Annotated in this window: 125 protein-coding genes and 4 pseudogenes (2 of these 129 running past the window's edge); 22 read left to right on the top strand and 107 right to left on the bottom strand. The window is 36.2% G+C overall.

Features of this window, described 5'->3' with window-relative positions:
* The 3 genes from E0Y80_RS01145 to E0Y80_RS01135 form a co-directional block, all read right to left on the bottom strand.
* A protein-coding gene (locus E0Y80_RS01145; protein WP_156305536.1) for a substrate-binding domain-containing protein crosses the window boundary here: on the bottom strand, window positions 1-386 show its beginning. 679 nt of this gene lie to the left of the window's left edge; only the first 386 of its 1,065 coding nucleotides appear in the window; the start codon lies at window positions 384-386; its stop codon lies beyond the left edge, outside the window.
* Entirely contained in the window at window positions 383-1,570 is a 1,188-nt protein-coding gene (gene nagA, locus E0Y80_RS01140) for an N-acetylglucosamine-6-phosphate deacetylase (protein ID WP_156305534.1), read from the bottom strand. Before nagA ends, E0Y80_RS01145 begins: the two co-directional genes overlap by 4 nt.
* A 345-nt stretch (window positions 1,571-1,915) precedes the next feature.
* Window positions 1,916-2,353 carry an EthD family reductase gene (locus E0Y80_RS01135; protein WP_156305532.1) on the bottom strand — a complete coding sequence of 146 codons (438 nt, stop codon included), beginning with the start codon at window positions 2,351-2,353 and terminating at the stop codon, window positions 1,916-1,918.
* Between the two features lie 542 nt (window positions 2,354-2,895).
* Between E0Y80_RS01135 and E0Y80_RS01130 the strand changes: the two genes are divergently transcribed.
* The 4 genes from E0Y80_RS01130 (at window position 2,896) to E0Y80_RS01115 (ending at window position 4,493) form a co-directional block, all read left to right on the top strand.
* Window positions 2,896-3,585, top strand: a complete 690-nt coding sequence (locus E0Y80_RS01130) for an SOS response-associated peptidase (protein WP_156305530.1) — start codon at window positions 2,896-2,898, stop codon at window positions 3,583-3,585.
* Window positions 3,586-3,831: a hypothetical protein gene (locus tag E0Y80_RS01125; protein ID WP_156305529.1), complete on the top strand. Its 246-nt coding sequence runs from the start codon at window positions 3,586-3,588 to the stop codon at window positions 3,829-3,831.
* Between the two features lie 91 nt (window positions 3,832-3,922).
* The gene (locus E0Y80_RS01120; protein ID WP_156305527.1) at window positions 3,923-4,219 is read left to right on the top strand and encodes a hypothetical protein; all 297 of its coding nucleotides are present in this window, start codon (window positions 3,923-3,925) and stop codon (window positions 4,217-4,219) included.
* 55 nt (window positions 4,220-4,274) lie between these two features.
* Window positions 4,275-4,493, top strand: a complete 219-nt coding sequence (locus E0Y80_RS01115) for a hypothetical protein (protein WP_156305525.1) — start codon at window positions 4,275-4,277, stop codon at window positions 4,491-4,493.
* Between the two features lie 389 nt (window positions 4,494-4,882).
* Here E0Y80_RS01115 and E0Y80_RS01110 read toward each other — a convergent pair whose 3' ends face one another.
* Complete coding sequence (locus E0Y80_RS01110; protein ID WP_156305523.1) at window positions 4,883-5,059, bottom strand: hypothetical protein; 177 nt, start codon at window positions 5,057-5,059, stop codon at window positions 4,883-4,885.
* Window positions 5,060-5,156: 97 nt separating this feature from the next.
* Between E0Y80_RS01110 and E0Y80_RS01105 the strand changes: the two genes are divergently transcribed.
* Window positions 5,157-5,414 (top strand): hypothetical protein, encoded by a 258-nt coding sequence (locus tag E0Y80_RS01105; protein ID WP_156305521.1) that lies wholly within the window; start codon window positions 5,157-5,159, stop codon window positions 5,412-5,414.
* A 340-nt stretch (window positions 5,415-5,754) separates the two neighbouring features.
* On the opposite strand, the gene E0Y80_RS01100 is transcribed toward E0Y80_RS01105, so the two are convergent.
* The 3 genes from E0Y80_RS01100 to E0Y80_RS01090 all read right to left on the bottom strand — a co-directional run bounded on the left by E0Y80_RS01100 (window position 5,755) and on the right by E0Y80_RS01090 (window position 7,932).
* Window positions 5,755-5,946 carry a cold-shock protein gene (locus tag E0Y80_RS01100; protein ID WP_156305519.1) on the bottom strand — a complete coding sequence of 64 codons (192 nt, stop codon included), beginning with the start codon at window positions 5,944-5,946 and terminating at the stop codon, window positions 5,755-5,757.
* A gap of 272 nt (window positions 5,947-6,218) precedes the next feature.
* Window positions 6,219-7,280, bottom strand: coding sequence for a fatty acid desaturase family protein (locus tag E0Y80_RS01095; protein ID WP_156305517.1), 1,062 nt, complete (start codon window positions 7,278-7,280; stop codon window positions 6,219-6,221).
* 415 nt (window positions 7,281-7,695) lie between these two features.
* The gene (locus E0Y80_RS01090) at window positions 7,696-7,932 is read right to left on the bottom strand and encodes a hypothetical protein (RefSeq protein WP_156305515.1); all 237 of its coding nucleotides are present in this window, start codon (window positions 7,930-7,932) and stop codon (window positions 7,696-7,698) included.
* A gap of 1,321 nt (window positions 7,933-9,253) precedes the next feature.
* On the opposite strand from E0Y80_RS01090, the gene E0Y80_RS01085 reads away from it, so the two are divergent.
* Window positions 9,254-10,066 (top strand): helix-turn-helix domain-containing protein, encoded by an 813-nt coding sequence (locus tag E0Y80_RS01085; RefSeq protein WP_197091439.1) that lies wholly within the window; start codon window positions 9,254-9,256, stop codon window positions 10,064-10,066.
* A 332-nt stretch (window positions 10,067-10,398) separates the two neighbouring features.
* On the opposite strand, the gene E0Y80_RS01080 is transcribed toward E0Y80_RS01085, so the two are convergent.
* Window positions 10,399-10,611 (bottom strand): polysaccharide biosynthesis protein, encoded by a 213-nt coding sequence (locus E0Y80_RS01080; protein ID WP_231595897.1) that lies wholly within the window; start codon window positions 10,609-10,611, stop codon window positions 10,399-10,401.
* On the opposite strand from E0Y80_RS01080, the gene E0Y80_RS20720 reads away from it, so the two are divergent.
* Together E0Y80_RS20720 and E0Y80_RS01075 are read left to right on the top strand one after the other, a co-directional pair.
* A complete protein-coding gene (locus tag E0Y80_RS20720; RefSeq protein WP_231595878.1) occupies window positions 10,564-10,746 on the top strand; it encodes a hypothetical protein in 183 nt (60 codons plus the stop codon). The two genes, E0Y80_RS01080 and E0Y80_RS20720, sit on opposite strands and share 48 nt — an antisense overlap.
* A gap of 190 nt (window positions 10,747-10,936) precedes the next feature.
* The gene (locus E0Y80_RS01075; RefSeq protein ID WP_156305511.1) at window positions 10,937-11,245 is read left to right on the top strand and encodes a hypothetical protein; all 309 of its coding nucleotides are present in this window, start codon (window positions 10,937-10,939) and stop codon (window positions 11,243-11,245) included.
* 350 nt (window positions 11,246-11,595) lie between these two features.
* On the opposite strand, the gene E0Y80_RS01070 is transcribed toward E0Y80_RS01075, so the two are convergent.
* Complete coding sequence (locus E0Y80_RS01070; RefSeq protein WP_156305510.1) at window positions 11,596-13,521, bottom strand: polysaccharide biosynthesis protein; 1,926 nt, start codon at window positions 13,519-13,521, stop codon at window positions 11,596-11,598.
* A gap of 1,136 nt (window positions 13,522-14,657) precedes the next feature.
* Between E0Y80_RS01070 and E0Y80_RS01065 the strand changes: the two genes are divergently transcribed.
* From E0Y80_RS01065 to E0Y80_RS01045, 5 genes are read left to right on the top strand one after another with little or no spacing between them, the layout of a single operon-like run.
* Window positions 14,658-17,027: a TonB-dependent siderophore receptor gene (locus E0Y80_RS01065; protein ID WP_156305918.1), complete on the top strand. Its 2,370-nt coding sequence runs from the start codon at window positions 14,658-14,660 to the stop codon at window positions 17,025-17,027.
* A gap of 2 nt (window positions 17,028-17,029) precedes the next feature.
* Window positions 17,030-17,731, top strand: a complete 702-nt coding sequence (locus tag E0Y80_RS01060) for a hypothetical protein (protein WP_156305508.1) — start codon at window positions 17,030-17,032, stop codon at window positions 17,729-17,731.
* Window positions 17,732-17,790: 59 nt separating this feature from the next.
* Window positions 17,791-18,135 carry a DUF3325 family protein gene (locus E0Y80_RS01055; RefSeq protein ID WP_156305506.1) on the top strand — a complete coding sequence of 115 codons (345 nt, stop codon included), beginning with the start codon at window positions 17,791-17,793 and terminating at the stop codon, window positions 18,133-18,135.
* Window positions 18,136-18,139: 4 nt separating this feature from the next.
* Window positions 18,140-18,412 carry a hypothetical protein gene (locus E0Y80_RS01050; RefSeq protein ID WP_156305504.1) on the top strand — a complete coding sequence of 91 codons (273 nt, stop codon included), beginning with the start codon at window positions 18,140-18,142 and terminating at the stop codon, window positions 18,410-18,412.
* A 9-nt stretch (window positions 18,413-18,421) separates the two neighbouring features.
* On the top strand, window positions 18,422-20,065 hold the full coding sequence (locus tag E0Y80_RS01045; RefSeq protein WP_156305503.1) for a PepSY-associated TM helix domain-containing protein: 1,644 nt from the start codon (window positions 18,422-18,424) through the stop codon (window positions 20,063-20,065).
* A 514-nt stretch (window positions 20,066-20,579) separates the two neighbouring features.
* On the opposite strand, the gene E0Y80_RS01040 is transcribed toward E0Y80_RS01045, so the two are convergent.
* The 8 genes from E0Y80_RS01040 to E0Y80_RS01005 all read right to left on the bottom strand — a co-directional run bounded on the left by E0Y80_RS01040 (window position 20,580) and on the right by E0Y80_RS01005 (window position 31,099).
* A complete protein-coding gene (locus E0Y80_RS01040) occupies window positions 20,580-21,242 on the bottom strand; it encodes a 3-keto-disaccharide hydrolase (RefSeq protein WP_156305501.1) in 663 nt (220 codons plus the stop codon).
* A gap of 15 nt (window positions 21,243-21,257) precedes the next feature.
* On the bottom strand, window positions 21,258-22,529 hold the full coding sequence (locus tag E0Y80_RS01035; protein ID WP_156305499.1) for a Gfo/Idh/MocA family protein: 1,272 nt from the start codon (window positions 22,527-22,529) through the stop codon (window positions 21,258-21,260).
* Complete coding sequence (locus E0Y80_RS01030) at window positions 22,522-23,454, bottom strand: DUF1735 domain-containing protein (protein WP_197091438.1); 933 nt, start codon at window positions 23,452-23,454, stop codon at window positions 22,522-22,524. The genes E0Y80_RS01035 and E0Y80_RS01030 overlap by 8 nt, the downstream gene beginning before the upstream one ends.
* Before the next feature lie 19 nt (window positions 23,455-23,473).
* Window positions 23,474-25,312 carry a RagB/SusD family nutrient uptake outer membrane protein gene (locus E0Y80_RS01025; RefSeq protein WP_156305495.1) on the bottom strand — a complete coding sequence of 613 codons (1,839 nt, stop codon included), beginning with the start codon at window positions 25,310-25,312 and terminating at the stop codon, window positions 23,474-23,476.
* Window positions 25,313-25,322: 10 nt separating this feature from the next.
* Window positions 25,323-28,631 carry a TonB-dependent receptor gene (locus E0Y80_RS01020; RefSeq protein WP_197091437.1) on the bottom strand — a complete coding sequence of 1,103 codons (3,309 nt, stop codon included), beginning with the start codon at window positions 28,629-28,631 and terminating at the stop codon, window positions 25,323-25,325.
* Window positions 28,632-28,806: 175 nt separating this feature from the next.
* Window positions 28,807-29,973, bottom strand: a complete 1,167-nt coding sequence (locus E0Y80_RS01015; RefSeq protein ID WP_156305493.1) for a FecR family protein — start codon at window positions 29,971-29,973, stop codon at window positions 28,807-28,809.
* Between the two features lie 109 nt (window positions 29,974-30,082).
* Window positions 30,083-30,673 (bottom strand): RNA polymerase sigma factor, encoded by a 591-nt coding sequence (locus tag E0Y80_RS01010; RefSeq protein ID WP_156305491.1) that lies wholly within the window; start codon window positions 30,671-30,673, stop codon window positions 30,083-30,085.
* 213 nt (window positions 30,674-30,886) lie between these two features.
* Window positions 30,887-31,099: a hypothetical protein gene (locus tag E0Y80_RS01005; protein ID WP_156305489.1), complete on the bottom strand. Its 213-nt coding sequence runs from the start codon at window positions 31,097-31,099 to the stop codon at window positions 30,887-30,889.
* Between the two features lie 537 nt (window positions 31,100-31,636).
* On the opposite strand from E0Y80_RS01005, the gene E0Y80_RS01000 reads away from it, so the two are divergent.
* A complete protein-coding gene (locus E0Y80_RS01000; RefSeq protein WP_231595877.1) occupies window positions 31,637-31,912 on the top strand; it encodes a TFIIB-type zinc ribbon-containing protein in 276 nt (91 codons plus the stop codon).
* A 165-nt stretch (window positions 31,913-32,077) separates the two neighbouring features.
* A complete protein-coding gene (locus E0Y80_RS00995; RefSeq protein ID WP_156305486.1) occupies window positions 32,078-32,752 on the top strand; it encodes a DedA family protein in 675 nt (224 codons plus the stop codon).
* A 352-nt stretch (window positions 32,753-33,104) separates the two neighbouring features.
* On the opposite strand, the pseudogene E0Y80_RS00990 reads toward E0Y80_RS00995, so the two are convergent.
* Window positions 33,105-34,232, bottom strand: a pseudogene (locus E0Y80_RS00990) (ATP-binding protein).
* Window positions 34,233-34,658: 426 nt separating this feature from the next.
* Between E0Y80_RS00990 and E0Y80_RS20925 the strand changes: the two are divergent.
* Window positions 34,659-34,919 (top strand): annotated as a pseudogene (locus tag E0Y80_RS20925) (hypothetical protein); the annotation flags it as partial.
* A gap of 98 nt (window positions 34,920-35,017) precedes the next feature.
* Here E0Y80_RS20925 and arsB read toward each other — a convergent pair.
* The 5 genes from arsB to E0Y80_RS00960 form a co-directional block, all read right to left on the bottom strand.
* The gene (arsB, locus tag E0Y80_RS00980; protein ID WP_156305485.1) at window positions 35,018-36,049 is read right to left on the bottom strand and encodes an ACR3 family arsenite efflux transporter; all 1,032 of its coding nucleotides are present in this window, start codon (window positions 36,047-36,049) and stop codon (window positions 35,018-35,020) included.
* A 3-nt stretch (window positions 36,050-36,052) separates the two neighbouring features.
* Complete coding sequence (locus E0Y80_RS00975) at window positions 36,053-36,667, bottom strand: arsenate-mycothiol transferase ArsC (RefSeq protein ID WP_156305484.1); 615 nt, start codon at window positions 36,665-36,667, stop codon at window positions 36,053-36,055.
* Between the two features lie 19 nt (window positions 36,668-36,686).
* The gene (locus E0Y80_RS00970; RefSeq protein ID WP_156305483.1) at window positions 36,687-37,151 is read right to left on the bottom strand and encodes a DUF6428 family protein; all 465 of its coding nucleotides are present in this window, start codon (window positions 37,149-37,151) and stop codon (window positions 36,687-36,689) included.
* An 87-nt stretch (window positions 37,152-37,238) separates the two neighbouring features.
* Entirely contained in the window at window positions 37,239-37,568 is a 330-nt protein-coding gene (locus tag E0Y80_RS00965) for an ArsR/SmtB family transcription factor (protein ID WP_156305482.1), read from the bottom strand.
* A gap of 338 nt (window positions 37,569-37,906) precedes the next feature.
* A complete protein-coding gene (locus E0Y80_RS00960) occupies window positions 37,907-39,358 on the bottom strand; it encodes a sulfatase family protein (protein WP_156305481.1) in 1,452 nt (483 codons plus the stop codon).
* Between the two features lie 611 nt (window positions 39,359-39,969).
* Here E0Y80_RS00960 and E0Y80_RS00955 point away from each other — a divergent pair.
* Together E0Y80_RS00955 and E0Y80_RS00950 are read left to right on the top strand one after the other, a co-directional pair.
* A complete protein-coding gene (locus tag E0Y80_RS00955; RefSeq protein ID WP_156305480.1) occupies window positions 39,970-40,536 on the top strand; it encodes an RNA polymerase sigma factor in 567 nt (188 codons plus the stop codon).
* A 2-nt stretch (window positions 40,537-40,538) separates the two neighbouring features.
* Entirely contained in the window at window positions 40,539-41,360 is an 822-nt protein-coding gene (locus E0Y80_RS00950) for an anti-sigma factor (RefSeq protein WP_156305479.1), read from the top strand.
* 580 nt (window positions 41,361-41,940) lie between these two features.
* On the opposite strand, the gene E0Y80_RS00945 is transcribed toward E0Y80_RS00950, so the two are convergent.
* The 32 genes and pseudogenes from E0Y80_RS00945 to E0Y80_RS00795 form a co-directional block, all read right to left on the bottom strand.
* A complete protein-coding gene (locus tag E0Y80_RS00945) occupies window positions 41,941-42,768 on the bottom strand; it encodes a ferritin-like domain-containing protein (protein ID WP_156305478.1) in 828 nt (275 codons plus the stop codon).
* A 21-nt stretch (window positions 42,769-42,789) separates the two neighbouring features.
* On the bottom strand, window positions 42,790-43,509 hold the full coding sequence (locus E0Y80_RS00940) for a ferritin-like domain-containing protein (protein ID WP_156305477.1): 720 nt from the start codon (window positions 43,507-43,509) through the stop codon (window positions 42,790-42,792).
* Window positions 43,510-44,162: 653 nt separating this feature from the next.
* On the bottom strand, window positions 44,163-44,567 hold the full coding sequence (locus tag E0Y80_RS00935) for a Bfi1 family immunity protein (RefSeq protein WP_156305475.1): 405 nt from the start codon (window positions 44,565-44,567) through the stop codon (window positions 44,163-44,165).
* Window positions 44,568-44,784: 217 nt separating this feature from the next.
* Window positions 44,785-45,123 carry a hypothetical protein gene (locus E0Y80_RS00930; protein WP_156305473.1) on the bottom strand — a complete coding sequence of 113 codons (339 nt, stop codon included), beginning with the start codon at window positions 45,121-45,123 and terminating at the stop codon, window positions 44,785-44,787.
* A gap of 115 nt (window positions 45,124-45,238) precedes the next feature.
* Window positions 45,239-45,814: a hypothetical protein gene (locus tag E0Y80_RS00925; protein ID WP_156305472.1), complete on the bottom strand. Its 576-nt coding sequence runs from the start codon at window positions 45,812-45,814 to the stop codon at window positions 45,239-45,241.
* A 115-nt stretch (window positions 45,815-45,929) separates the two neighbouring features.
* Complete coding sequence (locus tag E0Y80_RS00920; protein WP_156305470.1) at window positions 45,930-46,268, bottom strand: hypothetical protein; 339 nt, start codon at window positions 46,266-46,268, stop codon at window positions 45,930-45,932.
* 160 nt (window positions 46,269-46,428) lie between these two features.
* On the bottom strand, window positions 46,429-46,962 hold the full coding sequence (locus tag E0Y80_RS00915; RefSeq protein ID WP_156305469.1) for a hypothetical protein: 534 nt from the start codon (window positions 46,960-46,962) through the stop codon (window positions 46,429-46,431).
* 730 nt (window positions 46,963-47,692) lie between these two features.
* Window positions 47,693-48,220 carry a hypothetical protein gene (locus E0Y80_RS00910; protein ID WP_156305467.1) on the bottom strand — a complete coding sequence of 176 codons (528 nt, stop codon included), beginning with the start codon at window positions 48,218-48,220 and terminating at the stop codon, window positions 47,693-47,695.
* A gap of 428 nt (window positions 48,221-48,648) precedes the next feature.
* Window positions 48,649-49,257, bottom strand: a complete 609-nt coding sequence (locus E0Y80_RS00905) for a hypothetical protein (RefSeq protein WP_156305466.1) — start codon at window positions 49,255-49,257, stop codon at window positions 48,649-48,651.
* A 99-nt stretch (window positions 49,258-49,356) separates the two neighbouring features.
* A complete protein-coding gene (locus E0Y80_RS00900) occupies window positions 49,357-49,875 on the bottom strand; it encodes a hypothetical protein (RefSeq protein ID WP_156305464.1) in 519 nt (172 codons plus the stop codon).
* A 166-nt stretch (window positions 49,876-50,041) separates the two neighbouring features.
* Window positions 50,042-50,395: a hypothetical protein gene (locus tag E0Y80_RS00895; protein WP_156305463.1), complete on the bottom strand. Its 354-nt coding sequence runs from the start codon at window positions 50,393-50,395 to the stop codon at window positions 50,042-50,044.
* Window positions 50,396-51,324: 929 nt separating this feature from the next.
* Window positions 51,325-51,549 (bottom strand): hypothetical protein, encoded by a 225-nt coding sequence (locus E0Y80_RS00890; RefSeq protein ID WP_156305461.1) that lies wholly within the window; start codon window positions 51,547-51,549, stop codon window positions 51,325-51,327.
* Between the two features lie 12 nt (window positions 51,550-51,561).
* Window positions 51,562-51,888 (bottom strand): hypothetical protein, encoded by a 327-nt coding sequence (locus E0Y80_RS00885; RefSeq protein WP_156305460.1) that lies wholly within the window; start codon window positions 51,886-51,888, stop codon window positions 51,562-51,564.
* A 211-nt stretch (window positions 51,889-52,099) separates the two neighbouring features.
* Complete coding sequence (locus E0Y80_RS20920; RefSeq protein WP_197091434.1) at window positions 52,100-52,402, bottom strand: hypothetical protein; 303 nt, start codon at window positions 52,400-52,402, stop codon at window positions 52,100-52,102.
* A gap of 168 nt (window positions 52,403-52,570) precedes the next feature.
* On the bottom strand, window positions 52,571-52,951 hold the full coding sequence (locus E0Y80_RS00875; protein ID WP_156305459.1) for a hypothetical protein: 381 nt from the start codon (window positions 52,949-52,951) through the stop codon (window positions 52,571-52,573).
* A 666-nt stretch (window positions 52,952-53,617) separates the two neighbouring features.
* Window positions 53,618-53,830 carry a hypothetical protein gene (locus tag E0Y80_RS00870; RefSeq protein ID WP_156305457.1) on the bottom strand — a complete coding sequence of 71 codons (213 nt, stop codon included), beginning with the start codon at window positions 53,828-53,830 and terminating at the stop codon, window positions 53,618-53,620.
* A 136-nt stretch (window positions 53,831-53,966) separates the two neighbouring features.
* Window positions 53,967-54,479: a hypothetical protein gene (locus E0Y80_RS00865; protein WP_156305455.1), complete on the bottom strand. Its 513-nt coding sequence runs from the start codon at window positions 54,477-54,479 to the stop codon at window positions 53,967-53,969.
* Window positions 54,480-54,490: 11 nt separating this feature from the next.
* Complete coding sequence (locus E0Y80_RS00860; RefSeq protein ID WP_156305453.1) at window positions 54,491-54,721, bottom strand: hypothetical protein; 231 nt, start codon at window positions 54,719-54,721, stop codon at window positions 54,491-54,493.
* Between the two features lie 2 nt (window positions 54,722-54,723).
* Window positions 54,724-54,909, bottom strand: a complete 186-nt coding sequence (locus E0Y80_RS00855; RefSeq protein ID WP_156305451.1) for a hypothetical protein — start codon at window positions 54,907-54,909, stop codon at window positions 54,724-54,726.
* Between the two features lie 443 nt (window positions 54,910-55,352).
* Window positions 55,353-55,544 (bottom strand): hypothetical protein, encoded by a 192-nt coding sequence (locus E0Y80_RS00850; RefSeq protein ID WP_156305449.1) that lies wholly within the window; start codon window positions 55,542-55,544, stop codon window positions 55,353-55,355.
* Window positions 55,545-55,558: 14 nt separating this feature from the next.
* Window positions 55,559-56,026, bottom strand: a complete 468-nt coding sequence (locus E0Y80_RS00845) for a hypothetical protein (RefSeq protein WP_156305448.1) — start codon at window positions 56,024-56,026, stop codon at window positions 55,559-55,561.
* 326 nt (window positions 56,027-56,352) lie between these two features.
* Window positions 56,353-56,937 carry a hypothetical protein gene (locus E0Y80_RS00840; protein WP_156305447.1) on the bottom strand — a complete coding sequence of 195 codons (585 nt, stop codon included), beginning with the start codon at window positions 56,935-56,937 and terminating at the stop codon, window positions 56,353-56,355.
* A 223-nt stretch (window positions 56,938-57,160) separates the two neighbouring features.
* Window positions 57,161-57,283 (bottom strand): hypothetical protein, encoded by a 123-nt coding sequence (locus E0Y80_RS20845; RefSeq protein WP_262885842.1) that lies wholly within the window; start codon window positions 57,281-57,283, stop codon window positions 57,161-57,163.
* A 390-nt stretch (window positions 57,284-57,673) separates the two neighbouring features.
* Window positions 57,674-58,186, bottom strand: a complete 513-nt coding sequence (locus E0Y80_RS00835; RefSeq protein ID WP_156305445.1) for a hypothetical protein — start codon at window positions 58,184-58,186, stop codon at window positions 57,674-57,676.
* Window positions 58,187-58,440: 254 nt separating this feature from the next.
* Complete coding sequence (locus E0Y80_RS00830; RefSeq protein WP_156305443.1) at window positions 58,441-58,845, bottom strand: Imm50 family immunity protein; 405 nt, start codon at window positions 58,843-58,845, stop codon at window positions 58,441-58,443.
* A gap of 2 nt (window positions 58,846-58,847) precedes the next feature.
* Window positions 58,848-58,925 (bottom strand): annotated as a pseudogene (locus tag E0Y80_RS20955) (HNH/endonuclease VII fold putative polymorphic toxin); the annotation flags it as partial.
* Window positions 58,926-58,947: 22 nt separating this feature from the next.
* Window positions 58,948-59,157, bottom strand: coding sequence for a hypothetical protein (locus E0Y80_RS00820; protein WP_156305442.1), 210 nt, complete (start codon window positions 59,155-59,157; stop codon window positions 58,948-58,950).
* A 68-nt stretch (window positions 59,158-59,225) separates the two neighbouring features.
* Window positions 59,226-59,732 carry a hypothetical protein gene (locus E0Y80_RS00815; protein ID WP_156305440.1) on the bottom strand — a complete coding sequence of 169 codons (507 nt, stop codon included), beginning with the start codon at window positions 59,730-59,732 and terminating at the stop codon, window positions 59,226-59,228.
* Window positions 59,733-59,764: 32 nt separating this feature from the next.
* The gene (locus E0Y80_RS00810; protein ID WP_156305439.1) at window positions 59,765-60,010 is read right to left on the bottom strand and encodes a hypothetical protein; all 246 of its coding nucleotides are present in this window, start codon (window positions 60,008-60,010) and stop codon (window positions 59,765-59,767) included.
* A gap of 907 nt (window positions 60,011-60,917) precedes the next feature.
* Entirely contained in the window at window positions 60,918-61,358 is a 441-nt protein-coding gene (locus tag E0Y80_RS00805; RefSeq protein WP_197091433.1) for a tetratricopeptide repeat protein, read from the bottom strand.
* Complete coding sequence (locus E0Y80_RS00800; RefSeq protein WP_156305437.1) at window positions 61,355-61,714, bottom strand: hypothetical protein; 360 nt, start codon at window positions 61,712-61,714, stop codon at window positions 61,355-61,357. Before E0Y80_RS00800 ends, E0Y80_RS00805 begins: the two co-directional genes overlap by 4 nt.
* 119 nt (window positions 61,715-61,833) lie before the next feature.
* On the bottom strand, window positions 61,834-62,169 hold the full coding sequence (locus E0Y80_RS00795) for a hypothetical protein (RefSeq protein WP_156305436.1): 336 nt from the start codon (window positions 62,167-62,169) through the stop codon (window positions 61,834-61,836).
* Window positions 62,170-62,267: 98 nt separating this feature from the next.
* On the opposite strand from E0Y80_RS00795, the gene E0Y80_RS20950 reads away from it, so the two are divergent.
* Entirely contained in the window at window positions 62,268-62,375 is a 108-nt protein-coding gene (locus E0Y80_RS20950; RefSeq protein ID WP_197091432.1) for a helix-turn-helix domain-containing protein, read from the top strand.
* A 196-nt stretch (window positions 62,376-62,571) separates the two neighbouring features.
* Window positions 62,572-63,207, top strand: coding sequence for a hypothetical protein (locus E0Y80_RS00785; RefSeq protein ID WP_197091431.1), 636 nt, complete (start codon window positions 62,572-62,574; stop codon window positions 63,205-63,207).
* A gap of 446 nt (window positions 63,208-63,653) precedes the next feature.
* Here E0Y80_RS00785 and E0Y80_RS00780 read toward each other — a convergent pair whose 3' ends face one another.
* The 29 genes and pseudogenes from E0Y80_RS00780 to E0Y80_RS00640 form a co-directional block, all read right to left on the bottom strand.
* Window positions 63,654-64,337, bottom strand: coding sequence for a hypothetical protein (locus tag E0Y80_RS00780; protein WP_156305432.1), 684 nt, complete (start codon window positions 64,335-64,337; stop codon window positions 63,654-63,656).
* A 104-nt stretch (window positions 64,338-64,441) separates the two neighbouring features.
* Entirely contained in the window at window positions 64,442-64,789 is a 348-nt protein-coding gene (locus E0Y80_RS00775; RefSeq protein ID WP_156305430.1) for a hypothetical protein, read from the bottom strand.
* Window positions 64,790-64,963: 174 nt separating this feature from the next.
* The gene (locus E0Y80_RS00770) at window positions 64,964-65,623 is read right to left on the bottom strand and encodes a calponin homology domain-containing protein (RefSeq protein ID WP_156305429.1); all 660 of its coding nucleotides are present in this window, start codon (window positions 65,621-65,623) and stop codon (window positions 64,964-64,966) included.
* A gap of 208 nt (window positions 65,624-65,831) precedes the next feature.
* Window positions 65,832-66,029, bottom strand: coding sequence for a hypothetical protein (locus E0Y80_RS20945; RefSeq protein WP_394350205.1), 198 nt, complete (start codon window positions 66,027-66,029; stop codon window positions 65,832-65,834).
* Between the two features lie 212 nt (window positions 66,030-66,241).
* A pseudogene (locus E0Y80_RS00760) lies at window positions 66,242-66,628 on the bottom strand (IS66 family transposase); the annotation flags it as partial.
* A 59-nt stretch (window positions 66,629-66,687) separates the two neighbouring features.
* Complete coding sequence (locus E0Y80_RS00755) at window positions 66,688-67,314, bottom strand: hypothetical protein (RefSeq protein WP_156305427.1); 627 nt, start codon at window positions 67,312-67,314, stop codon at window positions 66,688-66,690.
* 373 nt (window positions 67,315-67,687) lie between these two features.
* Window positions 67,688-68,215 carry a hypothetical protein gene (locus E0Y80_RS00750; RefSeq protein ID WP_156305425.1) on the bottom strand — a complete coding sequence of 176 codons (528 nt, stop codon included), beginning with the start codon at window positions 68,213-68,215 and terminating at the stop codon, window positions 67,688-67,690.
* Between the two features lie 259 nt (window positions 68,216-68,474).
* Window positions 68,475-69,026 carry a hypothetical protein gene (locus tag E0Y80_RS00745; protein ID WP_156305423.1) on the bottom strand — a complete coding sequence of 184 codons (552 nt, stop codon included), beginning with the start codon at window positions 69,024-69,026 and terminating at the stop codon, window positions 68,475-68,477.
* A gap of 1 nt (window position 69,027) precedes the next feature.
* Entirely contained in the window at window positions 69,028-69,465 is a 438-nt protein-coding gene (locus tag E0Y80_RS00740; protein WP_156305422.1) for a hypothetical protein, read from the bottom strand.
* 69 nt (window positions 69,466-69,534) lie between these two features.
* The gene (locus tag E0Y80_RS00735) at window positions 69,535-70,002 is read right to left on the bottom strand and encodes a DUF6843 domain-containing protein (RefSeq protein WP_156305420.1); all 468 of its coding nucleotides are present in this window, start codon (window positions 70,000-70,002) and stop codon (window positions 69,535-69,537) included.
* A gap of 408 nt (window positions 70,003-70,410) precedes the next feature.
* The gene (locus tag E0Y80_RS00730; protein ID WP_156305418.1) at window positions 70,411-70,956 is read right to left on the bottom strand and encodes a DUF3885 domain-containing protein; all 546 of its coding nucleotides are present in this window, start codon (window positions 70,954-70,956) and stop codon (window positions 70,411-70,413) included.
* Between the two features lie 146 nt (window positions 70,957-71,102).
* Window positions 71,103-71,579: a pentapeptide repeat-containing protein gene (locus E0Y80_RS00725; RefSeq protein ID WP_156305417.1), complete on the bottom strand. Its 477-nt coding sequence runs from the start codon at window positions 71,577-71,579 to the stop codon at window positions 71,103-71,105.
* A 75-nt stretch (window positions 71,580-71,654) separates the two neighbouring features.
* Window positions 71,655-72,110: a tetratricopeptide repeat protein gene (locus E0Y80_RS00720; RefSeq protein WP_197091430.1), complete on the bottom strand. Its 456-nt coding sequence runs from the start codon at window positions 72,108-72,110 to the stop codon at window positions 71,655-71,657.
* Between the two features lie 97 nt (window positions 72,111-72,207).
* The gene (locus tag E0Y80_RS00715; protein WP_156305414.1) at window positions 72,208-73,158 is read right to left on the bottom strand and encodes a hypothetical protein; all 951 of its coding nucleotides are present in this window, start codon (window positions 73,156-73,158) and stop codon (window positions 72,208-72,210) included.
* A 363-nt stretch (window positions 73,159-73,521) separates the two neighbouring features.
* The gene (locus E0Y80_RS00710; RefSeq protein ID WP_156305413.1) at window positions 73,522-73,965 is read right to left on the bottom strand and encodes a hypothetical protein; all 444 of its coding nucleotides are present in this window, start codon (window positions 73,963-73,965) and stop codon (window positions 73,522-73,524) included.
* A gap of 687 nt (window positions 73,966-74,652) precedes the next feature.
* Window positions 74,653-75,183, bottom strand: a complete 531-nt coding sequence (locus tag E0Y80_RS00705) for a hypothetical protein (RefSeq protein WP_156305412.1) — start codon at window positions 75,181-75,183, stop codon at window positions 74,653-74,655.
* A gap of 189 nt (window positions 75,184-75,372) precedes the next feature.
* A complete protein-coding gene (locus tag E0Y80_RS00700; RefSeq protein ID WP_156305411.1) occupies window positions 75,373-75,891 on the bottom strand; it encodes a hypothetical protein in 519 nt (172 codons plus the stop codon).
* 92 nt (window positions 75,892-75,983) lie between these two features.
* Complete coding sequence (locus E0Y80_RS00695; protein ID WP_156305410.1) at window positions 75,984-76,283, bottom strand: Imm53 family immunity protein; 300 nt, start codon at window positions 76,281-76,283, stop codon at window positions 75,984-75,986.
* Between the two features lie 276 nt (window positions 76,284-76,559).
* Window positions 76,560-76,946 (bottom strand): hypothetical protein, encoded by a 387-nt coding sequence (locus tag E0Y80_RS00690; RefSeq protein WP_156305409.1) that lies wholly within the window; start codon window positions 76,944-76,946, stop codon window positions 76,560-76,562.
* Between the two features lie 275 nt (window positions 76,947-77,221).
* Window positions 77,222-78,292 (bottom strand): hypothetical protein, encoded by a 1,071-nt coding sequence (locus E0Y80_RS00685; RefSeq protein ID WP_156305408.1) that lies wholly within the window; start codon window positions 78,290-78,292, stop codon window positions 77,222-77,224.
* 273 nt (window positions 78,293-78,565) lie between these two features.
* Window positions 78,566-79,480: a hypothetical protein gene (locus E0Y80_RS00680; protein ID WP_156305407.1), complete on the bottom strand. Its 915-nt coding sequence runs from the start codon at window positions 79,478-79,480 to the stop codon at window positions 78,566-78,568.
* A gap of 150 nt (window positions 79,481-79,630) precedes the next feature.
* Window positions 79,631-80,020, bottom strand: coding sequence for a hypothetical protein (locus E0Y80_RS00675; RefSeq protein WP_156305406.1), 390 nt, complete (start codon window positions 80,018-80,020; stop codon window positions 79,631-79,633).
* Between the two features lie 219 nt (window positions 80,021-80,239).
* On the bottom strand, window positions 80,240-80,524 hold the full coding sequence (locus tag E0Y80_RS00670) for a hypothetical protein (RefSeq protein ID WP_156305405.1): 285 nt from the start codon (window positions 80,522-80,524) through the stop codon (window positions 80,240-80,242).
* A gap of 150 nt (window positions 80,525-80,674) precedes the next feature.
* Window positions 80,675-81,259 carry a hypothetical protein gene (locus tag E0Y80_RS00665; RefSeq protein WP_156305404.1) on the bottom strand — a complete coding sequence of 195 codons (585 nt, stop codon included), beginning with the start codon at window positions 81,257-81,259 and terminating at the stop codon, window positions 80,675-80,677.
* Window positions 81,260-81,515: 256 nt separating this feature from the next.
* Window positions 81,516-81,875 carry a hypothetical protein gene (locus E0Y80_RS00660; RefSeq protein ID WP_156305403.1) on the bottom strand — a complete coding sequence of 120 codons (360 nt, stop codon included), beginning with the start codon at window positions 81,873-81,875 and terminating at the stop codon, window positions 81,516-81,518.
* A gap of 260 nt (window positions 81,876-82,135) precedes the next feature.
* Window positions 82,136-82,627 (bottom strand): hypothetical protein, encoded by a 492-nt coding sequence (locus tag E0Y80_RS00655; protein WP_156305402.1) that lies wholly within the window; start codon window positions 82,625-82,627, stop codon window positions 82,136-82,138.
* A gap of 45 nt (window positions 82,628-82,672) precedes the next feature.
* Window positions 82,673-83,032 carry a hypothetical protein gene (locus E0Y80_RS00650; protein ID WP_156305401.1) on the bottom strand — a complete coding sequence of 120 codons (360 nt, stop codon included), beginning with the start codon at window positions 83,030-83,032 and terminating at the stop codon, window positions 82,673-82,675.
* A 121-nt stretch (window positions 83,033-83,153) separates the two neighbouring features.
* On the bottom strand, window positions 83,154-83,702 hold the full coding sequence (locus tag E0Y80_RS00645) for a hypothetical protein (protein WP_156305400.1): 549 nt from the start codon (window positions 83,700-83,702) through the stop codon (window positions 83,154-83,156).
* Between the two features lie 115 nt (window positions 83,703-83,817).
* Window positions 83,818-84,159, bottom strand: coding sequence for a hypothetical protein (locus E0Y80_RS00640; RefSeq protein WP_156305399.1), 342 nt, complete (start codon window positions 84,157-84,159; stop codon window positions 83,818-83,820).
* Window positions 84,160-84,512: 353 nt separating this feature from the next.
* Here E0Y80_RS00640 and E0Y80_RS00635 point away from each other — a divergent pair, with 353 nt between their 5' ends.
* On the top strand, window positions 84,513-85,331 hold the full coding sequence (locus E0Y80_RS00635) for a hypothetical protein (RefSeq protein WP_156305398.1): 819 nt from the start codon (window positions 84,513-84,515) through the stop codon (window positions 85,329-85,331).
* A gap of 354 nt (window positions 85,332-85,685) precedes the next feature.
* Here the strand turns inward: E0Y80_RS00635 and E0Y80_RS00630 are convergent, their stop codons facing one another.
* The 10 genes from E0Y80_RS00630 to E0Y80_RS00590 form a co-directional block, all read right to left on the bottom strand.
* Window positions 85,686-87,776, bottom strand: coding sequence for a hypothetical protein (locus E0Y80_RS00630; protein ID WP_156305397.1), 2,091 nt, complete (start codon window positions 87,774-87,776; stop codon window positions 85,686-85,688).
* Window positions 87,777-88,359: 583 nt separating this feature from the next.
* On the bottom strand, window positions 88,360-89,025 hold the full coding sequence (locus E0Y80_RS00625; RefSeq protein ID WP_156305396.1) for an imm11 family protein: 666 nt from the start codon (window positions 89,023-89,025) through the stop codon (window positions 88,360-88,362).
* Window positions 89,026-89,433: 408 nt separating this feature from the next.
* Window positions 89,434-90,360 (bottom strand): hypothetical protein, encoded by a 927-nt coding sequence (locus E0Y80_RS00620; protein ID WP_156305395.1) that lies wholly within the window; start codon window positions 90,358-90,360, stop codon window positions 89,434-89,436.
* A gap of 10 nt (window positions 90,361-90,370) precedes the next feature.
* On the bottom strand, window positions 90,371-91,996 hold the full coding sequence (locus E0Y80_RS00615; RefSeq protein ID WP_156305394.1) for an ABC transporter ATP-binding protein: 1,626 nt from the start codon (window positions 91,994-91,996) through the stop codon (window positions 90,371-90,373).
* Window positions 91,997-92,000: 4 nt separating this feature from the next.
* Complete coding sequence (locus E0Y80_RS00610; protein WP_156305393.1) at window positions 92,001-93,107, bottom strand: nucleotidyltransferase domain-containing protein; 1,107 nt, start codon at window positions 93,105-93,107, stop codon at window positions 92,001-92,003.
* A 2-nt stretch (window positions 93,108-93,109) separates the two neighbouring features.
* The gene (locus tag E0Y80_RS00605; protein ID WP_156305392.1) at window positions 93,110-93,376 is read right to left on the bottom strand and encodes a PqqD family protein; all 267 of its coding nucleotides are present in this window, start codon (window positions 93,374-93,376) and stop codon (window positions 93,110-93,112) included.
* Window positions 93,360-93,824, bottom strand: coding sequence for a S24/S26 family peptidase (locus E0Y80_RS00600; protein WP_156305391.1), 465 nt, complete (start codon window positions 93,822-93,824; stop codon window positions 93,360-93,362). The genes E0Y80_RS00605 and E0Y80_RS00600 overlap by 17 nt, the downstream gene beginning before the upstream one ends.
* Window positions 93,825-93,937: 113 nt before the next feature.
* Window positions 93,938-95,791, bottom strand: coding sequence for a hypothetical protein (locus E0Y80_RS00595; protein WP_156305390.1), 1,854 nt, complete (start codon window positions 95,789-95,791; stop codon window positions 93,938-93,940).
* A gap of 43 nt (window positions 95,792-95,834) precedes the next feature.
* A complete protein-coding gene (locus tag E0Y80_RS20545) occupies window positions 95,835-95,984 on the bottom strand; it encodes a hypothetical protein (protein ID WP_197091429.1) in 150 nt (49 codons plus the stop codon).
* 371 nt (window positions 95,985-96,355) lie between these two features.
* Window positions 96,356-98,767 carry a GumC family protein gene (locus E0Y80_RS00590; RefSeq protein WP_156305389.1) on the bottom strand — a complete coding sequence of 804 codons (2,412 nt, stop codon included), beginning with the start codon at window positions 98,765-98,767 and terminating at the stop codon, window positions 96,356-96,358.
* A 192-nt stretch (window positions 98,768-98,959) separates the two neighbouring features.
* Between E0Y80_RS00590 and E0Y80_RS00585 the strand changes: the two genes are divergently transcribed.
* The gene (locus E0Y80_RS00585) at window positions 98,960-100,819 is read left to right on the top strand and encodes an acyltransferase family protein (protein ID WP_156305388.1); all 1,860 of its coding nucleotides are present in this window, start codon (window positions 98,960-98,962) and stop codon (window positions 100,817-100,819) included.
* A gap of 1,104 nt (window positions 100,820-101,923) precedes the next feature.
* Here E0Y80_RS00585 and E0Y80_RS00580 read toward each other — a convergent pair.
* From E0Y80_RS00580 to E0Y80_RS00520, 13 genes are all read right to left on the bottom strand, one after another.
* Window positions 101,924-104,317, bottom strand: coding sequence for a GumC family protein (locus E0Y80_RS00580; RefSeq protein WP_156305387.1), 2,394 nt, complete (start codon window positions 104,315-104,317; stop codon window positions 101,924-101,926).
* 19 nt (window positions 104,318-104,336) lie between these two features.
* Entirely contained in the window at window positions 104,337-105,095 is a 759-nt protein-coding gene (locus E0Y80_RS00575; protein WP_231595876.1) for a polysaccharide biosynthesis/export family protein, read from the bottom strand.
* A 124-nt stretch (window positions 105,096-105,219) separates the two neighbouring features.
* Complete coding sequence (locus E0Y80_RS00570) at window positions 105,220-105,657, bottom strand: WxcM-like domain-containing protein (RefSeq protein ID WP_156305385.1); 438 nt, start codon at window positions 105,655-105,657, stop codon at window positions 105,220-105,222.
* A gap of 5 nt (window positions 105,658-105,662) precedes the next feature.
* Window positions 105,663-106,625, bottom strand: coding sequence for an MraY family glycosyltransferase (locus tag E0Y80_RS00565; protein WP_156305384.1), 963 nt, complete (start codon window positions 106,623-106,625; stop codon window positions 105,663-105,665).
* A gap of 5 nt (window positions 106,626-106,630) precedes the next feature.
* On the bottom strand, window positions 106,631-107,533 hold the full coding sequence (locus tag E0Y80_RS00560) for an NAD-dependent epimerase/dehydratase family protein (protein WP_156305383.1): 903 nt from the start codon (window positions 107,531-107,533) through the stop codon (window positions 106,631-106,633).
* 5 nt (window positions 107,534-107,538) lie between these two features.
* On the bottom strand, window positions 107,539-108,660 hold the full coding sequence (locus tag E0Y80_RS00555; protein ID WP_156305382.1) for a glycosyltransferase family 4 protein: 1,122 nt from the start codon (window positions 108,658-108,660) through the stop codon (window positions 107,539-107,541).
* Between the two features lie 38 nt (window positions 108,661-108,698).
* Window positions 108,699-109,802, bottom strand: coding sequence for a hypothetical protein (locus E0Y80_RS00550; RefSeq protein ID WP_156305381.1), 1,104 nt, complete (start codon window positions 109,800-109,802; stop codon window positions 108,699-108,701).
* 6 nt (window positions 109,803-109,808) lie between these two features.
* Complete coding sequence (locus E0Y80_RS00545; protein ID WP_197091428.1) at window positions 109,809-110,375, bottom strand: acyltransferase; 567 nt, start codon at window positions 110,373-110,375, stop codon at window positions 109,809-109,811.
* Window positions 110,365-111,282, bottom strand: coding sequence for a glycosyltransferase family 2 protein (locus E0Y80_RS00540; RefSeq protein ID WP_156305380.1), 918 nt, complete (start codon window positions 111,280-111,282; stop codon window positions 110,365-110,367). Before E0Y80_RS00540 ends, E0Y80_RS00545 begins: the two co-directional genes overlap by 11 nt.
* A 12-nt stretch (window positions 111,283-111,294) precedes the next feature.
* Window positions 111,295-112,368, bottom strand: coding sequence for an EpsG family protein (locus E0Y80_RS00535; RefSeq protein WP_156305379.1), 1,074 nt, complete (start codon window positions 112,366-112,368; stop codon window positions 111,295-111,297).
* Between the two features lie 19 nt (window positions 112,369-112,387).
* On the bottom strand, window positions 112,388-113,332 hold the full coding sequence (locus E0Y80_RS00530) for a glycosyltransferase family 2 protein (protein WP_197091427.1): 945 nt from the start codon (window positions 113,330-113,332) through the stop codon (window positions 112,388-112,390).
* Window positions 113,333-113,336: 4 nt separating this feature from the next.
* Window positions 113,337-114,434 (bottom strand): polysaccharide pyruvyl transferase family protein, encoded by a 1,098-nt coding sequence (locus tag E0Y80_RS00525; protein WP_156305377.1) that lies wholly within the window; start codon window positions 114,432-114,434, stop codon window positions 113,337-113,339.
* A 2-nt stretch (window positions 114,435-114,436) separates the two neighbouring features.
* A protein-coding gene (locus tag E0Y80_RS00520) for a nitroreductase family protein (protein ID WP_156305376.1) crosses the window boundary here: on the bottom strand, window positions 114,437-115,343 show its 3' portion. It continues 119 nt past the right edge of the window; the window shows 907 of its 1,026 coding nt (coding positions 120-1,026); its start codon lies beyond the right edge, outside the window; its stop codon occupies window positions 114,437-114,439.

Genomic DNA, 115,343 nt, shown 5'->3' with positions numbered 1-115,343 from the left:
TGCATTTTTTTGATTTTTTCTATCTGCCTCAAAAAGCTGTGTCGGTCGTCTTGGTCATATAGCAGGATATCTAAATTAACTTGGTACTTTGCAAGTTCCTCTTGAGCCTGTTGAATTCCCTGCAGGGGAGCATCCCAATATGCAGATTCGTTCGAACTATGAGGTATCAATGCAATAATTAATGTAGTTTTTTTCTTCGACAGGGACCTACCTATTAAATTTGGAGAATAATGATATTCTTCTAAAACGGCCAAAACCTTTTCCTTAGTTTTTTTTGCCACTCCGGGCCGATTATGTAAAACACGATCAACTGTTCCAATAGAAACACTCGCTAACTTGGCAATTTCTTTTACACCTTGTAAACTTTTTCTCTCCTTTATACTCATTGACGTTTATATTTAATCTCACCCCCAACCACCGTCATCTCAACACACAAATCACTATTTAAGACGACAAGGTCAGCGTCCATTTCTTTAGCAATTGCCCCTTTTTGATTATTTATTTTCAATATCCTTGCAGGCGTAGCAGTTAACATTTTAACGGCGTCTACTAATGGTATTCCTACTAGTTCAATATAATTTCTCAACAAACGATCAGCCGTCGCCACACTTCCCGCAAAAGCCGATCTATCCAACAATTTAGCTACCCCATCTTCAACAATTACAGGCAGGCCATCCTCTTTACGCCCCAAAACACTCTGTCCTTCAGGCATTGCAGCTGCACGCATAGCATCCGTCACTAAGGCAATGCGATCAGGTCCCTTGATCTTATAAATCAACTGTAATAATGGAGCAGGAACATGTATTCCATCAGCAATTATCTCGACATCCATATCCTCTATTAAGTATCCTGACTCAATCACTCCGGCATAGCGTTTCGCGTTCTTGCGTGTAATTCCTGACATCGCTGAATAAAAATGGGTTGCCAAAGAAAAGCCATGTTCAAATCCCCTAACGACTTCTTCATAGATAGCATCTGTATGGGCTAATGAGACTAATTTTCCTTGACTAACCAGATAATCGGAAAAATCCAGCGCACCCGGAAGCTCTGGTGCAGCGCTCCAACGGATAATGTGAGGGGAATGTGACAGAAACTTTTTATATTCTTCTGGATCGGGATTACGAATATATTTTGGGTCCTGAGCTCCACGTTGTCCCATTGCTAAATAGGGTCCCTCTAAGTGGATCCCAAGAAATTCAGCCCCATCTGTATTTTTTTTATATGCATCTTGGTAACAATCCAAAACACGGTAGATACTATCAATATCTGCCGTTAGACTAGTTGGGCACATAGAGGTAGTTCCATATTTTACATGCGTATTAGCTACTCCAAGAAAAGCCTCAACTGTAGCATCCATAAAATCATAACCACCTCCACCGTGAATATGTAAATCAATAAATCCGGGGGATAAATAACACCCTTTAAGATCAATTTTCCGGGTATTCTCAGCGACATAAATTTCACCTTGCCCAAAATCCAAAATCTTCCTGCCTTCTATATAGACATAACCAGATTCGATCACTCGGTCAACACAAATTATCTTGGCATTATGGAAATATTTTTTTAGCATGAAAAGCTATAATTTTGGTTATTGTTAATATTGTTAACGATAACAAATATATACAACTATGATTTCAAACACAACATATTTATTATGTTCTATTAAAAATACAACAACAATAGCGGTGAAATTATAAGGTTTGATTAATTTGAAAACTTCATTTTTTTAATAGGAATTCCCATTGAATACAAGAAGATTACAGCCTGAGTATGTTCGAAAATCCTGATGGCTCAATAAATAAAGATTATTTAATCAAAATATTTATTGAAAAACTAAATAATTCAGAAATTTCTTTTTAATGATTCAATTATTTTGGACCAAGCCTGCCCTCCATTAGGCTTTTTACTTACCTCTTTATTTGCCAAATCTTTTTATAGTAAAAGTTTGAAGAACTGGGCTTACATTGGTATAATTAGGAATATCTTTTCCGAAAGAATCACCACTGGCATAGACACTATCAGCGAACTGTTTTATATCTTCAATATAAAAGCTTCCTGCAGCAACGTATGGTGCATTTGGATTTGAATCTGCACCACCATTATCAATTTCATAATCGTGCAGGTTGCTCCCTAATATTCTAACCATCATCGACATATGGTTATTGACATAATAATCCATATCAAATTTGGTACTGTCAGTCTTTGGATAATACACCACCACCTTATAAAGGCCTTTATTGTTTGCATTAGTACTGTCTGTTTTACTGTTTTCCGTATTACCAGCTTGATTAGTACAGCTAGAAACTGCAAGTCCTATAAAGGATAACGAAAAAATAATTTTCGCTTTGTTCATTGGTTTATGATTTTATTAATGTTAGCAAATCTAATACACAAGATTTTTAATAGAAATTAAAATTTGCTTTTTATGGATAAGTTTCTCTTGATGTTTAGGCACTACCTAAATTCCCTACCTTTACCATATGAACAAGAACGACAGCAAAAACATACTTCTGCTAATTGCTTTACTAATATTGATATTTATTCTAGGATTCAATTTTGGAAATAAACTAATGTCTATGTTTAAGTAGATGCTAACCCACCGATAGGCTTTTTCTATCCATCCCATTCCGCGGATCATATCGTCTGTATAATTTTTTAAACTGTATCGATCACTATTATTTTAGGCTCTGATAAAGGAACGGCTGTAATTCTATCCAAATAATCCCATACACTTTCAACCTTACCAGGTGTGTAAATTGGATCTTCATCATCAGCTATATTGACAGAAGTAAGAATGTTATAACTTTGCTCTTTTAAAATCAATTAAATACCTCTTCTGTTAGCGGAACAAATTCCATTTGCTTTTGTTATTTTGCATAACTAATATAAACGATTATGTGCTATCATGTAGGATCTCCGAGCAAAGCGGATTTAAAGGTTAAACTTCCTGAGAAACAAATTACCTACAATCAAGGTGAAATATTCCATGCTTCCGGATTTGCGCGTCCATTTCTTCCGGTTACCCTAAACAGTAATGCTGATGTTGTGGAAAATGCAAGATGGAAGCTATTACCATTCTGGATTAAAACAGAAGATGAAGCAAAGAAATATGCTAATACCTTAAATGCAGAAAGTGAAAGTATTTTTGAGAAGGCCAGCTACAAGTCATATATCGGTAAGAATCGCGGGCTACTTTATGTTACTGGATTTTATGAACCCCATAAAGTTATGGGAGTTAAGGAAACAGAGAATTACTTTATCTACACCCCATCTCATGAAATCATGACACTTGGAATCGTATTCAGCCAGTTCACAGACCTAGATACAGGCGAAACCTATCCTACTTTTTCAATCATCACAACACCAGCTAATCCGTTATTGGAAGAAATTCACAATGAGAAAAAGCGAATGCCTTTAATAATTCCTGAAGCGAACCGAGAAGCATGGCTATTTGCTGAAGGAAAAGATGAAATACAGTCCTTGATGGTCCCCTACAATGGTAACTTAGGCTCTCATGAAGTTTATAGAGTAACAGGATCAAGAGGTGAAGAAACTAATGTTAAATCAATTCAAGACCCTATTTAAATGAAAGAAATAATCGACAAAGTACTAAGTACAATCAAAGAGTGTGAGAACCCGATCAATTATACCCCAGAGTGCAACAAACGTGATGATATCCTCAGAGAGTTAGGCGCAACCTTAATGGGGAAATCCCGTGAAGAAGTGAAAGGTTATGCCAAGAATGAGGAAGAATCAGGTGAACTGAATTGGTTCTACACAAGGTTCATAGAGGATAAGTTGAATAGTGGAGCAAGTAATAGGTTGGATTAAAATAATACTCAAAACAATATAAAAAGTCTAATATATAAGGCAAATTAAGGTACATTTATATAACATTGGAGGGTTGACCAATCACTTAATAATGAGAAACAGATACATTTTTAACAGATTAGAACCGTTACTTGAAGAAATCTTTGACGTTTATGATATTAGCCATACGACAGCAGATGCAAGTGTCCACGTTGAGGAAGGTTGGCCAATAGGTACTGATGTCTATATCATTTGTGGATTTTTAAACACCGAATTGTATATACAGAGGATGTATATTGTTAAGGAGGCTATTGACCTAGTGATCAATCGTCAAATTGTAAAAATGATAGAGAAGATAAAAATTGATATTTCTGAGCGAAATAATATTAGGGTCACGAAAAAATCATAATTTTTAAAACATTCACGAACAATATCCGTTATGTAGTATCCAAATGAATCTCAATATGGGAAAATATTTATTAAAAAGACTAGACAAAGGATTTATTTCATGCATAGATAAAAGAACATTTCTGAAGTGCATTTATCTAGAGGGGTTATTAAATAAGACTGCAATATTTCATATTCCTGATAGAATATACTCATTAAAAGGCTCATTGGAAATCCTAAAAAAAGAAATGCTGGAATATTTAAAAGGCATTGACAATAAATCAATTGCATTCTGAAAAATCTTTTTGAATTTACTTCTTAATCTTAAATTATCCATTATATCCTTTCAGCTTCAATAAAATTTCCAGCTGAGTTCTATTGGCAATATCAATCCATCTTGAAGTCACAGCATATAAAGGGTTTACAATCTTAAATTCCTTAAAGTTATTTGTCTTTCCGTCAGAATGTACTACAGTTTGCCACTCCTTCTCAAATTCTTCAGGAGTATAGAATTTCTGATTTCGCTCATGGAAAATCCAACAACCATTTACCTTCGCAGTTTTAATGATTGAAACTACATCACTTGGCGTTAGCTTGTTCCTGTTTATCCATGCTGGCTGTGAAATGGCTCAAAATTGCTAACATTTTTAGCAAATACACTAAATAGATGGAGTAAAATAAAATCCTATTCTTTGCCTATGACTTCTTGGATATCTCCCAAAACAAGATTTAAAATTGTTGGATTATCTTTTAAAATCTTCTGTGCGTATTCTCTTGCTTCTTTTTTATTTCTAGTCCTAGCTATCCATACCGCATATCTACTTACGAATGCCCTTACGTCTAATATCGAATCTTCATCCATTTTGTTTATAGATATAACAATTCAGATTCAAAATGTTTCTAATTATTTAATAATATTTTATTCTGACACAAATATCTTAAATATTTGTTTATCACATATGAAAAAGATCCCAACAGAAACAATCCTTTCCACTGCAAAAGCAATACTTGACGAAAATATCGAAACAAACAGGAAAAGAATTACATTTCCTGTTACAATCAAGGGGCAGCCATATTATTCTCCAGATGGGGAAAATAAGGAGATTCAAGGTGAAATGTGGACCATGTACACTGTAGATGGTAAACAGTGGCTGATCAAAATTGAAGAGCAAGTTTATAATTTAGGAATATATCCGAAAGTTTATACAGGTGATTGAATTAAAGACTACCTTACCAAAGTTGACATCGTCTCATTCACGATGCTGACGACTTACTTTCTCAGTCAGTCAACACTCAATTATGTTCATGCATTTGAGTGGATTCCCTAAGACAGAAAGGGGAATGTTTTGTAAGTGAACCCTGCAGATCAACGCAGGGTTTTTTAAGAAATTGTTTATTGTTTATTATTAATTCTATTATTATTCCCTGGTCTAATCTGTTCGCGACATAGCAGATGGATCGGGGATTTTGTATTCAGACTCCCTCAAAAAAAATTATAAAATAAAAAATGGCTTTAACTAAAGTCAAAGCCACCTAACTATTAACAAATGGAGTATTTTAAGCTATACGAACATTCGTGGCGTTCAAACCTTTTTGTCCGCGCTCGACATCGTAAGTTACATTGTCGTTTTCCCTGATGTTGTCCCTAAGACCTGTTGAATGAACAAATAGATCTTGTCCACCGTCATTTGGAGTAATAAATCCAAATCCTTTGGTGTTGTTGAAAAATTTCACTTTTCCTTCTTGCATTGTGTTGTAAATTAATTTAAAAATTTTGTTGAGGCCATTAGCCAATCCTTTTGAAACCGTGGGTTTCAATAATCAAAATGTTCTCAAGAAAAGGATGCTTAGTATTGGAGCCTGAAGAAATTCAACCTCAAATATTTCATCAATTAGATGGAAACAGGTAAGCAACTGGATTTACGGGACTAAAAGAGATGGAAATAACCGATCGGATTCAGAAAGCGTAGGCAGGGCCTGATTATAATCAAAGGTAAAGAATTTTTATTAAAATACAAATTTTATTTTCTCATAGATTTAATAACGTTAAAATGAGAGTTAAATGCGCTCCAAAATGTCGGGTATTCATTGTAGGGAATAGAAAATTCACGACAGGTAGATTTAACGATCTTATTTAGTTCAGGATAGTGAATATGGCTAATTTTTGGAAAGAGATGATGTTCTACCTGAAAATTGAGACCTCCTAACAACCAAGTCAAAAATTTATTGCCAGTTGCAAAATTTGATGTTGACTGAAGCTGATGAACCATCCATTCGTCCTCAACTCTATAATCCTCAATGGTCTTGAATTCCGTAATTGAAACCACATGAGCTAATTGAAATACTGTAGCTAGGCAGATACCACAGACCGTACTTGTTATTAAAAGTCCAACAATTGTTGGAACAAATCCTACAAAGATAATTGGCACAATGATAAACAATAGAATATGAACCACTTTACTTACCCAAAAAATGACCTTTTCTTTAAATGGAATTGTAATCTTGGCGGAATGTTGGCTTAACTTACTTTTCAAGAACTTTTCGTAATCCTGATAAAAAATCCAGGCAAGGTAAGATATGGAATAAAGAATAATAAAATAAAAATGTTGAAACCGATGGTGTTTTTTGATAGGTTGGTCATGGTGAATGCGCATGAATTTTATTTCGATGTCATGATCCTCCCCATCAATATTTGTGTAGGTGTGATGAGCAATGTTATGCTTTAGTTTCCAGAGATAAATATTTCCTCCAAGAAGATTCAAAGAATATGACAGAATGGAATTCACGCGTTTATTGTCAGAAAAAGTGTTGTGTCCAGCATCATGCATTATATTAAATCCAATAGCAGCTAAGTTTACCCCTAAAATGGTACAGAGTAGTACGCTTATCGACCAATGAGGCTGGACAAAGACTAAGGTAATGTATAATATAAAGAGACTTGAAAGAAGAATTATGGCTTTTAAAGTTAATTTTCCATTGCCAGTCCTTTTAAAGTTGTTCTGAATAAAATAGTCGTTTATGTTAGACTTAAGTGTTTTGGAAAATGTAGTTTTTTCTTTAGAGAATTTTACTGTGGTACTCATACAATTGCACTATACTTATTAGCTTTTAAAAATTAAACTAAGCTCTAAAATATAGAATTTTTAATATATAGCAAAAACTAGTCACTCCTTATGGATAGAAATGTAAATTTTAGAAGTTAACTTATGAACAATTTTAAATAAGATTCCCTATCCTTAAGATAGACTTATCAAGTAATCTAAGTTTATCTACCAAGTCGTAATAATAACCACCGCCTAAACGGGTACGTCCAATATTTAATCCAGGATCGACACCTAAATTCAACCTATCGGTATAGAAACCACTTGCGTTTACATCTACTTTTACCTTATCCTGTTTAGGTTCTATTTTAACCCTTTTAACACCTTTTACAATTGCTCTTGTATCAGCTATCCAAAAATCAATATAATGTTTCTTGCATCCTAAATACCAGTCTTTTTAATAATGTTCAGCATAGTTTATCTCCGCATTGTACGAGAATTTAAATTTCTCTATGCTTAAGCTGTCATTCCCTTTGATAAATTCGATATAGGCGTACCTATCTATATAATAGACTCCCGTATCTGTTTTAAGTACCGGAAGACCCTTTGAAACAATTGAAGTATTGTACTGTCTACATTCCTTGAACTGTTTGCGCTCGACACCCAAAAGTTTGGTAAATCTTTGTGCTGTCATCTAATTCATAGAACGATTTGATAACATTTTCTTTGTCGCTAATGATGGCGTGTTCCATTCCGTTTCATCTATCTTCTTGGTGATTTTGGTCCCCTCTGCATTAACAGATTCTTTAGCTTCTTGAGGTAGTTAAACTTTAGTTTTGCTACTGTTAGGAAACCAAATAATCCTAATCAATAGGACAACATTTACCCCACATAAAAAAAATATTCCTACATTCTTTTTCATTTTACTACCTCTCTTTTTGAAGAATCCAAAGCCAAATCCCGATTTTCAATCTGAGCCTTTTTAAACAGGATTGATTTTGTAAAGTCATCCACTTGAACTTCAAATTTCTCAACTCTTTCCCTTAAATATTGTACCTGCTCCTGAAAGTCATCATTCCTACTAACTTCTTGAAAGAAAATCCTGTCAATTGCTATAGATAGGACTTACATCTTTTCAAAATAAAAGCTGTAAAAGCTGGAAAATACTATATTTTGGTGTAATTAAACACTTGGTACTTCTGCCCAAAAGAAATGGTCCCGGAATCGGGGTCTCCTGCCTTGACTCCAAAGCTGGATAGTAGCCTATCGTTGGGTTTCCAAACAGGTGGCTATTGGGAAATGGATTTATGAACAAGGACGCCAAAATACCCCTTGGTTATAGAAATTCACAGCATTTAGGGCCGGATGCCTAGAACTGAAAACCTAAACGTGAAGGCTTTTAAACAGTCAGCGTAAACATCTGGATCTCACTATGGACAATTCTTAGCGCCGCATCCCTTTGGGACCCTTCCAACTTCTGTACCATCCATAGAAGAAGTTTGACTCTAGATATCCTTTCCCCTAGCATGGTGATGTTCTCGGGGCGAACCGTTCGTGAACAAAGGCTCACCAGAACCCTTAAGAGGTCGTTCATCCTACACAGCATGATCTGATCGGGTTGGGACTTCGTCGTTTCCAGGTATTCCTGCCTTTCTAACTCGTAGATCAGGTCCATGGTCAACATCTGTAACTGTGTCGAAATTATGTCAAACTCACCTTTATTCATCCATGCCAATTTATTAATGCCGTTCATCTTCTTTCTTTATGATATGGCCAACTCAATAGGAAAGTAGCCAAAAGAGACCACAAATCCATCCTACTTTCTTGAATAGGTACTCATTTTTCCCGATTCCGTACCAAATTATACAACATGGGGTTTTATCCCGATTATCACCCAAATTATATCAAAGAGGTCTGTTCAATGGATGGAGCTTACGGACATTTTAAACAAAACGGCATTATGGTCAGTAAAAATTGGTAAAATTTTTGTTACCAGTTTTATCTTTATTAATCCTATGTTCGAAAATAAAAAATACCTTCTGTTAAATGGAAAGGAGCTCCTGGATGCTAAGGAATCAATACCGAAAATCCTAAGATCATTCGACGTGCTGACCGTTACCACAATCGCTGAGATTCCTGGCCAAAGCGTTATCCTGGATTCGACCGTTCGCCAGCCTCCCTTTCTTGTCACGAACCAGATATGTCCCAATGCAGAATACCTTTTCTTTGACCTCTCCCTTCTTGGCGATCAGATTGTAGTGGAGGTCTTCAATGACAGGAATACTGACCTCTTCCATATAGCCCTTGGCAGCAAGGACCTGGAGCACGTAAGGCTGATGAACGACATGATTCGGACCTATCAGAAATCGGACGATCGCCTGATGGGGGAAAAAATTGTCTCGAGCATCCTTGTCAATAATATCCTTCATCTTAAAAATGCCTTTGAAAACACTATTGGGACAGCCCCTGACCTTATTAATGAAAGGGCTCCCGGGAGCTACCGAGAAACCGTAGAACTTTTTAAGGGAATGATCGTTGAGAACGTAAGGAAACACAGAAGTATAAATTATTATTCAGAGCTGCTTAGCGTTTCCTCCAGGACGCTCTCCACCATCACCCGTACGGTTCTCGACAAATCTCCCAAGCAGATAATCGATGAATATATGATGGAGCTAAGCAAGAAGCTGCTGGAAGAGAAGAAGCTCTCGGTAAAGCAGATAGCATATGAGCTTGGATACCGTTCTCCGAACAACTTTAACATGTTCTTTAAAAAGCACCTCGATATCTCTCCGGGCGAGTACCAAAAAAAACATTCCCGGTTGGGTTAGATTGAACAGGAGTGGACCAAGGTGCCGCCTTGGCCATATCCTACCGCGCCTGCAAGGCCTGAAAGGACCGGGTAGAATCTCGTTTTGTAAAAAGCCCTGCGGTTACAGATCGGCTTATATTAAGTGCAACATCATTTACTCAATGCACCTGTGCATTAAAGAGACGGATAATGGTTAATTGAATGACCTATTTTCCAAAATCGACTGAAGGTTTCCTAAAATGAGATCAAGGGCAATGATCCGTAGGTTAAGGGTCAAACCCAAAGTAAATAAAATTCGATTATCGGATTTAAGTGAAGTCAGTGTTCGTACTCCAAAGCCTCCGTTATTTCCTAAGCTTTAATGTATATATCCTGCGGCCTGCTTGTCCAGGGTTTCATAAATAGAGTATTGAAAAATATAGTATCAAAGACATATATCTCACTTTCCCGCCCCACAACGATAGCCACCTGGTCCAATTGACTTGCCAGCGGTATCGTCATAAAATATCTCGTGATATGGGTCAGCGTAAAATGTCCGCCATGCTTCAACTGAGGTTCGGACAGGGGTATAATCGAACTGTTAGAACCTGGAACATCCCTATATCGTATTACGATAAAATTGGACCTGTTCTACTCCGTACTAGTATCTGTACGGCCTGCCTCCTGAAAGAGAATGATCTGATGCAGGAAATAACATGAATATCCCTATTCACTGTAAGAATATAGGGATTCTGTACCATCCCGTGGTTCCACGGGTAATTTTGTCACGATTTTTGATAAGGGTAGCATAACATTCGGGACGGAATATTTCCTGTCTCAGGGCTTTTATGATCTACCTTTTATTACCGTATGCCAATGTTGCAAAGGCAGATAAAAACCATTTTCATCAATGAGTGAGCAGGGATACATAGTCTTTTATTTTCTGGTCTCCGGATTCGGTGTCGTTTCTATATATTATCTTGCACGGATGTTCATGGCGATCTCCAAGGAAAGTACCATTGTCCGTTACCTCCGGTTTTCAAGGGAACAGAGAGACAAATTCATCACCATATTTTTTTTCTCCTTCGTTTTGAGCATGATATGGCTGCTCTTCATAGAAAAATATTTCTTTCACAGCTTGGGACTTAGAGAATACGTGTTGATGCTTGCTTTTCCAGTGATATCCGCTTACATCCACAAGATACTTGACCGTCCCTAAATCCGCTTCCGGTAGCAGCTCAAACCGCCCTCACAAGTCTCGGGCATGGATCTGTCCCCCTCAGTTCCCTATTTGTTCAGGATTTTTCCCCTTAGCAAAAATAATTTTCCTATCACTGCCACTAACAACGTATATTCACCTCATTAAACCAGCAGGAACTAAAAAGAAAAAACTGAGATTCAACTATATCGACAGCAATCCCGCAGGTTACTCCATGGTCAAAAGAGGAAAGAGTTCCGTGGTCTGGGACAGCCATGGCATGGTTTCGCCAACTTAAAATTCTGCTAATGTTAAATGAAAGTCACCAACCATGATCTATAGCCTCAGATAATTCCAAAGCCTTAATGTATCTATCCTACAGCCTGCTTGTCCAGGGTCTCATAAATAGAGTTTTGGGAAATATATTCCGGAACGATCGCCTTGAGGAGGTCCACCAAAAGCATAGGACTGTGATCGGCCGACTGGTCTGTAACCTGCCCACAGAGATGGCCGATCCTTTCACTATTTAACTGCAGGTCTTCTGTCCTGACCCTAGCTATCATAATCTTCTCATGATGGGTCCTGGTCGTGCTTTCGTCGTCCGCAAGCAATTCTTCAAAGATTTTCTCCCCAGGCCTTAGTCCGGTTACTTCTATACCGATATCCTGCGGGTACCGATAGCCTTTCAATCGGATCATGCGGATTGCCAGATCCATTATCTTTACGGGCTGGCCCATATCAAAGACATATATCTCACCGCCCTGCCCCATAACAGCAGCTTCCTGTACCAGCTGACAGGCCTCCGGAATCGTCATAAAATACCTCGTGATATCTTCATGGGTCACCGTTAGGGGACCTCCGCGCTTCAACTGACGTTCGAACAGCGGTATAACCGAACCGTTTGAACCAAGAACATTCCCAAATCGTGTAACGATAAAATTGGTCCTGCTCCTGCTGTTTAACGCCGATACATAAATCTCTGCCGTACGTTTAGTCGCCCCCATCACATTTGTGGGATTTACCGCCTTGTCGGTAGAGACCATAACAAATTTCTCTACGCCGTACTTGTCAGCCATATCGGCCAGGTTCTTCGACCCCCAGACATTGGTAAGGATCGATTCGTAGGGGTTCTGTTCCATAAGTGGAACATGCTTATAGGCCGCAGCATGAAAGACGATATGTGGTCGATAGTGCTCGAATACCGAATCCATGAACTGACGATCACGAACGTTGCCTACCATAAACAGGGTGTCCTTATGGCTGTTTCCCTTTAACTCCTGCTGGATATCATATAAAGCGGATTCTGCCTGATCGATTACGATCAATTTATCAAAATCCGTAAAACTTATCTGCCTTACCAATTCCGAGCCAATGGATCCTGCCCCACCGGTCACCAGGATCACCTTATCCCGCATCATCTCGTGGATGACCGGATTCTCGAGCTTTATTGCCTCCCTACCCAATAGGTCGTCGATCTTTAATGTCCTCAACTGCCGAGTGGCAACCTTGCCGCTCATTAATTTAGCCGAGGTCGGCATAATCTTCAACTTTACGGGCAAGGGCTCGATCTGTGAGGAGATCTTAGAGAGACGATCCTTATTGTTATCATCCAGTGCAATAATGATAGTGTCGACCTTAAGCTCCCGGACGAAATGCTCGTTAAGGCGATTCATATCAATGATCTTATAGCCATTGATCAGCTTTCCGATACGGTTATGGTTGTCGTCGGCAAAAGCCACGACCTTGACCTTTTTGCGCGTATCGTTACGTAATAGATTAAGCGTGGTCATGCCCATATTCCCCGCTCCAAAGATCAGCACGTTCTCGATCTCACGTCCACCAAAAAAGAAGCTCTCATACACCGTGCGGTAGGAAACCCTTGCCGCAACCAAGCATACTGTAGTAAAGAACGCATGGGTAAATAACACGGCATACGAAGGTCTTAGGAATGCACTGATCTCGGCCTCGCGGTCATAGGCCGTCCTTGTAATGGTCGAAACGACCATCAGTACCAACCATGCCACGAATACCGCCTTGAATATCCCCCAGGCATCACGGAATCCCGTCTGCCTGACGATACCTCGGTATGTCCTAAAATATAGGAAGGAAAGATAGTATACAGATGCAATGAGTATCGACTTCTTGACCATCAGTTCAACTGCGAACCTGCCTTTGAAACTGTTGATCACAAAGTTGGAAAAGTAATAACAAAACAGCACAATCGCCATGTCAATCAACAAGATAACCCATCTAGGGCTGTCCTTCTTAAAATACCTTCTCAATCCTATAATATCCATTAACTATTACTATTTTTCTTAAAAAATATGAACAAAAGCCTTCAGGGGAGACCTGGGCTCGTCCAATAAAACCATCAACTGCAAAGTTAATGCCATCTTGACCCTTCTATTGATCTGCTGAATTTCCTATGATGCGGCCAGGTCCAATTCGCAACTGATTTTTTTTCTCAGTTTACGGAACTTTTGCCAAAGTTAATATTTCTCCGAACAACGCACAATCCAACCAGCTTATTTAATGGAAAATTAACAACTAAATCTTTTACCATTTAAAATTCCAATAAAGAATCATCCCTTGAGATAAAAATTTCATTAGTCAGCATAATAGTGTTTTTATGCACGGGAAAAGATCAGTGCCGGAATCTTTACCTTTTCCAGCAGGGGATTCAGGAGAGAAACTCATTCGGTGCACGATTTACTTCGAACTATCTGGACCTCCACCTACTTGTAACATTGATAAACTTAAAGTTCCTTTATAAAGGGAGGCTTCCCCTATCGTAATGTAATAATCCATACTTCCCCATTAGATTTTATGCTTTCAAAATAGCGTTCCTAACACAAAACTTATTTTTTTGGATAATAATAATGGACATCATCGGATAAATTGATCGATCAGCCTCAATGATTAGCCTATCGGCCCCGATTGAAGGTCCGTTTTGCAGGTGCATTTTTTTGGTGAAGCTTTGGCTGTTGTAGCTATTTACCTAAGGGTCCCGGTAAATTAATGTATAAAATTTGTTGCAAACAAATAATTTCATTCTATATTTGTACTTGTTTTTAATCAGTCTAAATAAAACTAACTGCTTTACTGACCTTCATCGACCGGTAGATTAAAGGACATTAGATCAAAGATTATTGGACAAAAAAAGAGCGTCATGCAAAGACTGCTATCTGAGCATGACGCAAAATCTAATATCAGCTGTAACTGGTATTAGTTGACCTGGCCCTGAGGCTAGATCACCTTATGCACACTGTAAGTATGAAAGGACCTGCAAGATATGAAATTTTGGGTATTTCAGCCCTGCTATTGTCTTGAAATTCTTTCATGAACAGTTAATGAATTAATACATTAACATTTTATGAAGTACAGAAACTTATCCATCGGAGCTGGGGATCTCCATTTTGCCAGTAGACTCAATATGGTCCTGGCACTCGTGTTCAGCCTTTTGTCCACGGCAGCCTTTGCCCAGACAGGAGTAATCAGGGGAACTATCCTTACCAAGAACAATAGGCCGGCTAAGAACGTCGTCGTCAAGCTCAATGGAAGTCAGGAGAAAGAAGTTGACTCTTTGGGCCGTTATGAATTCCAAGCGCTGGCCGCCAAATCATATGAAATCAGGGCAAAGCACATCAGCTTTGCTTCCCAGGTAACCACCATCAACCTGAAAGAAGGTGAGACCCGCATTTTGGATTTTATCCTTCAGGAGGATAAGAACACCATTCAGGAGGTCCTGGTGAGCGCGAAAAAACCAATTGTTGAACATCAGCTCTCCAATTCCCTACGGGTTCAGGTGCCGATCCTGGAATTGTCCCAAAATGTCCAAACCATCAATTCAGAGGCCATCGCCAAACAGCAGGCCTTCAATCTTTCAGATGGGATCTACAGGAATATAAGCGGTGTGAGCAGGCAAACGCATTGGAATGACATGTACGTCAACATTCATATGCGGGGATCCCAAATCCAGGCTTTCAGGAACGGTATGAACATTGTCTCATCCTATTGGAGTCCATTATCCGAGGATATGGCAACGGTAGAAAAGATCGAATTCGTGAAAGGACCTGCCGGATTTATGATGTCCAGCGGAGACCCGGCGGGCATATACAACGTTGTTACAAAAAAGCCCTCCGGTACGGAACATGCCGAGGTAACCATGAGCCTGGGAAGCTTTGAGAATTACCGGAGCACATTGGACCTGGACGGCAAACTATCCCAGGACGAAAAGCTGTTATATCGACTGAACATTGCAGGTTCTTCCAAAGCGTCCTTTAGGGCAAATGAGGACAACAAGAGATTGGTGATTGCCCCTGTTCTATCCTATCGGCTTAATACCAAGACACTAGCTACCTTCGAGTACACTTATCAGAAAGCCAGGATGACTGATGTAGGTTCGGCCTACGTGATGTCGCCGGAGGGTTTTGGGAGCCTGCCAAGAGAGACCACTTTTACCCAAAAGGGAACCGAGCCGTTCAATGTGGATGAGCATTCGACTTTTCTGACCGTGGAGCACCAATTAAGTTCTGCATGGAAATTGACAGCACAGGGTTCTTTTTTCAGCTATAACCAGACCGGGGCGAGCAGTTGGCCACAGGATATCTTTCCCGATGGGAAAGTAATTCGCAAATCAGATATCTGGGATGCAAAAAGCACCATGGTTCTGGCCCAGGCATTTTTAAATGGAAACTTCCGAACCAGCGCCATAGAGCATCATATTTTGGCCGGCATAGATTTAGGGAGCAAGGACTATATAGCCGATTGGAACCAAAGCATCGTTTTGGACAGCCTGAATGGTGGACAGTTCGATCCAAAGAATCCGGTTTATGGCTTTGATTTCGGACCACAGTCCTTCGACCGCAGTCTGTCCCTACAGGAAAGGGCCGCACGGGGCGGAGGTAGCATGAACACAAAATATAGTTCGCTGTATGTCCAGGATCAGATGGGATTCTTCGACAACTCATTACGGTTGACCCTAGCGGCACGCTATACTTCCATGGCTGTAGGAACATGGGGAGGCACTCCGGTCAAAAATGAAAAAATCACTCCCAGGATAGGCCTATCCTATTCGATCGACAAAAACACTGCAGTTTACGGGTTATTGGACCAAAGCTTCCTACCGCAGCAGGGAATTTTATTCGACGGCTCGAAGGTCAAGCCTATAACGGGGAACAACTACGAGCTGGGGATAAAGCGTGAATGGTTCGGGGGAAAATGGAACAGTACGCTTGCCCTGTATCAGATCACAAAAAATAATGAGATAACATCTTATGGCCCCGACCCTAAAATGTCTGTTGAAGTTGGCCAGAAAAGGATCAGGGGCATTGAATTCGATATCCGAGGAGAGATCACAAAAGGATTGAACCTGATTGCGAATTATGCCTATACCGACGGAAAGGTTAGCAAGGTGAATGAAGGGGCGGACCAATTCTTCGTTGGTCAGGTGCTCGATGGTGCGGATAAGCACATTGCCAATCTATGGCTGGATTATGAAATTATCCATGGCAGGGCAAGGGGACTGGCCTTTCAGCTGGGAGGATACTCCAATATGGATCGTGCGACCGAATATTATTCCCAAGAATTCAAGGACAGAAATATCGAGGATTATTTCAGATTGGATGCCGGAATGGGATACCGAACGGAAAAGTTCAGCATAAACCTGAATGTCCAGAACCTCTTGGACAAGTACCTTATCGACGGCGGCAGCTATTATACGGATTATTTCACTACACCGGTATACTCCTGGCAGGCAGGTGCGCCTAGAAATTATAGACTATCATTCTCATATAAATTTTAATCATGAAAACTAAATTCTTACTAACATTCATCATCAGCCTTTTAACTGCGCATCTTGGCCATGCCCATGCACTTTGGATCGAAACGCCATCGGAAGGACAGCTAAACAAAAGGCACACCGTACATGTTTACTACGGTGAATATGCCGAACAGTCAACCGATCCTATAGATAAATGGTATTCAGATGTCAGAGATTTTGAGCTATACCTCATAAACCCAAATGGAGAGAGGACCAAGCTGGACAAGGAGGCAGATTCGGATCATTTTAGCTCATCATTTATCCCCACTGAAAATGGAACGTATACGCTTTCGATCGTTCATGGGGCAAAAGAGGCCTATGAAACCATGCGTTTTGAATTCTCCTCCATTGCATTTGTAAAGGTAGGGGGAAATCCATTGATTGATATCAAACAGGGATTCCATCTAAAACCCTTGGGAGATACCCAAGAATCGGGTGCTGAGATCGACCTGGCCGTACTTGATCATGCTGTCCCTCAGACCGGCTCCGAGGTGATCGTCATTGGCCCCGACGGCTGGACAAAAACGATGAAAAGCGATTCAGACGGGAAGGTCGTTTTCAAGCCCCTTGTTCCGGGAAAATATGTAATCGAAGCATCCAGGACCGACGATAAGAAAGAAGACTGGCACGGTCAGAAAATCGAGAAAATCTGGCGAGGCTCTACTTTGGCTATTCAGGTAAAATAGGTAATCCATCCCTGCACGTCGGCATATTTGGATGTGCGGGGATCTGATTTATATACATCATGATCAGTATAATTCTTTCCCTTGTATTGGCAGGCAGCTATTTGATCTACTGCAGCAGTAAAAAGATGAAAGCAGTCCACAATGCCGGGGATACATTCTTAAAGGCAATACCTGTGGAATATCTTAAACCCATAGGTATGATTATCCTCCTGATTTCCGCGACCCTTACCATGAAGGAACAGGGAGTGGAAGCCGGAGCATTTGCTTTCATTGTCTATTTGATGGGATCCTTCAGCCTAGTGAACCTATTATTACCGTATAAGGAACTGAAATGGTTCCATTTACTGGCTCTCTTTATGGTGGCCATTGGTATTGAACTTTTATCCGGAAACCTAAAACTATAAGTATATGCCTGCCAATAAAAAATATTTGAGCTCACCGGGACAAAGGTTTTTGAAGATTACTTCCGGCTTCATAGGGGGATACATATTAATGGTTGCCTTCCATAATTTCATGGCCCTGTTTTTTGAGCGAAAAAATGTGGTTATAACTGCGGGGTTTACGGGCTATTTGCTTTGGGCATGTCTACTTCTAATAGCTTTTCTGGGTAAGAATGGATGGTTTGTCTGGGCAGTCTACCTAGTTCTGGCCTTTTTATTCTCCATCCCCTATCTCTTCTAATACAGATCGATGAATATCAGGAACTATAACATCTATTTCAACACACATACGATCAGTGGAATAATAATCTGCTGTTTTCTATATGTGATTTTCTTTGCGGGATCATTTTCCTTTTTCAGGAATGATATTGCCGCATGGCAGCAAGGCGAATCGATATCCGCATACGGGAGCCATACCGGAAATTACGACTACCTACTCGACTCTCTGGGCAGGAAAACAAACCTGAAGGGCAGGGATATAACCTTCTCGCTATATCAGGATGGCGCAAGATCATATATGAGCTATACGGATTCCAAGGACAGTATTGTAAATGAATCTAATTTGGCCGCCCTAAACTCGGGAATTGAGGATGAGAGTAAACGTTCCACGAGCGATGCCAGTTATTTTGGATATAATTTTATAAATAAAAAATCGGGCACCTACAGCGAAAATTATGACCTGGCGGAATTCCTATATCGACTGCATTTTTTGGCCCAGCTCAATGAAGTTCCCATCAACATCGGCATAGGGCCTTTTGGATATGTCGTTGCCGGACTCACATCGTTCCTCTTTCTGTTCGCCCTGCTCACGGGAATTCTGCTGCATTGGGATAAGATTGTCTCTAATTTTTTTATTTACCGGCCCTTTGGCAAATGGAAGACCGTTTGGACCGACATGCACACCGCATTGGGGGTTGTTGGATTTCCTTTCCAGCTGGTCTATGCCATAACAGGCGTATTTCTGATCTTAAACTCCGTATTGGCCATACCCTTCGAAAAAATATTGTACAGGGGGGACAGTGCCAAGATGTACACAGAACTGGCCTATAACCACAGTAACAATTTAGAATACTCGTATAGGGAGCTACAATCTATTCCCAGGATTGGAGAGTACGTTGAACAGGTTGGGAAAAAGTGGCCGGATAGCAAATTAACCAGAATAACGGTACGTAATTATGGAGATGAAAACATGCAAATAATACTGGAGGGCCGGCCTATTTATTCAAAATACCTTCCAGGATATGGCATTTATAATGTTCGGGCAAAGGATCGGAGGATCATTGAGGAGAAATCTCCTATGGAAGATGCCACGTTCGTAGACCATGTGAAGAGTTTATTGTATCGTCTTCATTTTGGAGATTATGCAGGTTATCCCTTGAAATTTATATCATTTATCCTGGGGATGATGGGCTGTTTGGTCATTTCATCAGGAATCATGATCTGGTTAGTGGCCAGGGATAAAAACGCGATAAAACCCATAAAAAGGAAATTCAATTTTTGGTTAGCCAATGTATATTTGGCAATTTGCCTAAGCATGTTTCCCACCACTGCCATCACTTTTATTGCGGTAAAATTCGGCCAAAACGTTCAACAGGCATTCATTTACCGAGTTTATTTTTGGACATGGCTAGTCTTTAGTCTCTATTATATCATTCGAAAAAATCTGAACAGGACTAATAGGGAAACCTTGTTTTTGGGAAGTGTGCTAAGTATCTGTGTACCGATAGCCAACGGTCTGAAATCCGGGAACTGGATCTGGAAAAGTTTTATAGCAAGTAAAATAGACCTATTCGTTGTAGATTCTCTTTGGTTAGTGATCGGCGCATTGGGTCTGGTTATCTATAGCAAATCCGCCAAGTATTTCAACGGTCTGAAACTAAAGAAAAATCATTAGGGCAGGGTCTAGTAAAAAAAATATCTTTGATCAAGAGTATATCGGAAAATGGGTAAATGTTTTCTGGCCAATATGTCGGCTTTTCCGCTTCGATATTTTCCAACTGTGATATTAATAATCTGCAGGCTGAGAACAAGGGGTCTGATTGAAGAACCTATTTAGATAATTGATGGGATGAATTGATTAGCTATCCAGAATAATGCGGATTACGGGTATTCCATTGAAGGTGGTTTATTGTCATTTCGCAGGGATAGCGAAGTACCGCGTTTTCCGATAACAGAATTTAAGAGAGATCAAACCTGCTACTAACAGCAATTAAACCCAATTCTAAAAAATTTGCCGTTCCTGGAATTGGGAAATCTATGGGAAGCAGGATTGTTTGTGAATTTATGCAGGTCCATCTTGCTATGGTAACACGCTGGGATAGAAGAACACAGTGATTGAGATGTACATATTTCCGTAAAAAAGTGACAGCTCCGACCCATTAGTCAGACTCGAAGCTGTCGGAAGTCACCTACTTTAATGGTTTTATACGAATATTCCTAAACTTAACCTCAGAACCGTGCCCCAAGAAAGCAATATGCCCTGTTTTGTTCAGAACGGCTTTCATGTAGCTGCCTTCGGGCTTGTCCTTTAAAGCTGCCTTTAGATTGGCCTTCAGGATCACGGTACCGTTAACCTTAACCGTAATATCGTCCCCCTTGGCGATAACCTCCTGTACATTCCATTCACCCGGTTCCTTCAGATAACCCCTTTTGGCCGCAGCAATTCCGTACACTGAACCGTGATACTGATATTCCTTCAAGTCCTTATACTGCGGATCTTCGTTGTCCAGGATCTGCAACTCCATTCCCGAATAACCCTTATCGTTAGGCACAATATCATGACGGATTCCCAATCCGTTATTTGCTCCCGGGGTGAGCAGGAAATCGAATCGAAGGACAAAATCGCCAAAGGTCTGCTTGGAATACAAATTTCCTCCCATCTCCTGGGTTGGCTTCATCACAATGCAACTGTCCTGCAGTACATATTCCTGCGTATTTCCTTGCCAAGCATCCATATTCGACCCGTCGAATAGCGTAATAAAGCCTTTCTCCGACTTCTGCTGCGCGTAAATCCCCTGCATACCCACGCAGAAGAGCATACCTATAAATAAGACTCCGTATTTTATATTCATTCTGGTTAATTTAAGTTAAACAATCTGTTGCTTCATCTGGCTCTCGAAGCTCATCAGAGCTGCCGAGGAGGCATTGATTCCGAATTCCACCGGCGCAATATTCGGCGTTCCGTTCCTAGCAGAATCAAAGAAGTTCTGAAAGTGGAGCAGGTGAGCATCAGGATGGCCCTCCTTGACCTTAAACAAGTATTCCCTGTCAGAAAGGCGCTCCATTGCCCCAAATCCGTTGATCTTCCCCAACCCTTGCTCCAGACCGCTGACATCGGTGGGCGCCAGTGTCTTTAGGGTTACTGAATCCCAGGTAATACGCATGGAGCCTTTCAGTCCCACGATGGTAAAATCCGTACTGCCCCAATTGTTCGACACCCCATCTAGCACGTTGGCCCCCAAGGACATCTTAAAATGATTCCCCTCTCCGGGCATGGTATAATCGAAGAGAGAATAGATGAGATCCGGCGTATCCCTGCTACCGTCGGTATAATATAAGATGTCACCATCGGAATAAACCTTCCTTGGCTTGGAGCATCCGGTAATGAAATGGATGCTAGCCAGTACATGGACGAATAGGTCGCCAGCCAGGCCCGTTCCATAGTCGCTCCAGTTTCGCCAGGCAAAGAAACGCTGTGGGTTAAAGGGTTCCTTTGGCGCCTCACCGATGAACCTTTCCCACCATAAGTTGTCTGTGGTCGCCTCTATTGGCGCTTTAAACCCATTCAAAGCACCTGGAGGGGCAGAGAAACGGGCATCCACAAAGTTCAGTTTTCCGATAGCATCCATCTGCAATAAGGCCTTAGCCATGTGCATCCCCACAGCCGATACGCCCTGGGTTCCCATCTGAAACACCTTGCCGCTTTCCCGCTGTGCCCTAATCAGCGCGCTCCCTTCGGAACGCTTGTGGATGATGGGCTTCTCGCAGTACACGTGTTTTCCTTTTTTCAATGCCTCCACGGCGATCTTCTGATGCCAATGGTCCGGTGTGGCAATAATCACCGCATCGATATTCGGATCGTTCAGTACTTTCTTATAATCTCTCTCCAGGACGATATGCTCCCCCCAGAGCTTCTTTGCATCTTCCAACCTAGGCTTGTACACATCGCAAACCGCTACCAGCTCCACGCCGGCAACGCGAAGGGCCGTATTGCAATCGGCGGTACCCATACCGCCCTTACCAATCAGGGCTAAGCGGACCTTACCCTGTGTCTGATGGCCAAACCCCATTAGAGAGGGACTGAGGGACAGGGACGTCCCCCCAATGGCCAGGCTATTTATAAATGTTCTTCTATTCATGGTAATTAAATGGAATTAGGACTACATTATCGGTTGGATGGATCTTATTCTGGGATACCTCATGGATCACAAGGGGCAGCAGGTACCTGCCATATTTGGGACTATTGTTCGCTCCCACCAACTTGCTCCTTACAACCTGAAATTTGTAATCGGCGTAGTTTACCCCCACCGGAATTTTTGAGGTTCCCTGCAGCTCGAGGGCACCGCTTGGCAGGATTACGTAATCTGATGCATTTTCGGCATTGTACTGCTGGATGAGCTCCGCACTGTTCTTGGCAATAGCCAGCGTATATTCCACATCCTGGGATGCGGGATAATTGACCTCTATCTTGTTGTCATAGAAAAGTTTTTCCTGACTCTTGGAGGAGATATTATTCACCTCAGTCAAGAAACCGGCCTTTGTAAAGAAAATATAGGGTTCGATGATCCTTGGAATTACGATCGTCTGCATGTTCACCGAATCCCCCTCTGCGGGATTCAGATTTACGACCTGACAGGGGATGACCAGGGTTGCCTCAGGGTCCTTTGCCTGTTCGGCGACAAACTTTCCATGATCGATAACAAATTCAAAAGAAGCCTTGATATCCTCTGCCGCTAATTGCAGGTTCGGATTGCTTAAGGAATACACGGCCTGGGGCAATGCCCTATAAGTCGTTCCGTTGGCGGTATTGTAGGCCGATAGGACCGAAGGGCTGATTTCCAGCTTAAGCTGGGAGGAACGCTGCCCCACTCCCGATTTCACCACCACCACCTCAGCTATTGCCCTATCGAAATTGTATACCTGGACTTCGTTGAGCCCAGGTTTTAACAGATAGACGCGGTCATCCACCATATTGTTTAACATCGTGTCCTCACAGGAACTGAACGTCCAGACGAACAGCATCAGGCAGAACAGGCGCATACATTGATTTAAAAGCTTTTTCATCGTATTTAAGTTATTAAGGTTACCAGCCATAGTTCTGTGTGAGGTTGCTCATTTCGCTTAATTGATCCTGATGGATAGGAAAGAAATAGTGCTTTGGTTGGAAGAGGCGCTTTCCAGGAAAAATGGAGGTCGTTCTGGACCAAGATCCTTCGTAGGTTGTTGAGGCCAGATTCCGGGTATAGAAAGGTTCATTCATTTCTTTTTCGGCGATCATCCAGGTTCTCACATCGTGGTAGCGGTGATTTTCGAATGCCAGCTCCACCATCCTTTCTTTTCTCAGCAGTTCACGCATAAGGTCCTTATTGCCCTTGACTTCGGGATAGGCCTCCTCAAGTCCGTTCAGTCCGGAACGCTTACGCACCAGGTTGACGTACTTCAGTACCTCGGCCTCTTCCCTGTTCGGCTTTTCATTACATGCCTCCGCGTAATTCAGGAAGACTTCCGCCAGGCGGAAATAGGGCCAGGAGAATTGCCCCCATTTACCCTCCTCGATATCGTTAGATGGATCGCTCATCCTTCGCCAAAGATAGCCGGTCTTCACGCAGTCACCGGTTTGGGTATAGGATGAAGTTCCTCCGGTGAAGAAGGTAACGAGCTTCTGGCCGTGGAAGGTATTGATCCAGTACATCCCGTTCGCCAAAATCGAGGCATAGAAGCGGGCATCCCTTCCGACAATGGAATTGTGTGCTTTAATCGGAGCGAAATTATCCAATGGATGAATGTAGTTTTCGGTAAACCCGGATTCGGTATAACCCGACCTGCTGTCTACAATCGGCGCTCCGCTGGATTGGTATCCCGTTATCGGGAAGCGACCCGAGCTGGCCATGGGGTAGGTATCCACCAGTTTCAGCGAAGGGGAAAAACCACCGTAACCTTCTTTAACGACACGTGGTGGTGCCGCACGGACATTATATCCGAACCCTGAAGCTACCCAACGGCCCCAGATAATCTCCGAGTTCCATTCTTCAAAGAATACGCCCGAATAGGATTTGATCGCTTTACGGAAGGGGTCCGACTCGGTCTTGTCCTCGTACAGGGCATATTGATTCAATTCAATAATATCCTTTGCCGCCCGCGCTGCCGCCTCCCATCTGTTTGCATCTGAGGCTTGTGGGAAAAGGTGCTCCCCCGATAGGTTTTTCATTTGCTTCAGGATCGGTGCCCCATTGAATAAAGGCCTGGCCATATACAGGAGAAGCTCCCCTTTGGCGGCCATAGCGGCCCCCTTGGTTGCCCTTCCCATCCAGGCCTGGTCGGTGATACGGACCGGAAGCACGGCGATTGCCTTTTCGTATTCCGAAAGGATGAATTCCACGTTCTGGGCAAGGGTGTGGCGGTCGATCTCGTCGGACTTAATGGTAATGTCCGCATCCTGATCCCCCCAGATATAGACAGGGCCATAGCGGCGCAGCAGGCAGAAATAGTAGTATGCCCTAAGAAAGCGTGCCTCTGCTTTCATGACATCCTTGGTCCCTTGGTTTATCTCCACATTCTTGTCCACATTATTCAAGAAGATCGTCGCTTGGTTGATACCTCTGTAATTATGGGTCCAGACCTGGTAGTCACCCGTTGTGGTTCCCCAGGAGCCGGTATTGATATTGATCCAGGGCACCCAGGCCAACCAGGAGAACAGGGCCTCGTCACTCAAGGGGACCATCCCCCCTTCTCCACCCACCATGTCATCTTCATTGGGCAAGAACCCATAAACCTGAGCAAGATATGCCTCGGTCGTCTGGCGTTTATTGAATACTTCCTCTATGGTCATCTGATTCTGGAGTTCCACTTCCAGGTACTTGTCGCAGGAGCCCAGGATACCCAATGATAACAGGCCGACCGCTATATAGACTATTTTTTTCATGTTGCTTTGCTTATAAAATCAAGTTCAAACCAAAATTAAACACACGCATCTGGGGATAGATTCCACCATAGGACGTGCTGAGCTCGGGATCCCACAACTTAAACTTACTGAAGGTAAAGACGTTCTGACCCTGGATGTACAGCCTAATGGAGGACATCTTGATCGGATCGACCCATTCTTTGGGTAGGTTATAGCCAAGCTCCAGGTTTTTCAGGCGCAGGAAGCTCATATCGCGCTGCCAGAAGGTAGAAGACTGCGTGTTGTTCCTGTTTTCCACCATAGAGAGCCTTGGGTATTCCGCATTCGGATCCGGGTTTCTGGCAGACCAGCGCTTATCGGCCACATCGGAATAGATTTGCCCGTAGACCAGAATGTTACCGCTCTGCCCATATAGCGGGCCGCCACCAATAATTCGCGTTACATTTTCTACACCATGGAAAAAGGCCGAAATGTCAAAGCCCTTGTAGCCCACGCTAGCGCCGAAACCGTAATTGATCTCGGGAATGTGGGTATCTCCGATGGCTATGTAATCGTAGGAATCAATTAGGCCATCACCGTTTATATCCTGATACTTGATATCCCCTGGCCGTACTGTGGAGAACTTCTGCTCAGGGCTATTGGCGATTTCCGCCTCGGACTGAAATAGGCCCAGTGCCACCAGGCCACGCTGTTGGTAGAGCCGCTGGCCGACCTCGGATTGGTATGCCCATATCGGCGTTGGCCGATCGTCGTATAGTTTTTTGTTACGGTTATAGGTAAAGTTACCCCTGACGCGCATCGTTACGTTTTCGGTATTGTGGTTGAATTCCAAGGAGGCATCAACACCTTGGTTCTGCATCTTTCCCAGGTTGACGTACTGTTTTACGTTCACCCCCACGATGGAAGGAACGCTCTCCTGCAGGATATAAATACCATCTCTTTTCTCGAAGAAATAGTCCGCGATGATGTTCAGTTTGTTCCATATGCCCAGCTCGAAACCTATATTCTGCTTGATGGCACTCTCCCAAGAGACATTCGGGTTGCCCGGATGACCGGTTGCAATTCCGTTGACCCATTGCTGACCATTGCTGCCAAAATGATAACCTCCACTGTAGGCCATCTCCGAATTATAGGCAAACCTACGGTTTCCTCCGATTTGGTCGTTGCCGATCTCTCCCATGGAACCGCGCAACTTCAACATATTAACCGAAGGCAGGGCCCTTTGAAAGAACTTTTCCTCCGAGATCATGTAACCTACGGCCAGCGAAGGAAAAAAACCGAACCGGTGTCCTGGAGCAAAGTTTTCTGAGCCGTTGTATCCAAAGTTACCCTCAACGAAGTACTTATTGGCATAATTATAGGTTACCCTGGAGGCGATGCCCATGTTACGGTAAGGGAAGGCCGCAATATAATCGCCGGGGAAGTTATTGGTCCTCTGGCGCAAACTAAACAGGAATAGACCACCCACGCGGTGCTTGTCTGCAAACAGGTTGTCGTACATCAGGGAACTCTCAAAGTTGATCGCACGCTCCCCACGGTTGGAACGGGCAAGGGAGAGGTAGTCCGATCCATCGGCATTTTTGTGCAAAATCAGGTTTCCCTCTTGATCCCTGCCCGTAGCATAATAGGTAGCGGGATTCTTTCTTTTGTCCAAGGTAGAACCATTGAATGCATCCCAGGAGAACTTAGCGTTGGCCTTCAGTCCCTGTGTTATCAGGTTCGAGAAATCTTGGGTGATATTCACCAGCGATTGGGCATTGTTCCAGAAGTCCTCGGAAAAACCCGTGCTGTTCAATGCATAGTAGGGGTTCTGTCCGACCAATGGCTGCGCATGGGTGCCGTCCGAGTAGATGGTAGGGATTGCAATCGGCGTGGTATGCAGGACCATCTCGTACATCGTGGCCATATCGACGCCGAGCCTGTTCTTAGTCTCGTATTGGTTGGACAGGTTCAATCCCAGGTCGGTCGAGGGTGTAAGTTTGATGTCCACATTGGAGCGGAAGTTCACCTTGTCATAATTCACCGAAGGGTCATAATTCGGCGACTTCTGGGGTTTGAATATCCCGTTTTCCACAATATAAGAACCCGAAACATAATACCTGATCTTCTCACCCCCTCCGGTCACGTTGACATTCAAACGGTCCGTGGTCGTATTCTCTTTGAATATTTCATTCATCCAGTCGACATTCGGATAGATGTCCGGATCTACTTTGTTCACGTATAGGTCTTTAAGTTCCTGAGGATAGGCATATCGATTGGAACCCTCAAAATTGATATCATTATAATAATCGATCCATTGCGAGGCATCTGCCAATTTGGGTAGGCTCGTGGGATTTAGAACCCCTCTCTCAACGCGCGCATTGATAATGGCCTTATCCAGTTGACGCCCTCGTTTTGTCGTGATCAGGACTATACCATTGGCACCCCGCACTCCATAAACGGCCGTAGCGGTTGCATCCTTTAGGATGGAAAAGGATTCGACATCTTCGGGATCCACCAGGTCCAGGGGCCTTTCGATTCCATCGACCAAAATAAGGGGCGTATTGTTTGCGCCAAAACTTCCGACCCCCCGAATCCAGAAAGAGGCACCCGATCCGGGCTCTCCCGTCCCCTGTACGGAAACAATACCGGCCATCTGACCGGCCAGGCTGCTTGATATCTTGGATACGGGAACTTTTAGGTCCTGGGTCTTTACGGTGGTAATCGCTCCGATAATACTCGCCTTGCGCTGGGTACCGTAGGCCACAACAACAGCTTCTTCCAGGGCATTCACATCCGCTGCCAGTTCAATGTTCAGGGTATTGCCCTCAGGGAGTTCATGCTCCTGGGATTTGTAGCCAATCAGCGAAAAGCTCAGCGTTCTGTCGCTTCGCTCAACCTCCAGGCTATATTTGCCTTGAGAATTTGTTGCAGTAGCATTTGAGGTACCCTTGAGTTGCACGGTCACCCCTTCCAGTGGATTTCCCTCGCTGTTGGTCACTGTTCCGGAAATCATCCGCTGTTGCCGGTCGGACCTGGCCGCTCGTACAGCATTCGTGGGTCCGGAAGCTATCGGTCTGATCAGGACGGTATTGCGATCGATCTCATAGCCCAAGTTCCGTCCTTCCAACAGCAGGTCCAAAACTTCTTTAAGCTCCTTATCGGCAATCTTAAGGGTTAGTCGCCTGCCCTGGTCGATGCTTTTGCTGTTGTACAAAAAATCGTATCCAGATTGTTTCTGAACCTCATCAAGAACGTTCATCAAGGTCTCATTCTTGACATTGAGCGAAACTTTCTGGCCAAAACTGGAACCATGCACATGCACCATGGCTACCATGAGGATTAATATTACTATTTTCATCCTAATTAAGATTTTAATCAAGATTCTCTGTCTGTATAGACATAATTCTTCAATCGTTTTATACATTTGTAAAGTTTGGTGTAGTCGTTAAATCGATTAATTCGTCAATAGAAGCACTAAACGCCTTCGGAAGTGTTCGCAGCACTTCCGATTCGTTTTTTAAGCAGGAATGTGTTTACATAACCAGGACCCTCCCATCCTTGATCTCGAATTTGTAAGTGGATATCTTTTCCATTTGTTTCAACAGTTCACTTAGACTCTTGGTCCTTTTGATCATTCCAGAGAATTCATCATTGGATTTCCTGCGATAGGATACCTGATCGATGTCATACCACTCCCGAATTTTGTCCATGACCGTTTCAATCGGGTCGTCGTCAAATCGGAAATAGCCGTCCTTCCAAGCAAGGATAGACTTCATGTCAGCCTTTAGGACGGATATATCCTGACCATCACCCATGGAGACCGATTTGAATCCCGGTTTCAATACTTTGCGCCGGTTACCAACCTGGACCTCTATGCTCCCCTCAAGGAGCGAAGCGACGACCCTACCCGAGCCCTTTTCACTCAGCACGTTAAACTGAGTCCCCAATACCCTGATCTGAGTTTGTTCGGTCCTGATCGTGAACGGTCTGTTTTTATTGGGACTGACATCCAGGAACACCTCCCCGGTAATAGAGATAGCACGCTGGTCGGGGGCAAAGGCCGAAGGATAGGTCACCGAAGCTCCAGAATTTAGCCAGATTCGCGTCCCGTCCTCAAGCTCCAACTGCGAGGAACTGCCCTTGGGTGATATGAAGGTTCTGGATTCCCGTAAGGCCGATGTTGCCTTGGATAGTTTATACAGGAGGTTTCCCTTTTGGTCCTTGATAATGCTCAAGCCTTCCTCCAGGATAGCCCCATCGCTCGAAGGGGCGATTTGGAATTCCTTACCATCGGTCCGCTGGATTTTTGGTCCGGCCCCTTCGGGAAGCCTAATGTCATTGGAGGAGAAATCTCTCAGTCGCCCCTGTTCTTTGGATTCCCTATTGAAGTAGGTGATGCCCAGTACGACCAATAAGCACGCCGCGATGAGCGATGCCCATTTACCATAGGCCCAGGAAGGCGAAATTGATCTTTCCTGTTGGATTACCTCAATTTGAAGAAGAATTTGATGCAGGATGGCCCCTTTGTCCATCTCGATAGATTCCGTATCCTGGGATATTTCACCCTTCCGGTCGACCAAATAATCAAAATCAGAATCTTTGCATTCCTCCAGGAGGTTCAAAAGTTCTTCGAGCTCGTCTCTGGTCATGGAGCCCAATAGGTATATATCAAAAAGATCTTGTAATCTTTTGTTGTCCATAATTCGGTTATTGTAATCTAGGTCTTGGAAGATTCTACTTCCGGTTATCTAAGAACAGTACACCGCAAAAAAATAAAAGGACTAGTGGGCAGTTAAAAAAAATGAAAGATTATTTATCCAACAGGTACATGATAAACAACAGGTGCAGTGCATCATTGCTCAAAGAGGAATTCCGCAGTGTCTTTAGGGCTTGCACAACGTGATTCTTAACTGTATTGGGGGAAATATTCAATTCCTGGGAGATCTCTTTGTAGCTCATGCCCTCGACTTTGCTCATGATGATTGCCCTTTCCTGCTGCAGGGGAAGATCGGCGAAGCAATCCTTGATCTTAGCCGCCAGTTCCTTATTGATCAGATTTTCCTCGGCCGATGCTGAAAAATCCTGAACATATTGCAATAGGCGTTCAAAGGCCTCCTGAGATCTTTTGATACTTCTAAGCTTATTCAGAGACTCCCTTTTGGTAAGGGTGTACAAAAAGGGCCAGATCGGCACATCCTCTTTTAACTGCTCCCGATTGTTCCATATTTTTACAAAGACTTCCTGAACAAGATCCTCGCTCCACCCGGTATCTTTCAACAACCTGAAGGCCAGGCAATAAACTTTTTCAGCATACACATCATAGATCCTTGAGAGCGCACAGGTATCTCCGCTCTTAAGATCCAAAATCATCCGATTATCGACTTGTTGCTGTTTACTCATAAAAATTTAGGTCACAATGAAGCTATTGCCGGTACAATGGTACTGAATTTTTAAATAAGTTGTATGATTTACAAACAGTTCGTTACTGGCAGCTATCCTATTAGTCCTAAAAGCCATCATTCTCTAAGTTCCGCAATCCCGTAATTCCCATCCCGTAAAAAACCAGCTTTGGTCAGAAGGAGGTTGCTAGAGGAAAAACACGCTATAAGTTATTTAATACTGGAGGAAAAACAGGTAAATGAGCTGAGCGGCATACATCGCTATCGACCCCCATAAAAGACCAGGAGTCTTCTTCCACAGTGCCAGGGACAAAAGGCCTAGTGAAATGGCAGATGCAATGGATGTACCGTCGGTTATTCCATTATTACCGTTCTGTAAGGAAAAGATTGTTTGAGCAGGGTTGAGGACAGATAAAAAGTGGAACAAAGGAACCCAGGTATGTCCGATCGCATCTAGATCTGATTTTTTTTCATCTTCATGCCCTTAATGATCAGTCCTCCGACCTGCATTTGCCTGAACCTCCCAATAACATTTTTTGACCTGGGTAAATAATGGCCTCAGGAACCAACCAGATACAGATTGTCCATTGTTGAGTATTTCAACGACTGGAGGGCTCTAGAGTACCCGGGCTTATGTTTATAATGGCGATTACACAAAGGAACAAAATGCAAAGGAGCCAAACCAAAAACACCATCCGAAAGGCACCGGAGCTGTTGTGTTCAGACTGCAATCAAAATATTCCATCTTAACCCATTTTAAAAAATCGTTAACTACTCGGATCATTTTATTTTCCACTTCTTAAAGCTTATCCCTATTTCGCTAGATCATACCCAATGGAAGGTACTGTTAAAAAACATTAAATCTACAATCAGAAAACATATTTTGGCTCCCGTTTCATTATATTGTCCTCCTTACAAAAATATGAATTCTATGAAATGTCCCAACTGTAATGAAACTTTGCTAATGACAGAGCGCCAAAACGTGGAAATTGACTATTGCCCTAATTGTAGGGGCGTATGGCTCGATAAAGGCGAACTTGACAAATTACTAGAACAGGTAAGTCAGCAAAATCAAGTAAATGCCATTCCGGGTAATATCCGTTCAAATCAAGATACTTTTGAAAACGGACATGCAGGGCATAGAGATGAGCATCGGGAAGCTTACTCCAACGACCCGCGGTACCAAGGTAAATCCCATAAGAAAAAATCTTTTTTATCTGATTTTTTTGACTTTGATTAAAAATCAGGTACAGGACCAGAACATTTTCTATAATAACACCTAAGCCGGTAAAACGAAAATAATTATATTCCACATTGGTTAGGCATGTAATATTCGACCCCTATTGTATGTTATTCCAAATTCTTTCCAGATTTCATTCGTCATTTTGAAATTTAGTGTATATAAATGGATGTTTTTTTAGACTTAATGCATAAACTAAGTGATCCAGATTGGATCGTTGCCCATGGTGGACTTTATCTGTTATTGTTTATTATTTTCGCAGAAACAGGTATTCTGATAGGCTTTTTTCTTCCCGGGGATCCTATTCTCTTTATTGCAGGAATAATCATTTCAAATATGACCTTGGACCCCAGTGCTCAGATACCGACACTCTTGTACTGGATATCACTGATATCCATAGCGGCTGTCCTAGGTAATTTTTTGGGTTATCTGTGCGGATATTACTTTGGCAAAAGGATATTAAAGGTCAGAGATGGCTGGCTATTTAAGAAAAAATATATCCACAAAGCTCAACAGTTTTATGAAAGACAGGGAGGTGGGGCAATCATCTTGGCTCGTTTCCTTCCTGTTTTACGCACATTCGCCCCCGTTGTGGCGGGGATTGTCGGGATGGATCTTAAAAAGTTCGCATTCTACAATATTGCGGGTGGCCTTTTCTGGGTTGCGAGTCTAATGGTGTTAGGATATGTACTGGGCGAAAACAAGTGGGTACAGAATAACCTCGAATTAGTGATCCTGGGAATCGTTGTGCTAGCCACGGCTCCGGTTATACTAAAGGCCATGACGGGCAATAAAGATGAGAAAAACGCTATTCGTATCGTAAAAAAACAGGAGAGCTAATTACCCGGTTCCTTTAACTGCTTATTGGCGAAGAAAATAGGTATGATATCAAATTCATCCAAACAACACAATCGATGTAGATCATGGAGAGTGAGTCCAGGGACCTAAATCCAGTTTCGGTAAGTTTAACCTGGATGACCTTCTTGTTCAAGAGGTCGACATGTTAGAGCTATCCCTTCCTCTGCATAAATTCTTTAGAGAACTTTCAGTCGGGAACAGTTACTACATAAGGTTTTTGCCATGAGCCTTCAATTCCCTTTTTAAAGACATATGGCCACCGAAGGTAGTTTTATATTGAATTTTGTGACGGGGGTATGTGGAAACTACATGAAATAATAAATCTCTGGTAAGCTTAATAAAGAAACCCAAATAGCCATAATGGTATTTTATTTTGAAAACCATGGGTTATACCATCGGAGGCTATAAATGCCCTTTCTATTCCCTTAATTTGTTTATCCGTTTTATCTTTCCCTCCTATTTCAAAAATGTATTGATTATCAACTGTAAAATCTCCTTCTTCAGCATAAGCGATATCATGAGCGTAGCCTAACTGATTGGCAAAGAACGTCTCTCGCAAATTACCACGTTCAGCATTCTCCTTTGCCAACAGATAAATAATATTTGTGTTTTCCAAATATATCTTAGATGGTTTTTGTAAAAGACTGATTCCTTCTCCGGCTCTAAATAGATTACGTGTTAGATCAATTTCATCCAAATAATGTACATAGGATAGTAATGTGCTTCTATTAATCCCTATTCTCTCGCTCAGTTTACTTACATTAGGAACGAATGGTACTGCTTTTGCAATAGTTGCCAGCAATTGTTTAATTTTTGCAACATATGCTACCTCTATCTGACGTAACAAAGGTAACTCAATTTCCAGCATCATATTCACAACCTCCCCAAGCCGCATAAAATAGAGGTCCGATTCTTCCTTATAGTATGGATAATACCCCTGTTGTATATAGCCTTCAAAGTATTGGAAAGGTTTGATTAGCTCATTAATTTCTCGTGCTTTGTCTGTATGGTGGTCCAGCAGATCGGGAAGTGATATCTGTTCAAACTGAATTCCTGATTCTACTGCCAAATATTCTCTGAACGAATAACCCTGCATGGTATAAACGATAGCCCGTCTGCTAAGGTCAGCGTGTGCATTCAAGATTTCTAGTAGGGAAGATCCCGTAAAAACAATTTTTAATTCAGGATAGTCATCGTATATATTTTTTAATTCCTGTGCCCATCCACTGTACTTATGAACCTCGTCCAGGAAGATTTACTTACCCCCTTTTTCTTCAAAATCTTTTACCAAGTCCACTAATGAATTGGCGTTGAACCAGATTGAATCTAAACTTACATAAAGTACCTCATCTAATCGATCAGACAAATGCAACTTGATATATTGTAAAAGCAATGTTGTTTTTCCAATTCCCCTAGCCCCTTTTATGCCAATCAATCTAGCATTCCAATTTATTTGTTTCATTATGCTTCGTACGAAACGGAAATTAGTACGCATTAATCTTTTTTGAAACAGTTCTATCAAGGCTTCCATATTTGTTTTTTGCAAAAAAATAACCATATGTATTTTTGTTTATTGCAACAAGCAAAAAATTAAAATATTGTTTATTGCAGTAAACAGTTTATTGCAATTGGACTAGTAAGTGGGGAAACTTAGAATTAAGTAAATGGTCCGCAGATTCTAATTCCACTGAAAATTCTTCATTCCAAAATCAAATATACCAGCTAGTTAGGATATTACGGAAATGATCGCAATCGTTTTTTCTATTCTGGAACAGGAAATCTCATAACTTTAACAATTATCGCAAAAACGAATGGATTTGAGTTGATAATGACTAAACGGCACTAAGTGAGTTATGCAGGATTGGATTATAGGTAAAATACATCTGGTACTTCAGTGAAATCTAAGCCCCGGATTTCCAGGCGAGATAGTCGACACTTACAGAAATTAATGCATTTTCCTGCGCTATCTGCAATCAGAACAGACGAAAAGATTAGAGGGATTTTCTTAAGAATAATATCTAGGGCATGGTATCAAATTGAAGGCAAAAGTGGCTATTCAACTAACCCTTTAAGAGTTGAACTTTATCTTATAGAAAAACGATTCATATTAAATTTAAGAATATTATGGTCAGATTTCTGCACTTCATAAAGTAATAAAATAACAAAGAGCAAGTTTATCGCATGCTCTCTGAGTATATTTAAGAGGTTTAGCTAGCTAGTTAAAAACCCAGTTCTCTGATGGTTTTTTCAACTGTAGTACTTACTTTTTAGCCACAAACTTGACCTAACTAATAATATCAGAACTGGCACTTCTACAAGTGGACCTATTACTCCCACGAATGCCTGGGGCGAATGAATGCCAAAAACAGCGATTGCTACAGCAATTGCTAATTCAAAATTGTTTCCTGTAGCTGTAAATGCAATTGAAGCATTTTTGCCGTACGAGATATTTAAGGATTTGTTTATAAAAAAGCTCACAAAAAACATTACAACAAAATATATGATTAACGGTATGGCTACTTTTATTACGTCCATTGGCAACTCCACTATTTTATCGCCCTTCAGACTGAACATCAAGACAATTGTAAACAATAATGCATATAAGGTAATGGGCGATATTTTGGGAATGAATGTCCTGTTATACCATTCTAAACCCTTTGATTTCACCAATGCGTATCGGCTTATAAAGCCTGCAATGAAAGGGATCCCTAAGAATATTAGAACGCTTTCCGTTACATCCTTCATGGGAACACTTACGTTAAAATTGGCCAAGCCTAATTTAGAAGGAAGTACATTGATAAACAGCCAGACCAGAAAACTGTAGCACAGTATCTGAAATATGCTGTTTAAGGCTACCAAAAATGCTGTATATTCTCTATCCGCTTTTGCCAAATCACTCCATACGATAACCATTGCAATACACCTTGCCAAACCAATTAGTATCAGGCCTGTCATATAACCGGGCTCATCCCGTAAAAACAAAACTGCTAAACAAAACATCAATACTGTACCAATAACCCAATTCAAGATCAAGGAGATCCCGATTACTTTTATATCCTTAAATGCTTTCGGCAATATTGAATAATCGACTTTAGCCAATGGTGGATACATCATCAATATCAAACCAATTGCTAATGGGATATTTGTAGTACCAACAGACATGGTGTCTGTTACGTTTGAGATATTAGGGAAGACATGCCCCACACCAACGCCTAAAGCCATTGCAAGAAATATCCATAAGGTGAGGTAACGGTCAAGAAATTTTAGTTTTGGCTGCATTTGTTAATAGTTGATTTTTGAAAAAACATAAAACATTTCGGTTGCTATCTGTAAACTTCTTTGCGCATAAACTTTTGACTGTTCCGGTGTATTATCTGATATTTTAGGATCTTCAAATGTGATTGGTATTCTCTTTTCTGCTCCCGCAATAAAAGGGCAACCACTGTCTGCCTGCGAACAGGTCATAATTGCAGCAAATGCTGACACAGGGTTGAATGGGCTATCATATTTTTTTGAAAAACCGATTATGGGCAACGCATTAACGCTGTACTTTATGGCATATACGGGATTATTATTGTCGGTAATTTTAAAGATGCCAAAACCCTGAGCAGTCAATGTTTCTGCTACTTTAGGAAATAATGCAGTTTCTTCGGTACCGCCTGAGTAACAATGTACATTCGGTACATTGAAATACGCACTTGCAACTTGTGCCCAAACCTGGGCTAAATGGCTTCGTCGTGAATTGTGGGTACAAATAAAATTAATATTTATTTCCTGCCTGCTATCTGATTTTTGCTGTATATAATCTACCAATGGTTTCAGTATGATTTTGCGTTCTGCGCTGATGCATTCATAATTGAGATCCTTGGCAACGGTCTCGTATAGATCTTTGTACATTTAGAATAAGTTTAAGAGTTTAACAACATCCCGAATCAGGAGTGCAACAAGAATTGTTCAGGTCTGACAACTTTACCCTTTGTTTTCCGACAGGAATACCACAGGCATCCTCAGCAAGGCAAGCGGTTTGTTTGTTCTTCAGTACAAAATGGTTTGTTTTAAAATCCAAATCAAACTTTCCAATCGTTTCGCCTTGATATTCAACCTCGATCTCAGCATCTTCAATGCCCAATTTTTCTTCTGATAGTTTTATAATATTCAAGAGTTTGCTTGGCTTCAATCTATGTTCAAAGTCGTTGGCGTCCCATAATTGAAAGTTAACAACTTGTTCATTTCGTATCGTTCCACCACAATCAATATAGCGTTTCGTAACCACCCCCACTTCTGTAACATGAAAGTGCTCCGGTACAAATGTTCCGTTCTCTAATTGGAATTCAACATTCTGTAATGTTGGTAAGATCTCTTTGATTTCTGATAATTTCATAATATTAAATTTTAAAGGACACAATAGATTTTTTAAATCATTAATGTTATATAGCAATATAACGATATTAAAGCATAAAAAAATGCGTCAGCAGCATTGCTTTATTTTTACATCCTGATTGAAAAAGGCATTAAATTCTGTTTGAAACTGTTTCCAAATCTGTTCTTCGATACAATAACAAACCGATTTTCCTTCTATCGAACCTTGAATAATTCCTATAGCTTTCAATTCTTTTAAATGTTGGGAAATTGTTGCCTGCGCTAACCCCAATTCCTCAACAAGATCATTACAAATGCATGCTTTCTGATTGATTATATATTGTAGAATTGCGATTCTGGCAGGATGGCCTAAAACTTTAAGACGCGATGCAAGTTTATTTTGCTCGTCCTTATATAATTCTGTTTTTGTAACTCCCATTTTGACGTAAATTTATATCGCAATATTACGATATTAAATTCAAAAACAAAATATTCTCATTTTTTATTTTTGAAAGCCCATGATCAGACCTTTTAAAATCAACTAAAAAAATTGAATCATAACACAAAATCTTTCTGAAGAATTTGTTTTAATAACCTACGGGATGGTGTTTGTCATCTTATTTTATACCGCAAAGCACTACCAATGGGAAACAGTGTACACAATGAAATGCTCCATAATCCGATAATTTTAGAACGTTTTTAGATCTTCTGTCCATTTAGCCTGATTAACTGTAAATATCCCAGATAAGTATGATTAAATCGTTCAGGGGAGATATATTAACTACCGTAGCTTTTCTGTCCTAATTTACGACCCCAATCCGGTTTATCAATATCCAGATCATCGTGTGCATCTTTCATCTCTTTCTTTAGGATTTGCCACATGTGATGGAGACGTTCCTGTTGATCTGGAAAATCTACCAAATTTTCTCTTTCCCAAGGATCCTTCTTTAAATCGAACAATTGGAGGTACTCATTACCTTTGACATTGTACGCGATAAGCTTATATCCATCGGAGGTCTTCAAGCTTCTACTCCAATGCCCATAGATGTTGTAAATATTATCTCGGACTTTAGCTTTAGGATCTCTAAAAATCGGCATCAAGCTCTTAGCCTCAACAGTAGGGGGCGCTTCCACCCCGAGCCAGTCGTATATGGTCGGGGCAATATCGCTCAGGTAAGCAAATGATTGAGATTGCTTATTTACAGGTATTCCAGTCCCAATAAAAATCATCGGGACACGGATACTATGCTCATATAAACTTTGTTTACCCAACAGTCCATGTTGTCCTACGGCCAGACCATTGTCGCTAGCAAAAACGATCATTGTACTATTACGCAGGCCAGATCTATCTAATGCCTCGAGGATTCTTCCAACTTGCGCATCCATTTCACTCACCATGTCATAATATAGCGCAATCTGTTCCTTTACCGCACTTTCAGTACGTGGATGTGGAAGTAATAGTTCATCCCGCACACGTAGATCGCCATTATCAAATGAATGCTCTGGTAAAAAATTTGGAGGCAATGGTATATCGGAAGGTCGATGTCTGTTCCTAATTGCTGCAGGGGGCGTTCGAGGATCATGCGGAGATGTAAATGCGACATAACATAAAAAAGGTTTCTGCTTTGCTGTATCACTCTCCAGGAATTTGATTGCAGCATTGGCATACAGCTCTGTGCTATACGTATCACTTTTGTAGCCTCCGTTTTTTGGATAATCCCCCTTATCATTATAATCATAAACATAGGGATGAAACTGTCCTCCCTCACCCTCAAAATGCATTCCTCCGAAAAAGATGTCGCCTCCTGCATTAAAAAAACGATGATGGGAAGCCTTATCACTGTGCCACTTTCCGCAATGGAAGGTCGTATAGCCTTTCCCACGTAAAACTTCAGGCAGGCTTACAATGCTATCTGGTATCACGTTTCCATCACCTGGAAGCCTATTCAAATATCGACCTGTGAGCAGCATAGCCCTGCTGGGCATACATATTGCTCCTTGATGACCTCCCATGACGTGAGCTTGTGTAAAACTCAACCCCTGTTCAACTAATCTGTCAAGATTGGGAGTGTGTATTCTATGATTGCCCAATGCTCTGATCGTATTGTAGCTCTGATCGTCACTGTAAATAATTAGCACATTTTTGTGTTGAGCTTGTGATGTTTTTGAAAATAAATTATTCAAAAGAAAAAACAGGATCAAAAATAATTTAAGATTAACAGTACTCATAAATAGTCTTTTTTCTACCAGTTAATATATCTAAAGATAATACTTTATCTGATTTTTCAACACTCCACAAGTGGATCAAAGAAGCAGTAAAATTCTATCCTCATATTTTGTTAACTATATTGCCGGTATATCAAAATGCCATTGGCCTTTCTTTACATACAGGCAGGAGACCTCTCGATGGAAAAGATATCCTGAGACCTGTTACCCTTTGTAATCTATTATGAACTGCCCACTCATTATTCAAAAACTTCATTAAAGGAAGTTACCTGAATAGTCTATGTTGGATGGTTTGATCAATGGGATCAAAATTAGTCAATGATCCCAGCATTCCTATCCTGTAAGCAACAACAAAGGCCAAAGTTTGGTCACCACGAGTTAACCACCCCAAACTTAAGTAAAGAACCTTGTCCAGCGGGATCCTCGATGATCAGGTTGTTGCTCTTGAGAGATTAGAAAACCAAAAGTATAAATAAAGAAAACATCCTTATTACGAGCTTGAAATATCATCAAAAGAGAGTATGGTGAGAAACAGCTGTTAATTTTTGTTTTATTTTTAATAAGAACTTTTCATTCGATTTAATTGTAGTATATTCGAGCAAGGAATACACTATTTGAGTCCAATACAGCACCTATCTGAAGATACACTGATCGATTTACTGAAAAAGAGGGATCGACGTGCCTTTAATTATCTATATGATAATTATGCAGGGGCGTTATATAGTATCATAATCCGCATCGTAATACACAAGGAATATGCAGACGAGGTCATACAGAATGTATTTGTCAAAATATGGAAGCACGTCGACTTATTTAATCAAGGAAAGGGCAGGCTGTACACCTGGATGATAAACATTGCGCGCAATGCCTCCCTGGACTACCTTAAATCAAAGGGTGTTCAGAACGAACAAAAAAACCAATCATTTCCAGATATCGTAAATAATAAGGAAAGTCATATTTTTGCTAGTACTGACCAGGCTGAAAAGTCCGATTATATTGGTTTTGGCAGCGTGTTGGACAAATTAAAACCAGAGTGGAAAAAACTCATAGAAATGGCTTATTACCAAGGTTATTCGCAACAGGAGATCGCTGACCAACTTGATATCCCGCTGGGTACGGTAAAAACCAGGGTAAGGTCAGCATTAATTCATTTACGTGAAATTTTGAAAGAACAACAATAGATTTGAACATTAAAGAATACATATCGTCTGGGATTATTGAATCATACGTTTTGGGGCTTGCTACCGAGGAGGAAGTGAGCATCCTGGAATGCGTGCGTAAAAATTCACCGGAAGTCCAGCAGGCTATTCTTGATGTTCAATTGCTGATGGAGGAACTGGCCAGCAGCGAGGCGGTTGTTCCACATGAGGAACTTAAATCAACGATATGGGATCGCCTCTCTACCCTATCCGATGAGAGCACCGCACTCTCGGATACCGGCAATGCTCAATTTGAACGTAAAGAGATAGAAAAGAGAGTTACGCTTCCGAATGCAGGAACAAAAAGATGGTTGCCTTTGACCATTGCGGCATCTGTCCTATTGGTTCTAAGTTTAACCGCAAACATTCTACTTTTAAACTATCGTGAAAAAGATCTAAAAAAAATGCAGGAGGTAATTTCTTCCAATCAGGACTCCCAGGAGAAATTAAAAGAAGCAAACGAACGGTGGCAAATCATACAGCGCCTGTCGGTAAAGACCATCACCTTGCATGGAATTGAAAAGTATCCTGAGGCCAAAGCGGTTGTGTTCTGGGACACAAAAACTGCCGATGTATTTTTATCTGCCGCAAGCCTACCCCTGGCGCCTACGGGAAAACAGTATCAACTTTGGGCGATTGTCGAGGGACAGCCTGTCGATGCAGGATTACTCCCCCTTTCCTCAGGTGATTCTTTGGTGAAAATGCACCATATCGACAAGGCAGAGGCTTTTGCAATAACATTGGAAAATGAAGGCGGCAGTTTAGTACCGACTCTTTCTGAAATGTATGTAATGGGAAATATTTAGACGTCAGAATTACCTGGTCAACCTTGATCAGTTCACAGAAAAAGTTTAGTTAAGCATTACCGCTTATTTAGTAGCCTGTAAAAAGTTTCAATCAATAGAAAAATTCACAACCTCTTTTCTTTATTTCTTCAGAATCTCTATGGTTCTGGGGAATTTTTAGGTGGATAAAATATTCAAAGAAAAACGATACGGTCAGAAGAATCATCATTACCTATTGGGAAGTATTCAAATCAAAAGATAACCAATAGTTATTGATAGGAAATTTAAAGAGGAGAAGGTTTCAGAAATCGTTATAAATCCAATATGGTTATTACCATCTGAAAAATATAGTTGAGTTTGATCTTCATCAAGAAGCGGGGTATATTCGCATAATGACAGCTTGTATTGTAAAGGAAATTTTCTAGACATTGGGTTCAATTACGGTTCCTTGGATGCCAAAGAGAGGGAAAGATAGAATGTTGGATATTTTAGATCGAATTATAGCGTATTCTATTACGGAGCTAAGCATGTTCCATTAATTTGGATAAAAAAAAGCCCGTATCTTTCGATACGGGCCTACGGTTACATCAATTCAACCCTACTACTTTATGAAAAGTTTTGCAATATCCAGGACAGCCGTGGCAGCTAGCGGTTCATCAAATGATTGGGTCGCAGCTGCGGTGGAAATTTTCCCATCGATTCCCTGCAACATCGTAATATCCACTTCCGCCTGAACCTTGTTATCCTCACCTGCATAAACTGGATCTACAGCAGCGCCTATGCCTGAATCGTTTGCTCCTGTTATCCACGGTTTCTGATCGGCTGCGGCACCTCCTCTGGCCTTGCGCATCTGTCGGATATGGGAGGCATGCCTGGCCTCAACCGAATGGATTTGCAATGCTGCTGTTAACACTACTTGATTCCCTTTCAATAAGCCTGCCTGGCCTTTGTAAGCGCGAACCCCGGTGTCCTCAAAGGCTTGGGCCAGCGCCAGAAAAGTGTCATAATTACTGAAAACATTGGAAAAAGCTCCTCCAGCTGTAAAATCAAATGTTGGTTTGGGAACCGCTTTGTCTCCCAGAACCTGTTTTAAGAATGCCACATGGGCTACCTCATGGTTGCGAATTGTAGTTATAGCTCCCGCAGGTTTGCCTGTTGGCACTAGATTGGATGCCGCTGCGCCTTTCGTATAATACTCCGCCTCGAGGTATTCAAGGGTCAGCGCATAGTTCAGAACACCGTTCACATCGGTCGGTGTCTGGCCATAGGCCCGTTTAAAAAGATCGCTGAGCACAAAGGGCATGGCGGCAATGGTCACCTTTTTGCCAAAGGACATCATATTTTGGATCGCCTGGCGACGAGGGTTTACCCTCTCGTCGAATTCCGGATCGACTTGCGAAATCTGGTCAAATATGTTAAATAGATTCATTTTAATAAATTTTAAGGTGGATTAATAGGTTGGTAAATCTCGTACGTCTATCTTGGATTTGATAAAAGGTCCTGCTGCCTCCAATACTTTGCTCGGACTATAGGCAAGGTCCAGACCCTGACTATCGATTACCTCGCTGTTGGCGAAGGAACCGTTGTCAATTAAATCGCGAACTAAGGCTGCATGTCTTGCCTCCACGGAGACAATTTTTCCTGCCAATAATAGATAAGCTTCGTTCTTTATTAGCCAACCCGCTCCGTTATATGCCGACACGCCCAAATCTTCAAAGGTTTTGGCCGTGGCCAAAACGCTCGCGCGATTTGAGAAATTGATGCCTGAAAAATTAAATTCCAATTTTCCAATAGCGCTTTTCCCTAATGCGGTCTTGAAAAATTCACGATGGGCAATTTCATGGTCTCGGATGTCACGAAATAACATCTTCTCCCAATCGTTGATTCCGCTATAGGGCTTATTCATGACCTCTATATAAAATGCGGCCTCCAACTGCTCCAGGGCATACGCATAGTTTAATATAGCAATGTCGCCGCTACCGAAATACAATCCATTACCGCCCATATCCGGTCCGCCATCGTCTTTCTGGCATCCGATCAATCCAAATGCTGCTATCCCGACAGCACCGGCTCCGGCGATCTTCAGAAAATTCCTTCTGCCCAATCGCTCGCTTTCTTGTCGATTATCCTCTTCAATAAAGCCTTGTTGTTTAGTGGTTGTTTCTTTCATAACCTATTTATTTTTTTGTTTATAATGTATCGTAAGGTTATATACGAGGTTCAGAAAGTTTCGGATTTATTTTTTCTGCTTTTTATAAAACACTGTTAATTATTCACGTTGCAGACCAATGATTTTTCATAGCTTGTGGAACTTCCATAAGATGTTGATGGCATCTTATTTAAGAAGAGATATTCTGTAAAAGAAATGGAAAGATTTTTCTTTTTCTCAAACTGTCCCTGCTGAAAGAAGGCAGAGAAGGCAACTTCATGTTGACGTTCTTAAATTGAAACTAATCATGGAGGATGTATATCCTGAATACATGGACGATCTGCTCTGAATAGGAAAGATTTTATTAATATGGAATATTGTAATAGCAAAAAAATGAATTTTACCTTTGAATGGTAATATTGCTATTGATTGCCTTAAGAATTATGTAGAAATACTGAGTAAGAATCAAATAGCCTTTCTTTCATAAAAATTCTTAAGAAAGAAAGGCCAAAGGAAGAACTTTTAAGTTCAGTCCAATTGAAGTGAGTATAAATTTGGACCCTACAGTATTTGATAAATTATTTCTTGAGATAACTTTATGTCCAGCTTTTTTGGGATCATGAAAATTCAGGACGAATTATCCTATGAAACTGGTAGGGATGATATTTCTCATATCACTGTGAAAATATCCAATCACCATTATTAAACAATCCTGCTAACAGCATCACTGCAAAGCTAATGATGAAATAAAAAATGATTACAATAACTGGGTGAATACCTTGACCCAATTCTCTTTCTCTGTTCTCATATTTCTTAATAATATTTTTATACCGATCCTTATGACGATAGTACATTAAAATGATAAGGACCAATACGATTGAGAAAGGAAATTTATATTCCTTCTTAAAAGAAATATCAATAACACCAAGGCCCTCCAAAACTAATGAAATCGTGAAGATATTAAACATTACACATGCAACTACAAAAATAATTGCCCCTAAAACAGGCATGTCATCAAAGTTTTTTGACCTAACGGCTAATTGATAAGATTTGTAAAACAAATAATTATATACGCTCATAAATAATTTTATCGCTCAATTGCTTTTAAATAAACAATCCCCCTTGTACTTAACTCAAATTACGTTTGTCCTATAAGACTTCCTAATGTAATCTTTTAATCCAGTCATTATCAATAAGATAAAACACTATTAGTCGTCCTGTTTAAGAATTCAACCGCCTTCTCTTAGACTTTACTTGCATACTACAGCTCAATTTTACCCACTTCCAAAAAACAAGTCAAGCCATTGAAATAAGGTCTTTACCCTTTAATACTGCAGTTTTACCGCTAATACTATTGAATACCCCAACTTTTTCTTTGGAAGGTGAGGTATGTTGCCTGCAAACAAAACCTATTGAATCATCACTTATCCATTTATAATATCCTTCAGAGTAAATTCCAGGCACGCTTTGAGAATAATAGAAAAGACTGTCTCCACTAAGAACAAATTTAAATTCCCCGGGCATTCCCATATGGCCTGTAGAATATATTTGATGATTCGGATCTCTGTTTATATTTCGAACAACACAAGAAGATAAAAACATTAGAGATAAAGAAAATAAAGCCTTATTATTCATTGATTAAATTTAATAATTGAGCTATTAAAAATAGAATTAGGAAAATCTCACCATAGATTACTAATGTAGGTTCCTTCAACAATATTCTATTTTAAATAAGATATTTCCCCTGGAATTATGCAGATCCTTTAATCCTGTACTTAATTATGCTGCCTTCAAAAACATTCATTAACCTATTAAAAATAAAAGAGAACTTTGCATAATCAAATGAGGGAAGTTTCTTTTTTAACCTTTGCCATTCATCTCCTTGTTTCCAAAAATATCTATAATAGCAATAATCAAAAAAAACACCCATATTCCAATCCTCACGCAGTAATAAACACTCCTCATTATTGGTTTGATAGAAATAATCAAACATTAGATTATATAATTCAATCAATATTCTTGCATCATCTGCGTCAATACCGTCAATTGTTGTATTGTTTAATAAAATTAGCTTGGCGTCTTCAAGTGAATAAGACACGCTTTCATTTGCAAAAAACCCATTATCTCGAAATAAAACCTCCCTGTTAATAGGGAATAGTGGAATCTCATAATTCTTCAAAAGTTCATCAATGTTTTCTATTGAATCAAAGCCATAAATTAGATTCCTATTATCAACAATAAAAAAATCATTATGATCATCCTGACCCCATATACATAGAACATTCGAAGAGTCCAAAAGACAAATTGAAATAATAGATAAATACATGTAATAAAATTACTGTTTACGATATAAGGAAATAAAGTTGATAAATATTTTCTTAGAAATACATTTTTAGAAATACCTTCAATACAAAAATCCCGAATAGTCCTTATTCATTCTTTTATAATAATTGTTTTAGTTCTTCTAAATTTATTTTGGATATATCCACAGTTTTAATTTTTTCGAAATAACGAGTGTCGGTTAAAAGCAGACGAATTGTTTCTTTGATAGCATTTAATGTAACCTCTTTCACTAATATCAAATTTGGCTCTATGGAAAAGAATCCGTAATGTTCAAACTCACTCTCAAAATCTTGTGTTAAGCGAATAATATCATAGGCGCACACATTATAATAATCACCGTTTACATATATATAAATATCTTCTCGATAGCCTTTACTACGTGATTCATATTGTGCAAGTTCACTATTGTCTAAACAATATAATTTAAAACTAACCATAAAACTTCTAATTAACAGGATTAACTTTAATTTGATTTAACAAATTTTGAAACTGGCTCACAGGCATAGATTCTATGTGGTAAGTGCACCCAAATTCAAATACCGTTTGCGGAAGCAATCATTCCCTTAACACAACATAAAGGTTATTCAATGTCTTTAATTACCTTAGTATTTTATACTGTATTTTTAGATAATCTCTATCATCATTGTTTTTTACAAAATGATGATAGTCTTTAAGCAAAAGACTAGATAAAATTCGACTTTTTAAATAAATTTTATCGTTCATTTTTATTCCTCCATCAGGACGAATACAAAGGGTACAAACAAGTTTACCATTAGAGAGCATTATGAACTGATTATTAGTACAATAATTATTGTATCTATATAGCCGGTCTTTATAATTTTCAACTGAATCGACTTTTAGGTTTTTTATTTCTGAAAGGATTAAATTCCAATACCTCTTAGCTATTCGTATAGTTAGAATTTGTATAAAACTACTAGAATCCACGACGTAAAGAGGTCTTAATGGTTCTTCAAATGTGGCTTCAGGATCAATTTCTATTAAAGATCTATAAACTTCTATTGTATTATTAATGGAAAACTTTTCACTTTCAACAGATTGATTACACGAATTCAAAGCTTTACTTGTTATTAAAAGAATAATAAGTAAATAAAAATATCTCTTTTTTTTCACTATTCCTTTTTTAGTTCTTCATTTTCAATGAATACCTTCCATAATAACTCGACGTCTTAGAAGGTCGACTAATTGTGTTTGATCTCTTAGGATTTTGTTTAAATCAAATTTCGGTATATTATGGTATGCTGCAACTACAGGAATCCGTCCATGACTTGAAATTAAATAATAATTTCGAATACTTCTCCCTTTCTTATTTCTCCGTTTGCTACTGCAGCATCTTGTTCTGATCCTGTGACACCCTTCTTTCTTCTTTGTTAGGGTATTTCTTGTTCAGGTGTAATTAAACGTTTTTCAAAAGAATCTGAATCATCATTATTGCTTTTCCGTGATCAGATTCATGCTCAAGTATGGATGCTGGAGATAAAATCTTCCCATTTTCTATCAGGAGTGAATTAAATGGATTCCATTTGATGGTATTTGTTTTTCTAGAAAATACACCTCTCTCTGATTTTGTAAATTAAATTCCTATTCGATATTTAAAATTTTTTGCAAGTGATTCCAGCAGAAGACAATTTCGGAAGTTTTTGCATCTGTATGTTTTATCTCATCATCTTTTGTGCTAATATTATCTAAACGAACTTTTTCTCCTCCCCCATATTCCTCACCTAGAACAAGATGCAGGCGACACTAAAGTAAAACAGCCTAATCCTGTGAAAGATTGGCTGTAATGTAGCAAAAAACAGATTGAGCTTGTTTTTTTACTTAGACAGAAATCATTCTGTGATTATTAAACCCCCAACATCATTTTATAGAAATCATGATACTTCTCGCCCCCAGCAATATTGCCAAACCCTTCAACCCTCTGTATATTTAACTCTTCATTCTCGTACAGACCTTCTTCAACGGATCTTTTTTCAAGAAAAACAGCTGTGTTTAGAATTGCTTCCAAAAAACTCGAATCATTCTGAGCACAATCATAAAGAATATGATCCAGGCCACACTTTAGCATGACCACGCTGCCAGTAATAAGATCTACAGCTAGATCGTCAACTTCAAATCTACCAAAGAAGATAAATCTTCCTTTCTCTTCAATTCGTTCATCAAAAGTAATCATGCCAATTTCAAGATTAGAACAATCATAATTCTCTACCAATTCTACTAACGGATATTGAGAAACACTCCCCCCTCCTTTATAAGCGGCAAGATAAGATCTTTTTCTATCCTCTATAGCTTGGTCTGAAACACCTTGTTTTTTCAACAAGTCAGTTCTTACATTTATTCCTTTTAGAGCTTCAACAAATTCACTTGCTTTCATCCTATTATATATTTATTCGTTTAAAGCATTTGTTACTATAAATAAAGTCTCGCAGCCTCTCCTTTATGACATTGACGAACTATCTTCCCCATAGGTCATACTCAAAATCATTTGCCATTTTTAGAGGAGATTAGCCTATCACATTTTGTATTCGTGTACTACAGATCAATTTTCCAATAAAATAATAATGGTTCGTCGTATCGTCCACATTTTTGCGCACGTACCTTTTTATTGATTGATGTTGATCAAACGGTTTTATTTTTTTGATTTTCATTTATAATATCCCAGTCCCAACCAAGCCTCATTTTTACATCGTTAATAATCTTAAATTTAACATTATTAAGCTTTCTGCATGAATAACATCCTTTTTCGGTATCTAAAATTTTTATATTTACTTACCACAAATATTTCCATCAATCGCTAGTGTTTTAAAATTCTTTTATTAAAATGATTTTTTGTTTTGAATTTTCTCCTTCCCAAATAAATGGAGTTTTTTCTAATGGCCATGTTATATTCTTAAACCCTTCTTTTTCTTGCCGAATAAGCCATTTTCTATAAATATTATACAAAAGCTTAATGTTTTTTTTATTCAATTCAATTTTTTTTCCAGTTTCTTTGTCCAATAAAACCGGTCTGATAGGCGGATAACCGATCATAAACATTCGAGAAAATGAAAATAATGCTTCAACTTGTATAGTTAAATTATCAGATTTACTTGTACCCCAATCAGGTGTAAAAGCGTATGTTTTATTACTTATATTAGTATCAGGTTCAAATTTCAAATATTCTTTTAGTATATTTATTTTATCTTCTCTTGAATAATCAGAAAAAAAATCCCTATCATCTTTCAACATAATCATTCCTGCACCAATATATTTACTTTCAATAATTTTTAGAACAATATGACTCCCGTAAAACTCTTTTGAATTATCCAAATCACTTTTCCATAAGAATTTTCTATCTTTTTGAGGAGGAGTTGCCATGGTCATTAAGTGAAATATCAAGGAGATTATTATTAAAAAAAGGTGCTTTTTCATAATTGTTAATTTTTCTTATTATAATAATTTGTTGCTTTTCCCTTTTTGAAGTTATTTTAGCCTCTCCGATTCCATGAATAGATTCACGAAATCTTTCTTTTATCTGTAAAGCCAACTTTCACCCATAAATAATAACCTTCCAGTTTTATCGATTTCAAACGAATATAAAATTGGCTCATAAAACCACGGTAACTCCTTCATTTGAACAGGAATTAGTAGGATATGAGATGTATCAACTGTTTTCAATATTCTATTTTTATCTACTACCAATACATCAAATCCATCATAATAAAGCAGTCCGATCTCATTTTTTTCAAAAATACTCAGATGAAAATTAATACATTCTTTTGAAATAAGTGCGGCAGAAATTTCTTCAATCGTATTTTTTCCATCAATATAAACTATGATAATAGACTTATTATCATTTAATGTCATATAGCCATATTCATTTTTAATAACTGAGAACAAACTGTCAATCACAGAATTCTTCTCAAATACCGGAATTTGCAATTTTACACTATCATCATATTCAATAGTAGCATTATTTGAATTACCTGAATAAGAACAACAAATAAAGGAAAATGAGGCAATACAAATTAACATGATAGCTACTTTCATTAATTGAAATGTTTATTATTAAAATTAAAATTCCATCAGCTTTCCCAACGACAATCACAAAGAAAAGTTACAGATTGTTTAATCGACATTTTTCATGATTTGGCACCCCAACATCTTTTATAATCCAAAAATTTATTTATCAATATGTTAAATTTCAGTCCTTTAACTAAAGATATCGAATATCCCAAAGTTTATTCTTATTTATGTATTCGACTATTTTGTTTAAAAAAGAAGATTGATACTTTTTATTGGTAAAACAATCGATACTGATTGGAAAATCCTGGCGCTCTGGCCAACCTCCCCTGACCATAAAGCTAAAAAGATCACCATCTAACTCATAGCCGCACTCACCAATATCTTTATTCAATTCTTTTATTGAAGGAATATTCATTTCACCAATGCCACTCTCCTTAAAAGATAAGCGCTCAAAAACTTTGCCTTTCGCCAGTATATAGATGTATACACTGTCTTGAGCATACGTCCAGACGCTAGAGAACGTTCGGTTCCTACTTTCCTTCAATTCTTTTAAAGTCTGTATACTTAACCGTAGTCAAAACAACTTTGGAGTCGAAGAATGTTTATAAACTACTGGGACTATTGCTAAGATAAATTAGCAAATCAAGTATTTGAAGTATATACTTCAAAATACAAGAATAATCCGACTGCAATTAATACATTCAAAATCAATAATGCCATACCCTTTATAAGGACTTTCTTATTATACAGTAAAAACAATATCAATACCTGTAAAAGCAGAAAGCAAAGTGACACCCAAACCGCAGTACTGGAACTAATATTCCCACTACCAAACAGTCCGAAATTCACAAATGATGCTATAATCTGAAGGAAAAAGTACAATCCTATGTTTAATACAAAAGAAAGGATATATATAAAAGTTTTTTTCATCCTTAGTTTACTATTATTTTGATTCCAAAAGACTTCATCTGATTGAAAATTTATCTCCTATGATTTTAATTGGTTCCAAAAATTCTTGCTATAATTAGGACCTCTCCCATCAGAATCAATAAAAATAATAGAATTTTTGAAGGCATAGTCGAATGGAGACCACCTTCTACTGTTCTCAGCCAGTGGATCCACGACATTCCAGCTACCTATCTCCGTGTCATAGAACCTTGCCCGTAATCGTACTGAATGTTATAAAAACTCTTTCACAGTCTCACTGCCCTTGACATATTCACGCTTAGTCTGTTTAACCAGATAATACTTACCTAGTCACGATTCGTGACCACGCTTCTTACAGTCGAAAGCTAATAGAGCTTAGTTACAAACGTGTCAAAATAGTCGGTCACCGAGAAACCCAATCTTTTCGCTGTCGTCGATAAGTGTAAAACTACATGGTTAGGAGAACATTTTCGCATTAAACAATAAGCCAAACTTTATTGGATTGGACGGTGATTTTAGCTTATTTTATAATCAATAATTAGATAATTAACCTTCTATTCGAGCTTTAACCTTCAAGTCTTTCGCTCTTTCGACTATTTCTTTAGCAACAATCTTGTCTTCCAAATCCAACGTTATTACTTCGCCATTATCGACTAATCTATCTTTAATATCTTTGGCCTCCGACAAAGACAAACCAGCCTTTTCTTTTAAGAGCCCTATAAATGGAATTTTTCTCATCCCTGGCTCCCATCCTTCAAAAATCACTTTCATTTCTAGTCAATACTAAATATCAATTGAGTGGAACTTACCTAGATTTGTACCAGTAGTCCTCTTTGCTCCTTCAATAATTACTTTATGAACTCCCTGCCGAGCGCCAAACTCTTTTATAATTTCTTTTAAACCTCTTATTCCAAGCTTATTAGTTAAATCTCCATCAACATCAAAATTCTTTATTATTAACTCGCCATTTTCTTTTGTAATATTTCCGCCAAAACTGACTACTTCATCGCCCACTTTAGTCGAATAAATCATCAAATCTCCTTCTTGATCCACAATAGTGAAGATTCTATTGGACTTTTTAACAGCAGTACGAACAGTTTGATTCGTCATATTAGCTCCAACTTTATATTCACTAAAATAGCCCGCAGTAAATAGTTCCGCTAAAGCGGTTCCAAAATTAATTGCTGAAGCACGATAGTTCCCATCTGCGAGAATGTTCCCACTCTCCGCAGCAGAGCCAAGTACTGGTACAAAATAAAACCATGTAGGCCACCTCCCTCTATTGTGTCGGTTGCAGACATACCATACATGTCAACGAACCTCATTGGATTATCAAATGCATAATTATACGGTGAATGCCTACACATCTTTTCCGCCAGCAAATCCACGACATTCCATCTTCTACCTCCGCATCGTAGAACCTTGCCCTGTAATCGTACTGGTTGCCACCACCCAGTTCGCCCTGTTTCTCCTTACCGTTGTAAAGGTACTTATTGTCCACTTCTGCTACAACTGACCTCTGCTTGCTGAAGGCATAGTAAGGAGAGTTACAATAAAGTTGAATAGGTTGCTTAATCAGGCTAAAATCAACGAAAAGGTAACACGAAATAAACCCTGTCCACATCTCGCTAAACTTTTATCTCGGACAACTCGCGGAGAACAAGATACAGACGCTATACAATCTTATTGACAGCTACATCAGAGATGCCAAAGTCCGTAGGTCATATAGCCTATAACCAACTCCGCCCAGTCATATAAAGATTGGACGATGGTAAATTTAGTGCTAGGCATTTCAGACCCATGAAATGTCAGGAGGCTCGACAGTAATTACATCAATAATACTGTCGGCATTGCACACCATAAAATGCTTTAAATTCCAATCATAAAACAATCCTTCGCTCTCTTGAAGAAACCATTCTAAAAAAATGGAACTAACAGAAACATTTATCAGTCCAAAAAATTGATGCTCACCCAAAAATTTTAACCTGCTCCCTTCCTGAAAAACCTTATATCCCAAAAAGCCCTTAAAATCAATCTTCAATGTAGAATCTGGTTTATCAGAAAATTTCAAAAATATCGATAGAATTCCTTGTGATTCTCTCAACTCAGAAAAATACATTTGAGTAGATAAGCAGGCGGCTGGAGGCCATATCTCAAAAACATTTACACTCATGATTTTTTATACCTTATTTTAGTTTCCGATTGCCCTGTATTAGGATTATATATTTCTAATGTCGGCCTGCCATCCGAACTCTTATTTCTTACATTTATTGTTTTTCCGTCGGCAGAACACGGCTAACTTGACTTGAAGCTAATACAGCAGCCACTTGTTTTGGTTCAACCGCAAACACTCTACCCGAAACATATCTAAGATTCCCCTTCAAATATAAAGCCATTTGCAAGTTTAATTGGAGGTGGTTTCAATCCTTTTTCAAGCATCTTGACATATCATTGTACCATAGGTAGAGATACTTTTCCTTGAATTGTTTTTAGAGCAGTACCTATTAATGCTTTAGAAATGGTTACTAAAAAAACAAATTCTTATTTTTTTTTGATTTTTATATTAAAATAATATAAATCCATTTAAATTCATTTGAACACTTTATTTAATAAATCAATTGCTGCTGTCAGGTTTATTTTTTAATGGTAAAAATTGAAAAGTTTCATCACGATTAATCAAATTATTTTTTTTACATGCGTATATGGCTTTCATCAAGAATTATTCCTTGCCATGTTGCTCCGTTATATTCGATTTCATCTTTTAACACCGTCCAGTATTCAATATAAATTTTGTCATTTTTTATTTCATAAAATCCTCAATTTAGGGGTGCCATTTGGGTCAATTTACCTTGATTAAAAAGATATCCTCCGTCTTTTTTTTACTTTCTTCTGTTGTTGCACCATATCCTGCAACAATACAAACTCCATTTCTAAATAAATAAAAAAAAGTCCTAGTATATTTTTCATCAACACCCTTATCAAATATATATACACCATCTATTTTTAAATTCATTTTCTCAATTGCAGAGGTTTGATCATTCCTTTTTATCATTAATTTTTCTCTAGGATATATACCAACCAAAGCACAGCCAATCAGTATAAAAAATTAAAATTCCTAAACAAAATTTCACCTTAATATAAAAGGTCCTATCTCCGCATCATAGAACCTTTCCCCTTAATCGTACTGATTACCTTCCCCACATATCTCCTTCTTTTAATACCACTTGGCTATTAAATGTCGAATCTCTCTGAAAAATAATATTATATGACATCGGGGCTATAAAGACTACTTTATATGGGTTTTTTAACGTATCTGGAGTAGTTGTGACACCAGGATGATAAAAGATTCTGTTAAATTCATCCGGATACAATTCTATCAAGCTTAATTTCTTTTGATTTATTTTTCTGATAAAAGGATATTTTAGAAAAAATTCATTTTTATTATCTGGGTCGAAAAGAATTTCCAATGAAGCATCTTCCACATCACATTGAATATAGTCCACGCTGTCAGACAGTTCACTCACACCGTAAGTCTTTGAAAACATAACATAAAATAATCCTCCGACTCTTTTGGATGTCGTAATATATAAATCTGCTTCCTGCAAATAAAAAGAGAAGTCATTTTTACCCTTATTTTCTTTTTTTGTATTGCATGATAAAAGAATTAAGCTAGCTGTTAAAAATAAAAAGATAATTCGCATATACACTTATATTACTTCGTTAAATAGGCATAAATAGACGGAATAGCCCTTATCCATCTATATGGTAGTGCTCCGACTAGTTTTCTGGAATTCCGATTTTCAGTTTCCCAACCCAGTCGTTGAGCTTGTTGCGAACTAATCGATTCCGCCGAAGGTGTGCCTATCTGCGTAGATTCTAATTTATCAAATTCCTTTCTTGCACCTTCCCAAGTCAGGCCAAGCCTACCTGCTACATACCCCACTCCTATATATCCGACATCTCTTGCAGAGCCATTAATCTTCGTCCCATCTTTGTTTGAATTGGCATGCCACTATAGTAATCTTCTGTATCTCCATATACATTTCGATCTGTACCATTAGTTGATTTAAAATCATACCGCTTATCGGTTGTTGCGTTACTTTTATAATACCCAAAAGATGGATCTTCCACCCCACAAGATTATCCAAAAACTGTTTCCCACTATTATCCTTTGGATTTATAGTTCCCATCCAACCACGTATCTCCGTTTATATCTTTGTCTACATATCAAGTATTTGAAAGATATACTACAAAATACAAGAATAAACCAAATGCAATTAATATATTCAAAATCAATAAGCTCTTATCTTTTAAAAGTATTTTCTTTTTGAATAGAAACAGTAGTATTAATATCTGTAGAAGCAAAAAAAAGAATTATAACCATAATGAAGGTTTCCCATTTGTTGCCCCTTTACCCAAAGCTACAAAATCTACAAATACATCAATTATAGAGAAAAGAGCATATATTCCAATGTTAAGTATTATTGCAAGGATATACATCAATGTTTTTTTCATACCTAGTTCACCGTTACTTTTATGCCGTAAGACCTCATCTGATTAACAAAGTCATCTATTTACTTATAATTATCCTCTTTACTATTCTGATACGATTTTATAAAAGCACCGACTTCGGTTATAAATGTCTTATTTCTATTAGATTCATTCAATTTCCCTGCCTCTGTACTCGTTCTAAAACTAGTATTATTGCCCACCATATCATTTCCTGATAACATATCCCACATGAGGTCAATAGAAAATGAATTCACTCCATCTGGAGCGTTTATAGAGTTTGATTGGTGAGAACTAGATTACCTCTGGGTTGGCTTGATTCTCTGATCAATACCCCTCCACAGTTTTCCTCTGTATATCCCTCTGAGGAAGGCTCTCCATATTCTCCTAAGGATTCATAATATAAGAATTTAGTAGTATCTAGATTATTCTCAAGAACGTCTGCATAAGCAGAAACGACTTTCCACCTATATCCTGACTCATCCCAACAAACTGATATCGCATCTCCCAAGCGATCCACCTTGGAGATATCTAGCAGCAGATATCCTTTAGTGGGAACGCTATCTTGCTTTCCATCAATAATGTAGCGTCGATTCCCTTCTGTAATTATTGTCAAAACTTGAGAACTATCAATAGGCTGAAGCCAAACATGTCTCCAAGCCTCATGCTCTTTTGGTCGCAGACATGAACATACAGCAAATAAAACAAACAAAACACTCAATGATATTATTATTTTCATCTCATGATAACTTAATTACGATTAACAAATACATTGAATTAACATTTAGGCTCCAACAAAGGGAAGTTCATGATTTTTTGAAACTGTTTTTCTCTCCAATCTGATTTCCGCAACTTTGATCGCATATCTAGCCCTATTTGTTGAGCTTTAGCACTCCTTGCTCCGACAGTGGAACCAAGATATTCCACCTTCCGATCTCACTGTCATAGAACCTTGGCATTGTAAAGATAGCTGTTTATCCCTCACGTTAAAAAGGACTTTGTCTTCCCTAAAGGATAATAGTCCCGTTTCTGTATGAATACATACAATCGAGGTATTTAAAATACTCATTTCTTAGAAAGTAGTTTAATGGCTATTTCCTTCTCAATTAAATTAATTCCCAAAGGATCATGTTTGAAAACATAAAAGTTTCCCTTGTCATCAATCCCTAAAAAATCCCCATCTTCTAAATCCCTTAAATGGAAATAATTAACACATTCCAATTCAATTAGATACACTTCACTTGGAGTAATTAAATTTAAAATTGACTCATCCACCAATTCTTTTATTGGATCTAAATTATCTTCATACAAATAATCAATTTTAAACTGTAAGATGTCTATTTCTCCCAAAATGATTTTTTTATTCTTAGTTCCCTCTAATGTATAGCCATTTAATACTCCACCAATAACATAAATTGAATAACAGAAAATAGAACCTGTTATTAAATCCGAGACTTTTATTCCAGTAATTTTATAATGTCTAAGATTCTCGTCATTATACTTTTTAAAGACATCATGATGGTACAAAAATCGAACAAATTGAGGGATAAATGTAGGATCTGGGATTGAACCACGGATTATTCTTTCTTTTATTTGCTTCTGCAAGTAAACAAATTCAACTGGAAGTTTTTCAATTACTTTTTCTATCAAATTTCTTTCCCATTCTTCAAATTTTGTCTTTACCAAGAACGATTTAATTAAATTATAAAATCCCATTTCTTTAAAAACTGTTAGTAAAAAAAACATCATCTGAGCGACCAAATCTTTGAGATGCTATATTAACCTGGGAATTAACCCCTTCAATCCAATTCTCTTCAATATAATTATTTTTTCCTTCTACAGATATTTCATCTAATTCATATGAAAATCCAATTCATGTTTCTGCACGACCAATGAGGTCGTATCCGTAGATCCTTTCTTGATCACCGCCCGCACGTTGCCCAGGTCCGTCAGGCTGTAATGGAACACATAGATTCCCCTGATGTTCTTCAGGCACCCCTCTTCCGTTGCGATCAGGTCAATGGCCTGGGAACCCGTACCCTTCTTCTTGTACCCAATGCCCCCTACATAGTCACGCGTAGTCTGGATACCGCCAACATTCGAGTACTTCTGGAGCTTGGTGCCCAGGCGTCGTACTGGTAGGATAATTCCTTAGCTTTCCCAGAAGTATGAAGAACCCTTAAATCAATGCATGTCCCGTGTTAATTTTTAGGTTTAGGGTTAATTTGCGCCACCGGAGGGCGCCCATAAATAAGTTTATGCCAATCAACTTTACTTTGTCCCCAATTCAAACCCATCTTAAACTCTGACCAATATTCATCTTCTTGAAGGAAGTTCTCCACATTCGAACATACGATCTCCTCGTAATCTAGTAGATCTTCCTATACTAAAAACTTTCTTGGTCACATTCACAATAGTCATGCTTTATATTGACCTTTATTTTACGCAACTTTTTCCCAAGAACTTTCTTTAAGCTGTCCAATGTTTTATTGAAACCATCGACATTATCAGTTACATCTAAACCTTTTTTATTTATTTCATTAAATAACCCCTCATGATCACCATATGATATAAAAAAAGCCATACATTTCTTTATATTTTCACTATGCTGCAAGATTGTGTCTATATTATTGACTTTAATAGAAATGTGCTTTAAGTCATGTTCAGAAATTTTTAAACATTTTATCAATCTACTTTTATCAATATGAGTATTTTTTCTGAAAACAGTATCGATAATTACTTGATTTGGGGTAGCGACTTGTAAGTGTTGACTTTCAGAAAAAAAAGTTCCTGAAGGATTGTAATAAACTAAAACTTTAACCAACTCATTTTCAACCACAATACAGGCTTGCATTAGGAACATCAAGACGCAAAATAGAAAAACTAAAATTTTATTCATTAAATTTCGAATCAAACAATTATATTATGATTCATAAACCATTATTAACCCTTTAAAAAAACTTTGTCATGTTTTGATTTACATTAACTCTTGATCTAAAATCTTGTAAAAATAAAAGATCTCATCGATATCTACATCAAGGATGCAAAAGCCCATAAGGCATATTGCCTATAAACAACAAAGAGCAATCCTTTGAAAGATTGGGCTGTGTATTCACAAATTATGGATAGATTTTATTCACCGAGTAATTCACCCTAAAACTCGTAACCATCTGTATAACCAACTATACTTCTTACATAAATCCATTTAACTTCGAGTGCCAAAACAACTTTTTCAAATACATCCCTAAATATAACCGTCTTGCCGTCAATTTCATTATAAATATCTAATTTGATGTGTTGACACTCATCGATTATGTCAACTATTTTAAGTTTCACATCTACACATTCGATAACAAATTGAACACAATTGACATTTGTTGCTTTCCATTTTATTGGCAAACTTTCTGGCAGATCTCTAGTGACAAATTTAACGATTAATCGAACATCCAAACCCGTAATAATTGACACCTCCCTTAAAGTAAGGTCTTCTAGTCGAGGTTCCTTCTCTTTATAGATACCTTTGATGATATCTCTATTTTCAATATTTAACAACAACATAATTATTTATTAAACGGATAATGATCTTTGGAATTAGACAATTTACCTGTTCTTGTGTTTTCTTGAGGTCTTACATTGAAATGAGGCTTTGCAGCTTCTCATCTAATTATCTCCTCCAAAATAATAATCTGCTACCCATTCACTTTCTTTATTTTGTTTTTTCATTTCACCATTTTCATAACGATATTGTGTTCCGTTACTTCCATAAACACTTATCCATTTACCATTAGGATCTATTAAAACTATAGTATTGTTTACTGTATATATATATGGAGACCAAGAACTATAAAGTTCCGTCAACGGATCCTCCACATTCTTCCTTCCTAGCTCCGCATCATAAAACCTAGCACCGTAATCTTAATATTTACAATTAATTTTTTCTAATACGGAACATCTGAAATATAAAATCCTTTACCACGTATGAATTCACATTTTCCATTAATGATATTGAAATAAGCTTGGATGCAAAACCCTCCACTCCAAGATTTATCTCGGACCCAAATAATAGTGGAAAACGCACTTTCCTTGAAGTTGTAATATGGTCTTTGAATCTCTACAAAATTAAAGGAACTCTCTCCCTTTAAATCATATGTACTTGTCAAAGAAATACTATCATTAACAGACACAGATAAAAAATTCTGCTCCTTAGCTAAAGCTAAACCTGGTACATCATAACTTAATACAGTTTCGTAACTTCCCTTGTCAATAAATTTATTATAAATGCGCCAAGGTTTCTTTACATATTTTTCACCCGTTATATCAGCATCAAAATCACGACTACCAATAATCATAGCATTTATTATTAAATCTGTAACATCAAGTTTTGGAGTAATCTGTTTTGATCCACTAAAATATAAAACTGAAATAAGTATAAAAAAAGTGTTCATAATTAATTTTGATTATTCTTTTTTTCTTTTTTTTAACTTTTCCTTATCAGCTGTTTCCATTGCCTTATACAAATGTCTATCTCGCGAAGTAGGATTATCAGCTTGTTTCCTAATTCCAGAGTTTTCGAATAAATTTCATTTACAAATTCACGCATATATTTAATCCTTTGATCTGAAATATCTCCTTTAAAATTTACTCGTACTTCAATCGTTATTGTTTTATTTGGCTGATCAATTGCATATCTAATATCCTTACCATCTGGATCAATAATCCTCATAGGATTTGTAAAAGCATAACTATAAGGAAATTGCTTACACATCTCTTCCGCCAGCGGATCCACCACATTCCACCTTCCTATCTCCGCATCATAGAGCACCCGCCCCGAAATCGTATTTATTATCTAAAATCAGGTCACTTACTAAAAATTAAAAATAATGTTCTAATGATTACTAATATCCAAAAAGCAATATAAATATATCCGAATATTTTAAAAGTTTTTTCAGATCCAAGTTTAATTAACGAAATCCCTATCAGTGGAAGTATAAAATAAACTCCAATAGAAAAAAAATTACTATTTTTACATTTGATGGGAAAGGTAAATTAATGTCAAAAAACCACTTAAATATTATCCCTAAAGCACCATATAAAAGATACAAAAGCACAACAAATGCAATTTCTGTAAATAAAACAGAGTTCTTATCGTTCATTTTGTTGCTTTTTTATTTTTTCCTGTATCGCCTTATCATAAACTTTCCCAACTTCTCCAGTCATATTTTCTATTATAAATTCTGAAGTATTATTACCTACACCCACAGAGACAGTTTTAGTATCTCTAACACCTAAACATCCTAATAATTTAAATACCCCCTGAATACCTAGACTAACACAAGCTTTATTGGTTCTTAAATCCCATTTAGCTTTATATCAGGCACCTACTATTCCCTCTCCAAACCCTGATGCAAAGCTTGCGAATTCCATAAGATCCAAAGCAGGATCTTTTGATTCATTGAATGTCCTATAATAAACAACTCCATCATAGGGGCGTGAGTCAAAATCCTATAATAACAATTTCCACTATAGTCAAGGCTGCTATAAAATCAAAACTTAAGTGCTTAAAAGTATAAAAGAGATGAAATGCAACCTTCAAAAACTAAAAATTATTGAATCAAATTTATTTAAATAAATTAATTTATAAGCCCCTGTTTTTTTAAATATTTTTCCATTAATCTTGAATTTTTTTTACCAAGATAAGATCCCAATTCAGCAGCCTTTTTATAGAGCTCATAACTCAGTAAAAGGTCCTTTTTCACACCCAAACCCTCTTCATAAAACCCAGCTAAGTTATTATATGCTTCGGAAAATCCAGAGGTAGCAGATTTAGTGTACCAGTAAATACATTTATTTACATTATACAAAGGATTGTTACCCCCCAAAAGGCTTATTGAGTCGAATTGCTGTGCATAATCATATTGACCTTCAGGATTACCCAAGTATGCACTACATCTTAACAATTTAAAATATTCCCAATACATTTCGTTTCTTTTTGAGAGAGAAAGGTTGTTGGGATATTTACTTAATTGGCTGAAAATTTTTTTAGCTTTTGATAATAGAACTTCACCTTTCATAATTGATATTTTTTTGAATTCCACCATTCCCAAAATCCTGGAGTATCCGGTTTTGATATTTGTGTTCCGCCATGACTATCCTTTTCTAGAATATATCCCTCCTTATTAGGATCGGAATTTAATTTTTTATAAGGGTTATTTCTTCCAATTGCACTTTTAGTCCTATTCCGTTCTCCTTTACCTCCACCTTTACTATTATCAATTCCCTTTATTATTTCAGAAAGAGATAGAGTTCCATAAGTTGAATTAGTTGCTGGTGACACACCTAATCCACTACTTTTTATAGTTAAGTATTCTGAGGAAAACGCAACCAAATCTAGGGTAAAATCCGGATATGGTAAAGGACCGGCTATCATTCCTCCATTGTCCCCGTTGACATCTCAATTGATAAAGCTGTAGAATAAGTAGGGGGAAGTTAGAAGATTTGAAAAATTTGGGAACTTTATTTTTCAATGAAACAAGATATATTTTACAATCAAAAATAAAAATATACAGCAGTATTTCGCAAAAAAGCTTCTTTAAATAACCGCTCAATATTATTGATTAAGAACTTCCTTTGACTATCAATATTAAAAATATGTATATAGTTTAGAACTTTTTGGATTTTATCTCTTCCCTCAATAACATCATCTTCATAATCGTCGATATTTACATCAACTAAATTATTCAGGAAAGAAAAGAAACCAGACATCTCAAGTCGATTAAAATCATCTTCCGACAAAACAATCTCTATAAATTCCTCTGGGGCAGCTATATTATATTCAAGCTTATTCACAGCCTCAGCATTCTTTGGAACAACAATATATCTCATTTTCATTTTACAAATAACTATTGGATTTCTTTATATCTTTTATTTACCTATTTTTGTTACATACAGCTCCAAACAAACAAAAAAGTATCTTTTAAGAGATGAACACAGGTAGAATCATATTGGATTTAAGGGATCAGAAAGGCTGGTCACAAAGCGAACTGGCCAATAAAAGTGGCATATCAAGGGTGATGATAGGCAAATACTAAAGGGAGGAAGCTATCCCTTCTATTGAGGTCGCCAAGAAGATCGCACAGGCTTTTGAAGTTTCTTTGGATTACCTTGCCGGAGAAGGGGTTAATGCTTCTTTTGATAAACGCACTGTTAAACGACTCCAACAAATCGAAAGCTTAATGGACAATGACAAGTCTCACCTGTTGGCCATAGTAGATGCTTTCCTTAGAGATGCTAATATCAGAAAAGAATATGCTCAGTAATTATAAGGAAAAACAATTCTGGAACTGGTTTGAAAGAAACAACTCTAAGTTCTTCTTTCTCAATCAGATTGATAACGAACAAGAAAGGGAAAGGCTGCTTGATGATTTCTTAGAACGCCTGCACACCTATAATGAACACCTCTTCTTTGAGATCGGTGGACATCCGGATGAGACACAAGAACTTATAATAACTGCAGAGGGAGATACAGAATATTTTGAAAAGGTAGAAGCCTTGGTTAAAGAAGCCCCTTCTTTAAAAAACTGGCATATAATACCTTTCAAACCACCTGCAGAAGGTTTTACCATTAGCTATAAAGGTATTGAGCTAGATCCAAAAAACTTATGGTTCTTTCCCCTTGAAAACAAACAGAACATCTCGCTTCTTGGCTTGAAAATCTATTTACCAAGATATGAACATAGCCAAAAAAAAGATACTTTAACAGCTGTGTACTTAGTTTTAGATTCGCTCTTGGGAGAAAGATCTAGTTCCATGGACATTCACCATGTTGAAGTTCACCAACTCCCTTCTAATCCTGAAGAGCAAGGGCTATTAGATCTTGTTGATCTGCCCGGATATATTAAATGGAAAAAGTCTAAGTCCTGATACCATTAACTATTTTTTCTATTTGTTCAAAGCTATGCGAATAATGCTTCTTATTATTAAAACCGGCATACTATACCTCTAAGCAAGGACTTAGGTCTCCATCTAATATTAAGGTATTTACAAACCTGAAATCTTCTAAGGCTGGCATTTCTCTTATGAATTTGATCGATGCAATTACACCACAATTATTATAACCTAATATCTTAAGATTGGAAAAGCGCTTTTCATAATCATGGTTCTCAATTACTTTACAATTGTATATCCAAAAAATCGCCCTCCTTCCCCCACGTTGAACTTGTCATTCCTCATCGCAAGATGAGGAAACTATTTATAACATATAGACAAGAATCCATACTCAACTCAAATTACGTTTGTCATATAAGACTTACTTAAATAATCGTCCAATCCGGTAAAAGATTGGCTAGCATCAAGAGTGTATCCCTTCCCTAATAATATTCCGCATCAAATTCCGTAGGAAGGCTATTTTTTAACTTTTCTTCAATCAAAGAAAGATTATAAATCCGTTCAAGGCCCAATCCTGGAGATGAAAAGTAATAGAAACCTGGGGTGTAAATGTTTTCGAGAAACTTTTTTTGCTCCTTCCCATTCTTTGCAATGACTTTTAAGGTATCATAGTCTATCTTATAGATACCATAAGGTTTTACCTTGGCAATAATATCGAAAGATTTTAGGTCTGGACTGCTTTTTAGCACACTATCTCCTATTATATAAATGCTATCTATCTTTCTGCTGTTACTCTCTGTTGATTCGTACCAACCCTTTTTTGTGCCAGGAGAAGAGATATTTCTATCATATACATATAACTTGTCATTTCTAACAACATAGTTGCCTATCTGTGTATTTCTCAACACATAATAAATAGAGTCATTCCCATTATAATATCGTAACGCCAACAATATATTATACTCCTGGAAAAAAGTTCCGTTATCGATCAAAGGATATAGTACGAGTGAACTATCAATATTCGTCCATTCGATATTGTTGGGGTTTTCATATTTGGAGAGGATATCACCGTCCACTTTTCTAAAAGAAGATTCTTTGCACCCGATCAGCAAACAAACGATGACAATTGCTAACGCTTTTCCAATTATTTTCCTATTGGCTGACATACCCATATCTTTTCGCTTCAAAAATATCATTATCAATAGGATAAATCGCTTCCAATCGTCCCATTTAAGAATCCAACCTCTTTCTCTCAAACCTAACTAGCATACTACAGCTCACTTTTACCCACTTTCAAAAAATAAGTCAAACCATTGAAATAAAGCTTTTTACCCTTTAATACCTCAGTTTTACCACTAATACTATTGAATACCCCAACTTTTTCTTTGGAAGGAGAGGTATGTTGCCTACTAACAAAACTTATGGAATCCTCACTTATCCATTTATAATATCCTTCAGAGTAAATTCCAGGCACGGTTTGAGAGTAATAGAAAAGATTGTCTTCACTAAAAACAAATTTAAATTCCCCGGGCATTCCCATACGGCCTGTTGAATATATTTGATGATTCTGATCTCTGTTTATATTCCGAACAACACAAGAAGATAAAAACATTAGCATACAGCAAATAAAACAAACAAAACACTCAGTGATATTATTGTTTTCATTTCATGATAACTTAATTACGATTAACAAATACATTGAATTAATTTTTAAGCCCCAACAAAGGGAAGGTCATGATTCTTTAAAACTGTTTTTCTCTCCAATATGATTTCCGCAACTTTGATCACATATCTAACAAGTTTTTCTTATCAAAGTTTTGCGCCAGGCATCACTAGCCAATCTTTTAACCAATTGATCAGTAATATTCTCGTTTGCAGCAGATAATGTGGCTTCAGCAATCTCAACCCATTCAGCACCTATTTTATTTTTTTGAACTTTCAACAATTTATTTACATCACCTTTATCTTGGACAATTTTAATTACAACCTTTTCAGATAGTTCGTCTAATTTTCGTATTTCGATACTTTCATCTATACTTTCAAATAATCTATCTTGATTTAAAAATCGTGGTTCTGTCAGGTCAACGGTATTTCTGAAATTTGCAACAGAGGCAGTATCATCTAAATTCCACCATCCGTCAACCATGCCTGGATTACAATATTCTTCAGTTAAAAAAAGAGGCCGTTCATCTTCGCTCAACAAGGTAGAAATTCTTCTATATGAACTTGGAGGAATATCATCCCACACCGCAGAGAAAATTGTAATTTTTGACAAATAAAAACTACCAGTAAAGCTCTCCTTCACGTATCTGGAGAAAGTCACTCCCAAAAAAAGAAACAACCCGTTTGTTAATTTTTTCACAAACAAACAATCCGCTGCCGAATTAATATTAGGAACATTTATATATCTTAGTTCCGCAAGACGTTGACGTAATTTATCACATTTTTTCATGTTATCTTTTTACTTATTTTTCTTTTTAGGGCCTATATATTTATCAGATGTTGATTGGAGATCTGGCTTTTCTGGGTCTTATAGAATTGTTCGATGATATGTTTTATTCTTTGGTGTCCCTTTTTATAAGATTATTATTCTGGAAATTATCCTGATTAACAGCTATACCAGTAACTCCTGTAGCTATGGCTGCTCCATTTAACAACATTCACCTACCACCTTGGGTAGCTAATGTTCTAAACGACCAAGGGATTATTGGGTTTCTTCCATCGGGGTCGATAAACCTAATTGGATTATCAAATGCATAATTATACGGTGAATGCATACGCATCTTTTCCGCCAGCAAATCCACAACATTCCATCTACCTATCTCCTCATCGTACCGCGTAATCGTACTGGTTGCCACCACCCAGTTCGCCCTGTTTCTCCTTACCGTTGTAAAGGTACTTATTGTCCACTTCTGCTACAACTGACCTCTGCTTGCTGAAGGCATAGTAGGGAGACCTACAATAAAGTTGAATAGATTGCTTAATCAGGCTAAAATCAACGAAAAGGTAACACGAAACAAACCCTGTCCACATCTAGGTTTGCCTAGCGCTTCCTTATCCGGCCTTCAGACTACATATTTGATTGCTGAATAATCTTCTTATAGTTCAGGGGAAAGAGGCCCTTTATGTTTTTGTGATTGATGGTCATAATATTCTGCAGTGTATACTTCAGCCAGCTGAACGGATTTACCTCATGCTTTTTGCAGATAGCGAAGAAGGAATAAATCATAGCGGCCCGTTGGGCAGCCTCATGGCTACCTGCAAATAAATAGTTTCTGCGTCCTAAACAGCAAGGTCTAAGTGCATTTTCACGTTGATTTGTGTCAATCTGTAGATTTCCATCATATAAGTACGCTGAGAGCGCATCCCATCTCCTTTATGCATAAGCCATTGCTTTACCGATCTGACTTTTAGGTAAAGTATTCTTTATCTCCTGAAAGATCCATTTCCCCAAATCAATTTTATAATCTGCAATTTGGTAGAACGAAGACAATATTAAAAATAAAAGTTTAGACATTATTTCAACAATTCTTTTAACCGCAAAAACTCAGGCAAATAAAATCCATTTGAAAAATTCTCATAGTACGATTGATAAGCACTTTCGAGTTTATCAAAGTCTTGTCTTTTCAGTAATTTTGCAATAATTAGGGCTTTTGTGCCTTTAAATATACCTCCTGTCAATGAGGTATCTTCTATATTTGAATTAAGTTTATCGTCTATATAAGACAATTTATCAAACATTTCAAGGAAAGGAACGGCAACACTATTGAACAATTCAAGTAAACCATCTACTACTTGACTAATTTGAGCTTCATTTTTTAACTCAAATATTGTCTTTGTGTTTAAGTAACTTTTAAAACTCTCAATTGAGGTTCCTATTGTAGGCGTTCCTTTTTGGTATTTTTTATCAAAACCCGAAATTTGGTGAAATAAATTCTCTACAACATCAAACCGCACCAACAAGCTGGGTTTAAGTTCCCAACCATCTTCACGAATTAGAAATACAATCTGATATTTATTCCAACCAAAATCAGTTTTCTTAGTAAAATCACACGCAGACTTTGATAGATTATATCCAAAAGCATTTAATTTCTTGTCAATACGAGTTAATACTTCATTTTTTAAAAATTCCCTGTCTGTCATTGCCTAATATCTTTGGGTCTAATAATATCTACTTTTGTTGGTGGTATTTTAGTTCCTGCTGGAGAACCTTGAGCAGCTCCTTTATTTTCTACTACGATTCCTCCGCTTTCCTGTATTTTTGGATCTCCTGATTTTTGATTTTTTGTGTGCGATGCAGTTTCGGAAGATTTTGCATCTGTAAGTTTTATCTCATCATCTTTTGTGCTAACATTGTCTAAATGAACTTTTTCTCCTTCCCCATATTCCTCACCAAGAACAAGATGCAGGCTACACTAAAGTAAAACAGCCTAATCCTGTGAAAGATTGTGCTGTAATGCAGCAAAAAACAGATTTAGCTTATTTTTTTACTTAGACAGAAAACATTATGTGATTATTAAACCCCCAACATCATCTTATAGAAATCATAATACTTCTCGCCCCCAGCAATATCGCCAAACCATTCAGCCCTCTGTATATTTAACTCTTCATTCTCGTACAGACCTTCTTCACCGGACCTTCTTTCAAGAAAAATGGCTGCGTTTAGAATCGCGTCCAAAAAACTCGAATCATTCCGAGCACAATCATAAAGAATATGATCCAGGCCACACTCTAGCATGACCACGCTACCAGTAATAAGATCTACAGCTAGATCGTCAACTTCAAATCTACCAAAGAAGATAAATCTTCCTTTCTGCTCGATTCGTTCATCAAATGTAATCATGCCAATTTCAAGATTAGAACAATCATAATTCTCTACCAATTCTACTAACGGGTATTGAGAAACACTCCCACCTCCTTTATAAGCGGCAAGATAAGATCTTTTTCTACCCTCTATAAATTGGTCTGAAACACCTTGTTTTTTCAACAAGTCAGTTCTTACACTGATACCTTTCAGACCTTCAACAAATTCACTTGCTTTCATCCTATTATATATCTATTCGTTTAAAGCATTTGTTGCTGTGAATAAAGTCTCGCAGCCTCTCCTTTATGACATTGACGAACTATCTTCCCCATATGGTCATACTCAAAATCATTTGTCATTTTTAGAGGAGATTAGCCTATCGCATTTTGTATTCGTCTACTACAGATCATTTCTCTAATAAAATAATAATGGTTCGTCGTATCGTCCACATTTTTGCGCACGTACCTTTTTGTTGATTAATATTGATCAAACTGATTTATTATTTATGATTTTCATTAATAATATCCCAGTCCCAGCCAAGCCTCATTTTTACATCATTAATAATCTTAAATTTAACATTATTAAGCTTTCTGCATGAATAACATCCTTCTTCAGAATCTAAAATTTTTATATTTACTTGCCTTCTAAGAAACATCATTGGAATATATCCCCATTGCAATTCATCTGGTGAAACATAATCATCATCTTCAATAACTTTAACAATTTCATGGCCATTAATAAAAAAAATATAATTAATGGTATTTCCATCAGATTTTGAGGAAAGATATTGTTCCTTTATGCTATTAATATCTACATAACTAAAATTATCAATTGTGGCTTGTAATTGGTCTTCATTTAAACTGAATTCACTATAAGAAGAATTAATTCTATCAGGTTTTTTAATATCGAATTTTTGATATAGATAGTTACCACCTTTATCCAAGTAATAGATCTCATCACATAAATAATCAGGGGTAATGGAAACAATTACGATTGTATTATATTTATCAAAACCATGGGAAACTTTATTAACCTTTATATACTTAAACAACCTATTTTTTTTTTAAATCTTTTAGAATGAGTGTATCTTTTTTTAGACTTTTTATTAAAAATTCCCTACAATCCCCCTCTCTTTCATTCATTATTTTAAGAGTGTCATTTTCAATTCTAAAAGTTGATTGAAAACTGGATAACATTGGTAAACCGTTACTCCTATTTTTTAAATCAAAAAATCCGGGTATAATGGCACATGAATCACCAAAGAAATGATAACCATTATTAATATCTTCAAAGTGATTTCGAATTGGATAAACATCATGAATAGTATCTAAAATAACATTTTTAAGTTTTATATTTTCGCTATCCATATCAATAGCCCAATGCCCATTTAAATCTTCTCTAGAATATTGGTTATCAATTGATTTTTGACAAGAACAAATAAATAAAAGGCATACAATTTTTAGATAAAAAAGAATATTAATAAATCTCATAACTAATTAATAAAAATTATATTCTAATATTTCCAGATTGTAACATCGCTTTTTTAATTTATTTATCAATTACTTCTTAGCGAAATCGAGAAGATTTAATTTGGCGAACTCTTCAGAACTCTTTCGAATTTGCTCATTAGACCCTACATAAAAGACGGAGTACTCAAGGCCTATTTTACCATAAGCATTATATAATTTTCCAATTGTCGATAATGTCACAACAACCCTATTCTCATCATTTTCAGTCAGATCTACAACAACGGGTATACCTAGTCTTTCTCCATTATTATCATAATAAAACTCTGGGAACAATTTGTAACCCTGATCAATAGAGAACTGCGTTTTCAGAACACCTGAAGCAGGAATTCTATATAGCCTTTTATTTCCTTCATATTCGATTTCAGCTCCCATTTGTTCATTGTATATGATGATCACCTTACCAGTATACCCATTCTCTAAAAGGTATATATTATCCTCTCCTTTCGAAGTACACCCTGATAAATACAGAATTATAAAAATTACAATTAAATTTTTCATCTAACTAAAGTCAATTAGGGTCTGAATACTTAAACTCATAAAAATAGTAGGATAACAACTTGTAAACTAGTCTATTGAAGTGATTTTCCATACGATACTAATTAAGCATAATGGAATATCGAATTTTTCATAAAGATTTCTTTCTAGATTCCATGTTAATAAAACAAAACCCACTCAGTGAGAGGGTTAACCAACTTTTAACAATTAAATGTAAGGAAAAATCATATCGCTAATTTTAAAAACATATTTACTTATGGAAAGCCGGTCCACCTCTGCTATTATATCATCATTCAATTCATTATATTCAATTAGAGAGGCTAATATTTGTTTTACCATAACATACGATTCGTTAATGGTATATAATTATAACCATTAAAATTCCAACCAGAGCAGCCACAATTCTTCTTACTAGTTTAACCAACTAGAGAAACAAGCATTAACAGCATCCGCAAATTCACCGTTTGTTGAATAGATATCACATCCTCTATCATCATAAATATTTACAATTACTGGCTCTCCAAAGTCAACAAAGTAACAAGTTATATTAGCAGATGGTGTAAATGTCAGATCATAATTTATTACGGACAAAGCTAATGGCAATACTTTCTGAAAAGAGTATTCTTCATAGTAGAGATATAATATATTATAGTCATCTTCATTCCATTCAAAACTCTTATCCGCTTCATCAGGATTCATACCTGCATTTTTTAAAGCGGTCAACCCATCATTATCCCACAAAATTATCTGTAACCATATTCCCTTTCCTTTAAAACAAAAGTCCAAAACAGCATTGCTCCTCTTTAATGCCTGTTTTGCTTTAGACTCATCTTCAAGATCTTCCCCTAAATCAATTCTTATTCTATACTTCTTGATATTACTCAAAGTAATCTTGCTAATATCCCCGAACCTATCAAGAAATATTCGATCGTAAGCATCTTTATTCTTTATTTCCATTAATATTTGAATATATTAAGATTTTGGTCTGCCGTTCCAATTGTTTTCAACTTGCCTCCTTGCTTCTAAAACACTTTCCATACATAAGTTATGACTACCCAGATCTCTTGAAAAATACTTATGACTTTATAGAGCATTGAACTTAACTAAACCCTTATAGCACCATTTAGAATTGTATTAAACCTATCTGGCCAAACTGTTTTATCATCAAAGACTGCATTTTTTAATTCTGCTTTGTCAAGATCATAGCATTTCATTACTGTACCTTTTAAAATAGCCCCTCGGAAATCAGCTCCATGAACATCTGCATCTTCGAGATCACCACCTTCAAGATTAGCATTTTCGAATAAAGCAAACCTCGCTATGCACTCTTTCAAATTTGCTCTCGCTAAATTAGCCATCCTTAAATCTATTGTTATGAGATTAGCCTTTTGCAAGTTGCACCTCTCGAGATTTGCATTATATAAAATCGCACCTCTAAGATTAGAATTAACTAGACTTGAACCTGACAAATCTCCGTTCACTAAATTTGCACGATGGAGATTTAAATTATCCAGCGAGATATTAACAAAGCTATCATAAGGCACATCTATGTGCATATCTGTTAAACAATATATTTTCATACTTATAGAGTCTTATTTTCACCCCGATCTATTAAATCAACTATTGTTTTCTTAAAATCTGACAATAAAGTAAATCTATATTTTTGTCATAGGGAGAATTATTTTTCCTTTCTTTATATCTCGTTCAAATATTTTTAAATTTTTCCCCCCATTAGGTGAGCCTAATTCGGCAGCTTTCTTATACAAACTATAACATATACTAAGATTTTTTTCCACCCCAACTCCTCGTTCATAAAAATCTGCCAAGTTATTACTTGCTTCTGCAAACCCAGCTACCGCAGCTTTTGAGTACCAAAATATGCACTTTTTAACATTATAAAGAGGATTATTAACCCCCAAGAAACTCATCGATTCAAAGGTCTGAGCATATCTGAATTGACCTTCAGGATTTCCTGAGTAAGCCGATCGACGAACTAGCTCAGAATAATTTCGATACAAAATATGCTTTTCCTCAGAGGAAAGTTGATTTGGGTATTCGCTGATTTTAACAAGTAACTTTTGAGCTTCTTGTAAAAGTTTTTTTCCTTTCATAATTGTTATTCTTTTGAATCCCATTATTGTTATAGAACCAATTAATAAGTCTTTAATATGCCACATCCATATAATCCGTATTCAAAATTTTCATCTGTTAAATCCCATCCAAATAACTTTCCAGTTCCTCAATAGTCTTTTCATAAAACCGAGAGAACTCTAAGCTTTTAACACCCTCTAAAAGATTTATTTTGATTTCTTCCTTTATGCGTTTCAAATCTTTTTTATTTGTTACGGCTTTGCTTTTGATACTTAATTGATCAAAACCCTCAATTTTATGATAGCCCCAAATCAATTCATCAGGTCCACTTTCGTTTTCTATTTCTACTTTTTTAATGATCTCGCCATCTTTGTAGAAACTGAAAAAACGTCTTATAGCGTCTGCATCTCCTCGCGGTTGAATAAACAAATCGCTCGAAGTTTTAATATTGTAATAACGAAATGACTCAAATAAGTCATCCATTTCTGAAGGACTAATTTGCAAAAATTCTTCATTTCTAATTTTTGGAGAAGACATTACTTTTTCCACAGTTGATTTAAAAAATATTCCGGATTTATTCAAATAAAGTATATCATCGGAACAACTTGATTCACCCGAATCATTGAATGAAACATTGATCATTATGATTTCATTAAAATTAACTTCTTCCACTTTAGGCCTTACATACGTTAACTTTCCTAAATTTTCATTAGGAAAATTTATAACCATTGAGTCTTTCGAAATAAATTCAATCAAATATGGATTCCAGGCATTTGATAATCTATTCCAAATCTTTAAAGTATCCCCAAGAATTTTAAATTTTGTTTTGTAACCAGGTTGAAAACAATTTTGAAAGGAAAAATAGCTTCTAAATGAACAAGGAAGTTCACAAATATCTCCGTTAAAGGTAAATCCACAATTATCTCTATAATTGGATCCTGATGTATACCCGACAGTTCTTGCACTTTTAAAATCAAAAGCCCAAGAGCCCTGTAACAATTCAAAAATTTCCTTGTCCTTAGGCTTACATGCTGTAAATAGTAAAATTAAGATGAGTAACTTCTTCATTTTATATAAATGTCAAATAATTATTTTACAACCCTATTTCCGTACAATGTGATATAGGTCAAATCATTTATTATTCTATGTGTTTTTAAGAAAATGTTTGTTCTTTAAATTGTAAACGCGGCCTTTCAGGGAACCGCTCCCAATTATTGTCAAAATAATCAGTCCTATTAAACAGTCTACCTTTCCCATATTTCCCCTTGTCAAAATAACTGACTTCTGTCTTTAACATAAATCAACTCCTTTCTCTGTTTTCACTTTACAACCTGTACATTCATAAATCTTTACTGTCCTTGTACAAGACATTAATTACAAGACTAGACAGGCTTTTAGATAAAAAAAATCCATACTTGTTAGTATTTGTTATTATAGATATTCTACCGTGAAAACAAGGTCGTTTAAATCATCATCAGGATATCCATCATTACAATTGTAAGTCCTTACCCCGTCTTTTTCTTCTAAGTACATAGCACCGCCATTATGCCAATAATGGGTAGTTCCATCTTCGGTCTGCCAAACATTGTAAGTAACAAGCACTTTGTTTTTTGACTTAACCAACAACTGTAATTCTTTAGGCGCTGTATCTTCCCAAAGAACAATTTTTGTAGGTAACTTCTGACCGTTAACCTCAAACTCTCCTTTAGTTTGAAATACAATTCTCTGTTTCCATTTGCTATCTGTTGATAGAAAACTAACCTTCAAGGTAACCTTATTTGATGGCAAGTCAACCCTTTCAATCATTTTCAATTCTTTGCCTTGATAAGTAATTGGCTGCCTCTTAGTTTCTATAAATAATTTCTCAAATTCCATAAATAACTTTACATAATAAACCTTATCGGATTGTTGAAGGCATAGTTAAATGTGGAATGTCTCCTCATCTTCTTGGCCAACGGTTCCACACGACATTCCACCCTCCTATCCCGGCATCATATAGTATCGCCCCCTAATCCAAGTGGTCACCAAGCCCTACCTACAACTCTTTTGTATTTTAAAAATAACGATTTATACCTCCGGTTACTATAGACTTGGACATACCTATCACATAATAGGCCTGTCCTGAGCCGCTGCCCTGAGTTTATCGAAGGGCTGTCGAGGATCGTCGAAGGGCATTGAATTAGTAGATAACACATACATTTTAAAATGACGATAGTATTTAAAAAAACAACCGATTTATTGTCATCAAAATCCCAAAGGGATGTAATATCTAATGAATCCCATAGGAATGCAAAATCAATATTTAGCGATTAAATAGTTTATCTAGTTAAAGCTCGAGAATGAACAGACGCTTTTTTTTAAATAGGTCAAACCTTTGAAGTAAAGCTTTTAGTTCATTAATTAAATTTAATAATTGAGCTTCTAAATATAGAATTAGGAAAATCTATTCACAGATACTTAATGGACATTCCTACAACAAAAAATCACAATGATCATCTTGACCACATATACTAGAACATTCGAAGAGTCCTAATGACAAATTGAAATAATAGATGAATACACTTATTTTTTTTCAAGTCTAAAATTAACGTCATTATACGTTTCAAGCCATACTATCGAATTTTCCTTATATTGCAAAATGTTCCTACAACTTACAATCGAATCTTTCATTAATTCTAAATGGCCATAACGAGGAAATGGCATAATTGCAGGTAAATTTACTGAAATATCACGTTTTGGTTTTCTAACAATTCCCCATTTTAATTCTGGATGTTTATTTAGTATATATTCAGACAGGAGTAAAGAAATGTCTGCCGCGATAGCAGCTCCTTCATTGGTTAATATTTTTTTCTCATTTTCAATTCTTGAAAATGGTGAAGACTGGATCAATTCAGAGACCTTCTTCCCAATTCGTTTTAAATCATTTTGATGATTGGAGGTTCTTTTTTCATTAATAATATTTAGAAAATTATTAACTCTATCTTCTTTTATTTCAATAAACCACTTAAAATATACCTTTGCTTCATCGTAGTTCCAATCAATAGTTTGTTTTCCCCATAATTCCTTAGGAGGAATAAACAAAGGATATTCCATAATTTTATTTATAAATTTTATATGGTATATTAAAACAATCAGATTATTGAAAACTATTTAAGGGGTGATTATTTACTAAAGGCACAAGTGGCGATATTTCCCATAATTTTCATCTTCAGCATCTGCTTTTTCCTTTTTGAAGTTATTTTAGCCTCTCCGATTCCATGAATAGGTCCACGAAATCTTTCTTTATCTTGAAAGCCAACTTTCACCCATAAATAATAACCTTTCAGTTTTATCTATTTCAAACGAATATAAAATTGGCTCATAAAACCACGGGAACTCCTTCAATTGAACAGGAATTAGTAGGGTATGAGATGTATCAACTGTATCCAATAATCTATTTTTATCTATTACCAATACATCTAATCCATCATAATAAAGCAGTCCGATCTTATTTTTTTCAAAAATACTCAGATGAAAATTAATACATTCTTTTGAAATAAGTGCGGCAGAAATTTCTTCAATGGTATTTTTTCCATCAATATAAACTATGATAATAGACTTATTATCATTTAATGTCATATAGCCATATTCCTTTTTAATAACTGAGAACAAACTGTCAATCACAGAATTCTTCTCAAAAACCGGAAGTTGCAATTTTACACTATCATCATATTCAATAGTAGCATTATTTGATTTTCCTGAATAAGAACAACAAGTAAAGAAAAGTGATGCAAAACAAATTAAAAAGCTAGCTACTTTCATTAATTGAAATATTTATTATTAAAATTAAACTTCCATCAGCTTTCCCAATGACAATCACAAAGTAAAGTTACAGATTGTTTAATCGACATTTTTCATGATTTGCCACCCCAACATCTTTTAAAATCCAAAAATTTATTTATCAAGATGTTTAATTTATTTGGATCTCCAGCACCTTTAAAGATCTTCCCATTACATGATATACTGTACCAATCTTCCTCAAGTTCTAAAGAATTATCCTCAAATTCAAAACCTTCTAATTCAGTACCAATTAAATCAATTTCTATAACCCAACCAGGGTTATCCAATGTCATAATTCTAACACCATAGGAATGTTCCCAATCACCATCACAATTATCCTTGAACCATTTAATTAATCCTAAATTTTCCTCCATAATATAACTATTATCCCAATCAGTAATTAACCATTTTTATCGCCTCACCCATATATTTCCATTCCTGACATCTCTTTTAAATATAAAATGAAATCAATTATAGTAATTTCATTATACTTCGAATCAACAATGCTACACCAATAATTAAACCATATAACCATGCGTTTTTAGCTATCCATTTATTGTTATAATTATTAGAATATTTTGTATATATACTCAATAAAATCATAAATACTGAAGTTAACAATCCATAAATGTTATCGTAATTCATTTTAATTAACTTGATTTAGCAAATAATAAGCTCAATATTCCCATTATAATGGCTATTATAATAATTATCTTTGTTTTAAGATAATTTGCTGGTGTCAAACCTCTCCCACCAGTTTCTTCAGAAGATATCTTAGCATCTTTAATCGTTAAATAAAATAGATATGCTATAACAAATAGTACTATTGCAGCTAAAAAATATGTATTCAATAATAAAATATAATATTTTCTCCCTTTAAATTTCTCTAAAGTCTTGTCCGATTGAGCTTTTACTTCTGTTTCCATCACCCCCATTCCATCTTTTAATCCTTCAACAATATCCATAGAGATATTTGCTGTATTGCCTGGAATAAGTTTATCTACTGCATAATTTCCAAATTTACCAACTCCTATCAAAATATCTTTATTTGCTCCTTTAATTGTTGCCTTTTTATTACTTCCTGAAATATACTCAACAGCTACTTCAACAGCACTCCCAATTCATTGCATCACTCCTCCAACTTCAGCTATTTGCAATCCAGGAAGAGCCCAACTCATTCAATCATAGCGCCTACAGCATCCACACTAAGCCAACAGTTGAAGTTTTTTCGTCAATATCCTGCATTCCTTTTGCAACTCTCATAAGAAAAACGAAACTATCTTTAATGTTTTGATACACCTCTTTTTACTTTTTATTGAAATTTACAGGTTAAAATCTTTCCGTCACCAACATAAGCTGTCAATTTTTTATTCTTGTAAATGGATATAGGATTTAAGTATAAAGCTCCATCAAGTCGTTCATTATCCCAAGTTAAACCATTGTCTTTTGATACAAACATAAAAGTCTTAGTACCTCCAAATCCGCCAAGCATATTTTCATCTATTTGAGAAGCTATAACAACCATCAGTTCATTGTACTTATAGAGATGTTTAGGGAAAACATCGGCATCATCCGAAAAATTATGGACAACTGTTGTTTGTCCATTCGTATAATGTTGTACAACAGTCTTGCCTCCTTCCTGTCCTAATAACCAAAATTCCTCATTTTCACCTACTGAAAAATCAATGATGTTTAAATCAAACTCTAACGAATCTAACCTATCACTTTTTTTATCAATTTTATAAATCCAATTATTTTTAAGATTGTTTTTATAAGAAACAAAATATAGTTTTTCATCATAGCTATGAGTTACATTAACAGGACGATTCAACTCTATTACATCCCATTCTTTACCACTATTATTTGTTTTCAAAAATTGATAGTCTAAAGGGTTTCCTGATGGTCTAAAGAAGATATATCCTCTTTCATCAGAATCAAAATAAACATCTCTTACAAAAGAATTTGGTTGATTAAATTCATATAATTCAGTAATAGATTTATCTGCTTTTGAAATTCTATATAACTTGTGATTACTAAATTTTGGATCTCGCAGCTCCTGATATTGATTTATACTTATTACATAAATATATTTATGGGTTTGACTAACCGCTTGACATTTACCAGGTATATTTTTACTAAAAGGTTTCCAGTTCTTCTCATCTCCTACAGCCGACTGTACAATTGTAATTTCACTCGTACGATAATCCATTTGATTTTCTTCTACTGCCCCGAATAAATAATGATGATGTTGATCACTTAATAGATGTGTAAACAATTCGTAACTTATATCAATATTGAAAGAATGAACAGTATAACGGTTACTTTTATCTGTTGAACAAGATATAAACAAAAGCAGTGATATTATCTTTATAAAAATTCTCATAACTCATAATTTTAAAATTCGCTTGGACTTTTAAGTCCTGGATTTTTTTGAGGATCCCAAAGCTGTGGATTTCGAGGCCTCTAACTGCCAATCACTTTAAATACTAATTTAATAATCAAAGACCAACCTTCTTTAGAACCAAAAGTATCATTCAATTTAGGTATTGAAGCCATTTTAACCAAACGCATCATTTCTAGTAGAACCAACCTTGGCCTTATCACACGGAACAGACGAATCACCTACTTTTTGCCAACACTTGCCATAATTGTACGTCTACGGAATGCTAATGTCTCTTGGAAAAGTTCCGGTTTTTATCATCTCATTAAAATAGTCATTAATATATTTCTTCCGTCTTATTGAGTAACTATTGACATCTGGGAAAGTAATATAATATATGCCTTGCATTTCACTTCTTAGCATTTCATTGACGTCGTTAGAAACTTTATTTAAATTACTGTTTGTCAATGAATAAGTACCTATAGGCAAGGTATCCAAATTCAGTACATTATTTTTAAATAAGAAATCAGCATAGTTTAGTTCCTTCACAAGTATACCTTCATTATTATAGAGAAAAATCCTTCCATCTTTCTCAAATCTGTTTACAGGATATTCTTTGGCGATTTCCTTTTGTATAGAATCCTTATTTGGCAAGTCAATAAATTCATTGTTCACCACATTCACCCAACCATATTCGTTGTTACTTGGGTCTTTAGAAAAATATATGAAATCATTAGAATAACGTAAGTACAGGTTCTCCTTTGAAAGAACCTCATAAAAAATACTGTCGTTAACTTGAAAACAAAACTTCCCTTGAAAATCACCTAAAGAGTTGTATTTTCTAATTTCAACCAAATGAATATTATTTGAGACACTATCAAAAAATACAACACTATCTTTTTCAGATAACGCAAGATATTTGAGATAAATTCCTTCTTTATTACTATTGCAGCTCGACAATAATATTAAAACCATAAGAATGAATCCAATTCTTTTATTCATTGTATTTAATATTAAATCCATTAAGAAGAAGATTAATATACATTCCCAAAACTGAACCTCAAGCTTTCTTTTATCTCGTGATGTTAGATGATGCTCTGACTCTCTTATTAGATTACCATATTTAACGAACATAGACCTTTCAATACCGTCTATTGCTTCTGAAGGTATAAACAACTGTTGTTTGTCCATTCGTATAACGTTGTAGAACAATCTTACCTTCTTGCTGTCCTAATAAACAAAATTCCTCATTTTGCCCTACTGAAAAATCAGTAATATTTAAATCAAACTCTAACTATTCTAACCTATCACTTTTTTTGCCCAATCTAAAAGGGGACTTTTTTAATTATTTTTCTGCTGTTCCTTTATTGCTTTTTCATAAAACGGAGCTATTTCCAATATAATTTTTTCTCCATTCCGAAAAACCTGTATTACAGAATCTCCCTTTACTTTACTAATAGAATCTCCAACTTGCATCTTTCCCCAAAAATATGGGTGAATTCCTTTCTCTGATCCATCTTTAAACTTTACCATAGAGCTATTATGGTTCGACTTATCTACAAATCTTCTTTCGATTATCCCATTATAACTATTTTCTATTTCGAAGTGATAATTATTTTCCAAATAATAAGAAATATCTTTTTTGTAAACCTGAAAATAAATTAAGACAGCAATTCCAAAAACAAAAGAAATTAAAAACCAGATACTTCCTTCTTTTTTTTCTTTAATCATATCTTCTTCTTTTTTAAAAAACCCACGTTTTTGTTGAACTTATCATTCCACCAGCACTTGCTCCTTTAAATTGAGCGTTAGGAATAACATCTTTTAATTGAATTCCAGGGTAATGCTCTGCTTGTGAAACAGCATTATAAATAGTCTCGCTATTATTTCATTATATTCAAAACCAATTGAAAAGCAATTACCCTTTTTGGTTAAAATCTACCCGACAATTCAAAGGGTTGAAACGACCCAATCAGAATTTCTAGATTTCCTGGTAGCAAATGAATTGATTGCTAAACTCAAAACATCAACTATCGACCGATCCATTTCAAGGATTTCACCTAAAGAAACAACCATAGCATCTTCTATTTCAATATTCTCTTCCGATCCAAAAAATTGCCAATCACCTTCTTCGTCATGGTAAACATAAACTATTGGGGAATTTTTAACTATAACATATTTAGTGGTAAAAACAGCCATATTAAGAGACAATCCATGAATTTCCTGATTATTCATTGTAATTAATTTCGTTAAGCTTTCTTTCATTGAAAATTGCTTGTGCGCATGATGAACTATTAGATCCACCCTTTAATTTAGGCTGTATACGATAATAAGTTTTTGACTAGAGAATCTGAAAGCTACTGACACAAAATTTTGAAATTATTCTTATTTCACCGATACATCTAATTCCCAAGAAAGAAGGTCATTTCTTTTTTCATTTTTTACCAAAACAGTTCGATTATCTATCCATTGCCAATTTAAATAATAAGCAAATTCACCTTGGCTTGGTTCACTACTGTAAAAAAAGTTTTCCCGATTTAATTCAACATTATTTTTATCCAATAAAACCCAAAATAATTTAAAAGTATCGATATCCCATTCGCACCATATCCCAATTTTATTTTTGCGATCTAATGAACTTTTTAATTTATCCCTTAAAAAGAAATGATATTTAATGTCATTTCTTATACAGGATTCATATGCCTGTTCTAAAGGTTCCAGTTCCCAACCCTCTCTTATCGCGATTTGCCTCATTCCCTGAAAAGTTACCTCTAACAATTTTTTTCTTCTTTCATAATCATTAGATTCAAAATACCGATTAAGGTCCAATTCTATTTTTACACTTCTTATCGCCCCAAAACTCTCAGGAACTTCTAATTTTTTTTGATAATCATCCGTTACTATGATAACACATTTCTTTACATTATTAACCTTATATTGTTTTAAAAATGACCAAAATAATTCTGACACACACCATGTCTGTTCATTAAATTCCTTAGCTTTCCCAAAGCCATGAAATGCCCTTAAATCAATTTCATGTAATCCCATTTTAATTTTTTGGTTTAGGTCTAATTTGCCCTACCGGAGAGTCACCATATATAAGTTTATGCCAATCAACTTTGCTTTGTTCCCAATTTATCGTTTATCTAAATATGGAAGGCATTAAGGACAAATACTATAAAAGTTTTATGAACAAAGTGCAAACTCCTAAAATGAGAACAACAATTTATTGAAAACAACCTTCCATTTTACCAGCAATAATTAAATCATTATCATGTTCAGAAGGTACATCCATTACCTCCTCATCAGGATCAAAACTAAAATAATACATGTCCTTATATTTTAGTAATTTAAAAGTTTCTACATTATAAAAATGTGTATTTGACTGGTAATAAAAAGCATATTCCTTTATTTCAGTTATTGAAAGTTTTAACCTAGAAACGCTGGTAAATGGATTAAAAAAATGAATGATGACATATAATTTACCATTCATCATTTCAATATTGATACCTTCAATTTTTGAATTCAACAAAAAATATTCTCTACTTAATTTACTAAATAATTCTACGTTAAATATTGATTCCATCTATTTTGATGTTAATTTGTTGGATAATGGTAATAATTTATTCTTCTTTTTTTCTAATCTAATTTTATCTTAGCTGATTCTTTATGTTTTTTCTGTCTATCTGACATTTGCTTTTTTGAGTCCATACCTTCTTAACTACAGCCATTATTTCATTTACCACATTTTCCAAACCTGTTTAATGCATCAATCAGATCCTAATCAAACTTGCTAAGAAGCTAATCCCGAACCTTACGCTAACTGATGAAACAGAATTTTCAACTTTAGCTTTCAATCCAATTTAGAATTGGCATCTCATTAGTAATTACATGTATTAAACCATCAGTATGCCTAAAAATAAAATGTTTGAATTCATTTTTCTCATAAAAACCAAAGCTCTCATTAACAATTCTATCAATGTACCTTGAATTATTCCCAATAATAAATTGACTGTTTATTCGATCTAGGCCTTCCTCTTCAATAAATTTTATCGAAGGTAAATCTGGTAAATTTTCATAATAAACTATATGGTAACCAAATTCAATTCTTAATATTTTAGTCGTGTTAATAGGATTAACTTCCAATACAAAGCCTTCATCGTCATCTAGTAAGCAAGAAAAGAAAAACTCATCTTTAAAACCTCCCTCGGGAAAACATATTTTAAAGTCATTATTAACCATAACTAAATTTAGTCTTTGAGCAACAATATTTGTGATTACTATTATTTGTTTTTTGTTAGTCCGCAAACGGTTAACCCTATGCGCTAAAATTAACAAAACCCATTCTATATCGGGTGGGGGAGAATTTTGTTTTTTTCTCTATTAAGGTACCAACCGATACCCTTCTACTCCCTTACTCGCTTTATTTAACACATCCATATACGATGTATTATCTAGTGGAAAATAGTTTATTTCCACGGAATGAAGTTCACCTCCAATATCTATTGCTTTTTCCTCTTGATAGTAAAGATATAAGGTATCTTGGCTGAATCTGTATACAAAAGGGGACAGACCTTTTATTCCGGCAATAGTGTCCCCTCTTTCTTTCAGTCTATTACGATCTTTGGATACGACTGTATATTGATAACCACCAGTCACTCCCCAATTTAGAGTATTTATGTAGAACCTCTCGCCCCGGCTCGAAACCAACTCTGTACTTCTAAAAGAATCCTGTATATCCATACAACTCCATAAAATAAGAATTGACAAAAAGCACAAAGCACAAAGCCTATTTACTATTTCCATAATTAGTTCCTTTTGAACCCCATTTTCCTGAATATACTAGTAAGCAGTAATATCGGAATTACCGAATGTACTGTTTTAAGACCTTCACTTTCTTATCGTTATTCATTGCCGGCCAAATAACTATACGATAAAAATCATCTCCCCCATCTCCCTCAACGGTATTCAAATCTTTTGAATAAACCCTAACACTATACAATCCCGGTGGCAGCTCAACTTCCTGAATCACACTTGATGTAGGACAGTCTATAACTTGCAAAACACCTGTCTCAATATCGATTTTACCTTCAACAACATGATCATACTCATCTAAGTTTCCGATTTTAGATGCATCATTCTTTATTTCCAACTGTGCTTTTACAGGACCGTAACATTCTGTCCCTACTGCTAAGATGCCCTTATCAGTGGCCATTCTTTGATAAGAAGTTGTTTCTGTCCATAAATCTACATCAGAATCTTCATCGGCTCCATTAGTCAAATAAAACTGACTGTACTGTGTATAAAACTCTAAAGGGTATATTTCCTGATCGATCATATTTTTACAAGAGCTAAGATTAAATAAAAGCAGTACCGTAAACAGCATAAAACTATCCTTGATCATCAAATTCATAATTGCTCGTCTGAAAAGTTGGTGGAACAAAGAAATCCACCCCTCCTTTTCAGTTCTTGAAATAGATCCAATATGAAAAGTCCAACCAAATCCTACCCAAGGATGTATTTTACAATCAAAAATAAAAATATACACCAGTATTTCGCAACAACGCTTCTGTAAATAACCTCTCAATATTATTTACTAAGACCTTCTGTTGTCGACCGATATTAAAAGCATGTATAAAGGTTAGAACTTTTTGGATATTATCTCTTCCCTGGATAACTTCATCTTCATAGTCGTCGATATTTGCATCAACTAAATTATTCAGGAAAGAAAAGAAACCAGATTTCTCAAACCGATAAAAATCATTTTCTGTCAAAACAATCTGTATTAACTCCTCTGGGGTAGCTAGATTATATTCGAGCCTATTGGCAGCCTCAGCATTATTTGGAACAATAACATACCTCATTTTCATAAGCCTGTTAATCAATAATATTTAAATGTGTCAATGAGTTTATCAATGCTTAGCAACCTATCTGTAGTTGGACCCTTTTTCTAATCGATTAGTCGGAATTTTATCGCACATGTCGAAGACCGGGCCCTCTTCCACAGACCTTAAATATATCATCTTTTTTGATTTTTTGCCAAGGTATATCAGATCTTGAAAAATATACTAACTTAGAGCAACAAACCGATTAATTAATTATTCATGGAAAATATAAGGATTTTCTTTTCCCTAATCCTATTTATATTAGGCAATTCATTCTTACATCAAGTACTTTCACAGGAAATAGGTGCATAGTGACCACGGTCAAAAATAACAGTTCAATGAATAACCATTCCAAGGTTGATTCTAATGTTTATATTGCGGAATTAGCAGTTCTTGATACGTTAAACGAAGAATATTTATTAAAATGGAAAATCGATTTCCAATACCTAAGTAATGAAATTCCCTCTGAACTCAGGGCAGAGATCAAGGAATCTTTAGATTTAGAAATAATATATAAGACTGACATATTGGGAAATTTTATTGGAATAGAAAATTGGGAAGTCTTATCTGGTCATGTGAACAATTACTTAAAAAGGCTGACTAAGATGATTGCTGAAAGACTTGGGCAGTCTAATAACATTGATCAGGATATGGAAAAGTTCTACTCAGCCCTTACTTCTAAAGAATCATTGGAGTATCTTATATACAAAGAGATTCCTACCTTACATTCTCTATATGACATCAGCGTACCCACTTCCGGTTCTATGGAATTCGAAAATGAGGGGACCACTCCATTTTCTAAGAGTCCTCAGAAGTTCAAAACCAAAATCACATTGTTAGATATCGACGAATATGGGCTATGTAGCCTTAAGGAAGAGACTGGGTTGGAACAGGAAAGCATGAAAAAAATCATGAGTGATTTTCTTAAAGAAAATTTACCCAACATTCCCGAGGAAAAAGAATTTAATGAAGCCCTAAAATTGATCAAATTAGATATCAGTAAAGTTAAAACTCAATCTATAGATTACAACGACGGGGTAATTCATTTTATAAATTATGATACAAGGGTTTCCATATATCTACCTGAAGGTAATCGGACGAACTATGAAACAATAAGAATAAGGCTGTTATCTTCTTCACTGGACAAAACTAAATAATCCGTTATTAGCGAGACTTGACGGAACCTATCTAAGGTGGATCAACCGAACATCGACAACCAAATCCTTGATCCTATATCACGTTGGACCTAAGGGCTTGAGCAATGACTAAACCGATTGGTTGGGTGCATATGCCTGGGATTATGCATAAATCCCTACAATGGCTGAAACGTACCCTAGAAAAATATCATGTCAATCGAAACTTCTGGAATCAAACATGTAGTTCATCTGGCGGTTACGGTTTGGGATGCTGTTTGAATTTTTTAATTCGTCCATAGGCTTATTTAAATTGCCAAAGGGCGGATAACTTTTAATATTATCCGCCCTTTAAGTTCTTCATACCCTCAATTCCGATTACCTGACCGTAAAGCCATCCCCGCATGGGGAACTTCCAGACCCTCCATACGAACCGTCCTTATTTAGGATTATGAATGGGGGCAGGTCTGCCGAAGTCAGGTTTATCCGAACGGCTCCAATGGTCTGTGTGACTATTTCAGAACCATTTGGACAATATGTATAATCATAAGCGGTGTGAACCTCAAAGTTCCAGGTACTCTGCCTGGTGAAATTTTCCCCTGGAAGATCAATGGTTAATTTCCCGTTTTCGTGAAAAGTTAGCTTCAACGCCCTTCCTTCCCAATAAAGGGGGCTTGATACGTTCAATGTCTTTCCTGCAATCATACTGTACGCCTCATTTGAAAGTTTAACCTTGAAGGAAAGTGTAACCTCCTTCCGGTTCAACTCATCATAAAATGTAATGCCATAATCTTCAAAGTACTCTGGAAGCCTGTCGATAGGTGCTTCTCCAAATGTCATTCTCTTGATATTGTGCAGGATAGGATTATTGAGATCGGTTACCGGCTGCCCTTTAAAAAGAATTTTGTAGTAATAATATATATTGCTATGGACATTTAGGAGGTCACCTTCCTTATAGCTAGTGAAACTCTTAATTTTGCTGTAGTCCGGATTATAAGTGTTGATAAATAGTATCGTATAGTCTTCGTTATATCCCTTTCTAATATCTGCGTTGACCTTAACTTCGTGCCTCTGACCAAAAAAGTCAGCATGAAGCTTGTAGTTGAAGGATTCTTCCCTTGAATCGGCAAGATCAAAATTAATGCTGTTTTCCTTAATGTCCCTTAATAGGACTTTAGAGTTGCTGACCTCAGTCACCTGCCATTTGATCTTTGTTGACTTTATGACCGATTCTTTGTTCACATAGTCGGGCATCGGACTAAAAATATTCCTAACCGGGGCCATAAGTTCGAGGATTCGATTTTTTAGGATCATAAACGTGCCCAAGTCGCCAGGAAACTGGTCAGATCCCGACAGGGTCCTTGCACGATAATAGTTTGGCAGATTATAGCTGTCTTCAGATTTTATGGTCTGTTTTGGAATATTTACTTTCTCTTTTGCCAATACCCATTTTTCGGATAAAAACTTTGAAGAATTATCCCAGGCAATTTCAATATAGGGTGCCAATTCAGCAAATAGAATATAAACGGCAACAGCGACAGATAGAGATCCTGCAACCGTTGCTGCGCCAAGTGTAACTGGAGACAAATATATTGCCATACCTGTCATAGCTGAGAAGAAACCAAAATGCAATAACGGTTTTTCAAGGCCATAGTACTGGGTGTTGATAGGTCTTGCAGCACACCCCATTTGACTTGATATGTCTCCCGGATATTGTCTTTGACAGTCCTGGCTGATAATCGTATAATCGCTTGAAGCAGCCGATGGCTGAACCATCGACATATTTACTCTTCTTGACCCCTCACCCAGTGAAGATCTTTTTTGCAAGAATGCCTGGTTTTCCTGGTCTTCAAAGTACGTTTCGTTATCCAATAGAGTCCTTTCGGGAAGAGCCTTAACAATTGATTTCACCTGAAGTATTGACTTTCTGTTGGCAGAATAGATAGCCAACGCTTCCTCCTTCTGCTGAGCTGTCAATTTTGAGAAAATCTTCAAAACATCTGTCTGGAAGCCTTTAAGCTCTTTTTTCCTCTGATCAGATATGTCAATACCGTTGAGGACCGTAAGGTCCTTCTGCAGTCCGTCAAATACCTGTTTCTCAGTCAGCGAGGTGCTTGCCTGTACATTGAGGGACAAGTTTCCCAGGTTGGTCGTAAGGGTTTGCTTTCCTACAGAGAGTTCCGGAGCCAAAAAAATCGCAGTTGTGTCGTCAACAATTTTGAATAAAATTTGTTTCCCTGCGATACTACCTGTTAGGTTCTTCTCCCTCTCTTTGATCTTCAGAACAACTAATTGGTTGGAAAGAATATTCGAATCTTCTATGGCTATTCCTTCCAAATCATTACCTTTTGGAGGGGGTTCACTTCCTCCGGATGATTCTTTTTTACAGGAAAGCAATGTGATGAATATTGTACACATTGTCAATAATCCGATCGACAAATGAGATCTAATTTTAGATTCCAGATTCATATTTCGTTAATTTTTAAGTTTGGTCCTTTCTTTAGCTAGGCGCAAAGGGAGAGGGGCCTTTAATAAATGCAATTTTACAATTATTATTTATTTTTTGTTCTCATATATTGTATAAGATTTGATAAAAAAATAAACAATAACTGACATAATATAATTAGTTACTAAAAGTAAAAAGGCTAATGTGGTGTATAATAAGGAGGCAAAAACCATGTAAAACATCGTGTGGATGGTTATTACCTATATCTCCCTACCTCCTATTCTATTATAAAATAATGATGCGGGTCTTTGAGGTGTATATTGAGTTGTGACACTCCCTCCCATTCCATTTTCGTCAATTACTGTGGACCTACTTCTTCCATGCGTGCCCTTGAAAGATCGTTGATAGGATTTATCTTGATTAGCCAAATTGTTTGTCAATCCTACTTTCGTATAAGCTCATTCTTCCACCAATAGGGCTAAATCATCCAACAGATGATTAATATCATACTTGCTAAAGTTCCTGAACTCGTCAATCATTTGGTCCTAGACCATCCGGATCAATAAACCGTATCGGATTGTTGAAGACATAGTATTAAGGACTAGTCTAGGCATCTTCTCCATTATTAAATTTTATACCTGTTGCACCATATGCTTCTAAAGCAGATTTGAGTTTTTCAGAAACAAATAACCCTCCAAGTCGAGTAAGGAAAAAATCTAATGAATTATCAAATGATTTTGATAATGCTAAAGTTTTAACTTTAACAATACCATTAAATTTCTTCATCTCATTTTCATCTGAGAATTTATGATCAATTTTAGGATTGTTAACAAAGCCACCAGACGTAAATACGGTATTTTCAAAATCGATTACGTTCCAATCCTGTAACACACAAAAAAATAGTCGATAATTATTATCTATATTTTCAGTTGGTGAATCGTAAATGACAGCCTCATAATCTTTATACTTTTGTACATTAAAGTCCTTTAATAGATCAAGTACTTTATTATGAATTAGGAAATGTACATGATTAAGATATGGAGTAAAACTCATAAAACTTGTTTTCTTTGCTGATTTCAACTTTCTAAAGCAAAACTTAAAATGCAATTCAGGATATTCCTGTTTCGCAGTAAACTCATTGTTAATAAAAAGTGATTCCAAAATTGTGTAATCTTTTTTTTGATATGCAGTATTATCCAGCTCCACTTGATAAATTCCGTTTTTGACTCCAATTACTTTCGGGTCCCAATCTAATCTAATATTGTAATACATATTTAAAATTTAAAATACTGATTTAACGTTCCACCTGAACGATAGGCATCACCAATCATTAACCGCATGTTATGTTGCAAGTTTTGCATTGAGTTCAAATTGAGATTTCCAGATTGCTTTAATAAATTTATTTCATTCATAATATAGTTATTATATGCGGGATGATTACTGTGAAATGGAGTTGGTAACTTTTTTAAGTTCCACACATTTTTTTCATCCAAGCACCTTAAAATCTGACTTGAATGTCTTGTAAACTTAAATAGAAATAATATGATGCTTTTGAAAAACTCACCAATTCGTCCTAACAGTAAACTTTGCTTGACTTTCCTCAAATTTAGTTGATACAAAAGACTACAAACTTATCTGAAAATTTCCTGTTTAAAATAAACCGGGCTCCTTATAAAGACCCTATTCTTTATTAACCATTCTTTTTTCATTAAGAAATGAAAAGCTCAATTCAACAGCCTCTCGGTCCGGTAAGCATTTAAGGTGTCCAACTGGTATCCGACTGATTATTGCCTCCAATATACCCACCATCTGAGAGAAGAGGAAGCTATCCCATCTAATGGCAGAACCGCTTGGGAGAACTGCCACAAATGCCTCGCTCCCTGACTTCCATTTAAAACTATTCTGGGGAGCCTGCTCAAGTCGCGTAATCCCTGCTAATTGGGCCTTCTTATTTTTATAGCAGTGCGTCTTTCCGCTCCAGGGAGTTCCATAGATAAAAGTCTCCCCATTTGGGAAAATACGTATCGCCGGATTATCGTCATTTAATAATTCGGTTCCTTCTATATGTGAAAGCCATAACCTACTATGGGTGCTTTTGCCCGTTCCGCTTTTACCCAAAAATGCATAGCCTAGATTTCCCTTGGTCACCACCGATGCGTGGATCAATAACGTTCTACTGTTCAGGCATGCCTGACCGAAACTTACCATAATCAGCCAACTGAGTTTGGTCGTACGGTAGACCTCCTCAATATTCAAGAAGACCTTGGAAAATGCAAAGTCTTTCGAACTCTTCATTGTCCAGATTTCCTCTGTATTATTTGCTAGAATACTGGTAAAATACGAATCCTTGCTTTCTTCCAACCGGAACCTTTCCTCCCAAATGACGGAGACGTCACTAAGTAGTTTTAGATCGTCCTGGTCGAGATCGCACTTCTCGCTGCTCACCTCTATACTGGTCAGATTAGGCCCGAATTCAGCTTCCTCTAATCTAAATGGTATAAAACTAGGTAGTGCCCTGTCCATGTCTATTCCTATTCTGTCAGCGACACGTATGATATGATCTGCAACTTTATAGTAAATTATATCGATTTTATTTCTGTTATTCATGGTTGGTCGTTTATTCAATGGTATAAATTATCTTACACATTTCATTCAGCGCCCGGTCATGGCTCACAAAGATGATGACCTTATCTTTACCTCGATCGATTAGATTGGTAACTAAACGCCTTGAAGTTGAGTCGTCAAGTGCTGAGGTAATCTCATCAAAAAGCCAGACGCTGCTGTTCTGTAAAATAGCACGCGCCACGCCGATACGCTGTGCCTGCCCCTCGGAAAGGCCATATCCCCCTTCTCCCACAATTGTATCGAGTCCCTTGGGTAGAGTATAAATATATTCAGCACAAGCTAAGTTAATGGCATCCTGAATTTCCTCTTCAGAATGTTCTGTATTATTTATCCCTAAATTATCGGCAATAGTACCACTCAAAAGTTTGTCCCCTTGGGGGACATACGCAAAATTACAGCGTAGAGCTTCAGAAATGGACCATAGCTGATCATCTTTTTGCAATAGCACTTCTCCTTTCTCGACAGGGAACAATCCCATTAAGATTCTTAAGAGTGTCGTTTTACCTTTGCCACTTGGTGCAAATATTGCCACAGGTACTCCTTTAGGGAAATCCATAGATAATTCTTTTATAAAGGACTCCTTACCATAACGAAAGGTCACATTATGCAAACAGAGCCTATCAATAGCGTCCAATTTCTTTTGGGCTGTTTTATGCTCAATAGGGACATTCAAGACCTCCATTACCCGATCCAGCGAGGAGCGGAACCGCACCATCAAAGGAACATACCTCATCAAAGTGACCAACGGGCCCTGTATCCTTCCGACAAGCTGCAAAAAGGCCGACATGGTGCCAAAAGTGATTTCTGAGGATTGTAATTTGGAAACGCCCCAGATAAACGTTATCAGGTAACTCAGCTGCATCACCACTCCCAGAGTTCCTCTTGAGAAGGTTGAGAAATCCAGTAAGTTTAACTTCTTTAAATAGATAGCATTTTGGCTATCCAGTACTTTCTGCCAGCGTGCAGATTCCCAGTTCACAGAGCGAATAAATAAACGGTTTCGAAAATTCTCCTGCATTACTTTTCCAAGCTCTCCCTCTTGTTCTTTCAATAAACGATTTAGCTTACGTAATTTTCTAAAGAAAGATTTTGAAAGCAGAATCAAGGGACAGACCCCTAACAATATAAGCGCGAGAAGCGGATCCATCCAATATAACAGAGCTATTGCAGCTAAAATTCTCACCAAGGTAATAATTGTCGATATCCAGATATTTCCAAGCACCTGTATAGTTTCCTGACTATCCGCGTTAGTACGAACCAATAGCTCACCTGTGTGCCAGTCCGAAGTTCGCATCCATTGGGCATACATCTGTCTAGAGGTTATCTGATTTTGAAGATCGATAAGCATTTTGGCTTTGGTTCGCTCATTGAGACGATTCCCCAGCAAGTTGGCTAGAAAGGAAATAAATAATGAAATTGCGACCCAATAAAGACAATCTGTTACCTCCTGAGGATTCCCGTGGATGGCGGCATCTATGGCCTTTTTAGACATCCAGATAAAAAAAAGGCTAAAAAATAAAGAGATGAGCTCTGAGGACAAAAAGCCTACCATAGAAAACCTATAGGGCTTGATAAAACTCCAACTCCAATTAAATTGTTCTTTTACCGAATGCTCCACAATCTTAATGGTGAATTTTGCTGAATAAATAAACAAATGGGAAACAGATCGTTTCCATCGGTGCCAGTGGATATAATTTCTTAAAATTGCTCATCAGTCTCTCCCTTCGGTTAACCCGGCCTCCTGGGTTATTGATATCAGGATTTAGGGGATCATAGAACCCAAAATTTCCAGTTCGTAAAATATATTCCTTCATCCACTCAACCCCGGGCTTTTGTTCGATCTCATAAGGTAATTCCTCTGGTTTAAGCCCCAGAAGGTCAACCAGCACTTGGTGCAGAACATGGGACCAGTCCAGCATTCCCAATTTCCTGTAGATATGCTTCAATTTCCCACTATCTATTTGATCATGGAAACGGTGGTACAGGATGGCCGAATCGCATAACTGCCTGAGTCCGATACCATAGGTGACCTGATGTTTCAGGATATGCGCATTGACCTGGACAATATTGAGCAGCGGAGAAGGAATTTCAACATTGGAAGATCCAAATTCGACGGTAACATTTTCACTGCTTAATTCTTTAACCAGGTCTCTACAATATTTCAGAACAAATGGATTTCGAAGCTGGATCAATTTAAGGTGGTGTTCAATCTCTACCCCATCAAAACTGTATCCGCTGCTGTAGGCAGGTTGGATATGAAACCCTTCTCCCTGATCCTTCATCAATTGGTTCGCCCGATCATAATCTTTCCTTGTAGGGAAGAACCAATCGATATCGCCACTGACACGGACTTCGGGCTTAGGGTAGTACATGGAAACACCATGTCCCTTTTGCAGGTATGCTTTGATTCCGAATTCTTGAAACAGCCTTCCCTGATATGAAATCACCTCGGACATCTTTTTATTATTCTCCTCTATATGCTGCAATCTTACAATCCATTTGAGTAGCAGATCCTGAGGGGGAAGAAGGGTCTGAGGAAGCCCTTGGATAGCATCGGCTAAATTTCCTTCCACGGTTTGGTGAAAGGACATGCTAAATATCCTTATCCAATCTTTCCTGCTCAATCCATTGAAATAGGAATGCCTGATCGGCCGGTTCCAAAGCGAACTCCTTAACGCCTCTAGGAATGCTCCCAATGAACGTCCATCTTCCTGGCCTATAATGCTCATGATTACCTGATAAGTTTTTCAGCCTTGAAATGCTGCAGCATTTTAGTGCCGTCAATGTATGCGGTCCGTGGAGTAAGCCCGTACTCTTCGATTAAAATTTCGGCAACATCGTCTTCTGAAAAGTCCCTGCCCTGCAATTCGTTCCACAAAAAAGCAGCAGTCTTGTTCAATGAATATACCTTTGATAAATCAACCATGTCTTTTCCAGGTTCAACGATCATATATTCGTTTCCAATTTTACGTAATGTTAAGTCACCTCGTAGTCTCATGATATTTTTTTTTACTATTTTCAATTTTTACATTTATCCACCTCAATGGACGAAGGAGAAACCAGCAGATCCCTTTATATCGAAAGGAAATGCCCTTGACCTCAATAGGTTTTCCTTCCCTATGGCAGTTAATAACTCTTGCTATTACAGATTCATAGTTGACTCTTTCCACTTGAAAAAGATTATTGTCCCCGGATAGGTAACAGTATTTGCTCCCCTTAAAAATAATTCGGTGCAGCACATACCTCCCTTGCCATTTGGCCAAAACCACCTCTCCAATTTTAAACGCCCTTTTATCAGATTTATATAGCTCTACACAGTCGCCCTCTCTTAGAAATGGAAGCATACTGTTTCCTTTGACTCTGATCAGGATAGATTTATCCTTCAATAGAAAATCTTCCACCATTTGAAAGAATACTGGATTAGAGACAGTTAGGGCATCATCCATAAGTCCTCTCTAGAATTTCATAGCGTGATAAGCGATAGGCTTAAATAAATAGAGCGGCCCTTTTTTACCGGACCGCTCATTATTCGGGTTTTTCCCGGTTATAAACACTTGGTCTAATTTCTTACGCAGCGTACATTCTTAAGGGTAGTACTCAACACATCAACGCCCAATGCAGAAACACCGTTCAGTAATTCGGCGGTCTTACGTCCAGCAACAAAATTACTTCCGAGCACAGGATCAACCGTTGTGCCTAGGTATCCCCAAGTACCCATTCCTACAAGCCCTAGAAGGTTAAGCGCCTGGTCATGCGTCCATAGGGCTGTGAGGTCCCCATAACTGTCCAATAGATCGACTCCAAGATTGATTACATTTTGATCGACTAGATCTACTGAAAGATCGTTCAAGCCAAGGCCAACAAGGCCTCCGCCGTTTCCGATCGCAGTAAGTGCCGTTACGTTATTGATCTGTCCGTTATAATAAAAACGCAGTCTGTTTGATGTACTGTTGGCATCACCAAATGCATTTGATCCAGAAGCTGGCGCACCTACTACATTGCCGTACTCCACATAATTGGAGCCAACAGCTGAAACAGTAGATGGGCTGGAACCGCCCAAGAGACCACCGATGATGCTGCTCAAGACGTTACCCAATGTCCCTTCGCTGGTGGTCATGCTATTAAAGTCTGTTATTCTAGGCTGCCTCCACAATCCTTCTGGATATACTTTGGCACAAGGATCACCCTCTGTTGCAGCGGTTGCAAATGTTCCCGCAACTGTACCTCCAAAACCGAAATAACCGTTTGCCCTACTTGTCTGGGTATTATTTGCATAGAAAGCATAATCACGCCCTCCGCCATTGTTTCCTCTGTAATACAAGTTAGAGCGAGCCCATTTCACCTGATTATTACCGCCGTAATTTGTAGTCAACGGAGATTCTACCACATTCAATAATACATGATGATTCATTCCGAGTTCCGGTGTAATGGTCGAGGCAAATGGGGCTGCGGTAGCAAAGTATGTCCTAGCCAAATTTCCATCGGCATGCTGGATGGTAAGATTCTGCACAGATACCGAAAAGGTCTGTTCGGCCGTGGATGCCGTATACACATAGGCAATTTTTGCATCATTGAAGGCAGGGTCAACATTTACAAAATCTGCATAGCTTAGTGTTGGTGTATAATTAGCTCCAGCGGTGATTGCACCATCTAATAAGTTGATGCTGCCACTTGCTAAATCTAGACCAGTTACAGAAACCAGTGGGTCTCCTGTAATCTCGCCAAAAACACCAATGGTGTTCAGTTCGATGCCGATACGTGAAAAGGCATGGTTAAATAATATTCCGATCGATGGGTCGGTTGCCAAGTCTACCGTGCCCGAAGCATACAGGACATCGGTGTTCTGCGGTAGATCTATTGATCCCGATGAAGGCGCCAGTGCAGGAGCCTGATCTGAACTATTGTACGATAGTGCAACCCAGGTATAGGAAGACGCAGGATCGAGCCCTTCGATTGTTCCGGCAGTTCCTGAGGTAAGTTCAGTAGAAGTTACCAAAGTCGAGCCATCATAGATATAGACCACATACTTTAAACCATCTTCTGCAGGCGTCGCAGCTTTTAACCCAGCTGATGATGAAATGTTATTTGATCTTGCGATCACCTTTCTGCTCGCGTTTCTTGAAGGTAGTGTATTGTCTATGGATACTGCCATATCTACATCATGGAACGCATATACTTTTTGGTCCGAATGCCCGCTCGAGCTGCTATTTTTTGATGAGGCTTTTGATTTTTTATCTTTATTGCTATCACCTTCGTTAATACCCAGTACCGATATGGTTAGTTTGTCACCCTTTGGAGCTACTTCTTCAGTAGGGTCTGTCTGTTTGGAACAGCTAGTCGATAGTGCTCCAGGTAGTGCAAGAATTGCCATCATGACAACCCAATTTGCACGTTTAAGTCGAATAAAATTCATATTGTTGATTTTACTTAAGTTAAGAATTTTAGTTAACGGCAAATTATTGGCCTTCCCAATTTCCACCACCTGAACCACCATCTCCCCAATCATCGACGCCTGGAGTTGCGCCCGGGGAAGCCGCACCGGATGCGGCAGCAATACCCTGTTCGAGTTCTACGACGAGCACCTTCATCTCAGGCGCTTCGTACACTTGATTTTCCTTTTTTTTCATATGAACACTTGTTTTTGGTTAAATTTTTTTGAAACTAATATTAATTCATTGTTAATTTTTTTTTAAAATTTTTATGTAAATTAAAGGAAAATGGTAAATCCAATACTGTAAATCAAATTTATCTAAATCCCTTTACCTGCCTGAATATCTTCCTTAATGGCTAATATTTATTGATATGGTTAATTAATAATGGCAGCTTAACTAATTTAAGCTAACAACAATATTAGAAAAAAGTTTTATTAAAAACAAAATATAATAGACTTTTTAAGAAACCGCATTAAATTATAGTATATGTATTCACTCGTATTCCTTTGAAAAATACAGATCTATCTATTAAGTCAACATAAACGTTACAAATCATCTAGTTTTTCCTTAGGACTTAAAAGTTTTTTAATTTTTTGGGTCAGTATTGCAATTCTACCCCTGTTTTGATTGTCTGGCTCTCCATAACCATATCCATACCCATATCCATAGCCATATCCGCTCTTAAAGTCAACATCATTAAGCACGAGAGCCATGTTCTTAAGCTTACCTTCTACATAGAGTTCCCGAGGTATTTCGGTGAGCCTTCTATCCAGGTAATCTGCGCGGCTCACATAAATGGTTATATCGGCAAACTCTGATATCAATAAGGTATCGGTTACCAAACTAACCGGAGCCGTATCCACGATCACATAATCATATGCATTCTGTGCATATTCGATTATACCCTTAAAGTTACCGTTCATCAGCAATTCGGCAGGATTAGGGGCAATATATCCCGAATAGATCACATCAAAGGCATACGTCTTAGGATATTTCAGAACTAGCTTTTCAACTGGAATCGTGGGATCAAGCAAATACTGGGTAATTCCGATAGTGGTATGCTTAAGGTGTGATATGCCTAAATATTCCAGTACTTTAGGGGATCTGATATCTGCCCCAATTAATAGAACCCTCTTTCCGGATTGGGCAATTATACTCGAAAGATTTGTGGCTATAAAAGATTTACCCTCCCCTGATATGGTACTGGTCACATAGATGACTTTCCCTTGTTGTGTTGTCGAACCAAGCATAAAAGCGATATTGGTCCGGATAATCCGCAATGCTTCGGCCAGGGAAGTCCTTGAATTATCCTGGATGATCTTTTCATCGACTTTTGGTACCTGGCCTAATACCGGCGCTCCGATAAGTTCCTCAAGATCCTTTTTGGAGTGTATTTTGTTGTCCAGTAAAAACTTCAGATAAAGCAGGCCAAAAGGTATACTGAAACCCAATATAAGTGCTCCAATCAACACATAGAGTTTCTTTGGTGAAACTGGCACGGTATAGCCATAGGCATAATCTACCACTTTCAGGTTAGCAGGCGTGGCAGAAGCGTTGATCTCATTTTCCTCCCGTTTTTGGAGCAAAAAAAGATAGATTGATTCAACGACTTTCTGTTGCCGTGAAATGTCGCGAAATTGTAGTTCCTGATCAGGAAAACTGGATAATTTCCCTGACAGTTTCTGTTTCTGGTTTTGAAGGCTTGTGATGTTCACCTCAATTCCCTTCTTAAGATTATCAAGTGAAATCAAAAGATTATCTTTCAGCATTGATATACTTTTCTCCAAACTTACAAGCACCGGGCTCTCCGATGTACTGGACCGTAAAAGTTCAGAGCGCTCAAGAATCAGATCATTATAAGATTTGATCTGGCCTTGGACTGTTTGGTCCGTCAGCCCGATATTGGATGGCAAGAGAGAAAAATTTTCTTTACTGGAGGATTCCCGTACAATTTCTGCAAGATAGAGCTGCGTTTGATACTCCACAAGTTTCTTCTCCTGATCAGAGGCATCTTTCATCAGCAGCTGGGTTTGAGCCTGGATATCCGCTAGCTCGTTTTCACCTTTAAAGTTGGCGATCCGAGAGTCTGCGGCCCTTAGGTCCCGATTGATAAGCTCTAATCTGGAATTGATAAATGTCGATGTATTGCGAAAGACAGTTTCCTTATCATAACTTCGATCCTGATCATAGTGATCGATCAGTGAATTTAGGATCATTTCACCTTTTGCCGGCGATGTGGTTTCAGTAGACATTCGAATAGCGAAGGATTGCTCTTTGGAATTCGACTCAATATTTACCATTCCCTGAAGTATATTTACAGCAAAATCCTTGGGCAGTACCTGAATTCTGATCTCACCTGTCCATTCTGGAAAAAGACCTGTGGATAGTAGGGATATAGGACCAATTGGAGAGCTTATTTTCTGTCCTATTGTATAATCTCGTTTTTCGCCCGACTCATCCCAAATCTTGTATCCCTCCTGGCTCTTGCTGAGGTAGACCTCATAAACAACGCTATCCATTCTTGCATGTGCCGGTTCCTGAATAAGTAATCTTATTGGACTGCCTGATTTTAACAGCTCACTCTCTCGGATTTTGCCTTTTATAAAATAACTTATATGTAGTTCATTGGCGTCCACAACCTTCCTGAGGATGCGCCGAGAACGCAATATCTGGGTCTGGTCGTTCACGTATGCTGCAGAAGAAGATGTTCTTCCGGCGAGATTTGCCAGTTCGGAAAGCCCGGCCATTTCCCCACTCGCCTGCTTTTCATCCTCCAATAGAATCATGGCCTGAGTGTAATATAATTTTTGCGCATATCTAAGATATAGGAACCCAACAAATAGGGATATAACCAAAAACACTAAAAAAAGTTTCCAATGGGATAGATACAGGTCAATCTGCTGCTTTAGGGGGACTGCTTTCGCCTCCAGAGAATTTGGGCTAGTAAAATTATTCATAATAGAGTTAATGACACTTGGTATATCTTAATCTAAGCACAATTATACAGTTTAAAATTTAGACTTATATCCATCCGCTATTAAAAAATCAAAAATTCCATATTAAAGAAAAATTTATTCTGACCCTAAGACCTACAGAATTTAATTCGTTCGAAAGATAAAATCAGGTATATTAGTGCTAAACCAAGTATCATGTCATCCTCTATAAAATATTACCGTAACGACCTGGATTTGCTGCGCGCGCTAGCCATCATTTCTGTAGTAGCTTATCATCTGCAGATACCCTATTTCAACAATGGATATGTTGGAGTAGATATATTCTTTGTATTATCGGGCTTTTTGATGGCTGCTAACATTTTTTCCCGTCTGAAAGACAACAGTTTCCAATTATATTCATTTTACCTAAGCAGAGCCAAACGAATTTTTCCAGTTTACTATTCGGTGCTCCTGACATTCTTATTGTTTATTTTCCTCTTTTTTGACATCAAACTCTATGAATATAGCCTCTCTGCCATAAGTAGCGCACTATTTACCTCTAATTTTTATTATTATTTATTATCAGGATACTTCCAGCCTAAATCAGAACTCAATTTATTACTACATACTTGGTCCCTTTCACTAGAGATTCAGTATTATTTAATCTGTCCTTTTATCTTAATTTTCATTTATAGGTGTAAGGTGTTATCGAAAAACATTATTTGGTTACTGTTTATCTTAATATCAATCGGATGTATGTGGATATTGCATAGAAGCTACCATGCCTTAAATTTCTATATGCTCCCTTCAAGGTTATGGGAATTCCTTGCCGGAGGTCTTTTATTCTCTTTAAGCGGGAAATACAAGCCAAATTTTTCTGAAAGAAAGACCAATATAATAGCAGGTATAAGTCTATTATTAATTGTTTTATTTATCACTGGGGTTGTCCCAATTGACAAGTCGTCATGGCCAAACTTTACGACCGTGCCCATTGTTCTTATGACCTCATTTTTGATTTTTCTTTATCAGAAAAGTTACTTCCCCCAATTACTTCTGATTAAGTATCTCGCACTCCGATCTTACTCCATTTATCTTTGGCACTGGCCACTTATTGTTCTATCAAAATATTTCGATTGTTTTGCGGAAATATCACAGAAAACAGTCATTTTATTGATAAGTCTGATTTTATCAGAATTGACTTATAAATTGTTAGAAAGAAAATCTCCTTCATTTTCCAACAAAAAACTCTTAGTGATTCCTGCACTTTCTATTCTTACAATAGGTCTCTTCTTTCTAATAATAAAAGATGATAAGTCTATTCTAAAAGAAAAATTTACACTTAGGCAATTCTACCTTTCTTATCCCAGAAATAACACCAAGGATCAGTATGGTTATAACAAATATCATTTGAGATACAATGAAGATTTTTCGAGCTACACTAAACCATATTTAAATCCTAATATAAAAGTAAGGGAAAATTACCTCTTAATTGGAGATTGTTATGCAGCTATGTTTGCTAGCACCATTCGAGAGATGGCTCAGGAGAAGGGCATCAATTTAATTCAATTAACAGCTGATGAGGTGTTTCCGAGCAAGGAGACAATCAGCGCATATCGAGGGCCAAAAGAATTAATGAATTGGGTATTTAAAGATCTTATCCCTAGTTCGCACCAAAGAATAAAAAAGGTTATACTAATGTCCAATTATTCAGGTTACAGCAAAAAGCAAATAGAAGAACTAGTTGCGTCCAATAATCAATATTTTTCAGATTTTAATATCCCGGTAATTTATATTGGCCAGACTGAGCAATATGAAATTGAGGTGCCTACAGCTATATGGCTACAAAATAGATATAGATTAAATTTTCAGAGAAGGGTAATTCAAAAGAAGGAACTTGTTAATGACTACATGAATTCAATAATTCCTCGAGAAAATTATATAGACATTTATAAATCGTCAACAGTCCAACATTCAGACGGTAGCTCTAGTTACATTTATGATACAGAGCACTTCAGCACTTTTGGAACCAGGCAGTATATGCCCAATTTGGAACAAATTTTTAAAAGCGAAAATTAATACTAATGAGGTAATTTTTTATAATATTCTTGAATCCTAAAAAAAATCTAAATAAAAGAATAAGGCCTTACCCAGAAGGATAAGGCCTATTAACCAAGTGTTCATAATCCTCTAAGGAAAATGAATGAACAAATATAATAATGTGCTTAGAAAGAGGGGTATTTTACCAAAAATTAATAGCTAAATATCTACAAGTAATTGACTAAAACCGAATAATCAGTTATTATCAGCCTAATTATCAGATCAATATAAAACCAGGATTAGCTATCCCTGCATGTAACAATCTTACAATGCCTATTAGTGGATATTCTGGAGTAAGCAGACCCCAGCAATCTGGACAAAAAATAAATCGCCATCTGCATTTAGAAACTGTTAATGCATGGCATTCTGGCACATATTGACCCAAACACATCCCATCGGATTGAACTTAAAGTCGAAAGTCTAAGAAAAAAGAAGTAATATTGTCAGGCCAGTAGGTAATCCTGTAAAACAAAAATCAGTGGGTCATTTTTGCCAGAATATCCAATTGGTCCATCTTGAAAAACATACCATATAAAATGATTTATAAAAATAATCTATTAATCCAATAAAACACTACGATAGAGAAATCATTAGCTTTTCAATATTGACCATTAATATTTTAAGTCCTGTGGATATATCGATGAGACAATTTCTTCGATATACCCAGTTGCATAGTCAAGGAGAAATAGGAAAGGTTAAACTTAAGTCAAACGTATAAAATAATACCCAGAAAGAGAGCTATTATTGAATGAATAAATGATGAACTCAAGAATATTTGCAACTTACAGCATTCCTGATGCAAGCCGTCCAATAACTTCTTTCTAAATACTTTTTGACGGCTTGACACTTTAGGCGTTTTTTTCGAAAAAGCTTCTTTAAACATTCAGTTTCAATATCAAGAAAACAAATTATAATTTGCTTCTTAATTCTGCCTCTCTTAATTTTCAAGTTGTTAAACAATGAATATTAAGTAATTAGCATGCAGACTTTCTTAATTAATTAATACACGAGTATCTTAAAACTATCTACGTATAACCATTTGATTCGAACTATTTTTACTCAAAAATAATCTTCGCCTTTATTCTATTTTTTACTTCTAAACAGTTTCTTTGCCTTTTTTCGTAGTTTTTCTTTCATTGATACTGAACTCGAATCAATATAGCCATAACCATATCCATATCCATATCCATATCCATAACCTCTAGCGAAGTCAACATCATTCAACACAACTGCCATATTACGGAGCTTTCCTTGTTCATATAGTTCCTTAGGAACATTTAATAAGCGTTTGTCTAAGTAATTAGCACGTGCAACATACATAGTAAGATCTGCAAACTCAGAAATTAATAAAGTATCGGTTACCAAACTCACAGGAGCAGTATCAACAATTACATAATCATAATTTTCTCTACCATATTCAATCACTTCTTTAAAATGACCATTCATTAATAACTCCGCAGGATTTGGAGCAATATAACCTGAATAAATAACATCAAAGTCATAAGGAGCAGGTTTATGAATAATAATATTATCAACTGGCATATCTGGATTAATCAAATATTGTGTGATACCTATATTAGTATGCTGCAAATGGGACAAACCTAAATAATCCAATACTTTTGGCGAACGAATATCAGCCCCAATTAACAATACTTTTTTACCTGACATTGCTAAGATTCTGGATAGATTTGTCGAAACAAAAGATTTACCTTCTCCAGATGTTGTAGAGGTTACAAAAATAACAGCTGAGTCTTTTTTCGAACCTAACATAAATGCAATATTGGTTCTTAAAATACGAAAGGCTTCTGCCAAAGATGATCTATCATTATCTTTAACTACTGGATCATCTGTAGCTGGTATCTCGCCTAAAATTGGTGCGTTAAATTTCTCTTCTATATCCTTCCTTGAATGAACTTTATTATCCATTAAGAATTTAAGATATAAAATCCCAAATGGGATTAAAAATCCAGCTATTAGGGAGCCAAATAATACTATTGGTTTTTTAGGAGAAACTGGTTTACTTGAACCATACGCTTCATCAACAACTTTCAAAATTGCGGGCGTAGCAGAAGCTTTAATCTCAGTCTCCTCTCTTTTTTGTAACAAAAATAAATAAAGAGATTCAACAATTTGTTGCTCCCTAGAAATATCTTTAAAACCCCGTTCTTGATTAGGTAATTGGTTTAGTTTTCCTTCAAACTTATTTTTTTGGGATTGAACAGCATCTACATTACTTTGTAAAAGTTGTCTGTAATTAGATAATGAAGCTCTCAATGTAGAACCTATTTCACTAATACTCTTATTTAAGTTCTGAACAACAGGATTGTTTGGTGTAGCAGATTTCAACAAATCATCTCTTTCTAAAACAAGATCGTTATAACTTTTAACAGTCATTTGAATTGATTGATCTTCCAACCCAATGTTTGTTGGCAATAACTGGCCGGAATTAGTATTTACTGCCGTTCCCATCATATCTGAAAGACGTAATTGTGTTTGATATTCAACTAACTTTCGTTCATTTTCAGATGCATTTTGCATATAAAGTTGAACTTCTGAACTCATATCAACCAAATTATTTTGATCTTTATAATCCGCTACTTTAGAATCCGCCTCAGATAAATTTTTAGAAATTAAATCTAGTCTTGAATCAATAAATTGAATAGTGGCCTTACTCAATCTTGATTTATCCTCAGTTACATCTTTATTGTATTGATCAATTAATGAATTCAGTATTAACTCAGCTTTATTGATATTTCCTGAATTCATTGAAAAATTAACTACATATGATTGCTTTTCTTTATTAGGAGTAATTTGAATTAATTTCAAAAGATCATCAACATACTGATTTACAGGAACAAATGAAATTTGCATGTCTGACTCTAAAGACTTACCCCCTTGAGGGAGTATAAGAACCTTTCCAAGTGGACTTGTAAATTTTTGTCCTAAAGAATAATCTCGAATACCATTTTCTTTATCCTCTAATATATATTTATTACCACTTTTTCGAATTGTTAAGTTATATTTTACTGAGTCTAAGTTTAAATTATTAGGTTCAAGTATGACAAGACGCAGTGGGGATTGAGATTCAAGTAATTCAGAACTTTTCAAATTTCCTTTATTGAAATAAAGTGTATTTAATCTGTTTTGTTCCACAACTTTTGAAAAAATTCTCCTCGATTGCATAACATCAATCTGATCTAGAACAAAAGCAGAAGCAGGGCTACCTCCTGCTAGATTTGCAATTTCTGAAAGACCAGCTAATTCACCAGTTGCTTTACTTTCATCTTGAAGTAGAATCTTTGCAGTAATATTATAAATCTTATCAGCATAACGCAAATAGATAAAAGCACCTATTAGACACACAACGATAGAAATAATGAACCATTTCCAATAATATGTGTATTGCTCAAGTAGTTGCTTTAAATTAATTTCTGAATCTTCAGATTTATGTGATTCTAAATTTGGTAAATTGCTCATGTAAAATAGTTAAAATAAATTAGCGTACGACAACAGCAACAATCGTAATGATTAAACTAGCGATAGAAACAAAAATTGAAGTATTTTGAGTATACTTTGAAGATTGAATCTTAGCTCCATTTGGTTCAACATATATTACATCATTCTGTGCCAAGTAATACGCTGGAGAATTAAGAGCATCTTTTTTCGTTAAATCAACTCTAAACTCTTCCTTTTTACCATTTTCCTCTCTGATTACCATCACATTATTCCGAACACCATTAATAGTTAAATCACCAGCTAATCCAATAGCTTCTAGCAATGTTATTCTATCATTATTAATAGGATAAGACCCAGGATTTCTAACTTCCCCCAAAACGGTAACTTTAAAATTTCTAATTTCCATACTAATTCCTGGATTTACAATGTAACGAGAAATTTCAGTCTTTAAATAATTCATTGCTTGAGTTCTTGTTTTACCAGCTAATTTAATCTTCCCAATTTTTGGAAATTCAATATCACCATTTACATCAATCGCATAGGTTGGAATAAATGGATTTGTATTTTGCAATGTTCCTGTGTTATTGTAAGGTGATATTTGATTAAAAGGTTCTGTTGCTCGCACATCGTCAGCAGTCACTGAAATTGCTAATATATCTCCTGCTTGTAATTTAGGAGCATTTAACTCATAAGAGGTGTTCAATTGAGTTGAATCAGGTTGAAAATAAACCAGATCTTTTCTAGAAGCACATGAGCTAAGCAAACTCATAGCAACAATACAGGAGAGAAGTATTCTCATATAATACATTATTATTATTTGATCAGACGAAACAAAAACTAATCCAAATTAGTACGAATCCACAAAAATAGTGGATTATTCCTAAAATTCTAATTTTATAGTATTTTAATATAAGTCTAAATGTCTATTCTTTAAATTTCTCTTGATAATTTGTAAAAAACTCTAGACTGAAAGTATAATCGTCTAAATCTGCATGATCAATATAATGATCCGCAAACACTAACAGTTCACTATTAGGAGTCAATGCTTTGAATGCTGTCCCATATCCTGATGGTACATGAATCAGGCTATTCTGATTAGAATCTAAAATAATTTCTTCAATTTCTAGGTCTCTGCTAGTATTATTCCAATCATCGATTTTCACAATACCTAAACTAAAACATCCTGAAAGAACATAAAACCATCGTTGTTCTATCCGATGAGCCCTCCAACCACGAACTAACTCTAAATCTGAATTTTTTATAATATAAAATCTTTTAACCTCTTTCATATCAAAATCATTGACAAAGCGAATTTGTCCTCTTTGATCCTTTGCAATTCCCCCTTGAATAAACTTAAACATCTTCTCTAGTCTTTTAAAACAAATCGTTTAATAATAGAATTTTTTAATATTAAATATACTACACTTATTACAAACAATAGGATAAATGCAAAAATTATTTGAATAAAAACATCATATTTAGTTACAAAAATTACTAGCATTCCTATTACAAATTGAAAAAAACCATAGAAAAATGAAATCAACAATTTATTAAATCCACCCTCATTCCCTAAAAATTGATACAAATGGGATCTATGCGCTTCAAAAATATTTTCCTTGAACTTAAGCCTCCTTAAAATAGTCCAAACAGTATCAATACCATAAATGGTTAAAAATAAAATATAGATTAGGTTACCTGTTTTAATTATTAATGCACCTAAACAAAACAATAGAATATATGCTATAGAAACGGCGCCAACATCTCCAGCAAAGGTTTTTGCTTTAGTTCGAAAGTTAAAAAAGGTAAACACCAAGATTCCAATCAATAAATAAGAAATCAATTTTTGATCAATAAAATTGATTCTAAAATTTACTATCAGTAGTAAACTGCCAACAGATAAACTATATATTGCGGTCATACCATTAATACCGTCCATAAAATTATAAGCATTTATCCCACCAACTACAACGATAAAGGTTAATATTAGATAATACCAAGGTAATGAGAAGATATTTAATTGATAGACCATTAATAATACAGAACCAAAGTGAACCAATAACCTAATTTTATTAGATAAGGATAATACATCGTCTAAAAAGGATACTAAGGTCATTAAAGTTAAACCCAAGAAAAACCAAGGATATTGATATCCGGAATATATAAAGTAAGCTAGCGCTCCAAAATAAAATATTATTCCTCCGCCTCTTAAAGTAAGTGTATTATGTGAAGATCTCTGATTTGGTTTATCTATAATACCATATTTCTCAGCAACTTTAAAATATAATACCTCAACACTTAATAAAATAGTAAATAAAACAATATATTCCATAATTTTTATCTGTTAAAGGATGTAACAGTTTTTATTATCCCCTCCTCAACAGTATTTGGTAAATCTGTAATATCCAAGGCATCCTTAATTTTTTGATTGGAGACAACATATGACTCAGTTAACTTCTTTAATCTTTCTGAATTTAGAGGAAGAGAAATTTTATCTCCAATCTTCACTAAACCTTGAATTATTCTCTTGTTAATTCTAAGAATTCTTGATTTCTTGTTTAATGTAATAGAAATTAAAGACACTAAAGTATTTGTAGATATTGATTTATCGTCAGCGAAATTATAAACACCCGATTCGATCTCAACATTCTCTAACATAGCTTTGATTAAATAACATAAATTATCAATCCCTAAAAATGAACGTTGATTTTCAAAGGCTCCTAATGGCCAAGGAATACCTTTCTTAACAATATTAAACAGTAAATTTAAATTACCCTTATTACCTGGACCATGAATCATACAAGGACGGATTACAAATAGCCGCTTACCTTCCGGTAATTCTTTTGACAATAAATACTTTTCAGCCTCAAGTTTAGACCTTCCATATGGTGTTTGCGGATTCCCTATTACATTTTCAATTAAATCATAATCAATTGTATCAGCAACAGCTTTTACTGAACTGAAATAAAAGAAATCCCTAACTGAAGAGTTAATAAATTTATCAAATAATTCAATAGTTAAATCACGGTTAACTTTAAAATATTCACTTGCTTCAGAAAAATTGGATGTATCATGAGCTTTACCAGCAAGATGTATCAAAGCATTGGAATCAAGCGGAAATGATTTAGACCAATCATTCTCCCTAACATTCAGATTTTTAACTATATAATTATTATTTCTTAAATAAGCATGAAGATTATGACCTACAAATCCTGACATGCCAGTTATAGTTATCTTCATTTATTTTATAGTAATGAATTATAAATTCTTAAATGATTGTTAATAACATGATTAATATCAAATTCATTTTCTGCTTTTATTCTAGCCTCTTTCCCCATTTCCACCATATCATCAGGATTATTTATAAGTTTCTCAATAGCCTCTGCCAATGCTAATCCATTTTTTATTGGAACTTTATAACCATTTAGTCCTTCATCAACACAATCCTTACATCCAATTGCATTTGTAGTAACAATTGGCCTACCAATTGCACAAGCTTCAATTAAATTTTTTGGTAAACCTTCACGATATGAAGGAAGGACTACTATATTGGAATTTTTATATTCATCTAAAACATTTTCTACATGTCCTTTCCATAAAATATAATCCCCGTCTGACCAACTTTTTAAATAATCTGCACTGACAGAAGTTCTATTTTCATCATCAGCCTTACCTATTAAAATAAATTGAATTTTATTTCTATACTTATCTTTAAGATATTCTGTTGCCTCCCTTAATTCCCTAACTCCTTTATCCCACAGCATTCTACTTGCAAATAATACTTTAATACGCCCTGAGAAATGCTGAGGTGTAAAAGCAAATTTTTGTAAATCGATTCCAGATCCTTTTATTATATTTATTGAATTACACTTATCTAAAACATTATGGTTCAATAATACATTTTTATCTTCATTATTCTGAAAAATAAACGATACATTGCTTTTATTAGCTCCTTTTCTCATTAAAAACAAAATAATTTTTTGCATAAGACCAATTCTTCCTGCAGTAAACATATATCCCATTCCACTTATAGCATTTACAATACCATTAATACCAACTTTTTGAGCTGCCAATGAACCATAAACAACAGGTTTAATAGTAATTTGGTGAACAACATCAGGTTTAACAGTTTTATAAAGCTCAACAAATCGTTTGTATAAATTAAACTCTTCAATTGGATTAGTACCTGAACGAGAGAGAGGAAAGTTAATAAATTTTACTCCTTCTGTCTCTATTTCGCCTCCGCGACCAGTATCTTCGCAAGCAACATATACATTCCACCCAGATTTAACTGCAGCTATTGCCAAAACTAATCTATGTGAAATCAAGAACCAATCTACGTTCGTGACTATCAATAATTTCTTCATTAAAAAATATGCCTTAAATAATAGTAATATTTAAAAAATTAATTATTAACCTTGATTTTCCGTTTTATTAGGTCGTTTTTAAATGAATTAATTGATGAATTTGTTGATTTTATATCATTTAATTCTACACTAGGCATATAATAAAAATTACTACCGAATCTACCAATTCCATTTCTTCCATTCCAAGAAGAATTAGAAATTTTTATTGTACCATTAATCCTTTTAAAATTGGATTTATAAGAACTTCTTAATCCTGCTAGTAATATACTTTGACTCGATTGAAAATCTTTGTGATTGTTTATTTTAATACTTACTTGTTTTTGATTCGGGCCAATCAATTTAGTCAAAACTATACCTATCCCCATCTCATTATTATTTAAAGTATTTATATTTATTAGACTTATTTCTTGTAATATGTCATTGTTATTATTTGGTTCAATAACTAATCCCCCCTCAGGTGCTGTCCCATTTTGATTTGACAATAAAATATCATAAATCGAAATATTTGAGCCACTGATAATTGAGATAGCATTTCTTCTATTATTGTCAATCATACCTCCCTGAACAAAAATTTCCGATGAATTTCTTTGACCTGGCAACCTATTTATATAAATCCCATCGCCCCAACAATTTGATATATTTGGATTAAATATTTTAACATTGTTTGCGGATAATACGTTAATTCCCATACCCCATTCACCAGATTTGCCCAAATGCACTTTACGATCTCCTACCAAATGTGGATTAATAATTGAAATATTATTTGAATTTTCTATTGATAAAATCGCATACTTCTCTTTTGTTGTTCCCTTAAGAATTAATTGAGATGAAGTCCTAAAATATAAGTTTCTATCACTTGGTATTTTTAACCCATTATCATTTATTAAAACCTTAAAATCTGGCATTAAGATGTTCTTATTTTCATTAATTGCCTTCTGCAAAAAGTGTGTATAATCTACCGTCCCATCTGATTTAAAATTCTTAGGTAGATATGTTGTTGCATCAATAAAATTGATTCCTTTAATTTGATTTGAAATACTAACTTTTATTGGATTTAATTTATTCGAATATTTGAATTTTTCTTGAGCAAATCCATTAAAAATGAATAAGAAAAGAATGCAACATATAATAATTTTTTTCATAGTAATTTATATATTTTTTAACACTTTACAAGGAATACCACCAACTATTGTTCCAGTTTCAATATCTTTATTAACAACAGCACCCGCGGCAGCAATACTTCTGGAGTTTATAGTTACCCCGGCCAAGATTCTAACACCACAGCCAATCCAAACATCGGATTTAATAATCACAGGCTGAAAAGTCTCTGGATTATATTTGATTGGAATATTTGAATTATACCAAGTATGATTAGCCGTTAAAATTGAACAATTATGGGCGATTGAGACATTATTTCCAATGAAAAGATTACCTGCTCCTTCTAAATAACAATAATCATGAATACTAACGTTATTCCCAATTTCTATATTTTTGTGGTTCTTTATTACAACATATTTCCCCACATATACATTATCTCCAACTTCTTTACATATAGCTTTTAAAAGTATGTACCTAAATGCAATAAAAATTTTACCTCCATGATTCGAAATACAGTCCCATAAAAATAGTATTAAGAAATTGGGGAATAAACTAAACACGAAAGCAAACCCTCTTAACATTGGCTTTGCTAATTTAAAAATATCATTACCTCTCATTATTAATTTTTTGAACCTTAATAGTATTATTCCAACAGTCTTTTAAGTAATACAAATAACCAATTGGCATAGTAATTATTGATAAGAAATTTACTTCTATAAATGAAAATTTGTTTTCCAAACTAGTGGGTCTACAAAATGCAAATCTCCAATAATTAATTAGTGATTTTATCTTAAGTCGCAATTTAGTATTAGGATTATATACTAATTCTTTATATAATAAGGTAGAATATTGAGAATTTTTTTGTCTATTTTTAATGCTATTGCTTGATAATCCACCTTCAAGATACTCACCTATATATATAATTTCATTAAAATATCTCATTTTATATTCAATTGACATTCTATTCCAAACAATTGATTCTGCTACAAACTTTTCTCCATTTATATCTGGAAAATAAAATTTTCTAAATAATTCTGTCTTTAACACATGTGCTAAATCAGCCGTTACTTTGTATTTTTCTCTCCGTTCAATTAAATTAGAATCTGTAATTTGATTTGGGAAAAATTTGCCTCCAATAACTTGTCCATTTTCAAACCCTCTGAATCCAGTAACTCCAATATATGCCGCATCACCTTTTATATCAGAATAATACTTCAGAATAATCTCCAAACTATTTGGCAACAAGTAATCATCACTATCTACTATAAAAAATAATTCTCCCTTTGCAACATCCAAACCTTTATTTATGGCTCTATGTTTCCCCCCATTATTTTGCTTTATATATTTTATATTTAGAACACCTTCTATAATAAAACTATTAACTATTTCTTCAGTCTTATCAGTACTCCCATCATCTACCACAACCCATTCAAAATCATTAATAGTTTGAACTTTTAAACTATTATAAAGCTGTGTTAATGTGTTTGCTCTATTATAGGCTGGAGTAAAAATTGTAAAAATCATTGTATTAAAATATTAAACTGAAAGAATTTTATAAGACTTAATTAAGAAGACTACTAAAAGAAATAATGAAGTATATATCTCGACATACTTGATCGATTTAAATCTAAATAGTGGATAAATTATTACAAGAGGCATTAAAAATTCTGAAAGGTATGCAAATCTTACAGCAAAATTAGCGTGAAATGCAGCTATATAGATACAACTTGACAACAAATAGGTTATTGATATTGAGTAAAAAAATTCGTCATAAACTTTTTTAATAACAATAAAATAAAAACTAATAACAATTGGTGATATACTATAAACCAGAAAGTTAACAGGAACATTAAATATCTTACTTGTCTCTAACTCATTTGAACCTTCAACATAATTTCCTAAACGATCTAAACCTAATGGAACCATTCTTAAAAAATCCACACCTAGAGCAGATAGAATTAGCAATACAACCCAAACAAAATAAACAATTTTTATATTTTTTATATATTTAGATAATAAGAGAAATGTTGCTGGGATTATCATTGAAGCATGTATCAATGCTGAAATTATTAATAGTAGAAATTGCTTATAATTTTTAAAATATTTAAAAGAAAAAATAAACAATGATGCAGCAAGTCCATTTCTTATACCATTAGCACCATAAAGAAAAAAATTGGGGCTTATTAAAAAGAATAGAAAGAAATAAATTACATTTTCTTTTAAAACTTTTTGAACTCCAAATAGAGGAAGAAATAAATATCCAAATGAAACCAACACAAAAAGATAGGTAATATCGTCGGTAAATCTAGAAAAGAGAAAATTTATTGAATCCCATAAAATATCTTTACGAAATTCAAAATTAGACATTGGTGAAAAAACATACTCGTATAAATATTTATAGGTTTTAGTATCAACTCCGACTTCAACATCGCGAAAACCAAACATAAGAGCAATAAAAAATGCTAACGTATAGGTTAATGTATATTTGATGAATTGACATCTCTTGAATTTGTTAACATATACGTTGAACCCTACAACGAACATTAACATTAATGCTACTAGGATTGTAAGATATAATTCTTTTAAAAAGTTTAATTCAATCTCACCCACTTATTTTCAATTAATAATATTACAATAAATTCCAATTAAACAAAATCCCAACTATTTTTTGCTTGACACTAAGATTATTAAGTTTTAAAGGATAATAGTTCTTAACTTTTAATTCGTTGTACATTTCCTTCTTAAAGTGATTACTAAAATGTGAATTTCTCAGTTTCAACATTATTGATAAAAGAATCTGTTGTTTTTTCCGTCCAACCCCCACAACTATACCCTCATTTTTACAATTTTCTAATATTAAATTTGACAGACTATCAACAACTTTAATTAAATCCTTAATTAACTTCTCCCTATGTTTAATATTTTTATTATTCATTGTAGAAGAAGATCTGATCAAATAAAAATAAACTGGTAATCCATCATACTTAACCCTTGATACATATGTTAAAAATCTAGTCACAAATTCCTCGTCTTCATGATAAATCCCTTCTAATAATTTTAAATTATTCTCTTTAATAATTTTGCTTTTGTAAAAATATCGAGCCATAGCTCCTGAAATCGTAAATTCTTTCAGGAATTCAGGCCCATTCATTGTTCTATTAAAAGTTCTATAAGTATCTTTAACCTTTAATTCTTCACCATTTTCAGACACTTTGATAAATTTAATTGGATATAAGTCCAAATCATTTTTAACTGCGACATCTAATGCTTTTGAAAATAAATTTGAATCAACGTAATCATCGGAATCTAAACAAAAAATATAGTCACCTTTCGAGTGATTAATACCCAAATTTCTCGCCGAACTTTGTCCACCATTTGGTTTATTAATCAATCTTAGGTTTCCATTATTAATCATTAATGATTCCACAATTTTTGCTCCTTTATCAGTAGATCCGTCATTAATGACAATAATTTCATATTCATCCTTACGCAAATCAGAATCAAGAACCGATTGAATGCACCTAGCGATATATTCCTCAGTATTATAAAGAGCTATGATAACGGTCAATTTCATTTCGTTAAACATTTTCTCTTAAAAATTCAATTGATTTTTCTCTAAGACTTTCAAGTCTTTTGTTGACTAAATCATAGTCTATCTTTTTGTCTTTTAATTCATTTATAGAAAAAATAGAGTCTTCAAAAATTAATCTATCCTCAAGACCAAGTTGCTTTAATAAGGAAGCAAATCTGGAAACTCCTCTATTTTTATTTGCAATAGATATAAATTGTTTATTATAGATAATTGAGAAAACAGTACCATGAAAAGAGTCAGTTATTACAAATTCTGAATTTTTAAAATGATACAACCATTCAGAAATTGATGGTTTAGTATTACTTTTTTTCACATCCTCTTCTAAATGGATCATATCAACATCTAAATTAATAGATTTTGCAAAATTCTCAATGAATTTAGATTTCGGTTCAGTTAAATCTAATACATAATTAAACAAATTAATTTTTTTTAAATGATTCTCCGATTCAATAATTTCGTCATAGAAACTTCTTTTTGGTAATAAAGTTGGATCTAAAACTTGAATCCCATTATCGACTGAAAAATCTGAAATCAAAAGCTCTATCCCTTCCTTCTCCCTAACTGAGATGGCATCAAACTTATTTAACAACTTTATTACATTTTTCTTTGATTCTTCATTACCTTCCCAAAAATCAACACCAAAAGAAGCTGCGTAGGATATTCTTCTCTGATTATCTTTTGCAAAAGACAAAAAATACACATCTAGATCGCGATTAACATATTTATATCTCCAGACTTGATCACTTCCAACCACTAGAGTATCCATGTTTTTACATTCATTCACCAAATCAAATTCATTAAATATTTCATGTGTTTTATTTAAGAAATATTCTGAAATAAATTTATCTATTTTTCCAAGATTTCTCTTTCGTTGAGTATGATTATTATAATCAAATAATTTATAAAACGGATTATTTGACAATACTTTTTTTAATAAAACCTTTGAATTAGATAGATTATATTTTTTATCAATTAAAATTGGTTCATGACCTAAATTTTTAATTACACTGTATAATGCCGCTATTTGAATTATTCCGCCATAGTTATCTATTAATGGCATTGTAAGTAAACCTACTTTTTTCATTTTTAATCAATTATAAAATATTCTTCAATTTCTCTTCTTTCGGATAAACAAATCTTGAACTCATCAGTAATCTCACCAATTGGTATTAAACATATTATTTTTTCTGATGGACTAATTTTAATAAGTTCATTAAATTTTTTTTCATCTACAATCGTTTTTCCCCAATTTGCAGGGCAGTTACCAATCTTATAAAAATGTAAAGAATACAACAAGTTCATTAAAAATATTCCTCCATCAATATAAAACTGATTTCTTTCCCCCACTGTATAAAAATAATTACGATCAGTGGTAAGAATTAAAAGTTGACCAACATTATCTGAATAACCTGTAAATCCCCCTTGAATTTTAAGCATCTTTTCAATTTTATCTTTATCTTGGACAAGATAAACCTTGGATGCTTGTCTATTACAGACGGACGGAGAATTACCTGCTAATTTAATTGCTTCTGAAATTTTCGAAACAGGAATTAATTTACCTGTAAAACTTCTCACACTTCGTCTAGAAAAGGAAAAATCATAAAAATCACTTGAATTTTTTAAATAGAAATCATCTTTCGAGTATTCAATTGCTCCTGAAAACTTAGAATCATATCGCTCACCTAAAACACTCTTATAATATGAGTATTGCCTTTCATTAAAATAATTTTGGATATCAACACCTTCACTTAAATGAAATTCGTAATATTCACACATAATTTTGTAGGCGACTTGTATTTGACTTTTGAAAGAGTTATTCTTTACAATATCCTTGTTCAAATTTCGATTCAAAGAAATTATTCTGTTTTTAGCAAACCTCACCTTTTTCCTATAAAATAACAATCCTTTTTCAACAGAATGATAATCAAGAATTATTTGAGATTCAATTTTATTAAAATTTCTTCTAGAAAATACTGTTGAATACTTAAAATAA

It is taken from the genome of Sphingobacterium endophyticum, from assembly GCF_009733535.1.
GTDB lineage: Bacteria > Bacteroidota > Bacteroidia > Sphingobacteriales > Sphingobacteriaceae > Sphingobacterium > Sphingobacterium endophyticum.
The sequence above is the reverse complement of the archived record's forward strand: the minus strand, read 5'-3'. Positions and strand labels throughout refer to the sequence as shown.

Excerpts from the sequence above, each read along its gene's own strand:
- nagA (WP_156305534.1), bottom strand. The coding sequence starts at position 1,570 with ATGCTAAAAAAATATTTCCATAATGCCAAGATAATTTGTGTTGACCGA.
- E0Y80_RS00845 (WP_156305448.1), bottom strand. The coding sequence starts at position 56,026 with ATGAAAATAATAATATCATTGAGTGTTTTGTTTGTTTTATTTGCTGTA.
- E0Y80_RS00740 (WP_156305422.1), bottom strand. The coding sequence starts at position 69,465 with ATGAGATTTATTAATATTCTTTTTTATCTAAAAATTGTATGCCTTTTA.
- E0Y80_RS01015 (WP_156305493.1), bottom strand. The coding sequence starts at position 29,973 with ATGGACAACAAAAGATTACAAGATCTTTTTGATATATACCTATTGGGC.
- E0Y80_RS20720 (WP_231595878.1), top strand. The coding sequence starts at position 10,564 with ATGGGTCAGCGTAAAATGTCCGCCATGCTTCAACTGAGGTTCGGACAG.
- E0Y80_RS00525 (WP_156305377.1), bottom strand. The coding sequence starts at position 114,434 with ATGAAAAAAGTAGGTTTACTTACAATGCCATTAATAGATAACTATGGC.
- E0Y80_RS00705 (WP_156305412.1), bottom strand. The coding sequence starts at position 75,183 with ATGGAATATCCTTTGTTTATTCCTCCTAAGGAATTATGGGGAAAACAA.
- E0Y80_RS00660 (WP_156305403.1), bottom strand. The coding sequence starts at position 81,875 with ATGGAATCAATATTTAACGTAGAATTATTTAGTAAATTAAGTAGAGAA.
- E0Y80_RS00685 (WP_156305408.1), bottom strand. The coding sequence starts at position 78,292 with ATGAGAATTTTTATAAAGATAATATCACTGCTTTTGTTTATATCTTGT.
- E0Y80_RS00675 (WP_156305406.1), bottom strand. The coding sequence starts at position 80,020 with ATGATTAAAGAAAAAAAAGAAGGAAGTATCTGGTTTTTAATTTCTTTT.
- E0Y80_RS00805 (WP_197091433.1), bottom strand. The coding sequence starts at position 61,358 with ATGAAAGGTGAAGTTCTATTATCAAAAGCTAAAAAAATTTTCAGCCAA.
- E0Y80_RS00890 (WP_156305461.1), bottom strand. The coding sequence starts at position 51,549 with ATGAAAGTGATTTTTGAAGGATGGGAGCCAGGGATGAGAAAAATTCCA.
- E0Y80_RS00975 (WP_156305484.1), bottom strand. The coding sequence starts at position 36,667 with ATGTACAAAGATCTATACGAGACCGTTGCCAAGGATCTCAATTATGAA.
- E0Y80_RS00605 (WP_156305392.1), bottom strand. The coding sequence starts at position 93,376 with ATGAGACTACGAGGTGACTTAACATTACGTAAAATTGGAAACGAATAT.
- E0Y80_RS01105 (WP_156305521.1), top strand. The coding sequence starts at position 5,157 with ATGAAAAAGATCCCAACAGAAACAATCCTTTCCACTGCAAAAGCAATA.
- E0Y80_RS00830 (WP_156305443.1), bottom strand. The coding sequence starts at position 58,845 with ATGTTGTTGTTAAATATTGAAAATAGAGATATCATCAAAGGTATCTAT.
- E0Y80_RS00810 (WP_156305439.1), bottom strand. The coding sequence starts at position 60,010 with ATGAGGATTATTGATCCAGATGGTAAGGATATTAGATATGCAATTGAT.
- E0Y80_RS01035 (WP_156305499.1), bottom strand. The coding sequence starts at position 22,529 with ATGAATAGAAGAACATTTATAAATAGCCTGGCCATTGGGGGGACGTCC.
- E0Y80_RS00870 (WP_156305457.1), bottom strand. The coding sequence starts at position 53,830 with ATGATAAAAAGGAATGATCAAACCTCTGCAATTGAGAAAATGAATTTA.
- E0Y80_RS00875 (WP_156305459.1), bottom strand. The coding sequence starts at position 52,951 with ATGAGTGTAAATGTTTTTGAGATATGGCCTCCAGCCGCCTGCTTATCT.
- E0Y80_RS01110 (WP_156305523.1), bottom strand. The coding sequence starts at position 5,059 with ATGGATGAAGATTCGATATTAGACGTAAGGGCATTCGTAAGTAGATAT.
- E0Y80_RS01095 (WP_156305517.1), bottom strand. The coding sequence starts at position 7,280 with ATGAGTACCACAGTAAAATTCTCTAAAGAAAAAACTACATTTTCCAAA.
- E0Y80_RS00885 (WP_156305460.1), bottom strand. The coding sequence starts at position 51,888 with ATGACGAATCAAACTGTTCGTACTGCTGTTAAAAAGTCCAATAGAATC.
- E0Y80_RS00835 (WP_156305445.1), bottom strand. The coding sequence starts at position 58,186 with ATGAATAAAATTTTAGTTTTTCTATTTTGCGTCTTGATGTTCCTAATG.
- E0Y80_RS00565 (WP_156305384.1), bottom strand. The coding sequence starts at position 106,625 with ATGGAATATATTGTTTTATTTACTATTTTATTAAGTGTTGAGGTATTA.
- E0Y80_RS00635 (WP_156305398.1), top strand. The coding sequence starts at position 84,513 with ATGAATAACCATTCCAAGGTTGATTCTAATGTTTATATTGCGGAATTA.
- E0Y80_RS00935 (WP_156305475.1), bottom strand. The coding sequence starts at position 44,567 with ATGAGCGTATATAATTATTTGTTTTACAAATCTTATCAATTAGCCGTT.
- E0Y80_RS01050 (WP_156305504.1), top strand. The coding sequence starts at position 18,140 with ATGCCTGCCAATAAAAAATATTTGAGCTCACCGGGACAAAGGTTTTTG.
- E0Y80_RS00735 (WP_156305420.1), bottom strand. The coding sequence starts at position 70,002 with ATGAAAAATTTAATTGTAATTTTTATAATTCTGTATTTATCAGGGTGT.
- E0Y80_RS00650 (WP_156305401.1), bottom strand. The coding sequence starts at position 83,032 with ATGGATATACAGGATTCTTTTAGAAGTACAGAGTTGGTTTCGAGCCGG.
- E0Y80_RS00940 (WP_156305477.1), bottom strand. The coding sequence starts at position 43,509 with ATGAAAGAAACAACCACTAAACAACAAGGCTTTATTGAAGAGGATAAT.
- E0Y80_RS00970 (WP_156305483.1), bottom strand. The coding sequence starts at position 37,151 with ATGAAATTATCAGAAATCAAAGAGATCTTACCAACATTACAGAATGTT.
- E0Y80_RS20950 (WP_197091432.1), top strand. The coding sequence starts at position 62,268 with ATGAACACAGGTAGAATCATATTGGATTTAAGGGATCAGAAAGGCTGG.
- E0Y80_RS01040 (WP_156305501.1), bottom strand. The coding sequence starts at position 21,242 with ATGAATATAAAATACGGAGTCTTATTTATAGGTATGCTCTTCTGCGTG.
- E0Y80_RS00725 (WP_156305417.1), bottom strand. The coding sequence starts at position 71,579 with ATGAAAATATATTGTTTAACAGATATGCACATAGATGTGCCTTATGAT.
- E0Y80_RS01030 (WP_197091438.1), bottom strand. The coding sequence starts at position 23,454 with ATGAAAAAGCTTTTAAATCAATGTATGCGCCTGTTCTGCCTGATGCTG.
- E0Y80_RS00545 (WP_197091428.1), bottom strand. The coding sequence starts at position 110,375 with ATGAGAGGTAATGATATTTTTAAATTAGCAAAGCCAATGTTAAGAGGG.
- E0Y80_RS01025 (WP_156305495.1), bottom strand. The coding sequence starts at position 25,312 with ATGAAAAAAATAGTCTATATAGCGGTCGGCCTGTTATCATTGGGTATC.
- E0Y80_RS01055 (WP_156305506.1), top strand. The coding sequence starts at position 17,791 with ATGATCAGTATAATTCTTTCCCTTGTATTGGCAGGCAGCTATTTGATC.
- E0Y80_RS01010 (WP_156305491.1), bottom strand. The coding sequence starts at position 30,673 with ATGAGTAAACAGCAACAAGTCGATAATCGGATGATTTTGGATCTTAAG.
- E0Y80_RS00730 (WP_156305418.1), bottom strand. The coding sequence starts at position 70,956 with ATGGAAATAAAGAATAAAGATGCTTACGATCGAATATTTCTTGATAGG.
- E0Y80_RS00755 (WP_156305427.1), bottom strand. The coding sequence starts at position 67,314 with ATGACAGACAGGGAATTTTTAAAAAATGAAGTATTAACTCGTATTGAC.
- E0Y80_RS01045 (WP_156305503.1), top strand. The coding sequence starts at position 18,422 with ATGAATATCAGGAACTATAACATCTATTTCAACACACATACGATCAGT.
- E0Y80_RS00720 (WP_197091430.1), bottom strand. The coding sequence starts at position 72,110 with ATGAAAGGAAAAAAACTTTTACAAGAAGCTCAAAAGTTACTTGTTAAA.
- E0Y80_RS01070 (WP_156305510.1), bottom strand. The coding sequence starts at position 13,521 with ATGGATATTATAGGATTGAGAAGGTATTTTAAGAAGGACAGCCCTAGA.
- E0Y80_RS01130 (WP_156305530.1), top strand. The coding sequence starts at position 2,896 with ATGTGCTATCATGTAGGATCTCCGAGCAAAGCGGATTTAAAGGTTAAA.
- E0Y80_RS00770 (WP_156305429.1), bottom strand. The coding sequence starts at position 65,623 with ATGAAAAAATGTGATAAATTACGTCAACGTCTTGCGGAACTAAGATAT.
- E0Y80_RS00555 (WP_156305382.1), bottom strand. The coding sequence starts at position 108,660 with ATGAAGAAATTATTGATAGTCACGAACGTAGATTGGTTCTTGATTTCA.
- E0Y80_RS00640 (WP_156305399.1), bottom strand. The coding sequence starts at position 84,159 with ATGAAAATGAGGTATGTTATTGTTCCAAATAATGCTGAGGCTGCCAAT.
- E0Y80_RS00865 (WP_156305455.1), bottom strand. The coding sequence starts at position 54,479 with ATGCGAATTATCTTTTTATTTTTAACAGCTAGCTTAATTCTTTTATCA.
- E0Y80_RS00960 (WP_156305481.1), bottom strand. The coding sequence starts at position 39,358 with ATGAGTACTGTTAATCTTAAATTATTTTTGATCCTGTTTTTTCTTTTG.
- E0Y80_RS01060 (WP_156305508.1), top strand. The coding sequence starts at position 17,030 with ATGAAAACTAAATTCTTACTAACATTCATCATCAGCCTTTTAACTGCG.
- E0Y80_RS00785 (WP_197091431.1), top strand. The coding sequence starts at position 62,572 with ATGCTAATATCAGAAAAGAATATGCTCAGTAATTATAAGGAAAAACAA.
- E0Y80_RS01090 (WP_156305515.1), bottom strand. The coding sequence starts at position 7,932 with ATGACAGCACAAAGATTTACCAAACTTTTGGGTGTCGAGCGCAAACAG.
- E0Y80_RS00700 (WP_156305411.1), bottom strand. The coding sequence starts at position 75,891 with ATGAAAGTAGCTAGCTTTTTAATTTGTTTTGCATCACTTTTCTTTACT.
- E0Y80_RS01120 (WP_156305527.1), top strand. The coding sequence starts at position 3,923 with ATGAGAAACAGATACATTTTTAACAGATTAGAACCGTTACTTGAAGAA.
- E0Y80_RS00645 (WP_156305400.1), bottom strand. The coding sequence starts at position 83,702 with ATGAATTTGATGATCAAGGATAGTTTTATGCTGTTTACGGTACTGCTT.
- E0Y80_RS00775 (WP_156305430.1), bottom strand. The coding sequence starts at position 64,789 with ATGCTAATGTTTTTATCTTCTTGTGTTGTTCGGAATATAAACAGAGAT.
- E0Y80_RS00900 (WP_156305464.1), bottom strand. The coding sequence starts at position 49,875 with ATGAAAGTAGCTATCATGTTAATTTGTATTGCCTCATTTTCCTTTATT.
- E0Y80_RS00800 (WP_156305437.1), bottom strand. The coding sequence starts at position 61,714 with ATGATAGCCGGTCCTTTACCATATCCGGATTTTACCCTAGATTTGGTT.
- E0Y80_RS00750 (WP_156305425.1), bottom strand. The coding sequence starts at position 68,215 with ATGAAAGCAAGTGAATTTGTTGAAGGTCTGAAAGGTATCAGTGTAAGA.
- E0Y80_RS00715 (WP_156305414.1), bottom strand. The coding sequence starts at position 73,158 with ATGAAGAAGTTACTCATCTTAATTTTACTATTTACAGCATGTAAGCCT.
- E0Y80_RS00550 (WP_156305381.1), bottom strand. The coding sequence starts at position 109,802 with ATGAAAAAAATTATTATATGTTGCATTCTTTTCTTATTCATTTTTAAT.
- E0Y80_RS00680 (WP_156305407.1), bottom strand. The coding sequence starts at position 79,480 with ATGGACAAACAACAGTTGTTTATACCTTCAGAAGCAATAGACGGTATT.
- E0Y80_RS01075 (WP_156305511.1), top strand. The coding sequence starts at position 10,937 with ATGAGTGAGCAGGGATACATAGTCTTTTATTTTCTGGTCTCCGGATTC.
- E0Y80_RS00580 (WP_156305387.1), bottom strand. The coding sequence starts at position 104,317 with ATGAGCAATTTACCAAATTTAGAATCACATAAATCTGAAGATTCAGAA.
- E0Y80_RS00560 (WP_156305383.1), bottom strand. The coding sequence starts at position 107,533 with ATGAAGATAACTATAACTGGCATGTCAGGATTTGTAGGTCATAATCTT.
- E0Y80_RS00905 (WP_156305466.1), bottom strand. The coding sequence starts at position 49,257 with ATGAAAAAGCACCTTTTTTTAATAATAATCTCCTTGATATTTCACTTA.
- E0Y80_RS00910 (WP_156305467.1), bottom strand. The coding sequence starts at position 48,220 with ATGAAAGCAAGTGAATTTGTTGAAGCTCTAAAAGGAATAAATGTAAGA.
- E0Y80_RS00815 (WP_156305440.1), bottom strand. The coding sequence starts at position 59,732 with ATGAACACTTTTTTTATACTTATTTCAGTTTTATATTTTAGTGGATCA.
- E0Y80_RS01065 (WP_156305918.1), top strand. The coding sequence starts at position 14,658 with ATGGTCCTGGCACTCGTGTTCAGCCTTTTGTCCACGGCAGCCTTTGCC.
- E0Y80_RS00695 (WP_156305410.1), bottom strand. The coding sequence starts at position 76,283 with ATGGAGGAAAATTTAGGATTAATTAAATGGTTCAAGGATAATTGTGAT.
- E0Y80_RS00575 (WP_231595876.1), bottom strand. The coding sequence starts at position 105,095 with ATGAGAATACTTCTCTCCTGTATTGTTGCTATGAGTTTGCTTAGCTCA.
- E0Y80_RS00795 (WP_156305436.1), bottom strand. The coding sequence starts at position 62,169 with ATGAGATATATTGTTGTTCCAAAGAATGCTGAGGCTGTGAATAAGCTT.
- E0Y80_RS00600 (WP_156305391.1), bottom strand. The coding sequence starts at position 93,824 with ATGGATGATGCCCTAACTGTCTCTAATCCAGTATTCTTTCAAATGGTG.
- E0Y80_RS00965 (WP_156305482.1), bottom strand. The coding sequence starts at position 37,568 with ATGGGAGTTACAAAAACAGAATTATATAAGGACGAGCAAAATAAACTT.
- E0Y80_RS01000 (WP_231595877.1), top strand. The coding sequence starts at position 31,637 with ATGACAGAGCGCCAAAACGTGGAAATTGACTATTGCCCTAATTGTAGG.
- E0Y80_RS20920 (WP_197091434.1), bottom strand. The coding sequence starts at position 52,402 with ATGTGGACAGGGTTTATTTCGTGTTACCTTTTCGTTGATTTTAGCCTG.
- E0Y80_RS01100 (WP_156305519.1), bottom strand. The coding sequence starts at position 5,946 with ATGCAAGAAGGAAAAGTGAAATTTTTCAACAACACCAAAGGATTTGGA.
- E0Y80_RS00945 (WP_156305478.1), bottom strand. The coding sequence starts at position 42,768 with ATGAATCTATTTAACATATTTGACCAGATTTCGCAAGTCGATCCGGAA.
- E0Y80_RS01135 (WP_156305532.1), bottom strand. The coding sequence starts at position 2,353 with ATGAACAAAGCGAAAATTATTTTTTCGTTATCCTTTATAGGACTTGCA.
- E0Y80_RS00930 (WP_156305473.1), bottom strand. The coding sequence starts at position 45,123 with ATGAATAATAAGGCTTTATTTTCTTTATCTCTAATGTTTTTATCTTCT.
- E0Y80_RS00595 (WP_156305390.1), bottom strand. The coding sequence starts at position 95,791 with ATGAATTTTATTCGACTTAAACGTGCAAATTGGGTTGTCATGATGGCA.
- E0Y80_RS00625 (WP_156305396.1), bottom strand. The coding sequence starts at position 89,025 with ATGTATTACAATATTAGATTAGATTGGGACCCGAAAGTAATTGGAGTC.
- E0Y80_RS00540 (WP_156305380.1), bottom strand. The coding sequence starts at position 111,282 with ATGATTTTTACAATTTTTACTCCAGCCTATAATAGAGCAAACACATTA.
- arsB (WP_156305485.1), bottom strand. The coding sequence starts at position 36,049 with ATGCAGCCAAAACTAAAATTTCTTGACCGTTACCTCACCTTATGGATA.
- E0Y80_RS00780 (WP_156305432.1), bottom strand. The coding sequence starts at position 64,337 with ATGTCAGCCAATAGGAAAATAATTGGAAAAGCGTTAGCAATTGTCATC.
- E0Y80_RS00610 (WP_156305393.1), bottom strand. The coding sequence starts at position 93,107 with ATGAGCATTATAGGCCAGGAAGATGGACGTTCATTGGGAGCATTCCTA.
- E0Y80_RS00925 (WP_156305472.1), bottom strand. The coding sequence starts at position 45,814 with ATGTATTTATCTATTATTTCAATTTGTCTTTTGGACTCTTCGAATGTT.
- E0Y80_RS00570 (WP_156305385.1), bottom strand. The coding sequence starts at position 105,657 with ATGTTTAAGTTTATTCAAGGGGGAATTGCAAAGGATCAAAGAGGACAA.
- E0Y80_RS00620 (WP_156305395.1), bottom strand. The coding sequence starts at position 90,360 with ATGAATAACAGAAATAAAATCGATATAATTTACTATAAAGTTGCAGAT.
- E0Y80_RS00920 (WP_156305470.1), bottom strand. The coding sequence starts at position 46,268 with ATGGTTAGTTTTAAATTATATTGTTTAGACAATAGTGAACTTGCACAA.
- E0Y80_RS01020 (WP_197091437.1), bottom strand. The coding sequence starts at position 28,631 with ATGAAAATAGTAATATTAATCCTCATGGTAGCCATGGTGCATGTGCAT.
- E0Y80_RS00630 (WP_156305397.1), bottom strand. The coding sequence starts at position 87,776 with ATGAATCTGGAATCTAAAATTAGATCTCATTTGTCGATCGGATTATTG.
- E0Y80_RS00585 (WP_156305388.1), top strand. The coding sequence starts at position 98,960 with ATGTCATCCTCTATAAAATATTACCGTAACGACCTGGATTTGCTGCGC.
- E0Y80_RS01115 (WP_156305525.1), top strand. The coding sequence starts at position 4,275 with ATGGGAAAATATTTATTAAAAAGACTAGACAAAGGATTTATTTCATGC.
- E0Y80_RS01085 (WP_197091439.1), top strand. The coding sequence starts at position 9,254 with ATGTTCGAAAATAAAAAATACCTTCTGTTAAATGGAAAGGAGCTCCTG.
- E0Y80_RS00710 (WP_156305413.1), bottom strand. The coding sequence starts at position 73,965 with ATGGAATTTGAGAAATTATTTATAGAAACTAAGAGGCAGCCAATTACT.
- E0Y80_RS00530 (WP_197091427.1), bottom strand. The coding sequence starts at position 113,332 with ATGAAATTGACCGTTATCATAGCTCTTTATAATACTGAGGAATATATC.
- E0Y80_RS00590 (WP_156305389.1), bottom strand. The coding sequence starts at position 98,767 with ATGAATAATTTTACTAGCCCAAATTCTCTGGAGGCGAAAGCAGTCCCC.
- E0Y80_RS00670 (WP_156305405.1), bottom strand. The coding sequence starts at position 80,524 with ATGAATAATCAGGAAATTCATGGATTGTCTCTTAATATGGCTGTTTTT.
- E0Y80_RS00995 (WP_156305486.1), top strand. The coding sequence starts at position 32,078 with ATGGATGTTTTTTTAGACTTAATGCATAAACTAAGTGATCCAGATTGG.
- E0Y80_RS01125 (WP_156305529.1), top strand. The coding sequence starts at position 3,586 with ATGAAAGAAATAATCGACAAAGTACTAAGTACAATCAAAGAGTGTGAG.